At 64.9% G+C, this 114,361-nt stretch carries 112 protein-coding genes and 2 pseudogenes (2 of these 114 only partly in view); 66 read left to right on the forward strand and 48 right to left on the reverse strand.

Translation table 11 applies throughout. The features are described 5' to 3' along the window. From JOF57_RS04440 to JOF57_RS04480, 9 genes and pseudogenes are all read left to right on the forward strand, one after another. On the forward strand, nt 1–166 hold the 3' portion of the coding sequence (locus JOF57_RS04440; RefSeq protein WP_209914013.1) for a TetR/AcrR family transcriptional regulator. Its footprint begins 500 nt before the window's first position; the window shows 166 of its 666 coding nt (coding positions 501–666); the start codon falls outside the window, past its left edge; it ends in the stop codon at nt 164–166. Then, nucleotides 163–357 carry a ferredoxin gene (locus tag JOF57_RS04445; protein WP_209914016.1) on the forward strand — a complete coding sequence of 65 codons (195 nt, stop codon included), beginning with the start codon at nt 163–165 and terminating at the stop codon, nt 355–357. Before JOF57_RS04440 ends, JOF57_RS04445 begins: the two co-directional genes overlap by 4 nt. Nucleotide 358: 1 nt before the next feature. Further along, complete coding sequence (locus JOF57_RS04450; protein ID WP_209914019.1) at nt 359–1,588, forward strand: cytochrome P450; 1,230 nt, start codon at nt 359–361, stop codon at nt 1,586–1,588. Between the two features lie 27 nt (nt 1,589–1,615). Continuing rightward, the gene (locus JOF57_RS04455) at nt 1,616–2,785 is read left to right on the forward strand and encodes an amidohydrolase family protein (protein ID WP_209914022.1); all 1,170 of its coding nucleotides are present in this window, start codon (nt 1,616–1,618) and stop codon (nt 2,783–2,785) included. Further along, entirely contained in the window at nt 2,782–4,050 is a 1,269-nt protein-coding gene (locus JOF57_RS04460) for a M24 family metallopeptidase (RefSeq protein WP_209914024.1), read from the forward strand. Before JOF57_RS04455 ends, JOF57_RS04460 begins: the two co-directional genes overlap by 4 nt. Continuing rightward, nucleotides 4,040–5,173, forward strand: a complete 1,134-nt coding sequence (locus JOF57_RS04465) for a M24 family metallopeptidase (RefSeq protein ID WP_209914028.1) — start codon at nt 4,040–4,042, stop codon at nt 5,171–5,173. The genes JOF57_RS04460 and JOF57_RS04465 overlap by 11 nt, the downstream gene beginning before the upstream one ends. Further along, the gene (locus tag JOF57_RS04470; RefSeq protein ID WP_209914031.1) at nt 5,166–6,125 is read left to right on the forward strand and encodes an enoyl-CoA hydratase/isomerase family protein; all 960 of its coding nucleotides are present in this window, start codon (nt 5,166–5,168) and stop codon (nt 6,123–6,125) included. The genes JOF57_RS04465 and JOF57_RS04470 overlap by 8 nt, the downstream gene beginning before the upstream one ends. Nucleotides 6,126–6,129: 4 nt before the next feature. Next, on the forward strand, nt 6,130–8,556 hold the full coding sequence (locus JOF57_RS04475; RefSeq protein ID WP_209914034.1) for a CaiB/BaiF CoA transferase family protein: 2,427 nt from the start codon (nt 6,130–6,132) through the stop codon (nt 8,554–8,556). 2 nt (nt 8,557–8,558) lie between these two features. Continuing rightward, nucleotides 8,559–9,367: pseudogene (locus JOF57_RS04480) on the forward strand (SDR family NAD(P)-dependent oxidoreductase). On the opposite strand, the gene JOF57_RS04485 reads toward JOF57_RS04480, so the two are convergent. Beyond that, entirely contained in the window at nt 9,360–10,205 is an 846-nt protein-coding gene (locus JOF57_RS04485) for a mycofactocin-coupled SDR family oxidoreductase (RefSeq protein WP_209914036.1), read from the reverse strand. The pseudogene JOF57_RS04480 and the gene JOF57_RS04485 sit on opposite strands and share 8 nt — an antisense overlap. A 550-nt stretch (nt 10,206–10,755) precedes the next feature. Next, nucleotides 10,756–11,475: a TetR/AcrR family transcriptional regulator gene (locus tag JOF57_RS04490; RefSeq protein ID WP_209914039.1), complete on the reverse strand. Its 720-nt coding sequence runs from the start codon at nt 11,473–11,475 to the stop codon at nt 10,756–10,758. A 206-nt stretch (nt 11,476–11,681) separates the two neighbouring features. Between JOF57_RS04490 and JOF57_RS04495 the strand changes: the two genes are divergently transcribed. Further along, the gene (locus JOF57_RS04495) at nt 11,682–12,464 is read left to right on the forward strand and encodes an enoyl-CoA hydratase (RefSeq protein ID WP_163670349.1); all 783 of its coding nucleotides are present in this window, start codon (nt 11,682–11,684) and stop codon (nt 12,462–12,464) included. Between the two features lie 16 nt (nt 12,465–12,480). Further along, nucleotides 12,481–13,962 carry an adenylate/guanylate cyclase domain-containing protein gene (locus JOF57_RS04500; protein ID WP_209914042.1) on the forward strand — a complete coding sequence of 494 codons (1,482 nt, stop codon included), beginning with the start codon at nt 12,481–12,483 and terminating at the stop codon, nt 13,960–13,962. A 71-nt stretch (nt 13,963–14,033) separates the two neighbouring features. Here JOF57_RS04500 and JOF57_RS04505 read toward each other — a convergent pair whose 3' ends face one another. From JOF57_RS04505 to JOF57_RS04535, 7 genes are read right to left on the reverse strand one after another with little or no spacing between them, the layout of a single operon-like run. Continuing rightward, entirely contained in the window at nt 14,034–14,837 is an 804-nt protein-coding gene (locus JOF57_RS04505; protein ID WP_209915805.1) for an acyl-CoA dehydrogenase family protein, read from the reverse strand. A gap of 27 nt (nt 14,838–14,864) precedes the next feature. Then, a complete protein-coding gene (locus JOF57_RS04510) occupies nt 14,865–15,995 on the reverse strand; it encodes an acyl-CoA dehydrogenase family protein (RefSeq protein ID WP_209914044.1) in 1,131 nt (376 codons plus the stop codon). 13 nt (nt 15,996–16,008) lie between these two features. Then, a complete protein-coding gene (locus tag JOF57_RS04515; protein ID WP_209914047.1) occupies nt 16,009–16,455 on the reverse strand; it encodes a nuclear transport factor 2 family protein in 447 nt (148 codons plus the stop codon). After that, the gene (locus JOF57_RS04520) at nt 16,439–17,665 is read right to left on the reverse strand and encodes a metal-dependent hydrolase family protein (protein ID WP_209914052.1); all 1,227 of its coding nucleotides are present in this window, start codon (nt 17,663–17,665) and stop codon (nt 16,439–16,441) included. Before JOF57_RS04520 ends, JOF57_RS04515 begins: the two co-directional genes overlap by 17 nt. A gap of 3 nt (nt 17,666–17,668) precedes the next feature. After that, on the reverse strand, nt 17,669–18,013 hold the full coding sequence (locus JOF57_RS04525) for a hypothetical protein (protein WP_209914055.1): 345 nt from the start codon (nt 18,011–18,013) through the stop codon (nt 17,669–17,671). Further along, on the reverse strand, nt 18,006–19,322 hold the full coding sequence (locus tag JOF57_RS04530) for an aromatic ring-hydroxylating oxygenase subunit alpha (RefSeq protein ID WP_209914058.1): 1,317 nt from the start codon (nt 19,320–19,322) through the stop codon (nt 18,006–18,008). Before JOF57_RS04530 ends, JOF57_RS04525 begins: the two co-directional genes overlap by 8 nt. Nucleotides 19,323–19,344: 22 nt before the next feature. Continuing rightward, nucleotides 19,345–19,875 carry a carboxymuconolactone decarboxylase family protein gene (locus JOF57_RS04535; RefSeq protein ID WP_209914061.1) on the reverse strand — a complete coding sequence of 177 codons (531 nt, stop codon included), beginning with the start codon at nt 19,873–19,875 and terminating at the stop codon, nt 19,345–19,347. Between the two features lie 237 nt (nt 19,876–20,112). On the opposite strand from JOF57_RS04535, the gene JOF57_RS04540 reads away from it, so the two are divergent. The 8 genes from JOF57_RS04540 (at nt 20,113) to JOF57_RS04575 (ending at nt 28,324) form a co-directional block, all read left to right on the forward strand. Beyond that, nucleotides 20,113–21,408 carry an amidohydrolase family protein gene (locus JOF57_RS04540; RefSeq protein ID WP_209915806.1) on the forward strand — a complete coding sequence of 432 codons (1,296 nt, stop codon included), beginning with the start codon at nt 20,113–20,115 and terminating at the stop codon, nt 21,406–21,408. Nucleotides 21,409–21,460: 52 nt separating this feature from the next. Continuing rightward, nucleotides 21,461–22,639 (forward strand): acyl-CoA dehydrogenase family protein, encoded by a 1,179-nt coding sequence (locus JOF57_RS04545; RefSeq protein ID WP_209915809.1) that lies wholly within the window; start codon nt 21,461–21,463, stop codon nt 22,637–22,639. 17 nt (nt 22,640–22,656) lie between these two features. Continuing rightward, nucleotides 22,657–23,442, forward strand: a complete 786-nt coding sequence (locus tag JOF57_RS04550; protein ID WP_209914064.1) for an SDR family NAD(P)-dependent oxidoreductase — start codon at nt 22,657–22,659, stop codon at nt 23,440–23,442. A 4-nt stretch (nt 23,443–23,446) separates the two neighbouring features. Then, nucleotides 23,447–24,697: a CaiB/BaiF CoA transferase family protein gene (locus JOF57_RS04555; RefSeq protein ID WP_307869957.1), complete on the forward strand. Its 1,251-nt coding sequence runs from the start codon at nt 23,447–23,449 to the stop codon at nt 24,695–24,697. Between the two features lie 17 nt (nt 24,698–24,714). Continuing rightward, a complete protein-coding gene (locus JOF57_RS04560) occupies nt 24,715–25,872 on the forward strand; it encodes a thiolase family protein (protein WP_209914070.1) in 1,158 nt (385 codons plus the stop codon). 15 nt (nt 25,873–25,887) lie between these two features. Beyond that, a complete protein-coding gene (locus JOF57_RS04565; RefSeq protein ID WP_209914073.1) occupies nt 25,888–27,036 on the forward strand; it encodes an acyl-CoA dehydrogenase family protein in 1,149 nt (382 codons plus the stop codon). A gap of 134 nt (nt 27,037–27,170) precedes the next feature. Next, a complete protein-coding gene (locus tag JOF57_RS04570) occupies nt 27,171–27,806 on the forward strand; it encodes a TetR/AcrR family transcriptional regulator (protein WP_407666555.1) in 636 nt (211 codons plus the stop codon). A gap of 14 nt (nt 27,807–27,820) precedes the next feature. Beyond that, nucleotides 27,821–28,324 (forward strand): hypothetical protein, encoded by a 504-nt coding sequence (locus tag JOF57_RS04575; RefSeq protein WP_209914076.1) that lies wholly within the window; start codon nt 27,821–27,823, stop codon nt 28,322–28,324. Between the two features lie 179 nt (nt 28,325–28,503). Here the strand turns inward: JOF57_RS04575 and JOF57_RS04580 are convergent, their stop codons facing one another. After that, nucleotides 28,504–28,782, reverse strand: a complete 279-nt coding sequence (locus tag JOF57_RS04580) for a VOC family protein (protein ID WP_209914079.1) — start codon at nt 28,780–28,782, stop codon at nt 28,504–28,506. 16 nt (nt 28,783–28,798) lie between these two features. Then, the gene (locus JOF57_RS04585; RefSeq protein ID WP_209914081.1) at nt 28,799–29,980 is read right to left on the reverse strand and encodes a cytochrome P450; all 1,182 of its coding nucleotides are present in this window, start codon (nt 29,978–29,980) and stop codon (nt 28,799–28,801) included. A gap of 253 nt (nt 29,981–30,233) precedes the next feature. Here JOF57_RS04585 and JOF57_RS04590 point away from each other — a divergent pair, with 253 nt between their 5' ends. After that, nucleotides 30,234–31,160 (forward strand): SDR family NAD(P)-dependent oxidoreductase, encoded by a 927-nt coding sequence (locus JOF57_RS04590; protein WP_209914083.1) that lies wholly within the window; start codon nt 30,234–30,236, stop codon nt 31,158–31,160. Between the two features lie 31 nt (nt 31,161–31,191). Here the strand turns inward: JOF57_RS04590 and JOF57_RS04595 are convergent, their stop codons facing one another. Together JOF57_RS04595 and JOF57_RS04600 are read right to left on the reverse strand one after the other, a co-directional pair. Further along, nucleotides 31,192–31,836, reverse strand: a complete 645-nt coding sequence (locus JOF57_RS04595; protein WP_209914086.1) for a TetR/AcrR family transcriptional regulator — start codon at nt 31,834–31,836, stop codon at nt 31,192–31,194. 218 nt (nt 31,837–32,054) lie between these two features. Continuing rightward, a protein-coding gene (locus JOF57_RS04600) for an IS3 family transposase (protein WP_209914089.1) occupies nt 32,055–33,193 on the reverse strand; the annotation gives its coding sequence in 2 pieces (ribosomal slippage) (nt 32,055–32,923 and nt 32,923–33,193; 1,140 coding nt in all). Nucleotides 33,194–33,278: 85 nt separating this feature from the next. On the opposite strand from JOF57_RS04600, the gene JOF57_RS04605 reads away from it, so the two are divergent. The 9 genes from JOF57_RS04605 (at nt 33,279) to JOF57_RS04645 (ending at nt 42,673) form a co-directional block, all read left to right on the forward strand. Further along, nucleotides 33,279–34,697 (forward strand): amidohydrolase family protein, encoded by a 1,419-nt coding sequence (locus tag JOF57_RS04605; protein WP_209914092.1) that lies wholly within the window; start codon nt 33,279–33,281, stop codon nt 34,695–34,697. 63 nt (nt 34,698–34,760) lie between these two features. Continuing rightward, a complete protein-coding gene (locus JOF57_RS04610) occupies nt 34,761–35,615 on the forward strand; it encodes a phytanoyl-CoA dioxygenase family protein (protein ID WP_209914094.1) in 855 nt (284 codons plus the stop codon). 11 nt (nt 35,616–35,626) lie between these two features. After that, nucleotides 35,627–36,178: a VOC family protein gene (locus tag JOF57_RS04615; RefSeq protein ID WP_209914097.1), complete on the forward strand. Its 552-nt coding sequence runs from the start codon at nt 35,627–35,629 to the stop codon at nt 36,176–36,178. A 5-nt stretch (nt 36,179–36,183) separates the two neighbouring features. Continuing rightward, nucleotides 36,184–37,815, forward strand: a complete 1,632-nt coding sequence (locus JOF57_RS04620) for a class I adenylate-forming enzyme family protein (protein WP_209914099.1) — start codon at nt 36,184–36,186, stop codon at nt 37,813–37,815. Nucleotides 37,816–37,841: 26 nt separating this feature from the next. After that, nucleotides 37,842–38,831 carry an enoyl-CoA hydratase/isomerase family protein gene (locus JOF57_RS04625; RefSeq protein WP_209914102.1) on the forward strand — a complete coding sequence of 330 codons (990 nt, stop codon included), beginning with the start codon at nt 37,842–37,844 and terminating at the stop codon, nt 38,829–38,831. A gap of 11 nt (nt 38,832–38,842) precedes the next feature. Further along, nucleotides 38,843–40,162 (forward strand): amidohydrolase family protein, encoded by a 1,320-nt coding sequence (locus tag JOF57_RS04630; protein ID WP_209914105.1) that lies wholly within the window; start codon nt 38,843–38,845, stop codon nt 40,160–40,162. Nucleotides 40,163–40,194: 32 nt separating this feature from the next. Next, nucleotides 40,195–40,938: an SDR family oxidoreductase gene (locus JOF57_RS04635; protein WP_209914107.1), complete on the forward strand. Its 744-nt coding sequence runs from the start codon at nt 40,195–40,197 to the stop codon at nt 40,936–40,938. Between the two features lie 20 nt (nt 40,939–40,958). Then, nucleotides 40,959–42,167: a cytochrome P450 gene (locus tag JOF57_RS04640; protein WP_307869958.1), complete on the forward strand. Its 1,209-nt coding sequence runs from the start codon at nt 40,959–40,961 to the stop codon at nt 42,165–42,167. A 122-nt stretch (nt 42,168–42,289) separates the two neighbouring features. Next, nucleotides 42,290–42,673 carry a limonene-1,2-epoxide hydrolase family protein gene (locus JOF57_RS04645; protein WP_209914110.1) on the forward strand — a complete coding sequence of 128 codons (384 nt, stop codon included), beginning with the start codon at nt 42,290–42,292 and terminating at the stop codon, nt 42,671–42,673. Here the strand turns inward: JOF57_RS04645 and JOF57_RS04650 are convergent. From JOF57_RS04650 to JOF57_RS04680, 7 genes are read right to left on the reverse strand one after another with little or no spacing between them, the layout of a single operon-like run. Further along, a complete protein-coding gene (locus JOF57_RS04650) occupies nt 42,657–43,622 on the reverse strand; it encodes an NADPH:quinone oxidoreductase family protein (protein WP_209914113.1) in 966 nt (321 codons plus the stop codon). The genes JOF57_RS04645 and JOF57_RS04650 overlap by 17 nt on opposite strands. Next, nucleotides 43,619–44,608: a phosphotransferase family protein gene (locus JOF57_RS04655; protein ID WP_209914115.1), complete on the reverse strand. Its 990-nt coding sequence runs from the start codon at nt 44,606–44,608 to the stop codon at nt 43,619–43,621. The genes JOF57_RS04650 and JOF57_RS04655 overlap by 4 nt, the downstream gene beginning before the upstream one ends. A gap of 59 nt (nt 44,609–44,667) precedes the next feature. After that, nucleotides 44,668–45,981 (reverse strand): acyl-CoA dehydrogenase family protein, encoded by a 1,314-nt coding sequence (locus tag JOF57_RS04660; protein WP_209914118.1) that lies wholly within the window; start codon nt 45,979–45,981, stop codon nt 44,668–44,670. A 16-nt stretch (nt 45,982–45,997) separates the two neighbouring features. Continuing rightward, nucleotides 45,998–46,657, reverse strand: coding sequence for a TetR/AcrR family transcriptional regulator (locus JOF57_RS04665; RefSeq protein WP_209914120.1), 660 nt, complete (start codon nt 46,655–46,657; stop codon nt 45,998–46,000). A gap of 53 nt (nt 46,658–46,710) precedes the next feature. After that, nucleotides 46,711–48,447, reverse strand: coding sequence for an NAD-binding protein (locus tag JOF57_RS04670; RefSeq protein WP_209914122.1), 1,737 nt, complete (start codon nt 48,445–48,447; stop codon nt 46,711–46,713). 17 nt (nt 48,448–48,464) lie between these two features. Next, nucleotides 48,465–48,851, reverse strand: coding sequence for a DUF6394 family protein (locus JOF57_RS04675; RefSeq protein ID WP_209914125.1), 387 nt, complete (start codon nt 48,849–48,851; stop codon nt 48,465–48,467). Nucleotides 48,852–48,901: 50 nt separating this feature from the next. Further along, a complete protein-coding gene (locus JOF57_RS04680; protein WP_209914127.1) occupies nt 48,902–50,128 on the reverse strand; it encodes an IS110 family RNA-guided transposase in 1,227 nt (408 codons plus the stop codon). Nucleotides 50,129–50,528: 400 nt separating this feature from the next. On the opposite strand from JOF57_RS04680, the gene JOF57_RS04685 reads away from it, so the two are divergent. From JOF57_RS04685 to JOF57_RS04700, 4 genes are read left to right on the forward strand one after another with little or no spacing between them, the layout of a single operon-like run. Then, nucleotides 50,529–51,809, forward strand: a complete 1,281-nt coding sequence (locus tag JOF57_RS04685; RefSeq protein ID WP_209915814.1) for a cytochrome P450 — start codon at nt 50,529–50,531, stop codon at nt 51,807–51,809. Then, nucleotides 51,809–52,003, forward strand: a complete 195-nt coding sequence (locus tag JOF57_RS04690; protein WP_209914130.1) for a ferredoxin — start codon at nt 51,809–51,811, stop codon at nt 52,001–52,003. Before JOF57_RS04685 ends, JOF57_RS04690 begins: the two co-directional genes overlap by 1 nt. Before the next feature lie 15 nt (nt 52,004–52,018). Continuing rightward, entirely contained in the window at nt 52,019–52,321 is a 303-nt protein-coding gene (locus JOF57_RS04695; protein WP_209914132.1) for a DUF1330 domain-containing protein, read from the forward strand. A 4-nt stretch (nt 52,322–52,325) separates the two neighbouring features. Beyond that, on the forward strand, nt 52,326–53,243 hold the full coding sequence (locus JOF57_RS04700) for an LLM class F420-dependent oxidoreductase (protein ID WP_209914134.1): 918 nt from the start codon (nt 52,326–52,328) through the stop codon (nt 53,241–53,243). A 62-nt stretch (nt 53,244–53,305) separates the two neighbouring features. Here JOF57_RS04700 and JOF57_RS04705 read toward each other — a convergent pair whose 3' ends face one another. The 9 genes from JOF57_RS04705 to JOF57_RS04745 form a co-directional block, all read right to left on the reverse strand. Then, nucleotides 53,306–54,073 (reverse strand): alpha/beta fold hydrolase, encoded by a 768-nt coding sequence (locus JOF57_RS04705; RefSeq protein ID WP_209914137.1) that lies wholly within the window; start codon nt 54,071–54,073, stop codon nt 53,306–53,308. A gap of 2 nt (nt 54,074–54,075) precedes the next feature. After that, the gene (locus JOF57_RS04710; RefSeq protein ID WP_209914139.1) at nt 54,076–54,276 is read right to left on the reverse strand and encodes a ferredoxin; all 201 of its coding nucleotides are present in this window, start codon (nt 54,274–54,276) and stop codon (nt 54,076–54,078) included. Beyond that, entirely contained in the window at nt 54,276–55,478 is a 1,203-nt protein-coding gene (locus tag JOF57_RS04715) for a cytochrome P450 (RefSeq protein ID WP_209914141.1), read from the reverse strand. Before JOF57_RS04715 ends, JOF57_RS04710 begins: the two co-directional genes overlap by 1 nt. A gap of 149 nt (nt 55,479–55,627) precedes the next feature. Next, complete coding sequence (locus JOF57_RS04720) at nt 55,628–56,416, reverse strand: NAD(P)-dependent oxidoreductase (RefSeq protein ID WP_209914144.1); 789 nt, start codon at nt 56,414–56,416, stop codon at nt 55,628–55,630. Further along, the gene (locus JOF57_RS04725) at nt 56,416–57,246 is read right to left on the reverse strand and encodes an NAD(P)-dependent oxidoreductase (RefSeq protein WP_209914147.1); all 831 of its coding nucleotides are present in this window, start codon (nt 57,244–57,246) and stop codon (nt 56,416–56,418) included. The genes JOF57_RS04720 and JOF57_RS04725 overlap by 1 nt, the downstream gene beginning before the upstream one ends. Then, the gene (locus tag JOF57_RS04730) at nt 57,246–58,082 is read right to left on the reverse strand and encodes an alpha/beta fold hydrolase (RefSeq protein ID WP_209915816.1); all 837 of its coding nucleotides are present in this window, start codon (nt 58,080–58,082) and stop codon (nt 57,246–57,248) included. Before JOF57_RS04730 ends, JOF57_RS04725 begins: the two co-directional genes overlap by 1 nt. 48 nt (nt 58,083–58,130) lie before the next feature. Beyond that, the gene (locus tag JOF57_RS04735) at nt 58,131–59,789 is read right to left on the reverse strand and encodes a thiolase C-terminal domain-containing protein (RefSeq protein WP_209914150.1); all 1,659 of its coding nucleotides are present in this window, start codon (nt 59,787–59,789) and stop codon (nt 58,131–58,133) included. Between the two features lie 83 nt (nt 59,790–59,872). Beyond that, a complete protein-coding gene (locus tag JOF57_RS04740) occupies nt 59,873–60,094 on the reverse strand; it encodes a ferredoxin (RefSeq protein ID WP_209914153.1) in 222 nt (73 codons plus the stop codon). Further along, complete coding sequence (locus tag JOF57_RS04745; RefSeq protein WP_209914155.1) at nt 60,091–61,380, reverse strand: NADH-ubiquinone oxidoreductase-F iron-sulfur binding region domain-containing protein; 1,290 nt, start codon at nt 61,378–61,380, stop codon at nt 60,091–60,093. Before JOF57_RS04745 ends, JOF57_RS04740 begins: the two co-directional genes overlap by 4 nt. Nucleotides 61,381–61,413: 33 nt before the next feature. Here JOF57_RS04745 and JOF57_RS04750 point away from each other — a divergent pair, with 33 nt between their 5' ends. After that, the gene (locus JOF57_RS04750; protein ID WP_209914158.1) at nt 61,414–61,887 is read left to right on the forward strand and encodes a hypothetical protein; all 474 of its coding nucleotides are present in this window, start codon (nt 61,414–61,416) and stop codon (nt 61,885–61,887) included. A gap of 11 nt (nt 61,888–61,898) precedes the next feature. Here the strand turns inward: JOF57_RS04750 and JOF57_RS04755 are convergent, their stop codons facing one another. The 4 genes from JOF57_RS04755 to JOF57_RS04770 are packed head-to-tail and all read right to left on the reverse strand — an operon-like array spanning nt 61,899 to nt 65,512. After that, nucleotides 61,899–62,807 (reverse strand): alpha/beta fold hydrolase, encoded by a 909-nt coding sequence (locus JOF57_RS04755; protein WP_209915818.1) that lies wholly within the window; start codon nt 62,805–62,807, stop codon nt 61,899–61,901. A gap of 26 nt (nt 62,808–62,833) precedes the next feature. Beyond that, nucleotides 62,834–63,226, reverse strand: coding sequence for a Rieske (2Fe-2S) protein (locus JOF57_RS04760; RefSeq protein ID WP_209914160.1), 393 nt, complete (start codon nt 63,224–63,226; stop codon nt 62,834–62,836). Continuing rightward, entirely contained in the window at nt 63,226–64,368 is a 1,143-nt protein-coding gene (locus tag JOF57_RS04765; protein ID WP_209914163.1) for an amidohydrolase family protein, read from the reverse strand. Before JOF57_RS04765 ends, JOF57_RS04760 begins: the two co-directional genes overlap by 1 nt. Before the next feature lie 19 nt (nt 64,369–64,387). Further along, the gene (locus tag JOF57_RS04770) at nt 64,388–65,512 is read right to left on the reverse strand and encodes an amidohydrolase family protein (protein ID WP_209914165.1); all 1,125 of its coding nucleotides are present in this window, start codon (nt 65,510–65,512) and stop codon (nt 64,388–64,390) included. Between the two features lie 278 nt (nt 65,513–65,790). Here JOF57_RS04770 and JOF57_RS04775 point away from each other — a divergent pair, with 278 nt between their 5' ends. Continuing rightward, complete coding sequence (locus tag JOF57_RS04775) at nt 65,791–66,795, forward strand: acyl-CoA dehydrogenase family protein (RefSeq protein WP_209914168.1); 1,005 nt, start codon at nt 65,791–65,793, stop codon at nt 66,793–66,795. Next, nucleotides 66,796–67,983 carry an acyl-CoA dehydrogenase family protein gene (locus tag JOF57_RS04780; protein WP_209914171.1) on the forward strand — a complete coding sequence of 396 codons (1,188 nt, stop codon included), beginning with the start codon at nt 66,796–66,798 and terminating at the stop codon, nt 67,981–67,983. It begins immediately after the preceding gene. Nucleotides 67,984–68,029: 46 nt separating this feature from the next. On the opposite strand, the gene JOF57_RS04785 is transcribed toward JOF57_RS04780, so the two are convergent. Both JOF57_RS04785 and JOF57_RS04790 read right to left on the reverse strand, forming a co-directional pair. After that, nucleotides 68,030–69,349, reverse strand: a complete 1,320-nt coding sequence (locus JOF57_RS04785; protein ID WP_209914174.1) for a TetR/AcrR family transcriptional regulator — start codon at nt 69,347–69,349, stop codon at nt 68,030–68,032. A gap of 121 nt (nt 69,350–69,470) precedes the next feature. Then, nucleotides 69,471–70,198 (reverse strand): annotated as a pseudogene (locus JOF57_RS04790) (SDR family NAD(P)-dependent oxidoreductase). A gap of 203 nt (nt 70,199–70,401) precedes the next feature. Here JOF57_RS04790 and JOF57_RS04795 point away from each other — a divergent pair. The 12 genes from JOF57_RS04795 (at nt 70,402) to JOF57_RS04850 (ending at nt 83,351) form a co-directional block, all read left to right on the forward strand. After that, entirely contained in the window at nt 70,402–72,057 is a 1,656-nt protein-coding gene (locus JOF57_RS04795; RefSeq protein ID WP_209915820.1) for a nitric oxide reductase activation protein NorD, read from the forward strand. 141 nt (nt 72,058–72,198) lie between these two features. Next, a complete protein-coding gene (locus JOF57_RS04800) occupies nt 72,199–73,047 on the forward strand; it encodes a CbbQ/NirQ/NorQ/GpvN family protein (RefSeq protein ID WP_209914176.1) in 849 nt (282 codons plus the stop codon). A gap of 84 nt (nt 73,048–73,131) precedes the next feature. Further along, nucleotides 73,132–74,247 (forward strand): ABC transporter substrate-binding protein, encoded by a 1,116-nt coding sequence (locus JOF57_RS04805; RefSeq protein WP_209914178.1) that lies wholly within the window; start codon nt 73,132–73,134, stop codon nt 74,245–74,247. A 1-nt stretch (nt 74,248) separates the two neighbouring features. Continuing rightward, nucleotides 74,249–75,379: a spirocyclase AveC family protein gene (locus tag JOF57_RS04810; RefSeq protein ID WP_209914181.1), complete on the forward strand. Its 1,131-nt coding sequence runs from the start codon at nt 74,249–74,251 to the stop codon at nt 75,377–75,379. Further along, complete coding sequence (locus JOF57_RS04815; protein ID WP_209914184.1) at nt 75,372–76,262, forward strand: SDR family oxidoreductase; 891 nt, start codon at nt 75,372–75,374, stop codon at nt 76,260–76,262. Before JOF57_RS04810 ends, JOF57_RS04815 begins: the two co-directional genes overlap by 8 nt. Further along, on the forward strand, nt 76,255–77,733 hold the full coding sequence (locus JOF57_RS04820) for an aldehyde dehydrogenase family protein (protein WP_209914187.1): 1,479 nt from the start codon (nt 76,255–76,257) through the stop codon (nt 77,731–77,733). The genes JOF57_RS04815 and JOF57_RS04820 overlap by 8 nt, the downstream gene beginning before the upstream one ends. 25 nt (nt 77,734–77,758) lie before the next feature. Further along, nucleotides 77,759–78,979 carry a cytochrome P450 gene (locus tag JOF57_RS04825; protein WP_209914190.1) on the forward strand — a complete coding sequence of 407 codons (1,221 nt, stop codon included), beginning with the start codon at nt 77,759–77,761 and terminating at the stop codon, nt 78,977–78,979. Between the two features lies 1 nt (nt 78,980). Continuing rightward, nucleotides 78,981–80,249, forward strand: a complete 1,269-nt coding sequence (locus JOF57_RS04830) for a cytochrome P450 (protein ID WP_209914193.1) — start codon at nt 78,981–78,983, stop codon at nt 80,247–80,249. Between the two features lie 28 nt (nt 80,250–80,277). Beyond that, nucleotides 80,278–81,153, forward strand: coding sequence for a mycofactocin-coupled SDR family oxidoreductase (locus JOF57_RS04835; RefSeq protein WP_209914196.1), 876 nt, complete (start codon nt 80,278–80,280; stop codon nt 81,151–81,153). A gap of 32 nt (nt 81,154–81,185) precedes the next feature. Continuing rightward, nucleotides 81,186–81,323, forward strand: coding sequence for a hypothetical protein (locus JOF57_RS04840; protein ID WP_234938089.1), 138 nt, complete (start codon nt 81,186–81,188; stop codon nt 81,321–81,323). Then, on the forward strand, nt 81,320–82,102 hold the full coding sequence (locus JOF57_RS04845; RefSeq protein WP_209914201.1) for a spirocyclase AveC family protein: 783 nt from the start codon (nt 81,320–81,322) through the stop codon (nt 82,100–82,102). The genes JOF57_RS04840 and JOF57_RS04845 overlap by 4 nt, the downstream gene beginning before the upstream one ends. 52 nt (nt 82,103–82,154) lie before the next feature. Next, complete coding sequence (locus JOF57_RS04850; RefSeq protein ID WP_209914204.1) at nt 82,155–83,351, forward strand: cytochrome P450; 1,197 nt, start codon at nt 82,155–82,157, stop codon at nt 83,349–83,351. A 22-nt stretch (nt 83,352–83,373) separates the two neighbouring features. Here the strand turns inward: JOF57_RS04850 and JOF57_RS04855 are convergent, their stop codons facing one another. The 5 genes from JOF57_RS04855 to JOF57_RS04875 form a co-directional block, all read right to left on the reverse strand. After that, nucleotides 83,374–83,709 carry a hemophore-related protein gene (locus tag JOF57_RS04855; protein WP_209914208.1) on the reverse strand — a complete coding sequence of 112 codons (336 nt, stop codon included), beginning with the start codon at nt 83,707–83,709 and terminating at the stop codon, nt 83,374–83,376. Nucleotides 83,710–83,835: 126 nt separating this feature from the next. Next, a complete protein-coding gene (locus JOF57_RS04860; RefSeq protein ID WP_209914210.1) occupies nt 83,836–85,188 on the reverse strand; it encodes a cytochrome P450 in 1,353 nt (450 codons plus the stop codon). Nucleotides 85,189–85,262: 74 nt separating this feature from the next. Then, the gene (locus JOF57_RS04865) at nt 85,263–85,457 is read right to left on the reverse strand and encodes a ferredoxin (RefSeq protein ID WP_163669178.1); all 195 of its coding nucleotides are present in this window, start codon (nt 85,455–85,457) and stop codon (nt 85,263–85,265) included. Between the two features lie 34 nt (nt 85,458–85,491). Next, a complete protein-coding gene (locus JOF57_RS04870; protein WP_209914212.1) occupies nt 85,492–86,367 on the reverse strand; it encodes a mycofactocin-coupled SDR family oxidoreductase in 876 nt (291 codons plus the stop codon). A gap of 42 nt (nt 86,368–86,409) precedes the next feature. Continuing rightward, nucleotides 86,410–87,111, reverse strand: a complete 702-nt coding sequence (locus JOF57_RS04875; RefSeq protein WP_209914215.1) for an SDR family NAD(P)-dependent oxidoreductase — start codon at nt 87,109–87,111, stop codon at nt 86,410–86,412. Nucleotides 87,112–87,374: 263 nt separating this feature from the next. Between JOF57_RS04875 and JOF57_RS04880 the strand changes: the two genes are divergently transcribed. From JOF57_RS04880 to JOF57_RS04925, 10 genes are all read left to right on the forward strand, one after another. After that, the gene (locus JOF57_RS04880) at nt 87,375–88,853 is read left to right on the forward strand and encodes an aldehyde dehydrogenase family protein (protein WP_209914218.1); all 1,479 of its coding nucleotides are present in this window, start codon (nt 87,375–87,377) and stop codon (nt 88,851–88,853) included. After that, nucleotides 88,850–90,061, forward strand: coding sequence for a CaiB/BaiF CoA transferase family protein (locus JOF57_RS04885; protein WP_209914221.1), 1,212 nt, complete (start codon nt 88,850–88,852; stop codon nt 90,059–90,061). The genes JOF57_RS04880 and JOF57_RS04885 overlap by 4 nt, the downstream gene beginning before the upstream one ends. A 573-nt stretch (nt 90,062–90,634) precedes the next feature. Continuing rightward, complete coding sequence (locus JOF57_RS04890) at nt 90,635–91,429, forward strand: MlaE family ABC transporter permease (RefSeq protein WP_209914224.1); 795 nt, start codon at nt 90,635–90,637, stop codon at nt 91,427–91,429. Nucleotides 91,430–91,440: 11 nt separating this feature from the next. Next, nucleotides 91,441–92,298: an MlaE family ABC transporter permease gene (locus JOF57_RS04895; protein ID WP_209914226.1), complete on the forward strand. Its 858-nt coding sequence runs from the start codon at nt 91,441–91,443 to the stop codon at nt 92,296–92,298. 9 nt (nt 92,299–92,307) lie between these two features. Then, nucleotides 92,308–93,585, forward strand: coding sequence for an MCE family protein (locus JOF57_RS04900; RefSeq protein ID WP_209914229.1), 1,278 nt, complete (start codon nt 92,308–92,310; stop codon nt 93,583–93,585). Then, a complete protein-coding gene (locus tag JOF57_RS04905; protein WP_209914232.1) occupies nt 93,582–94,607 on the forward strand; it encodes an MCE family protein in 1,026 nt (341 codons plus the stop codon). The genes JOF57_RS04900 and JOF57_RS04905 overlap by 4 nt, the downstream gene beginning before the upstream one ends. Next, the gene (locus JOF57_RS04910) at nt 94,607–95,689 is read left to right on the forward strand and encodes an MCE family protein (RefSeq protein WP_209914235.1); all 1,083 of its coding nucleotides are present in this window, start codon (nt 94,607–94,609) and stop codon (nt 95,687–95,689) included. Before JOF57_RS04905 ends, JOF57_RS04910 begins: the two co-directional genes overlap by 1 nt. Further along, a complete protein-coding gene (locus JOF57_RS04915; protein ID WP_209914237.1) occupies nt 95,689–97,152 on the forward strand; it encodes an MCE family protein in 1,464 nt (487 codons plus the stop codon). The genes JOF57_RS04910 and JOF57_RS04915 overlap by 1 nt, the downstream gene beginning before the upstream one ends. Beyond that, nucleotides 97,149–98,522 (forward strand): MCE family protein, encoded by a 1,374-nt coding sequence (locus JOF57_RS04920; protein ID WP_209914240.1) that lies wholly within the window; start codon nt 97,149–97,151, stop codon nt 98,520–98,522. The genes JOF57_RS04915 and JOF57_RS04920 overlap by 4 nt, the downstream gene beginning before the upstream one ends. Next, nucleotides 98,522–100,261, forward strand: coding sequence for an MCE family protein (locus JOF57_RS04925; protein ID WP_209914243.1), 1,740 nt, complete (start codon nt 98,522–98,524; stop codon nt 100,259–100,261). Before JOF57_RS04920 ends, JOF57_RS04925 begins: the two co-directional genes overlap by 1 nt. 94 nt (nt 100,262–100,355) lie before the next feature. On the opposite strand, the gene JOF57_RS04930 is transcribed toward JOF57_RS04925, so the two are convergent. Continuing rightward, nucleotides 100,356–100,865 carry an Rv2253/PknI dimerization domain-containing protein gene (locus JOF57_RS04930; protein ID WP_209914246.1) on the reverse strand — a complete coding sequence of 170 codons (510 nt, stop codon included), beginning with the start codon at nt 100,863–100,865 and terminating at the stop codon, nt 100,356–100,358. Between the two features lie 215 nt (nt 100,866–101,080). Here JOF57_RS04930 and JOF57_RS04935 point away from each other — a divergent pair, with 215 nt between their 5' ends. Next, the gene (locus JOF57_RS04935) at nt 101,081–101,452 is read left to right on the forward strand and encodes a hypothetical protein (RefSeq protein ID WP_234937715.1); all 372 of its coding nucleotides are present in this window, start codon (nt 101,081–101,083) and stop codon (nt 101,450–101,452) included. 74 nt (nt 101,453–101,526) lie between these two features. Here the strand turns inward: JOF57_RS04935 and JOF57_RS04940 are convergent, their stop codons facing one another. From JOF57_RS04940 to JOF57_RS04950, 3 genes are all read right to left on the reverse strand, one after another. After that, nucleotides 101,527–101,973, reverse strand: a complete 447-nt coding sequence (locus tag JOF57_RS04940) for an Rv2576c family protein (RefSeq protein WP_234937716.1) — start codon at nt 101,971–101,973, stop codon at nt 101,527–101,529. Between the two features lie 3 nt (nt 101,974–101,976). After that, nucleotides 101,977–102,450 carry a hypothetical protein gene (locus JOF57_RS04945; RefSeq protein ID WP_209914249.1) on the reverse strand — a complete coding sequence of 158 codons (474 nt, stop codon included), beginning with the start codon at nt 102,448–102,450 and terminating at the stop codon, nt 101,977–101,979. A 174-nt stretch (nt 102,451–102,624) separates the two neighbouring features. Then, complete coding sequence (locus JOF57_RS04950) at nt 102,625–103,917, reverse strand: cytochrome P450 (RefSeq protein WP_209914252.1); 1,293 nt, start codon at nt 103,915–103,917, stop codon at nt 102,625–102,627. Between the two features lie 193 nt (nt 103,918–104,110). Here JOF57_RS04950 and JOF57_RS04955 point away from each other — a divergent pair, with 193 nt between their 5' ends. Beyond that, entirely contained in the window at nt 104,111–104,716 is a 606-nt protein-coding gene (locus tag JOF57_RS04955; RefSeq protein ID WP_209914255.1) for a TetR/AcrR family transcriptional regulator, read from the forward strand. A 79-nt stretch (nt 104,717–104,795) separates the two neighbouring features. On the opposite strand, the gene JOF57_RS04960 is transcribed toward JOF57_RS04955, so the two are convergent. Both JOF57_RS04960 and JOF57_RS04965 read right to left on the reverse strand, forming a co-directional pair. Beyond that, nucleotides 104,796–105,941 (reverse strand): thiolase family protein, encoded by a 1,146-nt coding sequence (locus JOF57_RS04960; RefSeq protein WP_209914258.1) that lies wholly within the window; start codon nt 105,939–105,941, stop codon nt 104,796–104,798. Nucleotides 105,942–105,953: 12 nt separating this feature from the next. Beyond that, nucleotides 105,954–106,385 (reverse strand): Zn-ribbon domain-containing OB-fold protein, encoded by a 432-nt coding sequence (locus tag JOF57_RS04965; RefSeq protein ID WP_407666533.1) that lies wholly within the window; start codon nt 106,383–106,385, stop codon nt 105,954–105,956. A gap of 100 nt (nt 106,386–106,485) precedes the next feature. Between JOF57_RS04965 and JOF57_RS04970 the strand changes: the two genes are divergently transcribed. Then, on the forward strand, nt 106,486–107,010 hold the full coding sequence (locus tag JOF57_RS04970; RefSeq protein WP_307869960.1) for a VOC family protein: 525 nt from the start codon (nt 106,486–106,488) through the stop codon (nt 107,008–107,010). 79 nt (nt 107,011–107,089) lie between these two features. Here the strand turns inward: JOF57_RS04970 and JOF57_RS04975 are convergent, their stop codons facing one another. Further along, nucleotides 107,090–107,806, reverse strand: coding sequence for an enoyl-CoA hydratase/isomerase family protein (locus JOF57_RS04975; protein ID WP_209914265.1), 717 nt, complete (start codon nt 107,804–107,806; stop codon nt 107,090–107,092). Nucleotides 107,807–107,864: 58 nt separating this feature from the next. Here JOF57_RS04975 and JOF57_RS04980 point away from each other — a divergent pair, with 58 nt between their 5' ends. From JOF57_RS04980 to JOF57_RS05000, 5 genes are all read left to right on the forward strand, one after another. Further along, nucleotides 107,865–109,436, forward strand: coding sequence for an AMP-binding protein (locus JOF57_RS04980; protein WP_209914268.1), 1,572 nt, complete (start codon nt 107,865–107,867; stop codon nt 109,434–109,436). Nucleotides 109,437–109,515: 79 nt separating this feature from the next. Beyond that, nucleotides 109,516–110,706 (forward strand): amidohydrolase family protein, encoded by a 1,191-nt coding sequence (locus JOF57_RS04985; protein ID WP_209914271.1) that lies wholly within the window; start codon nt 109,516–109,518, stop codon nt 110,704–110,706. Nucleotides 110,707–110,718: 12 nt separating this feature from the next. Then, nucleotides 110,719–112,227, forward strand: coding sequence for a FadD3 family acyl-CoA ligase (locus JOF57_RS04990; protein WP_209915828.1), 1,509 nt, complete (start codon nt 110,719–110,721; stop codon nt 112,225–112,227). Between the two features lie 139 nt (nt 112,228–112,366). Continuing rightward, nucleotides 112,367–113,230 (forward strand): Rv1363c family protein, encoded by an 864-nt coding sequence (locus tag JOF57_RS04995; protein WP_209914274.1) that lies wholly within the window; start codon nt 112,367–112,369, stop codon nt 113,228–113,230. Then, nucleotides 113,227–113,838, forward strand: a complete 612-nt coding sequence (locus JOF57_RS05000; RefSeq protein ID WP_307869961.1) for a twin-arginine translocation pathway signal — start codon at nt 113,227–113,229, stop codon at nt 113,836–113,838. Before JOF57_RS04995 ends, JOF57_RS05000 begins: the two co-directional genes overlap by 4 nt. A gap of 124 nt (nt 113,839–113,962) precedes the next feature. Here JOF57_RS05000 and JOF57_RS05005 read toward each other — a convergent pair whose 3' ends face one another. Continuing rightward, nucleotides 113,963–114,361 carry the 3' portion of an AfsR/SARP family transcriptional regulator gene (locus JOF57_RS05005; RefSeq protein ID WP_209914275.1) on the reverse strand. Its footprint extends 129 nt past the window's final position, so 399 of the gene's 528 nt are visible here — the last part of the coding sequence; its start codon lies beyond the right edge, outside the window — the gene reads right to left on this strand; it ends in the stop codon at nt 113,963–113,965.

Consider the following 114,361-nt stretch of genomic DNA (forward strand, 5'->3'; position numbering starts at 1 on the left):
CATGGCGCGCAACCTGTTGATGCACAGCTGCGCCGACCGTGAACGGGCGATGGCCGAAGGCGGCAAGGTGCCCCGGACATCCTGGCAGGGCGCAGCATCGGGACTGATCGACGCGATCGTCGGCCTGTGGCTGGCGCCGGTTACCCAGGAAAGCGACATCCTATGAAAGTCACTGTCGACCAGGACAAGTGCGTCTCGTCGGGGCAATGCGTGCTCAACGCCGGCGAGGTATTCGACCAGCGCGACGAAGACGGCGTCGTCATCCTGCTGGAACCCACCCCCGGACCGGACAACATCGACAATGCCCGCCGCGCTGCAGCGGCCTGCCCAGCCCTAGCCATCAACATCGAGGAATGACGTGTCTGAAACCCTTGCGGACTCCGTGACCACCACCGATATCCCCGACTACCCGATGGAACGGGACGTGCGGTGCCCGTTCGCGCCGCCGCCGCAGATGCTCGGAGGGGCAAAAGGTCTTTCCCGGGTGAAGATCTGGGATGGCAGCACACCGTGGCTGATCACCGGGCACGACGAGGCGCGCACTCTGTTCGCCGACGCACGGATCAGCGTCGACGACCGTAAGTCAGGCTTTCCGCACTGGAACGAGCACATGCTCTCCACCGTCGACAAGCGGCCGCGCTCGGTGTTCACTGCCGACGCCGAGGAGCACACCCGGTTCCGGCGCATGCTGTCCAAGCCCTTTACGTTCAAGCGTGTCGAGGGCCTGCGGCCGGCCATCCAGAAGGTCACCGACGAGTGCATCGACAAGATCCTGGCCGGACCGAAGCCGGCCGATATGGTCGCCGAACTCGCGTTGCCGGTACCCACCGTGGTGATCAGCGAAATGCTCGGCGTGCCTTACGAAGACCACGAGTTCTTCCAGGAGCACGCCAATGCCGGCCTGGCCCGCTACGCCGCCGCGGACGCCATGCAGATGGGCGCGATGAGCCTGCACCAGTATCTGATCGATCTGATCGAGAAGAAGCAGGCCGATCCCGCCGAGGACGCGGTGTCCGATCTGGCGGAGCGGGTGACGGCCGGCGAGATCAGCGTCAAGGAGGCTGCGCAGCTCGGTACCGGTCTGCTGATCGCCGGGCATGAGACGACGGCCAACGTGATCGGGATCGGCATCCTGGCGCTGCTGGAGAACCCGGAGCAAGCGGACTTCCTTCGCAACACCGATGATCCGAAGGTGATCGCCAATGCGTGCGAAGAGTTGATGCGCTATCTGTCGATCATCCAGAATGGCCAGCGCCGCATCGCCGTCGAGGACATCGAGATCAGCGGCGAGACAATCAAGGCCGGCGAAGGTGTGATCATCGATCTGGCTCCGGCCAACTGGGATGCCAAGGCCTACCCGGAGCCCGACAAATTGGACCTCGGCCGGGATGCCGGACAGCAGTTGGGCTTCGGCTACGGCCGCCACCAATGCGTCGGGCAGCAGCTGGCCCGCGCTGAACTGCAGATCGTGTTCCACACCCTGCTGCGTCGCATCCCGACGATGAAGCTGGCCATCCCGTTCGACGAGGTGCCGTTCAAACACGACCGCCTCGCCTACGGCGTCTACGAACTTCCCGTGACCTGGTAACCGACAGCCTTGATTGGAGTACCACAGATGACTGCTTCGACGACTCTCTATCCGCCGGAAGGCTTCGGTGCACCGAAGAATCGCCGCGGCCATGCGACGGAGGGTGGCCTCGCAGGTTTTCCGGCAGGCACCGTGATCTTCTCGGCCGACAACCACATTTCGGTGGCCGACGACATCTTCTACGACCGTTTCCCCGACGACCTCAAGGGCGCCGCGCCGCGCATCTGGTACGAGGACGGCGCCTACATGGTCGGCATGAAGGGCAAGGCCTGGACCGGAGGTGATTTCGGTCGCGTGCTCATGCAGTACGACGATCTCGCCGGTGCGGCCACGAACAACATTGCGGCCCGCATCCGCGAGCTCAAAGAGGATGGCATCGACAAGGAACTCGCCTTCCCCAACGCCGTGCTCGCACTGTTCCACTACCCCGACAAGGGGATCCGTGAGCGGGTGTTCCGCATCTACAACGAGGTGATGGCCGAACTCCAGGCGAACAGCAACGGCCACTTCTACGGTGTCGGGTTGATCAACTGGTGGGACCCCAAGGGCTGCCGTAGCACCCTCGAGCAGCTGAAGTCGCTGGGCCTCAAGACGTTCCTGCTCCCACTGAATCCGGGCAAGGACGACGAGGGCAACATCTACGACTACGGCAGCACCGAGATGGACGCGGTCTGGGACGAGATCGAGGCCGCCGGCCTACCGGTCAGCCACCACATCGGCGAGACGCCGCCCAAGACCCCGTGCCAGAACAACAGCGTCGTGGTCGGCATGATGGTCAACGTCGACTCGTTCCGCGAGCAGTTCGCCAAGTACGTCTTCTCCGGCATCCTCGATCGGCATCCGAGCCTCAAGATCGGCTGGTTCGAAGGCGGAATCGCCTGGGTTCCCACCGCATTGCAGGATGCCGAGCACATGTTGGCCTCGTACCGGCACATGTTCAACCATGAACTGCAGCACCCGGTCCGGCACTACTGGGACCAACACATGAGTGCGTCGTTCATGGTCGACCCACTGGGGTTGCGGTTGATCGACCAGATCGGTGTCGACAACGTGATGTGGTCGAGCGACTACCCACACAACGAATCCACCTTCGGCTATTCGGAGAAGTCGCTGGCCACAGTCGTCGAGGCGGTCGGCCCCGAGAACGCCGTCAAGATCGTGTCGACCAATATTCAGAAGTTCCTGGGGCTGCCATGACGAGTTCGACGCTCACCGGCGTCACTCAGATCGCCCGGTCCGGGTACACGCCGTTCGATATTCCCGACGAGCCTGACCTTGCCCGGATGCGTCGAGAGGTCGGGGTGCGTCTGCACGCTGCGATGGCCGACCAGGGTGTGGACGCGCTCGTGCTACTCGGCAATTCCAACGTCATGTACGCCACCGGCATCGCCTGGCCGCTGGCCGATGCGGGACTGTCGCACGTCGAGCGGCCGGTCGCGGTCGTGCTGGCCGACGACGAACACCCGCACCTGTTTCTGCCGTTCCGTGAGGGTGCGGCCATGGAGTCAGATCTGCCCGATGACCACCTGCATGGGCCGGTCTATCTCGAATTCGACGAGGGCGTAGCGGAGTTCGCGAAGATCCTGGCCAAGCTGGTGCCCGCAGGTGCAACGATCGCGACCGACGAGTTGAGCGGGGCGATGCGGCTGGCCGGCAGTGCCCTGTTCCCCAACGCACCGGTGGACGCTGCTGCGGTGATCGGTGCGGCGAAACTCGTCAAGACGATCGACCAGATCGCCTGCGTCCGACGGGCTTGTCAGATCACCGAACAGGCCATCGCCGAGATCCAGAAGTCCCTGGCCCCCGGGGTGCGGCAGATCGACCTTTCTGCCGAATTCGTGCGCCGCACTTTCGAACTCGGTGCCACGACCAACATGTTCGACTCGATCTGGCAGGTCATGCCCGCATCGAAGGCGGAGGGCGCCTGGACCACCACCGGCGATCTCGCACTGCCGCTGCTGACCACCGAGCGTGAATTGCAGCGCGGCGATGTGCTGTGGACCGACGTGTCCATCGCCTACCACGGCTACTGTTCCGATCACGGGCGTACCTGGATCGTCGGTCAGGACCCGACGGCGGCCCAACAGAAGCAATTCGACAAATGGAGTGGCGTCGTCGACGCAGTGCTCTCGGTGACCAAGGCCGGTGCCACGTGTGGTGACCTCGGCCGGGCGGCGACCGCGGCCGGCGGCGGTCAGAAGCCGTGGCTTCCGCACTTCTACCTGGGACACGGCATCGGCACCAGCGCAGCTGAAATGCCGATGATCGGCACGGATCTCGGCCAGGAGTGGGACGACAACTTCGTCTTTCCGGAAGGCATGCTGCTGGTGTTCGAGCCGGTGGTCTGGGAGGACGGCACCGGTGGCTATCGCGGCGAGGAGATCGTGGTGGTCACCGAGGGCGGATGGATGCCGCTGACCGCATATCCGTACGACCCCTATGAGGTGTCCCGTGGGAACTGAAATCGAGGCGGACGGCCGGGCGCTGCGCGTCAGCCGGCGGGAGCGGGCCATTGCACAGATGGAGGCCCATGACCTCGATGCGCTCGTACTCGGAAGGCAGGCCAATGTGCGGTACATCTCCGGCGCCCCACAGCTGTGGGTGGTGGGTACCAGGCCTTTCGGGCCGATCTGCACGTTCGTCCGCGCCACCGGTGAGATCCACCTGAACAGCACCTGGGACGAGGGCATCCCCGAAGAGATTCCGCGCGAGAATCTGTACGGCTTCGCGTGGAACCCGATGACTCTGGTTGGTGTACTGCAGAACATCAACGGATCCGATTCGGCGTGGCGCATCGGAACCGATGCTCTGACACCGACCTTCGCCAAGCTGCTGCCGATGGCCTTCCCGAACGCGGAGCTGGTCGACGGTGAGCTGGCGATGCGGGCTGCGCGTCGAGTCAAGACCCCCGAGGAGATCTCGGCACTGCGACGCGCGTTGGCGGTCGCCGAAGCTGCCCTGGCCAAGGGCGTCGCCGAGCTGGCTCCGGGAACCACGGAGAAGAACCTTGTCGGGGCGATATTGGAGGCCGAAGCCGCCGGGGGAGTGAGCACCCCGGCTACGCAGGACGCCGCCTGGGTCACCTCGAAGGACCATCCCTGGCGTCGTGCCGAAGGCGACGGCCGGGTGCGCGGAGGCGACCTGGTGGCCCTGTCGGCGGGTGTGCTCGCAGACGGCTATGTCGCGGAGGTCGCGCGCACCGTATGCGTGGGTGAACCGACCGATGCGGTCCGATCGCTGTACCGACGACGGGATGCCCTGTGGGACAGGCTGCTTGAAGCCTGCCGACCCGGTAATCCGACCAGTGCCTTGCTCGATGCGTACGACGAGGCCGGCGAACCGGTACCGGCGATGCCGGTGGCGCACGGGCTCGGGCTGGGATTCGACCCGCCCGTGGTCTCCCCGAGCCTGCGGGCGACCGCCGAGGCCGACATCCTGGAGGCAGGCATGGTCCTGGCCGTGACCGGCTACGTCTGGGAGCAGGGCGTCGGGGCGGTATTCACCCGCGATGCCGTCGTTGTCGGTACCGACGGTCCCGACGTGCTCACCCAATCCCGATCAGACAGTGAGGCGGCACATGCCTGAGCGTCCCACCCCGGAAGAAATCATTCTCTACGAGAAGGATCCCAAGACCAAGATCGCCACCATCACGTTCAACCGGCCGGAGTTCCTCAACGCTCCGACGTCGATGGCCCGGCTGCGCTACGCCGATGTGTTGCGTGCGGCCAACACCGACAACGACGTCAAGGTGGTGATCATCCGAGGTGTCGGGGACAACCTGGGCAGTGGGGCCGATCTGCCGGAGTTCATGGAGGGCAACGACAATCCGGCGGTGCGACTGGCGGAGTTGCGGCTGGAGGACGATGGTGTGGGGGAGGTGACCTACCCGCCGAAGGGTTCTTTCCGCAACGGAGCCACCATCAGCGCCTGGTATGCCAACTCCCAGGCCGGTAACCGTGCCCTGCAGGACTTCAAGAAGATCAGCATCGTCGAGGCCAAGGGTTACTGCTACGGCTGGCACTTCTATCAGTGCGCCGATGCGGATCTGGTGATCTCGTCTGACGACGCGCTGTTCGGGCATCCGTCGTTCCGGTATCACGGCTGGGGACCACGCATGTGGACATGGGTCCAGATGATGGGCCTGCGCAAGTTTCAGGAGATGGTCTTCACCGGTCGGCCGTTCACGGCAGCGGAGATGTACGACTGCAACTTCCTGAACAAGGTGGTGGCCCGAGACCAGTTGGAGGCCGAAGTGCAGAAGTATGCGCTGGCCTGCACCCGGAACCGGCCGGTGGACACCGTCTTTCAGCAGAAGATGTTCTTCGAGATCTTCAAACAACAACAGGGCGAGTACATGGGCAGCCTGCTGTCCGCGTTCTTCGAGTCGATGGGCAACGGGGTGGCCAACGACAGCGATGACGACCTGGACATGTTCGAGTCGATCGATTCCGGTCTGTCGGCCGCGGTCAATGACAACGACAGCAAGTTCCCCCCCGACTTCCGGTTGTCCAAGAAGAACCGGGCGAAACCCGAATAGGCGCATGAGCTCACCACTTGACGGGTACACCGTCGTCGACCTGTCGTACGGGATCGCCGGTGCGTACGCCACCAAGATTCTCGCCGACGGCGGCGCCGACGTGATCAAAGTCGAAGCCCCCGAAGGTGACCCATTACGCCGCTGGTCGGCATCGGGCGCACACATCGGCCAGGACCAGGATGGCGCGTTGTTCGCCTTCCTGGCGGGTGGGAAACGCAGCGTGGTCATTGACCATGAGGCTTCTGGTGACCGAGAGTTGCTGGACCGGTTGGTTGCAGCGGCCGACGCCGTCATCTGGTCTCCGGAATCGCCTGTCGCCCAGTCACTGGCCCCGGAGGACCTGTTCCGGCGGTACCCCCATCTGATCGTCACCACGATCACGCCGTTCGGGTTGGACGGGCCGTGGAGTGACCGGGCGGCCACCGAATTCACCCTGCAGGCTTGGTCTGGCGGGGCGATCGGCATCGGCCGGGGTGTGCAGGACCGGGCTCCGGTATCCATCGGCGGGCAGGTGGGCGAGTGGCTCGCCGGCGCCTACGCGGCGGCGATGACCCTGGCATTCCGGGAGCGTGCGCTGCGTGACGGCCACGGCGAACTGGTGGACCTGTCGGCGTTGGAGGCACAGATCCTGGGTCTGACCTACTACCCGGTCACCTACTTCGAGATGCTGGGCCACCCGTGGCGGAGCGAGCGCAGGCCCACCGTGCCCGGGGTGGCGCAGGCCGCCGACGGCTTGGTGGCTCTCGGATGTGGAACCGCCCAACAGTGGTGGGATCTGTGCGCGATGTCGGGCCATGACGAGTGGATCGACGAGAACTCCGAGCTCACCATCACCGAGCAGGCCAACCTGCACGCCGAGGACTTGTACCGTTGGCTGCGCGACCAGAACGTGGACGACGTCCGAGAACTCGCGTCGGCCTTCCGGATCCCGAATTCACCGGTCGGCAACGGTGAGAACATCACCGCCATGGACCATTTCGCGGAGCGGAAGGCATTCGTCCGCAACCCGGAGTACGGGTTCACTCAACCCGCCGCGCCCTACCGGTTATCCGGTGTGACGCTGCGGGAGGCGGCGCCCGCGCCCCGCCTCGGCGAGCACACCGAGCAGATCAGAGCAGCGGAGCTGACCCCGCGCCGCATCCTCACCGAAAGGTCCGGGACTGATCGGTTGCCGTTCAGTGGATTACGCGTGCTCGATATGACCACGTTTTGGGCCGGCCCCTCGTGCACCCATCCGCTCGGCATGCTCGGCGCCGAGGTGATCCACCTCGAATCGACCCCACGCCCGGACGGTACCCGGCTGATCGCCGGCATTCCGGCCACCGTGGAACAGTGGTGGGAGCGCTCACCGATCTTCAGCGCGCTCAACACCAACAAGAAGAGCCTGACACTGGATTTCCAGACCGAGCAGGGTCGAGATCTGTTGCGCCGGTTGATCGCCACCTGCGACGTGGTCGTGGAGAACTTCACCCCGAGGGTGATCGAACAGATCGGACTCGACTTCGATTCGCTGCGGGAGTTGCGCGAGGACATCATCATGGTGCGGATGCCCGGCTTCGGGCTCGACGGGCCGTGGCGGGAGAATCCGGCATTCGCGTACATCATCGAAGATGCCTCGGGGTTGAGTTGGCTCACCGGCTATCCGGATCGCACTCCGTTCGAGCCGTATTCGATCGGTGACCCCAATGCCGGGGTGCACGCGCTGTCGGGCCTGATGCTTGCGCTGGAGCACCGCCGCCGCACCGGGCAGGGGACTCTCGTCGAGGCTGCGATGGTCGACGCGGCGCTCAATGTTGCCGCCGAGCAGGTCATCGAGTACTCGGCGTATGGTGCGCTGCTGCAACGTGACGGCAACCGGGGTCCGGCCGCCGCGCCGCAGAACATCTACCAGTGCGCCGATATCGACGAGTTCGGCCGGGCAGACAGTTGGGTGGCGATCGCGGTCAGCACTGATGCTCAGTGGGCCGCGCTGCGGGCGGCGCTCGGGCAACCGGATTGGGCCATTGACCCGGAGTTGGATTCGGCCGCCGGGCGCCGCGCACACCACGATCTGATCGACGGGAAGCTGGCGGCCTGGTGTCTACCGCGAACAGGCGATGAAATCGTCGAAACCTTATGGCCTGCGGGCGTTCCGGTGGCCAAGGTGATGCAGCCGCACCGGCAGTTGGAGCTGCCACAGGTCCGGTTCCGGCGGTTCTTCGAGCACGTCGGGCACCCGGTGAACAACGCCGCCCCGCACAGCACGCTGCCGGTGTCACTGGCCAATGGGCCGCGCGCACTGCATCGGCGGGCCGCACCGCTGCTCGGCGAGCACAATCACGAACTACTGGCCGAGCTGGGGCTGTCCGACGAGGAGATCACCGCCCTGGCCGAGGACGGCGTGATCGGCACCGAACCCGGTGTCGGCGGACGTCGCAAGGCGGCCCGCTGACCATGGCTATCAATCCTTCTGACATTCTGCTCACCGGTCAGGTGGCCGTTGTCACCGGCGGCGGCAGCGGTATCGGTCGGGGTATCGCGGCCGGCCTGGCAGCGTTCGGGGCGTCGGTGGCGAGCCACGCGACGTAGAAATCTGTGTTGATGCCGCAGCGTCGCTCGGTGCGCTGGGGATCGTCACCGATGTGCGCGACGCCGAGCAGGTGGATGCCGCACTGGCGCAGACCGTCGCCGAGTTGGGGCCGGTGCGCATCCTGGTCAACAACGCCGGCGGTGTGTTCGCCTCGCCGCTGCTGGAGACGAGCGAGAACGGATGGGACGCGCTGTACCGGAGCAACCTGCGCCACGTTCTGTTGTGTACGCAGCGGGTGGCACGCCGGCTGGTGGCCGACGAATTGCCGGGCAGCATCATCAATCTCACCTCGATCGAGGGAGTGCGGGCGGCCCCCGGCTATGCCGCGTACGCGGCGGCGAAGGCCGGCGTCATCAATTACACCCAGACTGCATCGTTCGAGCTTGCGCCGCACAATATCCGGGTCAACGCGATCGCCCCCGACCTCACCCTCACCGAGGGGCTCATGGCTCTGTCCCCAGATGGGCCGCCGTCGGGTATCGCCGATGGCATCCCGCTGGGTCGAGCCGGGCATGTCGACGAAATTGCGGGGGCAGCAGTCTTTCTGGCGTCCAGTATGTCCGGCTATCTCACCGGACAGACGCTTCACGTCGACGGCGGCACCCGGGCTGCGGGTGGCTGGTATCGCCACCCGCAGACCGGTACTGCAACACTTGGACCGGGACCTACTTGAGGCAGCTTCCCGCGTCGACCGGCAGCGTCACACCGGTGATGTAGCGGGCCTCGTCAGACGCCAGGAACAGTACGGCGTTGCTGATGTCCACGGCCTCGACCCACGGGATGGGCAGGGTGTGGAACAGCTGGCAGATCGGCGCCATGTCGTCGGGACCCGGATTCTCCAGGTCGGGCCGGAACATCTTGAAGGTGCCGTCGTTGTGCAGCATCGGGGTCGCCACGTGTGTGGGATGCACGGTGTTGCAACGGATGTTGTGCTGGCCCAGTTCCACGGCGAAGCCGCGCATCAGGCCGACGACGCCGTGCTTGGCGGCGACGTAGTTGCCGCAATGTGGGTAGGCCTTGAGGCCGCCGACCGAGCTGGTCAGGATGATCGATCCACCGCGGCCACCCTCGATCAGGTGCGGCACACCGGCTTTGACCGACTTCCAGACGCCCGACAGGTTGATGTCGATCATCTCGTCCCAGTCCAGCTGGCTGGTCTCGTGCAGGACGTCGCCGCCGTTGCCGATACCGGCGTTGGCCACGATGACGTCGAGGCGACCGAGCTGCTCGACACCGCTGTCCACAGCCGCCTTGATCGCATCGGCGTCGCGGACGTCGACCTCAGCGGTCACAACGCGGCGGTTGAGTGCCTTGATGAGATTCGCGGTCTCGGCCAGGTCATCGGACGTCGAGGCCGGGATGGCGGTCTCCACGCCGGGCCGGATCGGTCCACAGATGTCGATCGCGATGATGTCGGCGCCCTCTTGCGCCAGCCGTACCGCGTGGCTACGTCCCTGGCCACGAGCCGCGCCGGTGACGAACGCGACCTTGCCTTCCATCCGTCCAGTCATTGATTACCCCAGTTCTGTTTCATGACGTGCTACATACTCGGTGAAAATCTGTGCAGCTGCTCAGCACTCTGTCACCGGGCGCCTATCGTGTCAACGACAGATACGTTTCAGGCTATTTGTGCTCTCGGTTTGGAAGAATTGAATTCTCAAGCGGCCATGTCGGCCCCGATCTGCGGAAGGTCCATGGTCGAGTGGGACGCCGGCCTCTGCGGTGCAGACGAAAGGCACCGCCGAGGCCGCCCGATTCGCGGTAGATCCCGGGGATACTGCCGGCGGCATACCGCGACGCGTTGACACGCAGGCAAGCGTCGGTGGCGGTGACGCCGGTGGGTCCAGGCCGCACAGTTCGCTGTCTTCGGTGCCGACCTTGTCGGCACCGAAGACATGAACAGCGGTCAGTTCCAGGTGCGGATGCTCGATGATCGAGCGCGATGCGTGGGTTCCGTTGGTGCCGGTCGCCCATTGCGCGACGCGGTGGCGGTCAGTCCGGAGATCGGGCACGCGCCTGAGGGTGAGGAAAGTTCTTTCGTTAGGAGAACGAAATTCTCAACTAGCTGGCGGCGAATCCGTTGGCCACAAAATCCCAGACCTCGTCGGCGCTGATCGGATGGATCGATGCGTCGTCGGCGCCGCCGCTGGACTGCGCGACGAACATCACGGTCTGCATGGTCATCGCCGCCATCCGCCGCGGGTTGATTCCCGAGCGCAGCTGGCCGGCCTCGGAGGCTTCCTCCATGAGCTCGGTGAGCAGGGCCAACAGCGGCGCGTGCGCGACCTTGACCTCAGACGGGTGCGAGACCAGCAAACGCGGTGCGAAGTCGGTGAACAGCGGGCGCTTGGCGGCGGGATCGGGCCGGGACGATTCGAAGAGCAGTTGAATTGCGATCTTCAGTCGCTCGATCGGTTCGCCCTGTGTCGAGGTGGCCGCCCGGATTTGGTCGGCCGAGCGGCTCAACGCGTCTTCGAACAGTGCGAGCAGGAGTTCGTGTTTACCGTCGAACTGCAGGTAGAAGCTGCGCAGCGACTGGCGGGAGCGGTCCACGACCTCTTGGACGGTGAAGTCGGTGCTGCCCTTTTCGATGATGATCGCCTGGGCCGCATCAAGGAACCGTTGCACCCGCTGGGCGGCACGCAACTTGGCCGTTTTGATCGACCGCTCGACAGCTCGTTGCTTCCACGCGGGTTCTTCGCCAGCGGTAGTCACTGGCGGCTCCGACGCTTGTCGAGTGGGGAGAACATGAACTGACTGTACCGGAGAACGCCTTGCCATTGTGGTGTCAGACCCCCTCGCGGCCAGTGTGTCGGAGATTGTAACTTTCGTACTGTGAGAATAGTATTCTCATTGCGGGAATTATAGAAGTCCTTTGAGAAGAAGGGTTTCGTACAAATATTTGGCGCCGCCGGGGCGCTGCTTGCCGGTCACCGGCGCGTCGCGGAGACGGCTGTCGTGTGGCAGCGGTGAGCAGAAGGAAACACGTGTATATCGACTACGACGTCGCCGATTCGATCGCCACCATCACGCTGAACCGGCCGGAAGCCGCCAACGCGCAGAATCCTGAACTACTCGACGAACTCGATGCCGCATGGACCAGGGCCGCCGACGACCGCGAGGTGAAGGTGATCGTGCTGCGCGCCAACGGCAAGCACTTCTCCGCGGGCCATGATCTACGGGGCGGTGGCCCGGTGCCCGACAAGATCACGCTCGAGTTTCTCATCGAGCATGAGTCGCGGCGCTACCTGGAGTACACGTTGCGCTGGCGCAATGTGCCCAAGCCGTCGATCGCAGCCGTGCAGGGACGCTGTATCTCCGGTGGTCTGCTGCTCTGCTGGCCGTGCGATCTGATCTTGGCGGCCGACGATGCGCTGTTCTCCGATCCGGTGGCCCTGATGGGCATCGGCGGGGTCGAGTACCACGGCCACACCTGGGAACTCGGTGCCCGCAAGGCCAAGGAGATCCTGTTCACCGGCCGGGCGTTGACCGCCGAGGAGGCCGAGCGCACCGGGATGGTCAACCGGGTGGTGCCGCGCGACGAACTCGACGCGCAGACTGCCGAGTTGGCTGCGCAGATCGCCCAGATGCCGGCGTTCGCTCTCCGCCAGGCCAAGCGGGCGGTAAATCAGACCCTCGACGTACAAGGGTTCTACGCGGCCATCCAATCGGTGTTCGATATCCACCAGACCGGGCACGGCAATGCCCTGAGCGTCAGCGGCTGGCCGGTGTTGATGGACATCGACGGAATGAAGCAGAACATCAAGTAGGCCTGGGGCTCTCGGAGTGGGGGCGATCCGGCTCAGCATCAGTTACGCGGCCCGACAGATCTACGCGCAGACCACCGCGGCGGCCGCGGTGACCTTCGTGGTGCTGGCGCTGAGCCGCAATACCGTCGGCGATGCGCGCCAGCTGCTCACCCAGGCGAATCTCGTTGCGCTGATCGCGCTGATGGTCGCGGCCGCGATTGTCGACACCGTCGTCGGTTGGGTCAACGTCCATCCGACGTTCAAATGGTTCGCCGCGGGGGAGAGTCCGACGCCGCAACAGCAGCGTGCTGCCGTGCGGATCGCACCACGGCAGACCATCATCCAGTTCACCACGTGGGCGGTGAGCGCGCTGGTGTACACGCTGCTGAACCTCGATGTGGGGGGAGGTGTCGCCTACATCATGGGTGGCGCGATCCTCTTCGGCGGCATCGCGGCCGCCTGCATGGGATTCCTGGTGACCCAACGGATGTTGCGGCCGATCGTCGCGGCATCGCTGACCGCCTCCTCGGCCACGATCGGCCGCATGCCCGGCGTGCTGGCCCGGCTCATCACGATCTGGACCCTGTTCAGCGGGCTGCCGATGTTGGGGATCGCCCTGATCGTGTTGGCCCGCTCCAACGGCTGGTTCGTGCAGAAGACGGCGCCGGTCGAGGCCGCGGTGCTGGTGGTGGCCGTCATCTCGCTGGTCTTCGGTCTGCGGTCCATGGTTCTCGTCGCCCGTTCGGTCTCCGATCCGATCGGCGAAGTCGTGCTGGCCATGAAAGCCGTCGAACGCGGCTGGTCCGGTGTGTCGGTCAAGGTATACGAGTCATCCGAGATCGGCCGACTGCAATACGGATTCAACCGGATGCTGGCCGGCCTGGCCGAGCGGAACCGGTTGCGCGACCTGTTCGGCCGGTACGTCGGAGTAGACGTGGCCCGCCATGCCTTGCAGCAGGGTGGCGCGGTCACCGGCGACGTCCGTGAGGCCGCCGTCCTCTACGTCGACCTGGTCGGTTCGACCGCGCTGGGGGCCTCGCGTCCACCGCAGGAAGTGGCGCAACTGCTCAACGGGTTCTTCAAGATCGTGGTGGAAACCGTCGAGCGTCATCAAGGGTTGATCAACAAGTTCCAGGGCGACGCCGTGTTGGCGGTGTTCGGTGCACCGTTGCAGTTGGACAACCCGGCCTCCTCGGCGCTGGCCACCGCGCGGGCGCTGGTGCCACGGTTGCACGAACTGCCGGATGTGGAATTCGGCGTGGGTATTTCATGCGGCTCGGTGTTCGCGGGCAACCTCGGTGCCGAGAATCGTTATGAATACACGGTGATCGGTGACGCCGTCAACGAAGCCGCGAGGTTGGCCGACCACGCCAAGGATCGCGAGTCGACGGTGCTGTGTTCGGGAAGCGCGCTGGCCCGTGCCGACGCCGATGAAGGTCAACGGTGGGTGGTACGTGGGTCGACGGTGCTGCGTGGCCGTTCGACGGCCACCGTATTCGCCGAACCTGCCACCCCCTAGCGCGAGCAGACACAAAACTGTCCCTTTTCGAGTGAAAAGGGACAGTTTTGTGTCTGCTCGGCAGGGAAACGCTACAGCTGGGCCAGCCGCGGCACGGTCCCGCGGGCGCGCAGCCCGGCACCGGCCTTGCGGGTGAGTTCCCGTGAGCTGCCCAGCAATCCGTCCAGCACCAGGACCCGCTTCACATGGTTGTGCAGCTCGTGCTCCTCGGTGAAGCCGATACCGCCGAGCACCTGCTGGCAGTGCTTGGCTGCGGTCAGCGCGGCCTTGCCCGCAGCGGCCTTGGCCAGCAGCGAGTTCAGGTCGACGTTGTCCGCGCCGGGCAGGCTCAGCGTCGCCTCGGCACCCTCGATGGCGACCAGGGTCTCGGCCAACTTGTGCCGCACTGCCTGGAAGGACGAGATCGGCTTGCCGAACTGCACGCGGTCCAGCGCGTGCCGGCGGGCCAGGGCGAGCATTGCCCGGGCCGAACCGACCAGCCACCAACCCAGCGCCCGGCGGGCCTCCGATACCCGGAGCAGTTGACCGTCGGGTACCTCCCGCAGGGGGAGCCCACCGAGGGTCGGATTGCCTTCGCCGCTCTCGCGTTCCCATACCACCCAGATGCCACCGGCATAGGGCATCGGCGGGGTGCCGCCGGGCAGGCCGCCGATGGTCTCGAGCAGGACATCGTTGAGAATCGAGGCGTGCGAACCGGTTTCGCCCAGCAGTCGGAACACCAGCGGCAGGGCGACGTCCGACATGTCGGACAGCATCTCGGCCCAGCCCAGTTCGGCCAGCGCGGCGTCGAGCTCGGCACCCGATGCCGACAGCATGGTCTTGCGGAGGGTGTCTTCGAGTAAGCCGAGTGACACCGAATCAGATGCGATATCCATGTCCGAATCCTTCGTGGAATCCACGCCTCACTCCTTCCCGAGGTCGAGCAGTCGGCGCGCGATGATGTTGCGCTGCACTTCGGCGGTGCCGCCATAGATCGTCGAGGCCCGCGAATACAGGTACTCGGTGCGCCATTCGGAGTCTTCGAGTTCGATGACGCCGGGGAGCAGGTTGCGCGCGGTGTCGTAGAGCAGCTGCTCGGCACTGGCCAGCAGCACCTTGTCGATCGAGGTGTCCGGCCCCAGCTTCTGGCCGTCAGCCAGCCGGTGCTGGGTGGCCGCCGACCGGCAGCGCAGCATGTGCAGGGCCAGGTAGACCTCGCCGAGGTCCGGATCCACCACTTGGCCTTGGCGTTTCACTGCTTCGACCAAAGCGTCGAACCGTGAGTACAGGTAGGCGATGCGCTGCCAGAAGCAGGTCGAACGCTCGTAGGGCAGCAGATCCATCGCCAGCTGCCAGCCGTCGCCCGGGTTTCCGAGCATCCGGCTCGCGTCGACCTCGACATTGTCGAAGTACACCTCGCAGAACTCGTCGACATCGTGCATGGTGTGCAACGGCCGCACCGTGATGCCGGGGGCGTCGGTGTCGACGAAGAATGCCGTGATGGCCTGGTGGTTGGGGGTGTCCGCATCGCCGGTGCGGGTCAGCAGGATGCAGCGGTGCGAGTACTGCGCGAAGCTGGTCCAGACCTTCTGACCATTGATGATGTAGCGGTGATCCTCCGTCGGATGCTGCACAGCGCGGGTGGTCAGCGAGGCCAGATCACTACCCGAGCCAGGTTCGGAGAACCCCTGGCACCACTGTTCTTCGCCCGACAGCAGTTTCGGCACCATCTCGGCGGCCAACTCCGGCGATGCGTAGTCGATCATCGTCGGTGCCAGCACCTCGAGCATCGAATACGGCCCGGGTTCGGCCAGCCTGCGACCCACCACCTCCTCGCCGACGATCGCGCGCAGCATCGCCGGTCCGCCCAGGCCACCGGCGTGCTCGGGCCAGCCGTAGCGGCTCCAGCCGCCGTCGTACAGCGCCTTCTGCACCCGGGCGAACTGCCGCATGTGGCCTTGCAGTGAATGATCGTCGGGCGGCGTCAGGTCATTCTCGGCGAGCCAATCCTGCAGCGCCGCGCGGAAGGTCGCGGTGTCGAACAGGTCGCTCATGCGGTTCCCTCGCTCATCCTGCTTCCGGCCTGCCGATCGCGTGCGGCCGGCCATGGTCGTGATCGCCGTTGCGCCGGATGAAGGTCATCGCACGCGTCTTCAGTCGCCAGCCCTCGGTGGTCCGCACATAGGTGTCGCGGTAGTAGCCGATGCGCATGTCGTGCTTGGAGTGCTCGATGAAGCACAGCGGCTGCGTGCCGGTTGCGTTATCCGCGCCCTCGACCAGGTCGATCAGGGCGGTGCCGGTCATGAACAGGCCCTTGGGCGCGGCGTCGACGAGCACCGGGAAGCGATTGAGCGTGTACGTCTCGCCGAATGCGCTGTAGGTGCCGTCCGGGGTGAAAACACTGACAAGACCGTCGATGTCGCCCTGGGTGATGGTCACCGCGTATTTGGCGAGCACCTGTTGGATCTCGATCAGATCCTCGGTCCGCGTGGGGGAATCAGTTGATGTGCTCATTGCGGAAGACCTTACCGCCTTTCATTACAAAATCCACATGTTGTGTAACGGTGATGTCTTCAAGTGGGTTGCCCGGCACCGCGATGATGTCGGCCAGTAGACCTTCGGCGAGCCGGCCCCGGTCGGTGACGTTGATCAATTCGGCGGCCACCACGGTCGCGGCGCGCAACACAGCGACCGGGGGCATACCCCACTCCACCAGGGTGACGAGCTCATCGGCGTTCTTGCCGTGGGGGATGGCGGGCGCATCGGTGCCGACCGCGATCTTCACCCCGGCCTCGTACGCCGCCTTGATCGAGGTCTCGGCCTTCGGGAACATTTCGGCAGCCTTGTCCTGCAACACCTGCGGTGCCTTCGACACGTCCATGGCCTGGGCCAGTCGGCGGGTGGTGACCAGGAACCGGTCGTTGTCGACCAGCATCTGGATCGCCTCGTCATCCATCAGGAAGCCGTGTTCGATGCAGTCGATACCGCAGGCCACGGCATGCTTGACGGCTTCGGCGCCGTGCGTGTGAGCAGCGACCCGCAGCCCACGGCGATGCGCCTCATCGACGATGGCCCGCAGCTCTTCGTCCGAATAGTGCTGTGCGCCAGCCTCTCCGGTGAGGGACATGACTCCGCCGGACACACACACCTTGATCAGCTGGGCGCCGTGCTTGATCTGGTAGCGCACCGCCTTGCGGATCTCATCGACCCCGTTGGCGATGCCCTCCTCGATCGTCAGCTCCAGCACGCCCGGCATGAATGCCGCGAACATCGTCGGATCCAGATGCCCGCCGGTGGGGGTGATCGCGTGGCCGGCCGGGACGATCCTCGGTCCATCGATCCAGCCTGCGTCGATTGCCTTGCCCAGGGCCACATCCAGCAGATAGCCACCGGTCTTGACGAACAACCCGAGGTTGCGCACCGTGGTGAACCCGGCACGCAGGGTGCGGCGGGCATTACCGACCGCACGCAGCACCCGGGTCGGGGGATCGTCCTGTACCTGAGACAGCCCCGGGTTCTCGCCCCGACCGCCCATCAGCAGGTTGACTTCCATATCCATCAGGCCGGGCAGCAGGATCGAGTCGCCGAGATCGATCACCTCGGCGTCATCCGGAATCGGGCCACCTATGCCGACAATCCGGTCGCCTTCGACACGGACAATGCCGGGACGAATGATCGTCCCGGCATCGACGTCGACAAGACCCGCAGCTTTGAGGGTCAACATGTCTCAGACCACCGGCTCCCGGGTGATCTCGACCCAGGCTGCACCGCTGTCCAGCACGCGCGGCTGCTTCCAGGCTTCCACCGGGAAGCTCACCATGACCACTGACTGCATCAGGTGCATCAGCCGTTTGGCGTCATCGGGCATGTCGTACAACGGGAATCGCGCATCGAGATACACCATGACCTCTTCGAGCCGGGCCAAGCCGACGTCGTAGAGGTCCTGCATCTCATCCATGGTCGACGCCAGGCGCTTGGCGTACCGCTCGGGCTCGGTGGCCAGGATCCAGTCGGAAAACCGTTCCAGGTCGGCGAACTCGGCAGGTAGCAGGGCTGCTTTCGTCTCAGACATGCGCGACACTCCCGTTGGTATTGGCGGCCTTCTCGGCCTGCTCCGCCTTGTAATTGTCCACGTACTTGTGCGCGGTGTGGTGCAGGTGACGCAGCAGGACTTCCTGATCGCACAGCGGGAACTCGGTGACCGCCCGAGTGCCGATCTGGGTCTGGGTGGCCTCCAGGGTGTTGGCATCCTGCAGCGCGTATTCCTTGAAGGTCACCGCGGCGAGTTCCTGGCTCAGGCGCTGGCGGGTGTTCTTCGGCGGGACGAAGTACAGGTTGGCCTCGAAGATGTGGCTGTCCACGCCCGTCGGCCAGTAGTTGTAGGTCAGGTACCAGCCCGGAACCCACAGCAGCAGAGTCCAGTTGGGGAAGAACTCGAAGCTGTCCTGGCCCCAGGTGGGCTGGCGGGCCGGATTGACCGCCGGCGGGAGCTCGTCGGGCAGGATGCCCTTGATGTCGGGGCGGTCCCACGGGCCGAACAGACCGCTGTGCAGGATGCGCTCGATCGGCTTGACCATGTTGAGGTCCTTGGGTGGGGACATTCCACCCCAGGACGAGATCATCGAGTGGTCGCCCTTGATGTCGTAGTGCAGCGCCTCGAACCCGACCTTGGCCAGCTTTTCGGCCTCCTCCTTGGTCGCCTGCTTCATGTGCAGGATCGGCGCGTGATAGAACTCGATGAACGCGTCGATGAACAGCTTCCAGTTCGCCTTGATCTCGGCCTTGTAGCTGTAGACCTCGGTCATTTCATGGAACGGGTAGCCCTCGAGACCCTTCCCGAAATCGCCCATCGACTCGACCAGCGGCTTGGCGTCGTCGTCGAAGTTGACGAAGATGAAGCCTTCCCAGACCTCGCAGCGGACCGGCTTGAGCGGGTAGTCGGCTTTGTCGACGTCGAAGAACTCCTGCTCCTGCTGGATGAAGGTCAGGTCACCGTTCTGGGCGTAGCGCCAGGCGTGGTACTTGCAGGTGAACTGGCGGCAGCTGCCCGAGACTTCCTCGCCCGGGTAGTCGTTCCACACCAGCTTGTTACCGCGGTGCCGACAGATGTTGTAGAAGGCGCGGACCACACCTTCCTTGTCCTTGTTGATGATGATCGAGGTACCGGTGCCTGCCGACGGCATCTCGCGGGTGAAGTAGCTACCGGCCTTGGGCAGCCGCTCGACCCGGCCGACATGCAGCCAGGTCTTGCGGAAGATGGCCTGCTGCTCCAGCTTCCAGTGCTCGGGATCGATCGAATCGGTGTAATCGACCGGGGCGGTGCCCAGTTCGGGCCAGTTCTCGGTCCAGCTGCCGGCAGCTGGCTTCGGGAAGTGCGCCATTGTCTACCTCTTTCTTCTCAGGTTAGTGGCCGGATTCCGGCGCGATTCCAAAGGTGTTGTAAGCCATGGCCATCAGGCCGTAGCCGCCGATTGTGAAAACCAGGTCCATGCGCTGGCGCTCGGAGAGGTGCTCGCTCAGGGCAGCCCACGTGCCGTCCGAGATCTCCGAGTCGCCGTCCAGCTCGTCGACGGCGTTGAGGACGAGTTGATCGAGATCGGTGGACGCGTCGCCGCTGGTGCTGCTGGCGATCCGCTCATCGGTGAGCCCCTCGGCCTTGCCGATGAAGGCGTGGTGGGTCCACTCGTACTCGCACTTGCGGCGGTGGGCGATCCGAAGAATGGCAAGCTCGCGCATCTGCGGGTCCAACGTGGAGCGGAACAGCAGGTGATTGCTGAACCGCAGGAAGGCCTTGGTCAGTGAAGGGTGGCGGGCCAGCGTCGACAACGCGGTGCCTGCTCCTTCGGGGTTCAGCCGCTCCTCGGGGAGCATGACCGAAAGCGCTTTTCGCACATCGTCGTCCCACTCCTCGGCGGGCAAGGGGGCCAAGCGCACGGGGCGGTTCTCCTCTCGATGACCCATCGGTGACTCTCGGTTGCGAGAATCAGGTTCTCATTTCCGGCTAACAGGTTTCCATCTTTTGCGCCGATGGTCAACAAGAACGCGCCAGATTGTGCCGCGACCTGGCTAAATCTCCTCGTCAGCGGCATCAGACATTGATTCTCGTCAGATGAGAAGCTAGTTTTCTCTCATAGAGAACCAATGTGACGGCCCATGGAACGGAGCGAGGCAGTGCACAAAGACGACATGATCTTGATCAGCGTCGATGACCACATCATCGAACCGCCGAACATGTTCAAGAACCATCTACCGGCCAAGTACCGGGATGAGGCGCCACGTCTGGTGCACAACCCCGACGGGTCCGACACGTGGCAGTTCCGCGACACCGTGATCCCGAATGTGGCGCTGAACGCGGTGGCGGGCCGGCCCAAGGAGGAGTACGGATTGGAGCCCCAGGGCCTCGATGAGATCCGCAAGGGCTGCTATGACCCCGATGAGCGGGTCAAGGACATGAATGCCGGTGGCGTGCTGGCCACCATGAACTTCCCGTCGTTCCCGGGTTTTGCCGCCCGACTGTTCGCCACCGAGGATGCCGAGTTCTCGTTGGCATTGGTGCAGGCCTACAACGACTGGCACATCGACGAGTGGTGCGGGTCCAACCCGGGCCGCTTCATCCCGATGGCCATCCCGGCGATCTGGGACCCGCAGTTGTGTGCCGACGAGGTCCGGCGGGTGTCGAAGAAGGGCGTGCACTCGCTGACCTTCACCGAGAACCCGTCGACGCTGGGCTACCCGTCCTTCCACGACCTGGAGTACTGGAAGCCGTTGTGGGATGCGCTGGTCGACACCGACACGGTGATGAACGTGCACATCGGGTCGTCGGGCAAGCTGGCGATCACCGCCCCGGATGCGCCGATGGACGTGTTGATCACGCTGCAGCCGATGAACATCGTGCAGGCCGCCGCGGATCTGTTGTGGTCGGCACCGATCAAGGCGTACCCCGATCTCAAGATCGCGCTGTCCGAAGGCGGCACCGGGTGGATTCCCTACTTCCTGGACCGGGTGGACCGCACCTATGAGATGCACTCGACGTGGACCAAGCAGGATTTCGGTGGGAAAAAGCCCTCGGAGGTGTTCCGCGAGCACTTCATGACGTGTTTCATCTCCGATCCGATCGGCGTGAAGAACCGTCACGAGATCGGGGTGGACAACATCTGCTGGGAGATGGACTACCCGCACAGCGATTCGATGTGGCCGGGGGCCCCCGAGGAGTTGAACGCGGTATTCGAGACCTACGAGGTACCCGACGACGAGATCAACAAGATCACGCACGAGAACGCCATGCGGCTGTACCACTTTGAACCGTTCGTCCACGTTCCCAAGGAGCAGGCGACGGTCGGTGCATTGCGAAAGGCTGCTGAAGGTCATGATGTCGCCATCCGCGCCCTGAGCACGAAAGAGAAGACCGGCGCGAGCTTCGCGGACTTCCAGGCCAACGCCAAAGTCGTTGCCGGCGCGCGAGACTGAACGTCAAGACGAACGGCTGAGAAAAATGGGAGAACACACAGTGTCGGGCGGTATGAACTTCGAGCTGACCGAGGACCAGCAGCTGATCCGCAAATCCGTTGCGGAGCTGGCGGGCAAGTTCGACGATCACTATTGGATGGCCAAGGACCAGGCCCACGAATTCCCGCAGGAGTTCTACGACGCCATCGCGGGCGGTGGCTGGCTCGGGATGACCATCCCCGAGGAGTACGGCGGCCATGGACTCGGCATCACCGAGGCCACCATCCTGGCCGAGGAGGTGGCCCGGTCCGGCGGAGCCATGAACGCCGCCAGTGCGATCCACATGTCGATCTTCGGCATGCAGCCCGTGGTCGTCTTCGGCTCCGAGGAGATGAAGAAAGAGACCCTCCCACGGATCGTCAACGGCGACCTGCACGTGTGCTTCGGCGTCACCGAACCCGGTGCGGGCCTGGATACCTCACGGATCACCACGTTCGCCAAGAAGGATGGCGACAGTTATGTGGTCAACGGCCGCAAGGTGTGGATCTCCAAAGCGCTTGAGTCCGAGAAGATCCTGCTGCTCACCCGCACCGAGTCCCGCGAGGACGTCCAGAAGCGGGGTGGGAAGCCGACCGACGGGCTATCGCTGTTCCTGACCGACCTCGATCGCGATCACGTCGAGATCCGGCCCATCAACAAGATGGGCCGCAACGCGGTGAGCTCCAACGAGTTGTTCATCGACGATCTGCGGGTGCCCGCCGAGCACCTGATCGGCGAGGAAGGCAAGGGGTTCAAGTACATCCTGCACGGGCTCAACCCGGAGCGGATGCTGATCGCCGCCGAGGCGCTCGGTATCGGCCGGGTCGCGCTGGACCGTGCGGTCAAGTACGCCAACGAGCGGGTCGTGTTCGACCGGCCGATCGGCATGAACCAGGGAATCCAGTTCCCGCTCGCCGATTCGCTGGCCCGCCTCGATGCCGCCGAGCTGATCCTGCGCAAGGCCACCTGGCTCTACGACAACGGCAAGCCCTGCGGGCGTGAGGCCAACATGGCCAAGTATTTGTGCGCCGACGCGGGATTCGGGGCCGCCGACCGCGCACTGCAGACCCACGGCGGGATGGGTTACTCCGAGGAATACAACATCTCCCGGTTCTTCCGGGAGTCCCGACTGATGAAGATCGCGCCGGTGAGCCAGGAGATGATCCTGAACTTCCTCGCCGCGAACGTTCTGGGCCTGCCCAAGAGCTACTGAGGAGATTTCGAAGTTCCATGAGGACCTATTTCGACCTGACCGGACGTTCGGCGTTGGTGACCGGGGCCGGTGCCGGGATCGGCGCCGCGGTGTCCGAGGCGCTGGCCGCTGCCGGTGCCTCGGTGCTCGTCACCGACATCAGTGGTGACGCGGCTGCCGCGGTCGCCGAGCGGATCAACGCTGCCGGAGGCGGCAAATCCAGCCCTGTGGCGGGTGGCAAGGCCGACAGCGCAGCGCTCGACGTCAGTGACCGCGACGCGGCAGTGGCCGCCGCCGCGCAGGCCGCCGCGCTCGGTGGGGGCAACGTGCACATCGTGGTCAACAACGCGGGCGTCACCGCGCCGGCGATGTTCCCCAAGCTGACCGACGAGACGTTCCGGGTCACCTTCGACATCCACGTGATGGGCACCTTCCACGTCACCCAGGCTGTGCTGCCGCACATGCCCACCGACGGCACCGGCCGTGTCATCAACGTCACCTCGTCCGCCGGGATCACCGGCACCTTGGGCCAGGTCAACTATTCGGCGGCCAAGGCCGGCCTGATCGGCATGACCAAATCGCTGGCGCGGGAGCTGGCGGCCAAGAACATCATGGTCAACGCCCTCGCACCGCTCGCCGCAACGCCGATGACGGAAACCATCCGCACCAACGAGAAGTTCGCGGCCAACATGATGAACCGCATCCCGCTCAAGCGGTGGGCCGAGGCCGACGAGGTCGCCGGTGCGTTCGTCTTCCTGGCCTCCGATGCCGCGTCGTACATCACCGGGCAGGTGCTGCCGGTCGATGGCGGCATGGTTATGTGACGTTGTGAGCGAGTTTACGAGCGAACCATCAAGCAGAGCGGCGGAATCCGCCCTGCCCCTGGCCGGTATCACCGTCGTCGCGATGGAGCAGGCGGTCTCGGCGCCGATGTGCACCCGGGTGCTCGCTGACTTCGGTGCCCGGGTGATCAAGATCGAGAACCCCAAGGGCGGCGACTTCGCCCGTGACTACGACGACGTCGTGCTCGGGCAGGCGGCCCATTTCGTGTGGGCCAACCGGGGTAAGGAATCGGTCACCCTCAATCTGAAATCGACTGAGGGCATGGCGGTGCTGCACCGGTTGCTCGACGGTGCCGACGCGTTCGTGTCCAACCTCGCTCCCGGCGCCACCGCGCGCCTGGGACTGGGGCCCGAGGATCTCAAGGTGCGTCATCCGCAGGTGATCCCGGTGGAGATCGACGGCTACGGCCCAGGCGGTCCGCTGTCGCACAAGCGCGCCTACGACCTGCTGGTGCAGGCCGAGTCCGGATCGTGCGCGTCGACCGGTTACGCCGGGATGCCGGCGAAACCCGGTGCGGCGGTTGCCGATATCACCACCGGGCTGTACTCGGCCCTGTCGATCATGGCGCTGCTGCTCGGCCGGGCCCGCAACGGTGACACCGGTGCCGCACCGGCCGTGGCGGTCAGCCTGTTCGACACCATGACCGACATCATGGGATACCAACTGGCCTACACCCAGCATTCCGGGATCGACCAGGTGCCGCTGGGGATGAGCTCGCCGGCGGTGGCGCCCTATGGGTCGTTCGACACCCGCGACGGGCAGACGGTGGTGTTGGGGACCACCAACGACCGGGAATGGCAGCGGTTGGCCCGCGAGATCATCGAGCGGCCCGATCTCGCCGACGACCCACGCTTCGCCACCAACTCAGACCGCTGTGCGCATCGGGACGAGCTGAACAAGGCCATCGGATCCTGGTGTGCCCAACACGATCTCGATAACATTCAACAGACCGCCGATGATGCCGGGATCGGTAATTCGCGGTATAACCTGCCGAGCGAAGTGATCACGCATCCGCACCTGAAAGCACGGGACCGGTGGCGTCAGGTGCCCACTCCCAACGGGGAGATTTCCGCGCTGTTGCCTCCGCCGGTGATCAGCGGCGTGGAGCTGGGGATGGGTGCGGTGCCGGGACTCGGCGAGCACACCGATGCCATCCTGAGAGGTATCGGCCTGAGTGCCGAGCAGATCGACGCCCTGCGCGAGCAGGGTGCCGTCGGCCCGGCCTACCAGTCATAGTTCTAGAGGAGAATCCCATGCGCGAAACTGTCATCGTCGAGGCCGTCCGGACCCCGGTCGGCAAGCGCAACGGCGGCCTGTCCGGGTTCCACGCCGCCGACCTGTCGGCACTGGTGCTCAATGCGCTGGTCGAACGGGCGGGCATCAGCCCCGACATCATCGACGACGTGATCTGGGGCTGCGTCTCGCAGGTCGGCGATCAGTCCAGCAACATCGGCCGTTACTCGGTGCTGGCCGCGGGCTGGCCCGAACACATCCCGGGCACCACGGTCAACCGGGCCTGCGGATCCAGCCAGCAGGCACTGGATTTCGCGGTCCAGGCCGTGATGTCGGGCCAGCAGGACGTCGTCGTCGCAGGCGGGGTCGAGGTGATGAGCAAGGTGCCGTTGGGAGCGGCCCGGGCCACCGGTCAGCCGTACGGACCGAAAGTATTTCAGCGGTACCAGGATTTTTCGTTCAATCAGGGCATCTCGGCCGAGATGATCTCGCAGAAGTGGGGTTTCAGCCGGACTCAGCTGGACGAATACTCCGTTGCCTCGCACGAGCGGGCCGCCGCGGCCCAGGACCGCGGTGCCTTCGAGAACCAGATGATCACCGTGTTTCCCGACCCGGCAGATCAGCTGGACCCGGTCGTCGCCGACGAAGGAGTGCGTCGGGGTACGACGGTGGAGAAGCTCGCCGGCCTCAAGCCTGCCTTCGCCGACGACGGTGTCATCCACGCCGGAAACTCCTCACAGATCTCCGACGGTGCCGCGGCCCTGCTGGTGATGACAGCCGAAGCTGCTGTGACGATGGGTCTTTCGCCGATCGCGCGGTACCGTGCGGGCGCGGTGACCGGAGCCGATCCGGTGCTGATGCTGACCGGACCCATCCCGGCCACCGAGAAGGTGCTGCACAAGGCCGGTGTGCGCCTTGACGAGGTCGGGGTGTTCGAGGTGAACGAGGCGTTCGCCCCGGTGCCACTGGCCTGGCTGGCCGAGACCGGCGCCGACGAGGCCAAGCTGAACCCGCTCGGCGGCGCCATCGCTTTGGGGCACCCGCTCGGAGCGTCGGGCGCGGTGCTGATGACTCGAATGATCAATCATATGCGCGACAACGGAATCCGTTACGGCTTGCAGACCATGTGTGAGGGTGGCGGTACCGCCAACGCCACGCTGGTCGAGCTCATCGACTGACATCAGGGAGAAGTAGTGCAACGCAATCTGTTCACCGAGGACCACGAGGCTTTCCGCGCGCTCGCCCGCGATTTCATCGAAAAGGAAGTCGTCCCCGCCTATCCCGAGTGGGAGAAGGGCGGGCGCATGCCTCGTGACGTCTTCAAGCAGTTGGGTGAACTCGGCATGCTCGGGATGGCGATCCCCGAGGAGTACGGCGGCGCCGGTATCGACGACTACCGCTACAACGTGGTGCTGCAGGAGGAGGCGGCCCGCGCGCTGGTGACGTTGTCGACGGTGCGGACCCAGCTCGAGGTGATCCTTCCGTATTTCCTGCACTACGCGAACGACGAGCAGCGGCAGCGTTGGTTCCCCGGGCTGGCCGCGGGCACCTTGCTGACCGCGGTCGCGATGACCGAGCCGGGGACCGGATCGGATCTGGCCGGCATGCGTACCAGCGCGGTCCGTGACGGCGACGAATACGTGCTCAACGGCGCCAAGACGTTCATCACCGGTGGCATCCAGGCCGATCTGGTGGTCGTGGTGGCGCGGACCTCCACCGACCCGGAAAACCGCCGCAAGGGGCTGACCCTGCTGGTCGTCGAGGACGGCATGGCGGGTTTCGAGCGGGGCCGTGAGCTGGAGAAGATGGGCTGCAAGGTGCAGGACACCGCGGAGCTGTCGTTCACCGATGTCCGGGTTCCGGTGGCCAACGTGCTGGGGGTCGAGGGGGAGGCGTTCAGCTATCTCGGCCACAACCTGGCCCAGGAGCGGCTCACCGTGGCGGTCGGTTCGGTGGCTCAGGCCCGCTCGGCGATCGCCGCGGCAATCTCCTATACGAAGGACCGGAAGGCGTTCGGCCAGCCGGTGGCTTCCTTCCAGAACACCAAGTTCGAGATGGCGGCGTGCTCGACCGAGGTCGAGGCGGCCCAGGCAATGCTCGACCGGGCGGTGGCCCTGCACGTCGACGGCGAGCTGTCCGGTGCCGATGCGGCCCGGGTGAAATTGTTCTGCACGGAGATGCAGGCCCGGGTGATCGATCGTTGCCTGCAGCTCTTCGGCGGGTACGGCTACATGATGGAGTACCCCATCGCCCGGCTCTACACGGATGCCCGGGTGGCCCGGATCTATGCCGGGACCAGCGAGGTCATGAAGGTGATCATCGCCAAGTCGCTGGGGCTCTGAACCGGCACTCCCGGCGGTTGTGACGGCCGCCGGGAACTTCTTTCACTGAGACGCTTGTCACAGCGGTCAAACCAACCTACTGTGTGTTCACTAGGTTGGTTCGACGAAGGAGTTCGGTGGCTTCAGTGGCAAGTGTGCAGGGGCAGTCTCAGGGCGCGAGGCCCTATGCGACGCTCCTGGCCAAAGGGGAAGACCGCAGGCAGCGGATACTTTCTGTGGCTGAGAGGCTGCTGGCCCGCAATGGGTGGCGTAATACGTCGCTGGCTCAGATCGCCAGGGAAGCCGGTGTCACGTCCGCCGGCCTACTCCACCATTTCGAGTCCAAGGAGCAACTGCTCAACGCGGTGCTCGATGCGCGCGACCTGGACGACGACACCCATGCGGACCGGTCCGGGAACCTCGCCGACGAGATCAGGCGGGTAGCCGAACGGTTCGTCCGGGCGCCGGAGATGGTCGGCACCTTCACTGTCCTGCTGGTGGAGAACATCCAGCCCGATGCCCCGCTGCACGATCGTTTGCTCAAACGGCAGCAGGCCGCGCGCGACATCGTCGCCGACATCATCACTCGCGGTCAGCTCAGCGGTCGCTACCGCACCGACATCGACGCGGCCACCAAGGCCGTGGAAATCCTGGCATTCATCAATGGAATGGAGACCTCATGGCTACTCGATCCCTCGCTCCCGTTGACGGACGTGTTCAAGAGCTACGCCGAAATGCTGGGACGGGAGATCGAGCAGCCGGGCGGCCGCAACGGGGCGGCCGACCAGTGAGATTGGAGGACGACATGCGGTATCGACTCGATGTGGTCGCGCCCTGCGTGGTTGACGCGGTCCGGTTCGCCGGTGGCTGGCTGGTCGACCGGGTGATGGCCGGTTGGGATGTCACGGTGCTGATCGGCGCCGACGAGGACGTCCGGCCACTGACGATCCTCGGAGTGGAGACGATCGCCCTGGAGTCCGTCCTCGAGTGCTGGGAGGACCGCCCGCACCCGCAGACCGTGGCAGTGGCCGCCGATCTGTTCAACACCGACGAGCGTGTGCGACGCGGTGTCTTGGGCGCGTTGGAGCAGGGACACACCGAGGTGACCCTGTGGGGCGACGCGTGTCCGGCGGACCTGAGCGTTGATCTGGTCCGCCACGAACTATCAGCTGCCGCACGCGCTTTCAAAGCGCAGGCGCTCGCAGCGGTCAACGATCCCGAAGCGCACGGGGTCGGACACACCGAGGCCTTCCGGTGCGGCACGATGATCAGCCGCTCGGTGCCTGCGGACCTGATTCCAGCGAGCTGATGCGCCAGGCTGCCGGACGCTATGCGTTCGGCAGCCACATGTCTGGTCCGAACACCCACTGCCCGGCGCGGCCGTGGCGACGTCGATGGGTGCGAGCATCGACCGCCTGACTATGACAACCTGCGACACACGTACGGCCAGTGAGACTGGCCGTACGCGCGTCTGTGTGCTGGCTCAGATCAGCCGACCGGCTTTGACTTTCGCTCGAACGCATCCCGATCGGCCTGGGGGCGTAGCGGATTCAGCGCACAAACCACGCAGAATTCCTTGCCGGCCGGATCGGCCATGATGACCCATTTGCCGGGATGGTCGACGAATGAATCGTCGACCATCGTCGCCCCCAGACCTTTGAGACGATCGACCTCGGCATCGAGATCGTCGGCCCAAAAGTTGGTCACCGCTTCCTGGGTGTCCGACGGAACGTCGATGATGAACGTGCTGAGGAGTGTGCGATGCATTCGATCCCTCCCAATATCAAGAAACGAAGGTGGGCATGGCGGCCCAGCCGCGCACCGCCGCGGTCTCTGACGGTTTCGCGCCTGCCCAGTCGACCTCCCATTGCGGGAAGCGCTTGAGGATCTCCTCCAGGGCGATGCGGCCCTCCAGTCGGGCCAGTGCATTGCCCATGCAGAAATGCGTACCCGCACCAAAGGTCATGTGCGCCTTCTGTTCCCGGTGGATGTCGAAGACGTCACCATTCGGTGCGAATCGGCGGTGGTCGCGGTTGGCCGCGCCCACGAGCATCAGCATCGCCGATCCCTCGGGTACGGTCTGGCCGTAGTACTCGACGTCGCGGGCGACATATCGGGCGATCTGCAGCGCCGGGGGCTCCCAGCGCAGGATCTCCTCGACGGCCTGGGGAATCAGCTCCGGGTTCTCGACCAGGTCACGGCGCTGATCCGGATACTCGGCCAGCGTCTTGCCGGCCCAGCCGATCAGCCGGGTGGTGGTCTCGGAGCCGGCGGTGGCGATGACCGTCAGGTACAACAGCAGTTCGTCGCGGCGCAGCGTGCGCATCGTGCCGGTCTCATCTTCGAACTCGGCGTTGAGCAGGTCGGTCATTATGTCGTCAGAGGGGTGCTCGGTGCGCCAGTCGATGAACTCGGCGAACACCTCACCGGTGGCCAGCCCGTCGACCGTTTGCCCTTGCAGGATCTCTTCGCCGTGGTCGGTGATCTGGCGTTGCCGGTCCTCGGGGATGCCCAGCAGCATGCCGATGACGCGCATCGGCATCTGTTCGCCGAGATCGTTGACGAAGTCGAACCGGTCCGTCCCGACCAGCGGATCCAGGCAACGTGCGGTGAACTCGCGGATCTGCGGCTCGAGGGCCAGCACTTTGCGTGGTGTGAACACCCGCGACAGCAGGTTGCGGTGGATGTTGTGGATCGGGGGATCCTCGAAAATCAGTGTGCCCGGCGGGATCTCCATGCCGGACTTGATGATCTCGAGCAGGGCTCCGCGCCCGGAGATAAACGTCTCGTGATCGATGACGCCTTTGTTGACGTCGTCGTAGCGGCTCAGCGCATAGAAATCGTGCTGCTCGTTGTAGTACAGCGGGGCCTCTTCCCTGATTCGGGCGAACACCGAGTAGGGATCCATGTTGAGCTCGACGCTGTACGGGTCGTAGTACAGATCGGCCGCGGCCGGCGCAGTCATGAGCGCTTCACCGTGACGTGTGTTTGCTGGCATTGATTTGATGTGGGCACGAGTGATCTCCTGAACGGATTGAAAGTGCTGAGCACCTGCCTAGCAGACTGGCGGCCGCTAGGTCAAGGATTCCGGCGGATTGAGGCGCAAATCCGTCTGGTGCACAACACATTCCACCGGACGTGGTCGCAACACTAGGGGTCTTCGGTCCCCGAGGGGGTATGGTCGCCAACCAATCCGGTGTACAGCGAAGGGAAAAGTCATGTCTGAGTTGCGTTTTGACGACCGCGTGGCGATCGTTACCGGCGCCGGTCGCGGCATCGGCCGTGGTCACGCCCTGTTGTTGGCGCAGAAAGGCGCGCGCGTCGTCGTCGCAGATTATGGTGTCGACCCCGACGGCTTGGGCACGTCATCGGTCCCGGCGGACGAAGTAGTGCAGGAGATCAGGGATCTCGGTGGCGAGGCTGTCGCGTGCTGTGCGTCGGTGGCCGACGAGCGGGAGGCCACCTCCATCATCGAGGCGGCGATCGACACCTTTGGCCGGCTGGACATCGTGGTGAACAACGCGGGTATCCACGACCCGGCAAACTTCGACGAGCTGTCGATCGATCAGTTCCGGGCCATGCTCGACGTGCACTTTTACGGCGCCCTCTACGTGATCAGGGCCGCCTGGCCACACTTCCGATCGGCCGGATACGGGCGGATCGTCAACACCGTCTCGGAGGCCATGCTCGGCGGTGTTCCCGGTCTGACCAGCTACGCATCGGCCAAGGGGGCCGTTTACGGGCTGACTCGCAACCTCGCCACTGAGGGCCTGGCCGACGGTATCCGAGTCAACGCTGTGGCGCCCCGCGCCTACACGCGGCTGTCCGTTGATCATTGCGACAACCTCTCGAACCTCTATGGACTGTCGCCAGAGAAGATCGAGCAGCTCAATGCCAGTATGCGGCCCGAATTGTGTGCCCCGGCGGTCGCTTATCTGGCGCATGAGGCATGCCGGCTCAACGGCGAGGTGCTCCAGGTCGGAATGGGCGGTGTCGCGCGCCTGGCCTTCGTCGCGGCAAAGGGTCTACGGCAGTCATCATTGACCGCGGAGAGCATTGCCGAAAACATCGGTACGGTTCTGGATGTCGATGGTGCCCAGGTCCCCTCGACAGAGGACATATTCAGCCGGCTGGGCCCAAAGTAGCTTCCGGCGACAGCGATTCGGCAAATCCTGGTTATGCCCCGGTCAGCCGTGGTCGATTGACGCTGAGCGACTGGGCGTGCTCGAGGATCCGCGCGCGAGCTCGCGGTTGGGCAACGGCGAGCAGACAGATGTCGAAGGCATGCAACGCGCCGGTGCGAAGTTGGGCGTCGTCGAGATCACCGGCAGTCCACCGACGCTGCAGGTGAAACAGCACCATCGCGGCATGTTCGGCCAGTAACGCCGGTTCGATATCGGCGCGCAGTACCCCCGCCTTGGTGGCGGCGCCGATCTCGGCGACGATCAGGTCCCACCCGGTCCAGCGGACATTCACCAGGTCAACCAGGCGATCGTCCATGACGACGGCACGCACAACAGCCTTGGGCACCTCGGCCACCGTCTTGTCGATCGAGACGGTGATCGCCTCCCAGATCCGTTCGATCGGATCGGTAGCGGTCAGGTGGCCGACTGCGACATCGATGGAGTCCAGCGAGCTTTGGACCAGCGCGGTGAGCAGGCCGTCCTTGTCGCCGAAGTGGTTGTAGAGCGTGCGGACACTGACCCCGGCCTCGCTGGCGAGGCGCCGCATGGAAAGTTGCTCCACGCCGTGAACCTCGATGAAGGCCCGCGCAGCGTCGAGGACATGTCGACTTGTGCGCTCCTGGACCCGCGATGCCATAAGTGAAAACCCTAGTCAATGCCACGGTGGCGCTGGTCTGGCCACTCTGTTTGCCACGATGGAGCAAAAGTACAACACCGTTGCAAAAAGTGGCCGATCGTGACTAACATCTCCCCAGCGAACCACCCGAAACGCGAGGCGCATCGCTTCGCGAAGGCCCACCCGCCTGCGTCAGGACCAAGGGGAAGATGAGGGGGACCCATTCGGTGGTCCAGTCGCTATGCGGCTTGGGGTTGGTGGGTCGTGGTCCACTGTAGGACGAACTCGGCTGGGGTGAGTCCGCGGTGGGCCGAATGCGGTCGGTTGGCGTTGTAGTCGATCCTCCAGTCTTCGATGATGACCCGGGCTTCGCGTAGGGAGTCGAAGCGCCAGGAGTTGAGCAGCTCGTCGCGCAGTCGACCGTTGAACGACTCGATCCAAGCGTTCTGCCAAGGCGATCCGGGATCGATGAACAGCGAGCCGGTGCCGTTGAACCGGCTCCAGTCGTTGACGGCGTGAGCGACGAACTCGGGCCCGTTGTCGAACCGCACGTAGGTCGGCGCCCCATGTATCAGGGCCAGGCGGTCGAGGACGTCCACGACGCCGTCAGCGTTGATGGAACGGTCGACCTCGATCGCCAGGGCCTCGCGGGTGAACTCGTCAATGATGTTGAGCATCTTCAATGTTCGGCCGTCGGCAGTAGTGTCGAACTGGAAGTCCATCGCCCAGATCACATTCGGCCGGATCGGGCACATCGCCCCGACCGCGGTCCCGATACCGGTCAGGCGTTTCTTCCTGCGCCGCTGAGGAACTCGTAGCCCCTCCTCACGCCACAGCCGCCGGACGCGCTTGTTGTTAACCTGCCAGCCCGCTTTTCGCGCTGCAATCGCCGCTCGTCGCCAGCCCCAGCGGGGCCGGTCGGTGGAGAATGTACGCAGCCAGGCCCGTAGCTCGGCCTCCTCGTCGGTGATCGGTGCTGGTTGCAGACGCATCGTGGACCGATGCAGGCCCACCACCGCACACGCCCGGCGCTCAGAGACCCCGAACCGCTGACGCAGCACCGCAACGGCACTGCGCTTGCGGTTCGGGGTCAGAAGTTTCCCGCCGAAATCTCCTTGAGCATGTCGATGTCGAGAGCCTGGTTGGCGACCAGCTTCTTGAGCCGAGCGTTCTCGGCCTCCAGCTCTTTGAGGCGTTTGGCATCGTTGGCCTTCATACCGCCGTACTGGGCAACCCAGCGATGCCACGTCGACTCAGTGACCTCCAGATGCCGGCACACCTCGGCCAGTTCCTGGCCGGTCCCGAGCAGCTTGTTGCCCTCGGCAAGCTTGCGGATGATCTGATCCGGCGTATGCCGCCGGCGCTTGTTCGATGCCATGTCGTCGTCGATTCTTCCTGCCCAAACACTTGGGCAACAGAGTCCCACAACGACTGGACCACTACGAAGGGCTCACCTCAAAGACATGCCGCAAGATCAGCCCGGTTCCGTCGGCAATGCCGGCGATGTCTCCGGTGCCCAGCGCTACGTCACGGTGTCGATCGACAGCCACGTCGGTCCGTCGGTCAAGGACCAGCTGCGCCCGTATTGCGATGCGAAGCACCTTGACGACTTCGACCGCTTCGTCACGGATATGGAAAGCCAGGGGCTGTTGTCGTGGCGGTCCTCGGAGGCCAAATCCGGTGGGAAACAAAGTTGGTCGCTGGGCAAGTCGCAAGCGGAACGAGGCAAAGTCCAAGCCGAAAAGCTTGGACAGGCCGAGGCGGAGAAGTTCGGGAAGCAGGCCGGGATCCGCAATGCCGACCAGGTCGGCGCCCGGTTCCTGCAACGCAGCTACGAACACAGCCTGGCCCCCGGGCTGCAGGACCACGACGCGCGGATCGCCGACATGGATGCGCAGGGCGTCGCCGCGGACGTGATCTTTCACGGCGGACTGAACGGGCAATCGATCCCGTTCTCGACTACCGGTCTGATCAGCTGGGGGGACACCGCATACGACTATCTCGAAAAGGTCGGGGTCCGCATCTACAACCGGTGGTTGGCGGACTTCGTCTCGCTGGCCCCGGAACGCCATGCCGGGATCGCACACATCCCGATCTCCGACTTGAGTGCCTGCGCCAAGGAAGTCGAGTGGGCGGCCGAGGCCGGCCTGAAAGGCATCAACCTGCCGGCGCCACGCGGGGACTTCCCAATGCTCAATGATCCCGCATGGGAACCCCTTTGGGCCGCCTGCAATGAGACCGGAATGTCGGTCAACACCCACGGCGGCGGCGGCGAGCACTACCCGTATGAGGGGCAGGGCGCGCAGATGATGTACATGATGGAGACGCCGTTCCGGACCCGGAGGGGCCTGTGGGTGATGATCTTCAGCGGCGTATTCGAGCGCTACCCGAATCTCAAGCTGGTGCTCACCGAGCAGTGGGTGGACTGGGCCCCGGCCGCGATGGCGGACATGGACGGGCTTTACCACGGTCCGACCGGCGCGGCGATCCGCGCGAAGCTGCCCAAGCCTCCGTCGGAGTACTTCCGCCGGAACTGTTACATCGGGGCGAGTTTCATGTCCAACGGCGAGGCCAAGCTGGCCGTCGAACATGACCTCGTCGACAATGTCATGTGGGGCGACGACTATCCGCATGCCGAGGGAACCTTCCCCGACACCCGCGAGGCGATGCGCTTCACCTTCTCCGACATCGATCCGTTGCACACGCGGCAGTTCCTGGGCAATACCGCCATCGACCTGTACGGCCTCGACCGCGACAAGTTGACGAGGATCGCCGATCGGATCGGCCCGACGGTCGACGAGATTTCTACGCCCTATTCGCTGCCCGAAGACGCCGTGGTGGGTCTCTACGCGTTCCGGACCGGGCCGGGCATCTTCGTCTGATCGACGCCGGTTGCAGTCCCAACGTCCCTAATTCCCTTGTCTACGAGGAGATTATTACCCACCATGGATGCCGTCACCGGTCTCAGATCACCGTGCCGCTTGGTCACCTCCGAGGAGGTCGAACACCTCCGCGAACACGGCTGGGTGCAGTTGAAGCGCTTCGTGGACCCCGACGTCCTGAGCAGCATGCTCGAGCTCGCCCGCACGAAGATGGGCGACGACGCGGACAGCAATCCGTTGAAGGCGGGCATGGCCGCCGCCACCGACGGTGAGGCCAAGGGGGCGCTGGCGTACTTCAACGCCGAGCGCAGCGGTGGTCTGGCCAGCCCGGTGTTGCGGCCCTTGATCGACGAGATCGGCAAGAGCGCGACGAAGCTGTTGAATCGCCGCGCCAACGACGGTTCACCCGTCGGTGCCAGGTACTACAACGACTTCTTCGTGCCGAAATTGCCGTCCACCAAGTCATCCCGACACGGAGGCAACGGTGCCACCGCGTTCCACCAGGACTACATCACCTTCGCGGTCGACCGGACCGGGGGCATGACCTTCTGGATTCCGTTGGAGCCCTACGGGCCCGAGGCCGGGACCATGTCGTTCGTCAACGGGTCACACCGCCTCGGGGTACTCGGTGACTACACCACCTATGGCGGCGGCGACGCACTAGGGGCCTTTCCAGAACTGCGCGAACTGGAGATGAGCGAACAGGTGACCTACGAGCTGGGCGACATCACTGTGCACACCCACCTCACGGTCCACGGTGCCGGTGCGAACATGATGGACCGTCCCCGGTGGGGTTACCTGCTGGTCGTCCAGCCCGAAGATGTTTGCTGGAACGGATCTCCGTGCCCGAATTTCGACCACGCGGATATGGCGCCATGGGCGGCGCTGAACGACGAGCGCTTCCCGCTGATCGGCTGAAGGGCACCCCAATGACGACGCCGCCGACGACGCCGACCGTTCCGCTTTTTCCCAACAGAAACTTCATGCAGGTGTGCTGGGTGGTGTCCGATCTTCGGGTCGCCATCGAATCCTGGTCCCGCAGTACGGGAGTGGGGCCGTTCTTCTGGTTCGATGGCGTGGACTGCGTTGATGGGCGCCACCGTGGCCGACCCGCCCAGTTTCCGGCGGTCACGGCCGCGATCGCCTACGCCGGGGACCTGCAGATCGAGCTGGTCAGCCAGGACAACGACCAGCCGGGGGTGTTCCGCGACGTTTTCGGGAAGGGACAGTCGGGACTGCACCACATGGCGTTGATCTGTACCGACTACGAGTCCGAGCGCGACGCCTACATTGACGGGGGAGCGGAACTGGCGTTCGAGGGGCGGATCGGCAACAGCCGCACCTGCTGGGTCGACACCACACCCACACTCGGCTTCATGGTCGAGCTGCTTGAGCCGAGCCCGGTGCGGGAGAAGGGGTTCGCAGCGATGCGGGCTGCCGCGCAATCGTGGGACGGCGCCGATCCCATCGCCAGATTCTGACGCTGATGGACGACACGGGCGACACGGCGCCGCCTTCCACATTCCCCCGGCTGTTCGCCGAGGTCGTCGCCGACCGCGCCGACCACGATGCGCTCATCTTCGCCGGGGAAACGCTCACCTACCGGCAGCTGGATCAGCGGACGGGCCGAATGGCGCGAGCGCTCTTGGCGATCGGGGCCGGAAAAGGCACCCGGATCGCGATCCTGGCCCCCGACAGCGCCCTGTTTCTCACCACGTTCTACGCGGCACTGCGCATCGGTGCACTCGTCACCCCGGTCAGCACGCTGACCACCCCCAGCGAACTCGCCCACATAGCCCGTACCAGTGACGCCCAGATTCTGATCGGGGCGCGTGGGTTCCTGACCCGCGACTTCGGCCAGAACCTCGAAGCGGCCCTGCCGGGTCTGAATGGCTGCACGGCAGAGGCACTTCGCCTTCCCACGGCACCGTATCTACGCTCGGTGTGGCTCGACGACGTCGCGGGACTGCCCTGGGCGCGGTCAGTCGAGGACCTACAGACGCGGGCCGACACCCCCGACGCCCCGGATGCCGCGCTGCTTGCCGCGGTGGAAGCCGAGGTCGCCCCTGGCGACGATGCCTTCGTTGTGTACACCTCGGGTAGCACGGCCGCACCGAAGGCGGTGGTGCACGGCCAGTGGTCGGTCGCCCGTCAGCCTCGGGTCCTGGCCGCCTACTTCGACGTGCAAACCAGTGACCGCACCCTGTCGCTGTTGCCGGCCTTCTGGATGGGCGGCATCTCGGCGGCCCTGCAGGTGCTCAGCACCGGAAGCACTTTGGTGTATTCCACCAGTCCGGACATCGAGGTTGTGCTCGACATCATCGAACGCCACAACGTCACCAACGTCGTCATCTGGCACATGCTGGCGAAGCTCCGGGCGGCGGCAACGCTGCGCGGTGTCGACCTCGACGCCATCAAGGTCACCACCGGGGCGACCCGTGACGCGGATGGCCAACCCATCCCGAGGCACCTGCAGACCCGGATGCTCGGGATGTCGGAGAGCTTCGCGCCGCACAGCGCAGAATCGGTGACCACCCGGCTGCCCGAGTCGAAGTCCGGCGCCGCCGGCCGTGCCGTGAACGGAATCGAGCGTCGGGTGGTCGATCCGCAGACCGGTGTCGAGGTGCCTGCCGGCGCGGTCGGTGAGTTGCACCTGCGAGGGGGTGCGCTGATGACTGGCTTCTACAAGGTGCCCCGGGAGTCGGTCTTCACCCCCGACGGCTTCTTTCCGACCAACGACCTGGTCCGGATCGACGCCGACGGCTACGCATTCTTCGTCGGCCGTACCAGCGACATGATCAAGACCAACTCGGCCAACGTGTCTCGTCTTGAGGTCGAGGCTGCCCTGAACGCACTACCCGGGGTGGAGCTGGCGGTGGTCGCCGGACTACCGGACCCAGAACTCGGCGAACTCGTCGCCGCCGCAGTCGTTCCGGTGGCGGGTAGCCATCCGAACGAGGCGGATCTACGGACTGCCCTGCGCGAAACCCTGTCCAGCTTCAAGGTTCCGCGTCGCATCGTATTCATCACCCACGACGACATACCCAGGACACCGACCGGGAAGGTGCGGCTCTTCGAGCTGACCGAATTGGTGACGGCGCACCTGGCGACGTGTTGACGAGAACGGACAAGGAGACGCAGCAGATGACAGAGCAGGCACAGCGCAGTGCAGAGCCCGGGGACAGGCCTTCGGCGGAAGAGATCGTGCTGTACGAGAAGGACCCCAAGACCAAGATCGCCACGATCACCCTCGATCGCGCCGACGATCTCAATGCGATGACCATCGACGCCCAGCACCGATACGCCGATCTGGTCCACTACGCCGGCATCGACGATGACGTAAAGGTTCTGGTGATCCGGGCCAACGGACCCAACTTGGGCAGCGGTGCCGACCTGAGCGAGCTGATGGACACCATGGCCGGTCGCGGTGAGGGCAGCATGAACCACGCTGTTCGGGTTCCCGATGATGTGGACGTGACCTACCCGCCGGTGGGAACCTACCGCCGTCGTGCGTCGACCGTGCAGTACTACACCGATCCGGCCGCCGGAATGCGCAGCCTGCAGGACTTCAAGAAGATCAGCATCCTGGAGGTGCGTGGCTACTGCTACGGCTGGCATTTCTATCAAGCTGCCGACGCCGACATCGTGATCTCCGCTGAAGACGCTCTTTTCGGCCACGCGGCCTGGCGATATGCGGGATTCGCTGCACGGCAATGGCAGTGGTGCAACACGATGGGCGCGCGCAAGTTCATGGAGATGGTGTTCACCGGCCGGCCGTTCACCGCCAACGAGATGTACAACTGCAACTTCATCAACGCCGTGGTGCCGTTCGATGAGCTCGAGGCGATGACCGAGAAGTACGCGCTGGCCTGTTCGCGTACCCGGCCCACCGACACCGTCTTCGCCCAGAAGACGTTCTTCGAGATCTATAAACAGCATCAGGGTGAATACATGGGCAGTATCGTCTCGGGCCTTCTCGAATCGACCCTCGATCAGTTGCGGCCTGATCCCGACGCGCGCGGTATGGAACTGGACGAGGGCACGCTGGGCAACCTGACCGCCACCGTCAGGGACAACGATGGGCAGTTCCCCCCGGACTGGCGGCTGAGCCGGCGGGGCCGAGCCGCGCACTAGGAGAGCCAAATATGTTGGTAATCAACAATGCCCAGGTCTTCGATGGTCGCAGGCTGCTTCCCGGCAGGCATGATGTCACGCTGGACGGGAACACGATCACCGTGATCGACGACGCATCCGCGGTGGCTTCAGTAGCTTCAGGGGCGAGGGCGGTCGAGGTCGTCGACGCCGCAGGCATGACGTTGATGCCTGGTCTGATCAGCAGTCATCTGCACTCGGACTTCTACAAGTTCAACATCGCCGACAGTGACCGACTCGGCAAGGAACGGCCACCCGGGGTTCTGATGGCGATCGGCGTACGTACCTGTCGGGTGCTGCTGGAGAGTGGGTTCACCGGGTTCTCCGGCGCATCGTGTTCGAACGATATCGACGCGCAACTCAAGATGGCCATCGACGAGGGCATCATCCCGGGGCCACGGATTCGGGCCTGCGGACACCACATCGGTACCACCGGCGACATGAACAACGGCGGCCGGTGGTGGAAGGCATATCAGACGCCGGGAACCGACGTGTGTGCCGACGGTCCAGATGCCCTGCGCACGTTGGTCCGTCAGGAGATCAACCACGGTGCCGAGACCATCAAGATCTTCGCCAGCGCCGGACATGGCCAGCCGAACCGAACGGTACGCAACATGTCCCGTTCGGAGATCTCCTCGATCATCAGCACTGCACATGAGCGAGGGGCCAAAGTCCGGGCCCACGTGGCCGACAAGGCGATGATCATGGAGTGCCTCGAGCTCGGTCTCGATGTCGTCGACCACGGCGATGAGGTCGACGACGAGGTCATTGCCGCGATGGTCGAGACCGGGGCCTTCTGGGTGCCGAGCCTGATTTTCCTGCGGAGTGTGCTTGAGCTCGGGTACGGCGAGAGTATGGGTGTGCGGCGGGAGCAGTACGACCACGTCCGCGCCATGCTTCCGGCAGCGCAGGCCGCCGGGGTCCGGATTCTGATCGGCGACGATTACAGCGGCGTATTTCGTGATCTGTTGGACGACGATCCGCTGGACCATCAGGTCGGCAACTATGGCCGAGAATTCGCCTATTACAGCCAGATTGATGGTCTCGCACCCGAAGATGTACTGAGCTGGGGAACGCTCAATGCCGGTCAGCTGCTTGTTGACCCACCCGCGCGGGTCGGACTGATCGAACCCGGCGCCCTGGCGGATCTCATCATCGTCGACGGCAACCCCGTGGACGATCCCTCATTGCTTGCCCGTCCCAACGAGTCGCTGCGCGCCGTCATCCGGGACGGAGTGCTGGTGATCGACCGCCTGGGTGACAGCGCAGCCGATCCTCCGGGTGCGGAGCTCGACAGTCTGCTGGCCCGGTAGTTCGCACCCAGATTCGAGGAGCAGTGCCTACAGTGCAAGATCAGAAGGTTGTTTTCATCACCGGTGCGGGTTCGGGCATCGGACGCTCCGCAGCCGAGGCATTCGCCCGCCGTGGCTACGCGGTAGCGCTCGCCGATGTCGACGAGGAGGCCGGAGCCAAGGTCGAAGCGGAGCTGAGTCATTGGGGTGCTTGTACGTTCGTGCCGTGTGACGTGACCGACGATGGGAGCGTCGCGGACGCGGTGGGCCGTACGGTCGCGCTGTACGGTCGCCTCGACGCGGCATTCAACTCGGCCGGCGTCGACGGCGAGCACGGCAAACTGACGGCCGAGGGCTCGATGGCGAACTGGAACCGGGTGATCGCCGTCGACCTCACCGGTACCTGGTCGTGCATGCGACATCAGATCCCCCCGATCATCGAGGCGGGCGGCGGAGCGATCGTCAACTGCGCGTCGGTAGCAGGGTTGCGGGCCGCACCCACCGTGTCGGCCTATACCGCCGCCAAGCACGGTGTGGTCGGGTTGACCAGGGTGGCTGCGCGGGAGTACGCGAGTCAGGGTCTGCGGATCAACGCGATCTGTCCCGGCACCGTCGACACCCCGATGTTCCGCGAGTCGATGTCGCCCGCAGTGATCGAGAACCTGCTCAACGCAGCACCTATCGGCCGTCTCGCCGAGGCCAGCGAGATCGCCGATATCGCACTGTGGTTGTGCGATGACGCTCCCGCCTATCTGACCGGCCAGGCCATCGCGGTGGATGGGGGTATGGGAGCGTGACCGGTGTAGAAGGGATTCAGGTGTCCACACAACAGGTAGTGCCCTCCGACGACGTGTATTACGACCCATACGACCTCGACATCAACCGCGACCCGTATCCGACCTTTCGCCGGCTTCGGGATGAGGCGCCGCTGTACTACAACGAGCGGCATGACTTCTATGCGGTGAGCCGCCACGAAGACGTAGCGAAAGGGCTGTCGGACCGCAACACGTTCAAGTCGAGCCGCGGCAACATCCTCGAACTGATCAAGTCGGGCATCGAGATGCCGCCAGGGCTGGTCATTTACGAGGATGCGCCCACCCACACAATCCACCGCAAGCTGGTGTCGAAGATGTTCACGCCGAAGACGGTGGCGTCGCTGGAGCCGAAGATTCGGGCGTTCTCGGCGGCCTGTCTGGACCCGCTGGTGGGCACTGACCGGTTCGACCTCATCGCCGAATTCGCTGCTCAGATGCCGATGCGGGTCATCGGCATGCTGCTCGGTATCCCCGAGGAGGATCAAGAGCAGATTCGCGACCGCAGCGATGCGAACCTGCGGGTGGCCCCCGGCAAGGCGATGAAGTTCAAGCAGGACACCCTGGTTCGGGGCGGGGTGTTCGCCGACTACCTCGACTGGCGGGTGGACAACCCGTCCGACGACATCATGAGCGAGCTGCTGCACCTTGAGTTCGAGGACGAGACCGGCACCCAGCGGCGATTGACCCGCGATGAAATCCTGGCCTACGTCCAGGTCGTCGCCGGCGCGGGTAATGAAACCACCACGCGGCTGATCGGCTGGACGGCCAAGGTGCTGGCCGAATACCCCGATCAGCGTCGCGAACTCGTCGAGGACCGTTCGTTGATCCCGAATGCCGTCGAGGAGATCCTGCGTTTTGAGACACCTGCTCCGCATATCGGCCGATTCGTCGCGCTGGACACGGAGTTTCACGGTCAGGCTGTTCCAGCCGGCAGCGCGATTCTGTTCGTGGCGGGCGCCGCCAATCGCGACGACCGGGTCTACGCAGACCCCGACCGCTTCGACATCCACCGCAAGGTCGCTTCGCCGCTCACCTTCGGGATGGGCGCGCATTTCTGCCTCGGCGCGGCACTGACCCGACTCGAAGGGCGTATCGCGCTCGAGGAGATGCTGACCCGCTTCCCGGAATGGGACGTCGACCTCGCGGCCGCAAATCTATCTCCCACATCCACCGTCAGGGGCTGGGAGCAGCTACCGCTACTCATTTCATGAACGAATCCATCAGTGGCGGTCGGTGATTGCGGTACACCGACGGCTAGGCAAGAAATTCGACCGACATTACGATCACTGGAGTAAATGTAAATATGTTGTCACAACGGGCCGACGGGAAAATGATGACCGCTGAGGAAATCGTGCGTGCCGAGATCGCTGCGTGGGGTCGCAACGACGTCGACGAGGTGATGAGCCACTTCGCCGAAGACGCCACCTTCGACATCGGGCCGGACTGGCCGAAGCTCTCCGGGCACGAGGCGATCCGCGAGATGATGAAGGTGTTCTTCGCCGGCGGGAACTGTGTCGACCTCAAAGTCCTGTACCTGGCCGTCGACGGTGATGTGGTGCTGATGGAGCGTACCGATTACTGGATCGTGGACGGTAAGCAGATGAGCTGGCCGGTGATGGGCGCTTACGAGGTGAAGAACGGGAAGATCACGGCCTGGCGGGAGTACTTCTACCCACCGAAAGATCTTGGGGTGGACGGTGCTAGCGCACCTGAATGACCACTTTTCCCACCGCTTTCCCGGAGGCGACTTCGCGTAGCGCACCGGTGGTCTCCTCCAGCGGATAGACCGCGCCGATGTGCGGCTTCACCTTTCCGGTGGCCAATAGCTCTCCCAGTTCGGCCTCGTTGCGGGTGAACTCGTCCGGGGCGATGTCCTGGAATTGAAAGCCCAGCACCTGAATCCCTTTGACTAGCACCAGGTTCAGCGGGATACGGGGGATGACGCCCGAGGCGTAGCCGATCGTCACGAACCGGCCGCCGCGGCGCAGCGTCCGCAACGCGGGCTCCGACAGGTCCCCGCCGACCGGATCGAGGACCGCATGGGCGCCGTCGGGCAGCGCCTCCCGTATGGCTGCACGCAGGTCGCCCCGAGTGTGGTTGATCAGCGAAGCCGGACCGTATTGTGCTGCGGTGGCCAGCTTTTCATCAGAGGAGGCCACCGCGGTCACGCGGGCGCCCAGCATCGTCGCGAGCTGGACCGCTGCCAAACCGACACCGCCGCCGGCGCCGAGCACGATCACGTCGTCGCCGGGTTCGACCCGTAACACCGAGCGCAGCGTGTGATACGCGGTGCGGTGCGCGACTCCGAACGCTGCCGCGACGCGTTCGTCCACCCCGTCGGGTATCCGAGCCAGCCCGGCGGGAGGAACGCATACCTGTTCGGCGAACGCACCGAACAATCCGGTGCCGGTCACCCGGTCGCCCACGGTGAAACCATCAGTGTCACTGGCGACTTCGGTCACCACCCCGGCGAACTCGCTGCCGGGGATGAACGGCACCGGCACCGTGATCTGGTACTGGCCGGCGACGAGCAGCAGGTCGGGAAAGTTGACCGCGGCGGCACCGACTTGAACTCGAACCTGGCCGGAAGCGAGCGGGGGAGCGGGGAGTTCCTCGATGCGGACCACCTCAGGTGGGCCGTATTCGGGGCAGACGGCAGCCTTCACCGGTAATCGGTGGATTCGGCGAGGTCAGCGGCAGACTGCATCAGTTCGGTGACCACCGGACCGAACGCCAGCAACTTCTCGTCGTCGCCGGCCCGCTGAAAGCCCTGCTCCAGCACGATCGCCAGCTTCCACTTGGCGAGCACCAGGTAGTAGTCGAGGTCGTCGACCTGACGTCCGGACACCTTGGCGTAGTGGGCTACGACGTCGTCACGCGAGGGCATTCCGCGCATGTCGACGTAGCCCATTTCGGACGGCTCCGGGTTATCGGGATCGGAAGGCCATGACTGCACCATCCAGGCCAGGTCCAGCTTCGGGTCGCCGACCGTACCCATCTCCCAGTCCACGATCGCGGCCATCGTGGCCGGGGCGCCGTGTTGGTACATCACATTGGCGAACTGGTAGTCCCCGTGCATCAGGCCGGGAATGAAATCGAGTGGCTTGTGGGCCCGCAGCCAGTCCGTGGCCACCTCAAGCCCGGGCAACTCACGGTTCCTGATCCGTTCGAGGAACCCGATCCAGCGAGAGACCTGGCGTTCGTGGAAGCCATCGGGCCGACCGAGATCACCCAGCCCTTTGTCCTGCCAGTCGACCTTGGACAGCAGCGCGATACCCTCTGCCAGTTGATAACTCAAACCTGGACGGCTGCTCATATCGGTGTTGAACGGCTCCGGCCAGCGGCCGTGGGTGTCCATCGGGGACCAACCGTCGACGAATCCCATCAGATAGAACGGCCGGCCGAGCACCTGCGAATCGGCGCACACCCCGACCGCGGCGGTGTGCGGGACATCCGTGCCGTCGAGCGCCTCGATGATCCGCCATTCCCGCAGGATGCCCTTGTCCCGGTCCGGTGGAGCGCCCGCCGGCGGCATCCGCAGAACACAGGAATGCTCGCCACGGCGGATCTGGTAGATGACGTTCTGGGTTCCGCCGGACAGGAAGCGGGCCTCCAACGGCTCGCCCTTGCCCGCCAGCCCGGCGTCGTCCATCCAATCGGCAAGGCGAGCAGTATCGAGGCCCCGCACAAGAGGAGCAGAATCAGATTGCGTCACAGGTTGCCTACTGTGTTTTCGATGTCGGACTCCAGGAACTCGGCGAACTTCGCCTTCGCGGCTTCCCGTTTGCGGGGGATCCACTCGCTGGGCCAGGTGTCGGTGGTCGGCTGGTAGTTGCGCAACACCTGCCGGGCCACCGTGGTCTTGTGCACTTCGGTCGGGCCGTCGGCCAGGCCCATCACCGCGGCACCGGTGACCATGCCGAGGAAGGGCATCTCGTTGGTGACGCCGAGCGCGCCGTGGATCTGCATTGCGCGCCAGGCGATGTCGTGCAGCACGGTGGGCATCGCGACCTTGACCGCGGCGATGTCCTTGCGGACCAACTTGTAGTCGTTGTATTTGTCGATCTCCCACGCGGTGTAGAGCACCATCAACCGGAACTGCAGCAACTGGGCATAGGAGTCGGCGATGTACCCCTGGACGAACTGCTTGTCCGACAGACGGCTGCCCTGGGTCTCCCGGCTCAGCGCGCGTTCGCACATCATGTCCAGCGCCTTCTGAGCCAGGCCGATCGTGCGCATCGCGTGGTGGATCCGGCCGCCACCCAACCGGGTTTGCGCGATCACGAAGGCCTGTCCCTCGCCGCCCAGGAGGGCTTCGGCGGGGACCCGGACGTTGTCGTAGTGGATCAACGCATGGCTGCCCTCGTTGTCCGGTTCGCCGTACAGTCCGACGTTGCGGACGATCTTGACGCCGGGGGTGTCGGTGGGCACCAGGAACATCGACATGCCCTGGTAGGCGCTGACCTCAGGATTGGTGACCACCATGACGATCAGAAACGACGCCGTTGCGGCGTTGGAGGAGAAGAACTTCCAGCCACTAATCACCCAGTCGTCCCCGTCGCGTACCGCGCTGGTGGTGAACAGGGTCGGGTCCGCACCGGCATGCGGTTCGGTCATCGAATAGCAGGAGAACAGCTCACCCTCGAGCAGTGGATGCAGGTACTGCTTCTTCTGCTCCTCGGTGCCGTAATGCGCGATGATCTCGGCATTTCCGGTGTCGGGCGCCTGACAGCCGAACACGATCGGGGCCCACTGCGAGCGGCCCAGGATCTCGTTGAGCAGCGCCAGCTTGAGCTGCCCGTATCCCTGCCCGCCCAGTTCGGGGCCCAGATGGGTGGCCCACAAACCCTTTTCGCGCACCTGTGCCTTGAGCGGGTTGATCGCCTCGCGGCGCTTACCCTCCAGTTGGGTGAATTGCAGGTGCGGCCAGGCCAGATCGAGTGGCTCGACCTGTTCGGTCACGAATTCGTCGGCCCAGTCCAGTAATTCCTGGTACTGCGGATCGGTCTCGAAATCCCACGCCATCGGGGGTCCTCCGAATCTATTTGTCGGTAGTGGTGTTGAAGCCGGTGATCATCGCGCCGATATCGCGTGCGACGAGCTCGGTGAACGAGCGGTCGCCGAAACTCCCGCCGGCCCAGTGCCGGACGCCCTCGCTGACCAGGATCTGGGCCAACCGGGACAGGTGGGTCACATCGACGTGTTTGCCGAGCTTGCCGTCTGCCTGGGCTCGGGTGAACAATTCGCCGAACATGTCGGCGTCCTGCGTGTCCGGGTCGACGTCGCCGGCCAGGATGCGGTGTTCGTGCCGGTACCCCTCCAGGATCGTCTCGACGATCAGATCGGGGGGATTGCGTGCCATCGACCGTTCCAGGCTGCGCAGTGCTTCGGTAACGACAGCCATCATGTCGTAATCACCGGCCAGCAACGATTTCACCCGCTTTTGCGCCAGTCGGGTGGAGGTCAGGCCCACCTCGAACAGCACGTCCTCTTTGGCGGGGAAATAGAAATAGAACAACGCCCGGGACACCCCGGCGGCGCGGCAGATATCGGCGACGGTGGTCTTCGCATAGCCGTTCGTGCGCCAGAGCGCCATCGCGGCCTGGACCAGATCGCGTTTGGTCCTGGTGGACCTTGCGCGTTGGTAGGAGGCGCGACGCTGACCACCGTCAGTCTTCGATTCCGCTGCCACCTTGGCCATTTTCGAACTTTAACAGGAGAATTGACGGTTGCAAATAGTTGACGGCTGTATAACTATCGCCGTCGTGGTGGCCGTCGTTCCGTCAGCACCCGCCATACCCAGGTGGACGGCAGCACCTGCCCGGTGGTGACGTAGGTGATGGTGGCCGTGTGGAACAACGCGTCGGACAGGTCGGACAGCCCGTCGGACTTTCCGGCGAGCAGCAGCTGGTCGCCGACCTGCAGCGTGACGTCGTCGTCGGGGGTCAGGATCAATTCCTCGCCGCGCACCAGCAGCAGGGCCATCACCTGCAAGGTCTCGGAACGATCGTCGGGGTGTCGCAGCAGATCGCCCAGGGCCAGCTCATGGCCGCTGAGCCAGCGCACGACGGCAGGTGCTTCTCGTTCGGTCAGGGTGATGGCTTCGCGCTCGGGAACCGCGGGTCCACACCGTTGCAGCAGGCGGTCCCGAGTCCGTTCGGCCCATGCGTCGTCCTGTTGCACGGCTTCCTCGATGAACCGCCAGAAGCTCGGATGGACCAACCGGGCCAGCGTCTCCCGTGCCACCAGGTCGGTGGGTACGAAGACCGAGTCCACGTCCAGCGCCGCGAGCAGTGCTCGGTGCATGCAGTCCTGCTGGCGTACCGAGACGAATGCGCCGGGGTTGGACAGTCGGGCATGCTCGGCCATCGCGATGTTCGTCATGTCATTGTCGGTGCCGGCCACGAAACCGACCACGCCGTCAAGGTCCAGCGGGTTGTCGGTGGGCGGGATCTGGTCGACGGTCAGCCCGGAGTCGCGTAGGTCCGCCGTCACCTGCTCGGCGAACTCACCGTGCCCGCACACCACCCAGCGGCCCCGGGTCAACCCGACGCGTAGGTCCGGAAGTTGATTTTCGTCGTTGTCCATCAGCCAGATCATCAGCTGGTAGGTGATCGGCTGATGCAGCATCAGCGCCAGATAGCCGCCGTAGCGGTCGTCCGGATTGATCACTGCGGCCGGACCGAAGTCTTCCATCCGATGCTGTACCGCTCGATCATGGCAGCGAGCGATCACGGTGACATCGGGGCGCAACAACGAGACCGCCATGACGGCAGCAAGATTCGAGTCATCGTCGTCGGTGAGTGCCAACACGCCCTGACAGGTGGGGCGGTCGAGTCCGGCCAGGCCCAGGACCGCCGGGTTGTGGCAGTCACCGACTACGGCGGGAATGTCGGAGTGCGTCGCATCGACGACGACCGAATCCACCCGCCGCTGCTGCTTGTCGATCACCACGAAGCGGCGGCGCCAGTCATCGAGTTCCAGCCCCACCTCCCGCCCGGTCTGGCCGTAGCCGCAGATCAGCAGGAACGGTTCCCGGAGACGGCGGACCTGGCGCCGAAATCGCTGGGCGCGTAGGGCGTCTTTGAACGCACTGTCGTTCACCGCGGAGAGCAGGGCGCCGATCGCGTACGCCCAGGCGATCACCAGGGTGAAGATGGACAGGGTCAGCCACATTCGCTGCGGATAGGAAAATGGGTAGGGAACTTCGCTGTAGCCGACCGTGGTCAGGGTTATCGCCATTTGGTAGAACGAGTCGAACAGCGTGAGGTGGCGAGTATGTCCGTCGGCATCGACGCTCGGCATCAGCATCAAGCCCGCGACGTTGATGCTGAAGGTCACGATCACGAAGATGAACGGGGCCCGCATCCGGCGCAGCACCACGAACATCGCGTCGGTGGTTTCACCGCCGGTGGGCACCTGTGTCGGCTTACGCGCCCGCGGTGGGATCTTCCGCAGTCGGAAGTTGAGCAGGTCGATCGGCTTGGGCATGTGTTAGTCCACGGGGCTCAACGACGCCGATAGGTGACGGTTTCCACCACCAGCAGGATCACCGCCACCAGGTTGGCCAACAAAGCCCCGCCGGACAGCGACACCATGCTCGCGGTGTGAGAGGCGTCGAGACCGCCGGGGGATACCTGGGTGGCCCACACCCAGACCGCGACAGCGGCGATCAGTTGCAGCACCGCGACCAGGCTGGTGGCCAGGTGAATTGCGCCGATCTGGGTCCGGTCGCCGAGCTTCAGAGCGGTCGCGATCAGGTTGACGATCACGGCCGCGAACAGCTCGTACACGTTGTGCACGAGCGGATCGGAGATGTCGCCGACGAAAAACCCGAAGTTCAAGGTGGCCGCCAACACCACGAAGAAGCCGAACACCACTTTCTCGAGGTTCACCCTGCGTAACGCTAGACGTTGCGGACTAGACATCCCAGGGCCGTAGGTCGTCAAGCTGCTTGGGTGTCGGTGGTGGTGTGGCGGTGCGCCCAGGCCTGGTGTTCGTTGTAGATGGTGTGGTGGCGTAGGCAACCGTGCAGGATGCCGACGAGGCGGTTGCCCAGGGCGCGGAGCGCTTGATGGTGTGAATCCCCGTTGGTGCGGTGCTGGTCGTAGAAGGCGCGGGCGCCGGGACTGTTGGTCAGTGCGCAGAATGCCCATTGGTCGATCGCGTCGTAGAGGCGGCGGTTGCGGACGTGGCGGGCCAGCACGGCGCGTTTCTTGCCCGACGCGATCGTCAATGGTGAGGTTCCGGCGTAGTTCTTGCGACGCTTGGCGGTGGTGTAGCGGTTCGGGTCGTCCCCGAACTCACCGAGCACCCGGGCGCCGAGGATGACACCGAGTCCTGGCAGGGAGAGGTAGATGTCGGCGTCCGGGTGTGCTTCAAAATGTGTCGCCAACTCGGTCTCGAGGTCGGCAATCTGGTGGTTGAGCTCGGCGATGATCCCGACCGCGGCGCGAGTGGTGGCCCCGAATGCGGCGGTGACCGCGGCCGGCGCGGCGAGCTGCTCGGTGCGCAACGCCGCCTGAATCTCCAACGCTCTGGAATCGAGGTTGCGTTGTCGCCCAGCGGCTTTGAGTGCCGATCGGATCTTGGCCAGGCTCAGACGCCCGGCGGCGGCGGGGGTGGGGGCGCGGCCCAGGATGGCTAGGGCGTCGCGGTCGGCCAGAGATTCGAAAGCCTCCAACGCGGCGGGGTAGTACTCCCGCAACGCACTGCGCAGCGCATTGGTGTTGCGGTTGCGGCTCCAGATCAGGTTCTGATGCGCCCGCGCCAAGACCTTGATCGCCTCCACCTCGGCGCTGTCCCCGGCGATCGGGCGATGGTTGCGCCGGTCGGTGCGCACCAGATCAGCCAACAGCTTGGCGTCTCCAGCGTCGGACTTGGCTCCCGACACCTGGTGGCGGTCGCGGTAGCGGGCCACCGCGAGCGGGTTGACCGCGTACACCTGATAGCCGGCCCCCGACAGCGCCTCGACCCACAGACCACGGTCGGTTTCGATGCCGATCACCACCTGATCTGGGTCCTCGGCGTGGGCGGCCACCAGCTCATGGAACCCGCGGATACCGGCCAGGCCCTCCGGTAGCCGGCGCGCTGCCAGCTTGGCCCCCTCGGCGTCCATCAGATGCACGTCGTGATGGTCCTCGGCCCAGTCGTCCCCAACGAAGATCGTCATCTCGCCTCCCTGCTCGGGGTCAGTGAAACCTGCTCGAGCCGAAGGGCACCCGGCGGCAACCTAATGGATCAGTGCTCGGTGGCACGACACCCCATCAGCGCTATAGATGACCTCACCAACCGGCCGGGGCACGATCTAGTCCTAGAAGTCGAACACACTCCAGGTCAAGCCAGTGCTCACCGGCCAGCGGCTCGATGATCAGCGTCCCGCTCCAGAAGCAAGATCCCCGTCAAGGACACGCTGATCGGTTCCCATTAGGTGAGGGAGTGAGAATCCTATTCTTTCTGCTTATCGCTGATAGGTGGGGGTCCGACGTTGACGCACACCCGGTGCTGTGGAAACCTACTATCCATTGGTGAGAGTCACATTCTCATACGTGTGGCAGGAACGGGAGCAGCAGATGGCGATCGACCCAACCGGTATCGATTTTTTCCGCGATGAACGATTGGTCGACGACCCGTACCCGTTCTTCGAGGCGTTGCGGGACAAGTGCCCCGTCACCCGTGAAGACCAGTACAACGTCACCATGGTGACGGGCTGGGACGAAGCGGTGCAGGTCTACAACGACGAGGAGACCTTCTCGTCGTGCCTCTCGGTCACCGGACCGTTCCCGGGCTTCCCGGTCCCGCTGGAGGGGCGCAGCGCCGAAGAGGTCACCGCGCTCATCGACAAGCACCGCAACGAACTGCCGTTCAGCGATCAGCTGCCCACGCTGGATCCGCCCACCCACACCGATCATCGCTCGTTGTTGATGCGGCTGATCACGCCCAAGCGCCTCAAGGAGAACGAGGACGCCATGTGGCAGTTGGCCGATGACGTGCTCGACGACTACCTGGGCTCGGGTGGGGGCGAGTTCATCAAGGGTTTCGCCGGCCCGTTCACCCTGCTGGTGATCGCCGATCTGCTCGGCATTCCCGACGAGGACCGCGAAGGTTTCGTCAACGGCATCAAGCAACATTCCGGCGGTGGCATCGGCAGCACCAGCAAGGAATCGCTGTCACACAGCCCGCTGGAGTTCCTCTACGGCCAGTTCTCCGACTACGTTTCGGATCGCCGGGCCAATCCACGTGGCGACGTCCTCACCGGCTTGGCCGAGGCCACCTTCCCGGACGGCAGCATCCCCGACGTCGGTGATGTCGCGCGGGTGGCGACCAACGTCTTTTCGGCCGGCCAGGAGACCACGGTCCGACTGCTCAGCACCGCCCTGAAAGTCCTTGGCGAGCAACCGGAGATCCAGCAGCGGCTCCGCGCCGACCGCAGCCTGATCCCGAACTTCATCGAGGAGGCGCTGCGGATCGAAAGCCCGGTCAAGGGTGACTTCCGGCTGTCGCGCTGCCCGGTGACCATCGGCGAGACCGAGTTGAGTGCGGGTACCACCTTGATGGTGCTCAACGGTGCGGCCAACCGCGATCCCCGGCGCTTCGAGGATCCCGACACGTTCGACCTGGCCCGCAAGAACGCCCGCCAGCACCTGGCTTTCGGCCGCGGCATCCACAGCTGCCCCGGCGCCCCGTTGGCGCGGGCCGAAACCCGGGTCGGTATCGAGCGGTTACTCGACCGGACCACCGACATTCGCATCTCCGAGGCCAAGCATGGCTCGGACGGCAACCGGCGCTACAACTACATCCCGACCTTCATCCTGCGCGGGCTGACCGAACTGCATCTGGAGTTCGACAGCTGATGCGCGTGCGGGTTGATGAAGACCGTTGCGCGGGCCACGGCATGTGCCTGACCCTGTGCCCCGAGGTCTTCGAGATGTCGGACGATGGTTGGGCGGTCGCCGATCCAGAAGAGGTTCCGGCCGCCTTCGAAGATGCGGCACGTGAAGCGATACAGAACTGCCCGGAACGGGCGATCAGCGAAATCAACGAGTGACGAAGGGGTTTGGATATGGCCGCTGGAACTTCTAAGGGATACGTGATCATCACCGAGGACATCAAGGACCCGGCCGGGATGGGCGAGTACGCCAAGCTGGCGTCGAAGGCGATGGGCGGCGCGACCGTCGTGGCCGTGGATCAGAAGCCCGAGGTGATCGAGGGAGCCTGGCACGGCACACAAACCGTGGTGCTGGAGTTCGAATCCGTAGACGCCGCTCGTGAGTGGTACTACTCCGATGCCTACCAGGCGGCCGCCAAGGTGCGCCAGGGTGCCGCCGAGTGCAACGGCGTCATCCTTTCCGGCTTCCCCGCCTGATCCCATGCGCTTCAGCATCACTCACCCGATGCACAGCCATCCGTACCACCCGGATCTGGTGAGTGGCAGCGGGGTTGCCGCGGTAGCGGCTGCGGCGGAGGCGGCGGGGTTCGACGGCTTCGGGTTCACCGACCATCCCGCTCCGTCGCAGCGCTGGCTGGACGCCGGTGGTCACGACGCGGTCGACCCGTTCGTGGCGATGACCTTCGCCGCGGCACACACCACCACGCTGCGACTGGTGCCCAACATCGTGGTGCTGCCATACCGCAACCCCTTCGTGGTGGCCAAATCCGGCGCCACTCTGGACCTGCTGTCCGGTGGCCGGTTCACACTGGCCGTCGGGGTGGGTTACCTCAAGCGCGAATTCGCCGCACTCGGGGTTTCCTACGACGACCGTGCTGCACTGTTCGACGAGGCACTTGAGGTGATCCGGGGCATCTGGACCACCGACGATTTCACGTTTGAAGGCAAGAACTTCAGCGCCCGCGGTATCACCGCGCACCCCCGACCGGTGGCGGGTCCGCATCCGCCAATCTGGATCGGTGGCAACACCTCAGCGGCGCGGGCCCGGGTGGCCAAACACGGCGACGGGTGGTGCCCGTTCGCCGCACCGCCGGGCCTGGCCAAGACCGCGGGCACCGCAGCGATGGACTCACTCGACGCGTTGGCCGCCGGCATCGAGGATCTGCGGGCCCGGTTGGCCGCTGCTGGTCGCGATCCCGACGGAATCGACATCGTGTTCAACAACTTTGAGGGTGGCAACCCCGGCGCCGACGACTTCAATGCCGACGCCTACCTGGCCGGCGTGGACAAGCTCGCCGCGCTGGGGGTCACCTGGCTGCACGTGACCCTGCCCGGCGACAGTTTGGCCCATGCGCTGGAGGCGACCGAGAGCTTCGGTAAGACAGTAATTTCGCGTTGACTCTGCGGTGAGGGCGCAAAAGTACGAGTAGGCAGCGCCGTGGCCGCAGAGTCGATGGGGAATCAGGCCGGCGTCACGGCGGCTATCGGCGTGGTCGTCGTGGCGTGCACCAGCAGTTCGGCCAGCTCGCGGGGGCAGCTCAGGAACGGCGAGTGCGACGCGTCGATGGTCAGTTGCTCGACACCGAGACGTTGCGTCACGGTGTCGGCCAGCCACTGCGGCATCGAGCGGTCCTGCAGGCAGCGGATGAAGCTGCGGGGCAGATCGGCCGCCCAGAACTGCGGCACCGACACCGGCGTGACGGTGGTGTCGCCGAACCGCTCCGGGCCCAGGCGATCGAAAGCCCAACGGGCCGTTGCCTCGTCGCAATCGTGGTAGAAGTAGCGCCACGCACCGTCGAAGTCGGCGAAGTGCATTGCGCCCTCCGCGTCGAAATGCAGGTAGCCCAGCATCTCGCCGACATCTCCGTCGAATTCGCCGCCCAACTCATCTTCGGCCGTACGCATGGCCATCGCCTCGGGATAGGTCCGGCCCTCCCTGGGTAGTGCGGCCGCCAGATACACGATGTGGCCCACCAGCTCTGGGGCGGCATCGGCAGCAAGGGTGGCGTCGAACCCGCCGCCGGAATGTCCCACCAGCACATCCCCGGGTTGCATGACCTCGAGGATCGCGGCGCGGCGGTTGGCCAGGGTTGATTCCTCGGCTGCCCGAGCGCCGTGCCCGGGCAGGTCCACCGCGACACCGCCGTGACCGAGGTTCTGCAACTCGGCGATGGTGCGGTCCCAGCACCAGGCCGCGTGAAATCCGCCGTGTACGAAGACGAACCGCACGCCTACTCGTCCTTGATCGAGATGGCCTGCCGGGGGCACTGCCGCACTGCTTCGCGGACCAGCGCCTCGTTTTCCGGCGTGACATCTTCCTGCAGGATGTGGAGGTAGTCCTGATCGTCGAGGTCGAACACCTCGGGGATGATCCCCATGCAGACTGCGTTGCTCTCGCAGATCTCGAAGTCGACGTGAACTTTCTTGGTCATCACCTCAGCACCCGCACCGGCACGTTGGAGTAGCCGGCCACATTCTGCATCTGAACACGTTGCAGCTGGTCCCATTTCACCTCGTAGCGCGGCATGTAATCGAGCAGCTTCTCCAGGGCGATCACGCTTTCCATCCGGGCCAACGCCGCCCCCAGACAGCTGTGGATGCCGTAACCCAGCCCGAGGTTCTGCGCCTCGGTGCGGTCGCGGTCGATATCGAAGGTATCGGCGTCGGTGAACGCATCGGGGTCGCGGTTGGCCGCGGCACTGATCAGGAAGACCGCCTTGCCCGCCGGAATGGTGCCGCTGGGCACGTGGGCGTCCTTGAGGGTGTAGCGGACGTTGTACTGCACCGGGCCCTCGTAGCGCAGCAGTTCCTCGACCGCGGCCGGCACCTTGTCGCGGTCGTCGAGCAGCTTCTGCCACTGCTCAGGGTTGCGCGCGAACAGCACCATCGCGGTGCCGACGAGTTTGGTGACGGTCTCGGCACCGGCCCCGCCGAGCAGGGTGGCGAAGCCGGTGATCTCGATATCGTCGAGGCGACGCATCTGGCCGTCCTCGCCGGGGATCTCCGCGGCGATCAGTCGGCTGATCATGTCGTCCTGCGGGTCTTCCCGGCGCTTCTGCACCAGCCCGTAGTAGTAGATGCCGGTGTCGATGTTGGCCTGCATTCCGGCTTCGGAGTAACCGATCTGCCCGGGTTCACGCGACAGGCTGATATCGATCCAGTGCCGCACCTGCTGGCGGTAATCCGGGTCCACACCTGCCATCCGGGTGATTACCTCGACCGGGAACGGGCCCGAGAAATCCTGGACGACATCGAACTCGTCGGAGTCGATCAATCCCAGGTGATGGTCGATCTGCTCGACGATGGTGTCGCGCTGCGACTGGATCATGCGCGGCGTGAACGCCTTGTTGAGCAGACTGCGCATGTGGCGGTGATCGGGCGGATCCATGAAGATGATCGACTTCTGCGGCGGCTCGGCGCTCTGCACCATGGCCAGATCGCAGCCACGCGACGAGGAGAACGCCTCATGATCCTTCAACGCCGCCGACACGTCCTCATGCCGGGTCAGGGCATAGAAGTCAGAGTCTTCGTTGTAGTAGAGCGGCGCGTCCTGGCGCATGCGCCGGTACATGTCGAACGGGTTGTTGAAGAACTCCTCGGAGAACGGATCGAAAATCACCTGGGCCTTGGTCATTGGCTGGCTCCTCCTTCGCGGCGGGCTGGGCCGGAAGTGTTGTGACACGTTACGGGAAACTGTTGAACTGTAACGCTAACAGTAATCCGTTTGAGAGTGTTTGAAAAGGATGAAATGCCATGCTGATCAGGACGTGGCCCTGCGTCAGATCACGTGACTGCGGCGTCGATCAGGCCCTCGAGTCGGCCCAAGTTGCTGTCCAGTTCAGAAGCGGTGGTGCGGACCACGGCCACGTCCTTGCCGATGAATTCGCCGACCCGGGCGATGAACGCGTCCGCCGAGCCGGTGGCAGCGATGGCGCCGAGCGCTCGGCTGGCCCCACTGCCGTGAGTCAGCGCGGTCAGCAGTGTCGCCTCGTCGATACCCAGTCGATCGCCGAGCTTTACGCCCTCGGCCACCGCGCCGATCTGTGCGGCGAACAATGCGTTGTTCACCAGCTTCACCCGCTGCCCGGCTCCGACCGGACCGACGTGCAGCACCGGATCGGCATAGGACTTCAAGACTGCGCGGGCGCGGGCCACCGCGGACTCAGCACCCCCGGCGAACACCGTGATGGATCCGGCCGCGATATCGTGCGGTCCGCCGCTGACCGGGGCATCGATGACCGCGATGCCGCGAGCGGCCCCACGCTCGGCGAGAGCCTCGACGGTGCGGGGGCTGCCGGTGGTGTGCAGCACCAGCACCGCACCTTCCGGCATCTCGTCGATCAGGTCCGGGCAGAGGTCCCGGACCTGCTCATCGGTGAACACGCAGACGATCGCCACCTCGGCATCGCTGACGGCCTCGCGCGGCGAGGCCACTGGCTCCGCGCCGAGTTCGGCCACCGCGGCCCGCTTTTCGTCATCTCGGCCCAGGGCTCGCACCTGGTGTCCGGCGTCGGCCAGGCGGCGCACCATCGGCGCGCCCATCCGTCCGGCACCGATGAAACCGACGCGCATCAGCGGGGATGGTTCATGATGGCCAGGGCATTGTCGGCGGCTTGGAAAACGGTACGGTACACGGCACCTTCTGGTACTGAGGCCTCGTCGGCCAGGCTGGCGGCATGCCTGCAGTCCTTCTGCAGCAGCGCGCCGGCGATCGGCGCCAGGTTGTCCAGCGTCCCGCCGAACATCGCGATGCTGTTGAGTGCCTTGCTGGTGGCCGAACCGCGCGAGATCACCTCGCACAATGCCTGGCGCGGAACACCCAGCGCCTCGCCGAGTTCCAGTGCACTCATGGCCGCACCCAGGTTGGCGCTGAACAGCAGGTTGTTCAGGATCTTGGCAACCTGGCCGGCGCCGACGCCACCCAGGTGCACGATCGGGTCGGCGTAGGTGGCGAACACCGGACGCACCCGCTCGACGACCTCCTCGTCGCCGCCCACCATCACCAACAGGGTCCCGGCCGAGGCGGCCGGCTCGCCACCGCTCACCGGGGCATCGATAACTGAAATTCCCTGGGCAGCAGCCCTTTCTGCGATCTCGCGACAGGTGTCGGGGTGCACCGTCGAGTGGATGGCGACGACGCCTCCCGGGGCCAGTCCGGCGAGCACACCGGTCTCACCGTCGAGCACCTGGCGGACGTCGTCGTCACCGACCACGCACAGGCAGACCAGGTCGCTGGCGGCAGCCAGTTCGGCGGGGGAGCCTGCGGTCTTGGCGCCGGTGTCGGCGAACGGTTCCAGGGAGGTCGGGCGTCGTGCCCACAGGATCGTCTCGAAGCCGCCTTCGGCGATCCGCCGGGCCATCGGCGCCCCCTGGCTGCCCAGCCCGATAAATCCGACTCGCATCAACCTGCCTCCACTTCCATGTCACTGCGGGCGCGATCCGCCACGCACTCATCGGCAAATGACAACACCTTGCGGTGATAGGTCTCAGCGGTAAGTCCCACGCTGAGGTTGTGACCGCTGTCGGGGAGTTCGCCGGTCTGCACCCGCGGCGAGACGGTGAACATCGCACCGATTGCGGCCAGCGACTCGGGATCGGATTCCCAGACGTTCTCGTACTGGCCGGCCAGGAACTGCACCGGAACCGTCGTCTGTCCGGCCAGCGTCGGAAACTCGTGCCGCGCCCAGGTTCTGATGACGTCACCCTCGTAGGCGGTGCCGCCCGCGGACAGCCCGGCGCCGATCACGTCCGACGGATACAGCCGGGCCGGTTCCCACAGCAGCTCGCGTAGGCCGCGCGGCCGTTGCTGCGGTGAGGCGTCTTTGAGCAGTTCCTGTGCGGCCGGGTGATACCGGCGGCCGGTCCCGGCCAACGAGACTCCGAGGACCTCTGGCCGCTGCACGGCCAGGTGCATGGCCAGCTCGCAGCCCATCGAATGGCCCAGGACGAACAGGTCGGCCGCACCGGCGATGCGCTGAATCACCCCTGACACCAACGCGACTCGCTGATCGGCCCGTGCCATGGCATCAGGGTAGGCAGCGGAAGCGCCGTAGCCGGGGCGGTCCAGTGCAATCACGGTGTACCCGTGGTCGACTGCGCTGCGCAGCAACGACAGCTCGGGGTGGCCGGGGCAGTCGAAGTAGGCCGATGTGGTGGCCCCGCCGTGCAGCGCGACGATGACGGCGCGCGGGTCGGGCGACTCGGCGACCAGGGCCGACATCGGGACACCGTCGACCATCACCACCCTGGGATGCGGATCGGCCTTGTTCGCCGTCGATGTCACGGCCTAGTCGTCCCTGCGCATCAGCAGGACACCACTGGGGGTCAGGCCACCGCTGCTGGCCACCGCGACACGGGCGTTCGCGACCTGGCGCTCACCGGCCTCACCGCGCAGCTGGGTGACGGCCTCGTGGATCAGACCCATTCCGTGGGTGCGCCCGTGGGAGAGCTGGCCGCCGTGGGTGTTGAGCGGGATGATGCCGTCGCGGGAGATGTTGTGGCCGCCATCGAGGAAGTCCTTGGATTCTCCGATGCCGCAGAAGCCGAGCCCCTCCAGCCAGGACAGACAGTTGAAGCTGAACCCGTCGTACAGCTCGGCGACGTCGACATCGCCGGGACGCAACGAGGTTCGCGACCACATGTGCGCGCTCTGGCCCAGGACCTGTGGTTCGTGGGTGAGGGTGGTCTGGTCCCAGTCGAGCCGTTCGACGATCTGAGTACCGACCGCCTCGAACAGGATCGGCGGCTTGGGCAGATCGCGTGCGGCGTCCACAGCGGAGACGATGACGGCCACCGCCCCGTCGCACGGCACGTCGCAGTCGTAGAGGCCGAACGGTGTGGTGATCATGCGGGCCGACAGGTAGTCGTCCATGGTCATCGGATCGCGGTAGATGGCCGTCGGGTTCAGTGCGGCGTTGGCACGCTGGTTGAGCGCGATCCAGCCGAGCGTTTCCCGTGTGGTGCCGTATCGGTCGAAGTGGCGACCGGCGTTCTGCGCCAACGTGTGCGCGGCCGAGGTGGACCCGAACGGGTATTGCCAGCTGTCGCTGCGGCCACCCATCGGAGGGGACATCTTGCCCTCCTTGACCAGCTGGCCGAACGTCGCCTCCCACAGCGTGCGGAAGCACAACACGTGGCGCGCCATACCGGTGGCCACGGCCATCATGGCCGCGATGACCGATCCGCCCGGACCGAAGGTGTCCATGCCGCCATTGATCCAGGTCGGACGGAGCCCGAGGGCGCCCTCCAGTGCGGTCACGCCGCCTTCCCCCATGCCGGCGATGGCCAGACCCGGGTAGGTGGACAGGCCGTCGATATCGTCGAACGTCAAACCGGCATCGGCGACGGCTTTTTCGGCGGCGTCGATGGTCAGTGCCAGCGGCGGCACCATCTGTCGACGACCGATCTTGGACATCCCGATCCCGGTGATGGCCGAATGGTCCTCGAATTTCTTCTTGGTCAGCATCGGTCGGACGTACTTGGCGACATCCTGGGGCGCCACGGGTTCGGCGACCATCGGAGGGGCCGGCGTGGAGTCAGCCGCCCGCTTGAACACCGGCAGCCAGACGTCTTCGATGTGCTGGAAGTCGACCTCCACGGGCATGCCCAGTTTGAGGTCGTCGAAATCGCAGTCGACGATGTTGGTCGTCAACCGGACCCGCGGATCCTCGGCGATGGCCACCTCCGCCACCACATAGGGCGGCGGCAGGTCGGGGAAGCCGAACCGGTGGTTGATCGTGAACCCGGCCAGCGATGCGCGCCCCGACACATCGCGCACACCCATGTTGTGGCTGCGGCAGTAGCGGCAGATCGGCTGCGGCGGATGGATGAGGGCGCTGCAGTCCTGGCACTCCTGGATTCGCAGCACGCCGTCGGCGCCCGCGGTCCAGAAGTACTCGTTGAGCGTGGTAACCGTGGGGAGCGGACGCCCCGGTATCTGTGACAACTCGACTCCGGTGGTAAGCGGGTTATTCCATGTGGAGAATCACGTTACCAGTTTCCGGGATAGGTGATCCAGGACTCTGGGGGTCAGCCTGCCGCGCGTTCGGCCCGCGTCTCCTTCAACTCGATGATCGCGTGCACCGGGCAGTCCAGCAGCGCACGCCGGACAGCGTCCTCGTCGGCCTCGGGGATGTCGCCGTCACCCTGAAGCGAGGCGTACCCCCAGTCGTCCAGCGGGAAGTACTCCGGCGCGTGTTTGGCGCACAACCCGAAGCCATCACACAACGTGCGATCAAGCTTGACCTTCATACCGAGACCACCGCCTCCAGAGACTCCACTTCGTACGGCCGCGCGGCGGTGAATGCACCGGAACGGCAGGCCTGACAGCCCTTTTCGAGGTGACGATGAACCTGATCGGGGAACTGGGCCAGCAGGCTGGCCGCCACATTGGCTGCGCCGTCGAGCGTCGCGCAGGCACCGCGGCCGCGTAGCACCACCGACCACCGGGTGAGCCGGTCGAGATCCTCCTGGGTGGCCACGCCGTCACGCAGGCCGGTGGCCACCGCCGCCATCGCGGCCGTCCCGTTGAAGCACGACCCACATTGGCCGGCGTTCTCGCGGTCGAAGTAGGCCAGCACCGACGCGGCGACCGCCACCGGGCAGTCATCGGTGAGGATGCCGATCGCGCCGCAACCCAGCCCGCTGCCGAGTCCTCGTACGGACTCGTGATCCAGCGTGGCGCCGACGATGTCGTGGTTGACCAGCCCGGCGAAGTACCCGCCCATCAGCGCCCCGCGAACGCGGTCGGCGGACACCCCGTGCAGCGTCAGGAGATCGGCGAACGCGATGCCGTGCGGAAGCTCGTACAGCGCCGGGGCGCGTCCGGCTCCGGTGATCGTGGCCAGGAAGGTGCCGGGGGAGGCCTCGGTGCCCAGTTGCCGGAACGTCTGCGCGCCGTGTTGGTGGAGGTAGGCCAGGTGCGCCAGCGTCTCGACATTGCTGATCAGTGTCGGCCTGCCGGCCACCCCTTCCTCGAACGGGCGCGGTGGCTTGTCGGTGGGTTTGGCTGGGCCGCCGTTGACGACGTGCACGGCCGCGGTCTCTTCGCCGGCGACGTAACCCGGAGCGACGGTGAGTAATTCGACTGCCACCCGGTCCAGGTCGCCGGGGAGTTCGTCGAGCGCGCGAGCCACACTCGCGGCGGCCGTCGAATCCGACACGTACACCACGGCGCGGTCCGCGCCGACGATCCCGGAGGCCAGTCGCAGGCCGTCGAGTACCGCGTGTGGACGGTTGCGCAGCAACCAGCGGTCCTTGATCGAGGCCGGCTCGCCTTCTTCGCCGTTGGCGATCACCACGGTGCCCGAGGCGCCCCGCCCGTTGTCGCGCACCGCGCGCAGTTTCACCGCCAGCGGGAAGGCCGCGCCGCCCCGCCCGAGCAGTCCGCTGGCCTGGACCTCGGAAAGCAGATACTCCGAATCGGCAAGTGCGCCATAGCCCCCGGCCTGCTGATACTCAGCCAGGCTCTCCGGTCCGTCGCGGAGGAGGCGCGGGGTGATTCCCGGCCATACCGCGACTGTGAGTTCGGCCGTCATGGTCACTTCCCGTCCCCGGCTAGGCTTACCGGCATGAGAACTGCGGTGGTGCGCGTCGGAGTCGACCCGGCTGGTGAGCTCGGTGCGGAGCAGCTATCCGACGGCATGGCAACGCTCCGTGAGTTGCTGGGTGAACGTGGCGCCGAGGTGTTGGACAATCAGCTCGCCGAACTGCCCGCGCACCGCCGCGAGGTCGAGGTGCTGATCGCCGGCGACAACGCACCAGAGCTGCAGGCCATCGCGATCGAACTGTGCGCCAAGGCGTTTGGCACCACCCCCGCGGCGGGGGTGGTCACCTTCGTCAGCCGCGGCACCGATGAGGACGTTCGCGGTGTGCTGGCCGGGTTCGGCCTGTCCGGCGACATCAGCCGATCCGTCGACGTCGAAGGTTGGGACATTGTGACGGTGACCCTGGACAAGGCCGATCTGACCCGCATCCCGGAAAGCCGCATCCACACCGCCCTGGAGGCTTCGCTGAACTGCGAGGTACAGATCCGGGCGGTTTGAGCCCGTCGTGCTCACGCCGACCTCAGGAAGTCGATGATCGCCGGGGCGGCCTGGACCCAGGTGTCGAACAGGCAGAACGTCTTTCCGCCGCTCTGTGCGAACCTCTCGCCGGCGCGTTCCCAGGCATCCTCGGGCCAGGGCGGATCGATCAGCTTGGAACCCTTGATCAGACAACTCACTTCAAGCGAGGTGCGCTTGGGGTGATCCCAGTCGTTCTCGCCACCACGGATGATCAGGGTGGGAACGGTGATGTTGTCGAACATCTCGTCGGGCACGCCGGGGATGGTCTGGCCGGGTTTCGACACGAACGCGTTGAGCCACCGCAGCATGACTTTGAGGAACTCGTCGGTATCGAGGTCGAGCAGGCGCTGCCGGTTCGCCGGGTTCTCCGCGATCCGTTCGCGCCATTCGGACACGCTGAGCAACCCCTCGACGCCGAGTCCGCGTACCGCCAGGATGCTTGGCGTGACGTAGTGGCCGCCGAGCACGAAAGACCCGTACACGCCTCCGACGATGTTCCACACCACCAGCTTTCGCACGATCTCGGGATAGAGCATGGTGGTCAGCATCGAGTCCCGGGCGCCGCCGGAGCCGCCGAGGATGAAGCACGGTCCGATCTCGAGGGCGGTGATCAGTTTGTAGAGCGTCTCGGCTCGCATGTGCGACTCGCTCTGACCGTAGAACTGCACATCGGAGCGACCGCAGTTGGGCCGGTCCCACAGCAGCACCCGGTAGCCGCCCTCGACCAGTGCTTCGGCCAATGGTCGTAGCCCTGGAATGTCCTTACTGAACCGGCCACCGGGGGTAAGGGCGATGAAATCGCCTTTATCGCCGAGGAGTTCGTAGACGACGTTGCCGCCGTTGATCTCGATGATCTTCTCGCCCGGCTTGAGTTCTGGGGCGCCCAAGACAACCGTCATGGCCGATGATTCGCTCGCAAGCTCGCTCATGCCATCACCAACACATCTTCTCCAACCACACGGACCGGGTAGGTACGGATACTCCATTCCGGCTTCACCGCGGTGGTGCCGGTCGCCAGCTCGAAACCCCATTGGTGCCAAGGGCAGTAGATGAACTCTTTGTCACGCACCATCACCGCGTCGCCCGGCACTTTCTCGTCGACCACCGTGCGGCCCCGGGCCCGGCCCGAGCACAGCGGACCGCCCTCGTGCGGGCAGTAGTTGGCGATGGCGTAAAAGGTGCCGTTGACGTTGTACACGCCGACGCCGTGACGGCCGATCGGTACGAGTTTGTGTGTGCCGGGCGGGATTTCATCGACATTGGCGACGACATGCTCGCGTCCCTGCGCGAGTCGGGGGCGCTTCTCGGGCTCGCTCATCAGAACACCCGGGCCTGTCCCTCGAGTGCCGGAACGGTCTCGGGGAGCTTGTAGGTCTGGATGCCGTTGCGGAACATGATTGCCTCACGCGCGTGCTCGGGCAGGTGTTTGACCAGCCAGCGCGGGTCGTCGAAGGTCCAGTGCGGATAGTCGCTGGAATACAGCAGGATCTTGTCGCACTCCATCCACTCGAAGGCCCGAGACAGTTCGGTCTTGTCCTCGGGATAGTCCAGCGGCTGGGTGGTGAACTTGATGTGGTCCTTGACGTACTCACTCGGCTTGCGCTTGATGTCCATCCAGCTCTTGCGCTTCTCGTAGATGGCGTCCATCCGCCACATCAGCGGCAGGATCCAGGTGAAAGCATGTTCGACGAACACGATGCGCAGCGTCGGGAACCGGTCGAATACCCCGTCGAAGATCAGGCTCATCACCTGGTTGGCCGCCAGCAACGAGTAGCTGACCATGAAGTCGTGGTTGTAGCTGGGCAGCCCGACCGGGGGAGTGGGCAGCGTCTCGTACTCGCCACGGGACAGGTGGCAGCTCACCGTGATGTCATGCTTGGTCGCCGCGGCCCAGATCGGATCGTACTTGGGGTCACCCCATGACGGCCGAGGCTCGGCCTTCATCAGAACCTGTGCCATGTAAGGGTGTTCGGCCCACTGCTCGATTTCGGCGACCGCGGTCTGCGGCTCTTCGATGGCTACACAGATGGATCCCCGCCACCGTTCATGCCAGTTGTTGTGATTGTCCAACCAGTTGTCTGCCAGCCAATGGTTGACCGCGGTGCAGTAGGCGGCAGTGGCTTCGCCGAGGCGGCTCTCGGTGTGGGTCGGTTCCAGGATGGCGATATCGGAGCCGGCCTCCATGACGAGCTGACGCAGTGCCATGTCGGGGTCGCTGCAGGCGAATTCGCCATCCGGCGGGAACGCGTCCACGCGCATGGCGTAGGCATGTGCGTAATCCGGTGCGTCGTAGTAGATCTGCTCGCCGACCTTGTGGCTCAGAAAGTACTTGCTGCGCCACGGTTCAGGGATGTACTCGATCAGTTCGCCGCGCCGCGGCATGGGGTGGACGTCGGAGTCGACGCACCGAACCGCGATCCGCTCGGCCGCAGGCACCCGTGGGTTGGTCGTGATGGTCATGACGGTCTCCCTCCGATACCTACTGTGCCGCAACCGCGGACGATGGGACCAGACCTGCGAGATCCTGCTCCAGCCCGTAAAGCCCTGCGGCATTGCGCCACAACAGTTTGTCCCGCTGTTCGGTGCTGAACGCGCTGGGGACCTCCGGCTCGTTCAGCTGCCAATGCGGGTAGCTGGAGCCGAACATCACCATGTCCTCCTTGCCGGTGAAGCCGAACCATTCGCCGGCGAACTCGGTGTCTCCGGGCCCGTCGAGCGCACCTTGGACGAAGTACACGTGACCGGGCAGATAGTCGCTGGGCATCTTGGGCGCCCACGGCGTCTGCTCCAGGTGTGGGCGGCCGAAGCAATCCATCCGCCACATGAACGGCGTCAACATGTCCGCGGCACCGTCGCCCCAGACGAACTTCAGTGTCGGTGTCCGTTCGAAGACGCCCTCGGCGATCATGTTCATCAGGTGATAGATGTAGTTGAGCGCCATGAAGCCCAGGTATTGCTCATAGGTCCGGGTCTTGCCCGACGGGGTAGGCGCGAACTGGATGCCTGCCCCGCCCTCGATGTGCACGGCCACCGGCAGCCCCGCTTCCGCGGCGGCGTCCCACAGCGGCCAGAACTGCGGCTTGCCGTACAGCTCGCGTGACTGCATCGGGATGCCGATCTGCACCACGCGCGGATGGTCCTTGTACTTGTCGATCTCACGCAGGGCGCCGACGATATCGTCCGGGTTGACCCGGATGGTGCCGCGGAACCGCTCGCCGTATTCGGCGTGTTCGAGCCAGCGAGTCACCATCATGGCGTTGTGCGCGGCGGCCAGTGCCGTGCCGAGGTGACGGTCGGGCATGATGCCGCGGGTCATGGGATGCAGGATCGCGATGTCGACGCCGCGGTCGGTGAACAGGTGCTGGGCGGCGATGTCGGGATCGGAGCCGGGGTACTGACGGTCCGGTCCCTTGGTGTCCCTGGCATATTCGCCGCCTGGCGCGCCGTACCAGTTCATCTCGTAGTCGGGGAAGCCGCGGCTGGCGAACGGTTCCTTCAGGAAGTTCTGCCGCAGGTCCTTGTTCGATCCGAAGAAGACGTGCACGCTCGCGTCAATCACGGGCGTTCCCGCACTGCCGGGTTGCGCGGGGTCATTGATGGCCAAGACTGTCCTCCGATGTCCGTCCGGAAACGAGCTGTGCATACGCGGATGGCGGCGTGCCTGTTACGCCGGACCTTACAGCCAGTCTAGATCCATATTCTTCTATGGCAAGAACATAATTCTCGGAACGTCTCGGCTCTTTGTCGCAGGTAAGCGCCGGTGCTGGTCACCCGCACAGCGCGCTACTTTGGAGAACCGGTACTTGCTAGGGGAGAAGGTCCCATCATAGAAAGAGAATGCTATTCTCCTCTCGGACGCGACAGTGCAGCAGGAGGCGGCGGGTGCTACTCGAATTCGATGCCGATCAACGGCTATGGCAGGAAACCGTGCGCGATGCGGTGACCAAGCAGTGCCCGGCGACCTTGGTCCGTGAGGTGGCCGAGCAGGGTGTCGATCCGGCACCGCTGTGGCAGAGCTACATCGACCAGGGCTGGACCGAACTCACCGACTCCGAGAACGCCGTGGAGCTGGCGATCGTGCTCGAGGAACTCGGCCGCGCCACCGACCTGACGCCCTACCTTGCGACCATGACGCAATACGCACCGCTGGCGGGGGACCGCTTCGATGCGGGCACCGCCGGCGCCGCGGCGTACAGCGGCGTGACGGCGAACCGGGATGCCACCGGCTGGGTGCTGTCCGGCACCGCCCGTCACGTGCTGGACGGCGATCGGGCACAGAACCTCGCGGTGGTGACCGACGGCGGAGTGTTCCTGGTCGACGCGGCCAACGCAGCCGTCGTTCGCAGTTCGATCTTCGACCCGGTGCTGCACGTGGCCGAGGTGTCCTTCGACAACGTGCACGTCGACGACACCGCCCGAGTCCACGTCGATACCGAGAAGGCCTATCACCTGGCGGTGACCGGCATGGCCGTCACGATGGTCGGTGCCTGTCAGCGAGTCCTGGATCTGGCCCTCGAACACGTCAAGCAGCGTCAGCAGTTCGGTGTGGCGATCGGGTCGTTCCAGGCTGTGCAGCACAAGGCCGTCGACATGCACGTCGCGATCGAACGAGCCCGTGCGCTGGCGTATTTCGCCGCGTTGACCATCGCTGCCGATGACCCGCGCCGGCGGCTGGCGTCGGCCATGGCCAAGGCTGCCGCCGGGGAGTGCCAGGCGGTGGTCTTCCGACACGGCCTGCAGCTGTTCGGGGCCATGGGCTTCACCTGGGAGAACGACGTGCAGTTCGCGCTCAAGCGAGCCAAGGCAGGCGAGCTGCTGCTGGGCGGTGCCGCCGAGCATCGCGCGTTGATCGCCGCCGAGTACCGCACGACCTACAGGGGACTGTAAATGCAGCTGACATTCGATACCGACGTCGAGAAGTTCCGCGCCGAGTTCTCCGCATTCCTCGATGCCAACCTGCCGTCGGAAGCCCAGACGCTGGAGCGGCCCCGCTCGGTGTCACACATGCCACAGTGGGCCCGCGACTGGCAGCGGCTGCTCTTCGACAACGGATGGTTGCTGCCCGCACAACCACCGGAGTTCGGTGGGCGCAACGCCACCGTGGTGCAGACCTTCGTCCACCTCGATGAGCTGTGCCGACGCCGGATCTACCACAGCTTCAACCCGCAGGGCGTCAACATCATTGCGGCATCACTGCTTTCGTTCGGTACCGACGAGCAGAAGCAGCGTTGGGCCGTGCCCGTGCTGCGCGGTGAGAAGACCGCGTCGCTGGGTATGAGTGAGCCGAGTGCCGGTTCGGATCTCGCGTCGCTACGTACTCGTGCAGTCCGCGCCACCGACTCGGACGGCGACCATTTCGTCGTCAACGGCCAGAAGGTGTGGACCTCGGGCGCCCATGACGCCGATTGGCTGCTGACCTTCGTGCGCACCGACCCGGATGCGCCGAAGCACAAGGGCATCAGCGTGCTGATCATCCCGACCGACACCCCCGGTGTGGTGTGCCGGCCGTTCGCCGACATGACCGGCGAGGAGAACCTCGACTTCAACGAGGTCTTCTTCACCGATGCCCGGGTGCCTGCCGAGAACCTGGTCGGCCCGCTCAACGGCGGGTGGGGAGTGGCCAACGGATCGCTGGGGCACGAGCGCACCATGATGTGGCTCGGCTTCGCCGACCGAATCGACAACATGCTGGCCGATTTCCATCCGCGCACCGAGTTTGAGCGCGACCAATATGCCACCACGGTCATGGATTACCAGGCGCTGCGGGCAATGGGATCGGCGGCACTGGCCAAGGCCTCGCGCGGTGAGATGGACACCGCCTCGGTGTCGGTGCTCAAACTGTTCGGGTCCGAAGCCGAACGCAGCGCGTTCGAGAACGCGCTGACCGCTGCCGGTCCGGACGGATTGATCCACCCGGCCACGTCGGGCCCGTACGAGCACATGAACCTCGACCACTACTTCTCCAGCTGGTTCGAGCGCTACGCCCGCAGCTTCGGTGGCACCATCGCCGGCGGAACCTCGGAGATCCAGCGCAACATCATCGCCACCCAGGTGTTGGGGTTGCCCCGCCGCTGACCGTCGTTGGGTGACTGCCCCTCCGCGAGCAGAGGGGTGACCGCAGTTAGCGCGCGATCACACCGCGCAGGCTGGTGTCGCGGACGTGGATCTGCGATGCGCGGGTGCCCAGCTCCCGCAGGATGTTCTCCGGGATCCACCCGACGCCGATCACCGACCGGGCCAGGATCTCGTTCGAGGGGCTGTCGATGCTGATCTCGCCGGCCTTGATCGCCTCGGCCAGAAGCGATTTCACCTGCTTGACCCGTTTGGTGAACAGCCAGCCCGGATTCGGGGTGTCCGGCGGTGACTGACGCATCCAGGCGAGCTGGATCCGAAACTCATCGCCGAACTGGTCCAGTGCATTCGTGTGGATCCAGCTCAGCCCGTCGAGCTTCTCGATCGTCGTGCCCTCGGCGCGGAGGACCTCCGTCCAGCCCACGGCGATCTTCTCGCCGAAGGACTGCATGATCGCCGCCAGCAGCTCGTCCTTGGATCCGATGAGCCGGTACACGGTGCCGGTGCCCATGCCCGCCGCCGAGGCGATATCTCGCACGGTCGTGCTCTCGTAGCCGCGCCGGCCGAACTCTGCCCGCGCCACCGCCCGGATGTGGGTGGTCTTGTCGTCGGCTTCGGATCTGGCTTCCTCGATCCAGCTCTGCACCACCGCATCGGCCGCCAGGAACGCCGCGGATCGATCGAGTTCGGCATCGGTGGGCTGTCCGGTGGACAGCCCCTCCAGCAGAATCCGGCACAGCAGAGTGGCAACTTTCTCCGGTGCGGCGTTGTGCCGCATGACATCGAGGCCCACCTGCAGCATGGACTGGCAGATCCGGTCCGCCAGCACGGCCAGATCGATGTCGGAACGCAGGTAGCCGCTCCACCGGGCGGCCCGCAGCGTCTGCTGCATGGCTTCCAACGTGGCTGTGGGACGACGCTGGGCCAGTGCGATGAGGTCGGGGTTGGAACTCGGGCTCTCGTAGAACGACATCTGGAGCGCCGCCCGATGAGCCACGGCGCATCGGGCGATATCCGAACCGAGCTGGGCGATCCGGTCGAACGGTGCGGCCGGGTCGGAGTCGTCGAGGCGGCTCTGCGCGCGTTCGGCGATGCTGTCGAGATCGTCGTGATACCGCTCGAGCAGCTCGACCAGGATCGCTTCTTTGGACTCGAAATGGTGGTACAGGCTGCCGGGCAGGATGCCCGCCGCGTCGGCGATCTCCTGCAGTGAGGTGCGCAGTCCCGATGTGGCGATCAATGTTGCAGCAGTCTGGAGGATTTCGGTCCGGCGGGTGCCATCCTCAGCGCCGCTGCCGGCATCAGTTGCGCGGCCTGGGGTGCGCTTGAGCGTCTTGCGCTCCCCAGGCGTTACCTGGGTACGACCCACAGCGGCTCCACGATGATTGCCGGCTCCCGTCATGCGTTTCAGGTGGTCAGACCCAATGTTTGGTTAGAGGTTACCAGAACGGCACCGGCCGGCCGGGAGCGAGCGGGGCCGAACGCACTGGTCACGCGGTGACACCCAACCGTTCGGTGACCTCGAAAACCTCGTCGTAGATTGCGCCCGGAATCGTGAACGGCTCTGTCGCTGTGACTTCCGATAGGTGGGCGGCGATGTCGTCGGCTGTCGGGTCATCGTCCGTGGGCGTCATCCAGCCCTTACCCAGACCGACGAACACGCGGGCGAACCGGCCGGCACAGGCCGAGAAATTCTGGTGGCTCAACTCACAGTCCCGGCTCGCCAGGTACACGACGAGCGGGGCGACCAGTTCCGGCCGGATCGCCTTGAAGAAGCCATTGTCTTCAAGGACTTTGGGATCGGCGAGGGTTTCGGTGCCGGCTGGGCCAGATAGAAGCCGCCGTCGAGGTGCACGCTCAGCATGCGCCGCCAGTCCTCGGCGGACAGTTCGTCGAACGGGATGCTGTTGAAGATGCCTGCGTTGCTGATCACCGCGTCGAGTCGGCCGAACCGGTCGACGGCCGTGCGGACGATCGCCTCGCCGCCTTCGGGGTTGTCGACCGAGTCGTAGGACGCCACCGCGGTGCCACCGGCCGCCGTGATCTCGGCGACGACCTGATCGGCGACCGTGACGTCTGCGCCCCGGCCGGCCATGGAACCACCGAGATCGTTGACGACGACGGCAGCACCCCGTCGGGCCAACTCGAGTGCGTACCGGCGACCGAGGCCGCGGCCCGCGCCGGTCACCACAGCGACCTGATAGGTGAAGTCAATCAATGTGCAGCCCTTACCCTTTGGTGTCATACCGGGTCTGCGAACCGGAGGTCGCCAAACCGTGTCGGTCGACCTTGTCCATTGACTCCGGTCGGGCCGAACTCTACGGTGGAACAGATATTTGGTCAACATTCGGTGCGGAAGCGCGGAGGTGTCAGGTGCCCGGTGACGGTGGCGTAAGCGGTAACCGGTACCCCGGATTGGGCATGCTGGCGTCTGCGCTGGCAGCTCGCCCGGTCGCAGTCGCCGCGGCCGATTCCGGCGCACCGACGTGGACCGATGGCGAGACCGTGTTCGTCGATCCCGCGGCGTCCACGCGTGCGCAGCTGGAATCGGTGGCCGTCCAGGCGTCGATGATCGCGGCGGGCAGCCTGGGCCCGGATGTGGTCGGCGCCCTGGTTCGGCACCGGCGGCTGGCCAGGCGCTACCTGGCCGTGGAAGGACACCGGGCGTTGTTGGCCAACGCCGGACTGTTGCCAAACATGCTGGGCGCTTTGGCAGATCGAAGTATCGGTGAGCTCAGTGCTTCGGCCGCCGCGTCGTTGGCGCTCGCGCGGGGAACCGATGCGCTGCCCGACCCGCCGGCGGGCTTCGGTGCGATCCGGGCCAGAAAAGTGCTGGCCCGATGTGCGGCGGCGACAAGGCAGGCCGATCAGGAGTCGCCAGGACACGTGCCGCGGCGGCAGGGCCGTCAGGAGCTGGAAGAACTCGACGAGGACGACCCGGACAACTGGGACGACTCCGATGACCCCGACCTGATCTCCAGCCCGGTTGGCGGCGGCGGAGCCATCGGCAAGTGGCTGAAGAAGCTGTTGTCCTCGGCGCGCAAGACCGGCGGGAACGGTAGTGGCCCTCCCGGGGCGGACTCGCCGACGCATCAGACCAACTCGACCAGGCGTGGCCTGCATGCGGTGTCCTCGCTGGCCTCGACGGGCGCGGAGGAGATCGTCGATATCAAGACCGAGGGCGTGAAGTACCCGGAATGGAACGCCGAGCGCAAAACCTACCGGCTCGACTGGTGCACCGTGCGCGAGTCCGATCCAGAGATCAAGGCGCACGCCACCCAGCAGATCGAGGACGCGATCAGTGTGCGACGGCCCCTGGCCCGCCTCGGCATGGGCCTGCATCGGCGTCATCGCCAACCTCAGGGCGATGACATCGACATCGATGCCGCTCTGGAAGCGCGTGTCGAGGTACGGGCCGGATCGGTTCCCGATGAGGCTGTCTACATCGACAATCTGCGGCGCCGGCGGGATCTGTCGGTGTTGTTGCTGCTGGACGTCTCGGGTTCGGCTGCTGAGCCGGGTACGGCAGGCCGCACGGTGCACCAGCAGCAGCGCACGGCGGTGGCTCATCTGATGGTGGCGCTCAACGATCTGGGTGATCGGGTGTCGCTGTACGCCTACTACTCCCAGGGGCGTTCGGCGGTGACCATGGTTCCGGTGAAGCGGTTCGACGATCACCTCGACGCGCAGGTGATCCGAAGACTGAACAGCCTTGAACCCGGTGCCTATTCGCGGTTGGGGGCAGCCATTCGCCACGGTTCGACAGTTCTCGAGAAGCGCGGCGGCACCTCACGGCGCCTGCTGGTGGTGCTGTCCGATGGTTTGGCGTACGACCACGGCTACGAGCGGGCGTACGGGGCCGCCGACGCCAGACGTGCCCTCACCGAGGCGCGGCGCCGGGGTGTCGGCTGCGTGTGCCTGACCATCGGCGCCAGTACCGATGTGGAGTCGTTGCGGCGGGTATTCGGTAGCGCTGCGCACGCGACCATTTCCAGCCCTGACCAGTTGGCGGGTGTCGTCGGGCCCATGTTCCGCTCGGCGATTCGCTCCGGTGAGGTTCGCCGTCGGGTGTCGTGAAATGGGATATCAAGGGGCGGAATGATATTGGCGGAAGCGAACTCGGGGTGGCGCGCAGTGGCCGACCATTGAAACAAACATCTGTTCCGGTTACGCTGCCATTGGTGCCGCAGCGTGGCGGACGCAACGAAAGGTGTGTTGATGGCCAACGAGCCGGGGCTCGCTCACCAGAACGGAACCAGTTCGCAGGCACTGAGCGAGCGTCCCTACTACACGCCGGTCGGCGACGAGGAGGCCGTGTTCAAGGCTGCCTACCGCCAGGGCCTTTCGCTGGTGCTGAAGGGGCCGACCGGTTGCGGCAAGACGCGCTTCGTCGAGGCGATGGCGTATGACCTCGAGCGGCCGCTGATCACCGTCGCCTGTCACGACGACCTCACCACCGCCGATCTCGTCGGTCGGTATCTGCTCCGTGGCGACGAGACGGTCTGGGTGGACGGTCCGCTGACCCGCGCCGTGCGGGAGGGCGCGATCTGTTACCTCGACGAGGTGGTCGAAGCCCGTCAGGACACCACCGTGGTGTTACATCCCCTCGCCGACCACCGGCGTCAGTTGCCGATCGAGCGGCTCGGCGTCACGCTCGACGCGGCGCCGGGATTCGGTCTGGTGATGTCCTACAACCCGGGCTACCAAAGCGTTCTCAAAGATCTCAAGGACTCGACGCGCCAGCGGATGGTGGCCATCGAGTTCGGCTTTCCGGATCCTGATGTCGAACAGGGCATCGTCGTCCACGAGGCCGGCGTAGATCGCGCCACTGCAGTCGAGCTGGTGCGGTTCGGGCAGGCTATCCGGCGTTTGGAGACCGGGGGACTACGCGAAGTCGCGTCGACTCGGGTGCTGATCGCGGCGGGCCGTCTCATCTCCGAGGGGCTGCCCGTTTCCGTGGCGGCCCGCGTCGCGATTGCGGGCCCGTTGACCGACGACGTCGCGGTGAGCCTTGCCCTGCGCGAGTTGATCGACGTCTATCTGGGCGGAACCGCGTCCGGCCATTGACGCTGTGCCCGGCCCTTATTAGGGTCAGAACAAATATTAGGTTTACTCCGGCGTCCCGCGATGAACGCCCAGTACGGAGGTCAGATGTCGTACGAGAGCACCGCCGAGCCCATCAAGATCGGCTACCTGATGGACTTCACTTTGCCGCCGGGGTTCCCGGAAGAACTGAAGGCCTCGTTCACCCGGACCTTTGACCTGGTGTTCGAAGAAGCCGTTGCGCAGGGGTTGATGGATCGGCCCGTGAAGATGATCTACCGCGAGGTGGAGGGGTTGCCGAAGGGGTCGGTCAAGGCGGTCATCGATGCCTACGGTGAGCTCGTCGACGAGGGTTGCCTGGTGGTGTTCGGACCGAACATCACCGACAACTGCGTGCCGCTCCGGGAAGCGATCGAGGACCGCTTCAAGGTGCCGGCGATCAGCGTGACGGGAACCGACGATTGGCTCGGTGAGTGGACGTTCGCCTTCCCCCAGGGATCGATGACCGACGAACCCATCTTCCTTGCGGATCTGATCGCGAAACGGGGCCTGACCGAGATCGGTGTACTCGTCGAGCAAAGTCTCATCGGGGACAGCTATCTGAAGAATCTACGAACTGCCTGTGCCCGCAAGAGGATTCGGATCGTCGCCGAGGCAGTGATTGCGCAGACCGCGCAGGACATCAACGCTGCGGTGAGCGCACTGCACGAGGCAAAGGCCGAGGCGATCGTGCACCTGGGTTTCGGATTCGGCATCGTCTTCGTCAATCCGGCGCTCGAGGCCGTCAACTGGGATCCACCGCGCTTCACCACCACCGCCTTCCAGAACGCGTGGGTCAACCCGATCATGTGGAACGCCTTTCTGGGCTGGATCGGGGTCGATCAATACGACGAGGGCAACCCCGTCGGGCAGGCGTGGCTGGACCGATATGCCGAGCGTTACGACGGCAGTCGCCCCGAGTACTGCGTCTCGGTCGTCAACCACGATGTCGCCGCCACCCTGGTGCGGGCCTTCACCGATGCGCACCCCCTGAGCCCGCGCGGCGTCAAGGAGGCACTTGAGCGGGTGAAGATGCTCCCCGCAGCCTCCGGTGCACCCGGAACCCGGGTGTCCCTGGGGAAGTGGACGCGGCGCGCATGGATGGGATCGGGCTACCTGGTGGCCCGGACGCTCGATGAGGACGGCATCAATTCGCACCTGGTCGACCGGTTCGGGGAGGAATGACGTGACAACGAAAGAATCGTTACCGCCCGAGACGAAGGCCGACCGTCCTGCGCGCAAGAGGGCGAACTGGGGCCGGTGGATTGCGTTGTTCGGATGGCTGGGCTTCTGGGGGATGTTCCTCTCCGTGGCGCGGACGGACGTCCACCCGCGCGTGGCCAACCCGAACATCGAAGGGCGTCCGCGTCCGGTTGAGTTTCTGACGGCATTTGATCACTGGCAGGTCATCCCGCAGGTCGGCGCCCTGTTCATGGTTGTGGTGCTGACGATCGTGTTTATCCGTGCCTGGCGGCGCAATCCCGGCAGCCCGGTGCTCTTGATGGTGTTGGTCACGACAGTGATCGTGTGGCAGGACCCGATCATGAATTGGGCGCCCTACGCGGTGTACAACCCGGCGTTGGTGCACTGGCCGGAGAACTGGCCGCTGATCATGATGTCGCCGACGGTCGAACCGTTCATCGTGTTCGGGTACGTGACGTTCTACTTCGGCCCCTACTTCCCGGCCATCTGGCTTCTGCGCAAGTGGCAGGCCAAACGCGGTCCGGAAGCGTTCGTCAGCAGGCATCCACTGATCAGCCTGGGCGGCTTGGTGTTGGTGATCGGCTTCATCTTCGACGCCTTCCTCGAGGTCAGCTTGGTGCGGACCGGTCTGTACATCTACTCCCAGGCAATCCCGTTCGGCACATTGTTTCCCGGCAGCACCTTCCAATTCCCGTTGATCTGGGAGTCGCTGGCGGTGACCTTCGTGATGATTCCGGCGGCGATCCTGGTCTACCGCGACGACACGGGCAAAGCGGTGGCGGAGAAGCTCGCCGCGAAGGCCAGGCTGTTCCCGAAAAAGCCGGTGCTCGGCACGTTCCTGGTGATGTTCGCGATCGTCAACGTTGCGTACTTCGCCTACGGAAGCTGGTTTTGGGCCATCAAGGCCAGCGGGCTGGCCACCTCAGTCGCCTGCCCGTGGCCGTATCCAGAGGCGAAGATCTACGACCCGCAGGGGTATTACCGGGCGAACGGAGCCGAGGGGCCGTACTCGGTGGGCAAATGGTCCACCTGGCAGCAGGGGCCGTCCCGCAACCCTGATGTCGAGTTGGGTTCGAAGAGCGATCGGTGCGCACCGGAGAACCAGAATGGCTGAGCCCCGAACGGTGGTCGTCACCGGGGCATCCCGCGGGCTCGGCTTCGCCTCGACCGCACGCCTTTATCGCGAGGGGTGGCGCGTGGTCGCGGCGATGCGCACCCCGGACCGTGGAATGGCGCTGCTGCGCGAGGCGACCGGAGCCGGTCAAGACGACGACAGGCTGATCGGGATCCAGCTCGACCTCACCGACGGGGCCTCGATCACCGCGGCCGCCAAGGCGATCGAGGAGACCGTCGGTGCACCGTATGCCTTGGTGCACAATGCCGGCATCTCAGCGGCAGGAATGGTCGAGGAGGCGTCGTCCGATCTCTGGGAACGCATGTTCGCGACGAATGTCTTCGGTCCGGTGGCGCTCACCAAGGCGCTGTTGCCAGCCATGCGCGCGGCCGGTCGTGGCCGCATCGTCCTCATCTCGAGTGCGGCGGGTGTACGCGGAATGCCGGCGACCGCACCGTATTCGGCAGTCAAGGGTGCACTGGAACGGTGGGGCGAAGCGATGGCGGGGGAGATTGCGCCATTCGGCATCGGCGTCACCATTCTGGTCACCGGCACATACGACACCGAAATCATCACCGACGCGGGGACGACAGACGACCGGGACATGGACGGCCCCTACGCCCCCCATCACCGCACAATGGACAAACGGGGCCGGGCCATGATGAAGCGTGCCGCGCGCTCGCCCGAGGAGTTCGCCGTCGGTCTGGCGAAGGCGCTCAACAGCTCGAAGCCCTTCGTCAAGACCTCTGTCGGGCCTGATGCCCGAATGTTGTTGCTCGCCAACCGAATGCTTCCGGCTGCGGCCCTGCATCAGATGACCCGTCTGATGATGGGAATCCCGCGGTTCGGGGCGCTCCGAAGAGAAGGCGCAGACCATGGCTGACTTCGAGTCCAGGATGCTGATCGACGGCAAGCTCGTCGACGGCGGGGCCGGCACGTTCACCAATATCAACCCGGCGAACGAAGCGGTTCTCGGTGAGGTCTCGGATGCCTCGAAGGCCGATATGAACCGGGCCATCGATGCCGCTCGACGGTCATTTGACGAGACAGATTGGTCGACCGACCACCAGCTCCGCAAGCGTTGCCTGGAACAACTGCACGAGGCCATCGAAGGCGAGTTGGAGGAGTTGCGTGAGGAACTCATCGCCGAGGTCGGTGCACCGCGTGCGGTGACGCACGGCCCCCAACTCGATGCACCGCTCGCCGACGGGCTCAAATACCCGGCCCGGCTCATCGAAGAATTCCCCTGGGAGACAGATCTCGGCGACACCGTCGTATCCGTCACCGGGGTGAACACCACGCGCAAGGTGTGGCATGAGCCGGTCGGCGTGGTCGGTGCGATCACGCCGTGGAACTTTCCGTTCGAGGTCACCATCAACAAGCTGGGACAGGCATTGGCGACTGGCAACACGGTCGTACTGAAGCCGGCGCCGGACACCCCGTTCAATGCCACGCGCCTGGGCCGGCTCATCGCCGAGAACACCGACATCCCCGCAGGTGTGGTGAACGTGGTGACCGCATCGGATCATCTTGTCGGCGAGGAACTCACGCTGTCCCGCAAGGTCGACATGATCTCGTTCACCGGCTCCACGACCGTGGGTAAGCGGATTATGGAAAAGGGTGCCGCGACGATGAAGCGGTTGTTCCTCGAACTCGGTGGCAAGTCGGCGACGATCGTGCTGGAGGACTTGGATGACGCAGCGTTCAACTCGGCATGTTTAATCGGCATCGGCCCGCTGATGCACGCCGGGCAGGGCTGCGCCACACCCACCCGGATGCTGCTGCCGCGATCCCGCTATGACGAAGGCGTCACGATCCTCAAGGCCATCTACGAGAACATCGGCGCCGGTGACCCGCAGGACCCGGGCACCCTCTGTGGTCCGGTCATCTCGGCCAAGCAGCAGTCCCGCATTCTCGGCTACATCAGGAAAGGCGTCGACGAGGGCGCCACGATGCTCGTCGGCAGCATGGAGGCCCCCACGCAGTTCGACAAGGGATTCTGGGTCAACCCAACCCTTTTCATCGATGTGGACAACTCGATGACCATTGCGCAGGAGGAGATCTTCGGTCCTGTCCTCGTGGTCATCCCCTACGAGGACGAAGAGGACGCGATCCGGATCGCCAACGACAGCGCCTACGGACTCGCCGGCAATGTCATGTCGGGTTCGCTGGAACGTTCGCTCGCCGTGGCGCGTCGGCTTCGCGCCGGGTTCATCGGGCTCAACGGCACCGCGGGTTACGGCGCAGATACACCGTTCGGCGGCTACAAGGACAGCGGTGTCGGGCGTCAGAACGGCCTCGCGGGATTCGGCCAGTACACCGAGATCAAGTCTGTCGCTTACCCAGCCCTCTAGCGACAACAGTCTTAAGGAGGAAGCTTTGCCCCAGTTATTTGAAGACCTGGAGGATTTCGGATCCTTCGACGATGCCGTGTCCGGTGACGTCCGGGACCCCTACCCGGAGCTCGCCAGGCTTCGGCGTGAGGAACCGATCCAGCGGATCGACGTGTCTGCGATGCCAGGGGAGGAGGGCAAGCCCGTCTTCATCGTGTATCGCTACGAGGACGCGCAACAGATGTTGCGAGACAATCTGACCTTCTCGTCGTCCGGGGTCATCGCAGCGTTCGGTCCGGTGCTCGGTGAGCGGGTCATGCTGGGCATGGACGAACCGGTGCACGGCCGCCTGCGTTCGTTGGTGTCGAAGGCATTTTCGCAAAAAGCTTTGATGCGTTGGCAAGACGAACTGGTGGGTCGCGTCGGCAAGGAGCTCATCGACAAGTTCGCATCCGACGGCAAGGCCGACCTGGTCAAGCAATTCACCTTCGACTATCCGAGCCGGATCATCGCAGGCTTGCTCGGATTGCCCGAAGAGGATTATCCGCAGTTCCAGCGGTGGTCCATCTCACTGCTGAGTTGGATCATGAACCCGGAGCGCGGGTTGGCGGCATCGGCTGCGCTCTGCGAGTACTTCGCGCCGATCCTGCAGGCCCGCCGCGTCGAGCCGAAGGAAGACATGATCAGCCTCCTCGCCGAGGCCGAGATCGACGGAGAGAAGCTGACCGACGAGGAGATCTTCTCGTTCCTGCGGCTGCTGTTGCCGGCCGGCGTGGAGACCACGTACCGGTCATTGGGGAACCTGCTGTTCGCGTTGCTCACGGACACAACGCAACTGGAAGCCATCCGGGCCGACCGGTCGCTGCTGCCACAGGCCATCGAGGAAGCGGTGCGCTGGAACCCGCCGCTGCTGACCATCACCCGCACTGCCACCTGCGATACCCAACTCGCGGGTGTCCCGATCCCCGAGGGATCGTCGGTCATGCCGATGCTCGGTTCGGCGAACCGGCAGGAGGACCGGTGGGAGAACCCGGACGAGTTCGACATCTTCCGTACGCCCAAGGGGAACCTCGGGTGGGGTTACGGGGTACACGTATGCCTGGGCATGCACCTGGCGCGGCTCGAAATGCGCACCGCCGTCAACCTTCTGCTGGACCGGTTACCCAACCTGCGGACGGACCCGGACGGCGACGATCCGCACATTCGTGGCCAGATATTCCGTTCGCCGACCTCCGTGCCGGTCCTGTTCGACGCGTCAGGAGCCTGAGATGACCGATTTCGAGGCGGTGGACTTCTTCACCGACGAGTCCCTGGTGCCCGACCCCTATCCATATTTTGATCACCTGCGGTCCAAATGCCCGGTGACCCAGGCGACGCCGTTCAACGTCCTGACCGTCACCGGTTACGACGAGGCGCTGGCCGTGTACAAGGATCCGGCGTTCTCGTCGTGCGTGTCGGTGGCCGGCCCGTTCTCCGGACTGCCGTTCGGGCCGGGGGACAGTGACGACGTCACCGAGCTGATCGAGGAGCACCGGCTCGCGGTCCCGATGAGCGAACACATCACCTCGCAGGATCCCCCGCTGCATACGCGCACCCGCGGCCTGATGAACAAGCTGATCACCCCCAAGCGCCTCAAAGAAAACGAAGACTTCATGTGGCGGCTGGCCGACCTGCAGCTCGACACGTTCATCGACAAGGGCGGCTGCGAATTTCTCGCCGACTACGCGAAGCCGTTCTCCCTGCTGGTCATTGCCGATCTGCTGGGTGTCCCCGCCGAAGATCACGAGGAGTTCAAGGCGGTGTTCGCCCTGGAGACCGTCGGTGAGCTCGGCAAGGAGGCGCCGACCACGCACAACCCGCTGCAGTGGCTCAACGACAAGTTCTACGCCTATATCGAGGATCGCAGGCGCGCGCCACGTGACGATGTGCTGACCGGGCTGGCGCTGGCCAAGTACGAGGACGGTTCGACACCCGAGATCGACGATGTGATGAACCTGTCCACCTTCCTGTTTGCCGCAGGCACCGAGACCACGACAAAACTTGTGAGCTCGGCCGTCCGCTTCATCGGGGACAACCCCGGATTCGAGAAGCTGCTGCGCGAGGACCGCAGCAAGATACCGGCCTTCCTCGAGGAGACCCTGCGGTTGGAAAGCCCGGTCAAATCACACTTCCGGATGGCCGGCAAGACGACCCGCATCGGTGATGTCGAGGTACCGGCCGGAACGACCGTCATGGTACTTCCGGGCGCGTGCAACCGTGATGAGCGGAAGTTCGCTGACCCCAACATATTTCAGACTGACCGAGCCAACGTGCGGGAGCAGATCGCCTTCATCCGCGGTGTCCACTCCTGCCCAGGTGCCCCACTGGCCAGAGCCGAGGGCCGCATCTCGCTCAATCGGATCTTGGACCGGATGTCCGACATCACGATTTCCACCGAGCACCACGGCCCGGCCGACAACCGCAACTACGCCTACGAACCCACGTTCATCATGCGCGGGCTCAGCACTCTCCACATCACCTTCACACCCCTCGACTGACACTGCGAGCAGAGAAAAGGAGCACCCAATGGCCGGAAAGCTCGATGGCAAGGTCGCCTTCATCACCGGAGCCGCGCGAGGCCAGGGCCGCGCGCATGCGGTGGCGATGGCCAAGGAGGGCGCCGACATCATCGCGGTCGACATCTGCCGTGACATCCCCTCCAACCCCTACCCGTTGGCCACCCCCGAAGACCTGGCCGAGACCGAGCGCAAGATCAAAGAACTCGGGCGGCGCGTCGTGGCGCGGGTCGCCGATGTCCGCGAGCGGCACGAGTTGCGTGACGCAGTCGAAGCCGGGATCGCCGACCTCGGAAAGATCGACATCGTCGTGGCCAATGCGGGCATCCTGCCGATGGCGATGGGCAATCCCGATCCGATGGGCTTTGTCGACGCCTCCGATGTCGACCTGCTCGGTGTGATGAACACCGTCGCGGTAGCGATCCCACACCTGCCCGACGGCGCATCGATCATCGTCACCGGGTCCACCGCGGGCATGATCCGTGGCACCACCACCAGTCCCGACATGGGGCCGGGTGGCGCCGGGTACGGCTGGAGCAAGCGCATCGTGATGGAGTACGTCGACGAAATGTGTCTTCACCTGGCGCCGAGGATGATCCGGGTCAACGCCATCCACCCGACCAACTGCAACACCCACCTGCTGCAGAACGAGGGCATGTACGGGGTGTTCCGCCCCGATCTCAAGGCCGCGGGCAAGACCGCCACCCGCGAAGACGCCGAACCGCTGTTCAACCTGTTCCAGGCCATGCCGATTCCGTACATCGAACCGGAGGACATGGCCAATCTCGGGGTATTCCTGGCCGGCGAGGAAAGCCGCTACATCACCGGACAGCACATCCGCGTCGACGCCGGTTCACTGCTCAAATGGCCCAACGGACCGCAATAGACCCTGAAACGTCGTATCCCGAGGAGGTGGCAGTGGGCGCAATCATCATGTTGGGCACCCTGTTTGGCCTGATTGTCCTGATCGTCGGCCTGGTGCTGCATTTCGATCCGGAGGCGCGTCGCACACCGCCCGGGCCGCAGCCCGGATCGGGGCCGGAGGTGGGCCGGTGAGCGTGCAGTTCCTGATCAACGCCGGAGTGGCATTCGCCTACATCAGCGGCCTGGGGTTTCTGGCCGTCGGCGTCTACCTGAGCGTGCGCCGCGGGCGGCTGCACCCCTTGCTGCTGTTGTGCATCTCGGCGCTCTCGTTCTCCTGGATCGAGGCCCCGTACGACTGGGCGGTGTATGCGCAGTTCCCGCCGGAACTCCCGCGGATGCCTTCCTGGTGGCCGCTCAACATGACCTGGGGCGGTGGGTTGCCCTCGGCGGTTCCGGTCGGCTACATGGGGTATTTCGTCCTGCCGGCGATCATCGGTGCGGCACTGGGCCGTTGGGCATGCCGGAAGTGGAACTGGCGTCGACCACAGACCCTCCTCGGGGTGGGCTTCGCCGTGGGGTTCCTGTGGGCGTTGTTCTTCAACGCGATCATCGGTGCGCGGCTCGGCCTGTTCTACTACGGCTATGTGATCGAGGGCCTGGGGCTGTGGGAAGGGACCAAACACCAGTATCCGATCTACGACGCCATCGCGATGGGCCTGCAGATGATGGTGTTCACCTATCTGTTGGGGCGCACTGATTCCGAGGGCCGCAACGTGATCGAGATATGGGCCGACAAGATCTCGACGACCCGGCTGCAGTCGGGTGTGCTGTCGGTGTTCGCCGTGATCGTGGTCGGACACGTGGTCTACGCCTCGGTTTTCGCGCCGCACCTGGTCACCAAGCTCGGCGGGTGGGTGACCGCGGGGCCCACCGAGCAGTACTACCCCGGGGTGCCGAATCAGCCCAGGTAACACCCTGTAGTGAATCGCCACGCACACAGCATGATTGGAAGGCAGGACCAGGGTGACGGTCGACCCGGCGGTGGAGTTGTATTACGACCCCTTCGATTTCACGATTGATGACGATCCGTATCCGATCTGGCGACGCATGCGTCGAGAAGCTCCGCTGTACTACAACGACAGGTACAACTTCTACGCGCTGAGCCGCTACGACGACGTGGTCAAGGCCCTGCCCGATTGGGAGACGTACCGGTCGGGTCGGGGCACGACCGCGGACATCCTGTTCAGCGGTATCGAGGTGCCGCCGGGCATCCTGCTGTTCGAGGACCCACCGCTGCATGACCTGCACCGGCGTCTGCTGTCGCGCGTCTTCACGCCCCGGCGCATGCTGGCCGTCGAAGGTCTGGTGCGTGGATTCTGTTCTCGCGCACTGGATCCACTGATGAACAGCGACGGGTTCGATTTCGTCGCCGATCTTGGCGCGTTCATGCCGATGCGAACCATCGGGTACTTGCTCGGGATTCCCGAGGAGGGGCAGGAGAAGATCCGTGACCGCACCGACAGGAACATCTCGGTCGGGAATGAGGCCGGGGACGTCAGTGCCACGGTTTTCGCCGAGTCTCTCGCAGAGTTCGCCGAGTACATCGAGTGGCGGGCAAGTCATCCTTCCGATGACTTGATGACCGAACTGCTCAACGCAGAGGTGGAGGAGCCGGACGGTTCGCGGCGCCACCTGGACCGCACCGAAGTTCTCGCCTACACGGCCATGATCGCCGGCGCGGGCGGAGAAACCACGGCCCGGCTCATCGGTTTCATGGGGCAGTTGCTCGGTGAGCACCCCGACCAACGCCGTGAACTCGCCGCCGATCCGTCGTTGATCCCCTCGGCAGTGGAGGAGACACTGCGCTTCGAACCGCCGTCACCCGTGCAGGCGCGTTACGTGGCGCGCGATGTCGAACTGTACGGGCAGACCGTGGCCGAGGGGTCCTACCTGCTGCTGCTCAACGGCTCGGCCAACCGGGACGACACCCGGTACACCGATCCGGACCGCTATGACATCCACCGCAAGGACAGCCATCTCAGCTTCGGTCAGGGCCTGCATTTCTGTCTCGGCTCGGCGTTGGCGCGGCTTGAGGCGCGGGTGGCCTTCGAAGAGGTCTTGAAGCGGTGGACCGACTGGGAGGTCGATCACGAACACACGACCATGGCCCACACCTCAAGCGTGCGTGGTTGGGCGCGGATGCCGGTCAAGACCCGCTGACCCGGCATCCGCAGGTGAGCAATCAGTAGTTGTTGCAGCTGCTCGCGATCGAGTTGATCGGCCCGAAGTACTGCGCGGCCGCCGGGCTGCCCTGCAGCTGGACCACCGTCTGCTGGCGCTGGGCAGGCCCCGAGGCCAGGAAGTTCCGCAGTGCACCTTGCGCGAACGGGGAAGCGTTGAACTGCTGGGCCAAGTCGGGACGCTGCGCATTGAGCGCCGCCATCACCTGCTCGTAGCTACATGTCGTGTTGACCACGCCGCTGAAATCGGGTTGGGCGGATGCCACCCCCGTCACCAGCGGAACGGACAGAGCCAGCCCGCCGAGCGTGGCCGCGATGTACTTGAAAGACTTGATCACCTGCTGGAACCCCCATGTTGTCGCCCAAGATGACGACGCCTTGTACGTGTGCCGGACCCGACCTCGTTCGAGGTTAACAGGCGGCAGACGTACAAGGCGTCCTCGCAAAACCGGTACCGGTCCACATCAGTCGATGATGGCGATGTCCTTGCGCTCGGTGATCGGCCGGGCCAGCTCCTGCTCATTGCAGATGCGCTGCAGCTTCTCCAGGGTCTCATCCAGGCCGGGGCCCAGCTTCTTGCCCGGGGTGAAGCGCGCCGGCAGATTTCGCATGCCCTGAATGACGCCGATGGTGTCGTAGTGCACGGTGCCCTCGGGATCGCACACGTAGTCCGGCATCCGATCCAGCACCGCGGTGAGCATCGACTTGAATACCGTGCGGGCCACATTCGAACCCACGCAGCGATGTACGCCGATGCCGAAGCTGAAGTGCCGGTTGCCCTTTCGCTCCATGACGAGGTCGTTGGGCTGGTCGAACACCGACGGGTCGCGGTTGGCCATCGCCCAGGACAGCCACAAACGCTCGTACTGCTTGAACTCCTGACCTTCGACCTCGACGTCCTCGGAGAACGTCCGGCCGTCACCGGGCGCCGGGGTGAAGAAGCGCAGGAACTCCTCGGTGGCCGGGTCGAGGAGTGTTGCGCGCTCATCGCTCAGCCGGGTGCGCTCGCCGGGGTGCTGCCCGAGCCAGTCCAAGGCGTGGGCGGTGAGCGCGGTGGTGGTGTCGAATCCGCCGCCGATGACCAGGCCCAGGTTGCCCAGGATCTCCATGTCCGGTGCCGGTTCACCGTTGATGCGCAACTGCACCATCGCGTTGACCAGACCGGGCCGCGGATTCTCCCGGATCTCCATCATGTTGTTGATGATGTCGATGCCCATTTCGCGGTGCTGGGCGTTGATCTTCTCGCGATCAGGGGAGTGCTCGGGGGTGTAGACCGAGGCGTGGGTGGGCTCGCTGTAGACATTCCACTTGTTGAGCTCAATGCCCATCATGGCGAGGGTGAACACCGCGGGCACCACATTGGCCAGATGCTCGACGAAGTCGATCTCGCCGGACTCGATGTGCTCATCGAGTGCGGCGCGGGTGATCTCGTCCACGAACGGCACCCACCGCTTGATCGCGGCCGGCGACAGGTACGGGTTCAGTGCGCCGCGGTAGGCACTGTGCTCGGGTTCGTCCATCTCCAGGATGCCGCCGCGCACCACCGTCGCACGGCTGGCCTTGGGGATGGTGATGCCCTGGTAGGGAGTCTCCCCACTGATGTCGTGATGGTTCGAGACGACGGGGCAGCGGGCCAACTCGAAGACGTGCTTGCTGTCGGCGGCCACCCAGTGCCCGTTGTAGGTGTCGGTCCACGCCATCGGGCAGCCGGACTGCATCTCCTCGGTGATCTTCTCGAACTGCAACCGATATTCCGGCGTGTGCCGGTCGAAGTGGTAGTTGTTCTTCTTACGGTCGTCGTCGGTCGTGACATCCACAGTGCTTGACTCTCTTCGCGCAAGCGGCTCATCGATACTCACGGCGTTGTCTCCCTTTGGTATTCGGGTCGGCGTCAATCTTCGATGACGATGGCTTGCTCGGGGCAGGAGTGCGCGGCCTCGCGGACCGCGTCCTCCTGATCCGCTGGTACCACCTCGGAAACCGGCGACGAGTGACCGTCGACGTCGTCGAGGACGAACGAGTCGGGCGCGATCATCGCACACAGGGTGTGGCCCTGGCAGCGACTGGCATCGACCGAAACCTTCACTACGCCAACTCCTTTCGAATCAATGGGTGCGGCATTACACGTGGTAGTCGTACCACTTGAGATAACCGCCGGCGTCGACGCGCAGCTGCATGCCGGTGACGTAGCGGGACTCTTCCGAGGCCAGCCACAGCACCGCGTTGCTGATGTCCTCGGGTTCGATGAAGTTGACCTTCATGGCCTGCTGCACACCGAACACCGGCTCGGCATCGGCACGGGTGGGGTTCTCCAGATCCGGCCGGAACGAGCGGTACATCGGCTCGCTCTGCAGCATGTTGGTGTTGCAGTTGGTCGGGTGGATCACGTTGGCCCGGATGCCGCGCACCGCCAGTTCGGTGGCCAGCGCGTGGACGTATTCGGAGATCAGGCGCTTGGAGATCATGTAGCCCATGCCGCCCGGATCGGCGCCCGGGTTGGGCTTGTTGTGGGCGTCCATCAGGGCCGCGGCCGATGCGGTGGCGATGATGGACGCGCCCTCCTTGAGGTGCGGCAGCGCGACCTGGATGGCGTTGATGGTGCCCACGAAGTTGGTGTTGATGCCGTCGGTCCAGGCCTGCATCGCGGGCTCGCCCTTCATCGCGGCGACGCCGGCCTGCGCCACGACGATGTCGACCTTGCCGAATTCCGCAAGTCCCGCGTCCAGCGCGGCACGCAGCTCGGCTTCGATGCGGACGTCGGCCTGGGCGGTGACGATGCGCCGTCCGGTCTTCTCGACGTAATTCTTGGTCTCTTCGAGGTCTTCCGCCGTGGCCATCGCATAGCCGACAGTGTCGTAGTTCTTACAGATGTCGACCGCGATGATGTCGGCGCCCTCTTCGGCCAGCCGAATCGCGTGGCTGCGGCCCTGACCGCGGGCCGCGCCGGTGATGAATGCGACTTTCCCGGCAACCCTGCCCTCTACGCTGTTTCCCACAATTGTCCTTTCGCTTCAATGTTTTTCGGGTGATCCTGCGCGTTAGGTGTTACGGCCGCCGTTGACCCCGAGGATCTGGCCGGTGATGTAGCCCGCCTCCTCGGAGGCGAAGAAGGCGCAGGCGGCGGCGATGTCCTCGGGCTTGCCCATCCGGCGAACCGGCGTCTGCGCGATCTGCTTGTCGGTGTCGCCGAGGAGTCCCTTGCCTTCGGCCTTGCGAAGCATGGGGGTGTCGATGAAGCCCGGCGGTACCGCGTTGACCGTGATGCCGTTGGGTCCGAGTTCCAGTGCCAGGCTCTTGGTCAAACCGTTCACCGCGGATTTCGCCGCGACATAGGGCGACATGAAGGGCTGGCCCGAATGAGTGCTCGACGACGAGATGTTGACGATCCGGCCCCAGCCGGCTTCGAGCATGTCGGGCAATACCGCCTGTACGCAATGGAACACGCCGTTGAGATTGACATCGATGATCTGCTGCCACTTCTCGAACGACACATCGCTGAACCGCTTGAAGCAGTCCAGGCCGGCCGCGTTGACCAGCACCGAGATCGGGCCGAGTTGGGCGCGAACCGCATTGACCGCGGAGTCGACCGCGGCCCGATCGGTCACATCGGCGACATGGGCGAACTCATCATCCGAGGGCTGCAGGTCGAGTGTCGCGACATTGAGGCCGTCGGCGCGCAACCGGGTGGCGATGGCCGCCCCGATACCCGAACCTCCTCCGGTGACAACGGCATTTTTCACGACAGTCCTCCGGTCGCCGGACGACGCCGGACTTTCTCAAGGGTCAAGAATCATCCTTCCGATTATGAGAACCGTACTCTCGGACGGGTGTGCACCGCAAGATCTGAGCGTAACCTGCGTGCCGCCCGCGCCACTGGTCGATCTGCAGCGAATAGGGCATGACTAGCTGATCTAGCTTTCACTTGAGTTCTCATCGAGCGAATGTATGATTCGCCGGTGATGAGAATGCAGTTTCCATCACAGTAGTGAATCGCCTGAGGAGGATGATGCAGCAGGAAGCGCCGACCATCGCGGCAGAACAGCGGGCTGACCGGAAGTTGTTGATCGGCGGAGAGCTGCGCGAGACGCCGCGGACGTTTCCTTCCGTCAACCCCGCTACCGGTGAGGTGTTCGGCTATGCGCCGGACGCGACGGTCGCCGATGCCCAGGCTGCGGTCGCCGCGGCCAGGCGGGCGTTCGACGACACCGACTGGTCCACGAACACGGAATTGCGGATCCATTGTCTGGAGCAGCTGCACCAGGCATTGATCGAGCATCGCGACGAACTGGCCGCACTGACCACCACCGAGGTCGGGGCCACCGCTGCGCTGTGCGCCGGTGCGCAGCTGGACGGGCCGATCGACATCGTCCGGTACTACGCCGAGCTGCTCAAGACCCACCCGCTGACCGAGGACCTCGGAAACATCGAGAGCCGTGGCATGCAGCATCACCGGTGGGTGGAGAAGGAAGCCGGCGGCGTGGTGGCCGCGATCATCGCCTACAACTATCCCAACCAGTTGGCACTGGCCAAGCTGGCGCCGGCCCTGGCCGCCGGCTGCACCGTGGTGCTCAAGGGCGCACCGGACACTCCGCTGATCACGCTCGCCCTCGGTGAGCTGATCGCCAACCACACGGACATCCCCGCCGGCGTCGTCAACGTCCTGTCGGGCGCGGATCCCGAGGTGGGCGCGGTACTCACCACCAGCCCCGACGTCGACATGGTCACCTTCACCGGTTCCACGCCCACCGGCCGGCGCATCATGGCCGCGGCCAGTGAGACCTTGAAGAAGGTGTTCCTGGAACTGGGTGGCAAGTCCGCCGCGATCGTCCTCGACGACGCCGACTTCAACACTGCCGCGGTGTTCTCGGCCTTCAGCATGGTCACCCACGCCGGTCAGGGCTGCGCGCTGACCTCGCGACTGCTGGTCCCGGCCAAGCACAAGGACGAGATCGTCGAGCTGATCAAGACGAACTTCAGTCACGTGCGCTTCGGCGACCCGACCGATCCCAAGACCTACATGGGTCCGCTGATCAGTGAGAAGCAGCGCGACAAGGTGGACGGCATGGTGAAGCGCGCGGTCGAGGCCGGCGCCACGCTGGTCACCGGCGGCGAGAAGGTCGACCCCGGCTACTTCTACAGCCCGACGCTGCTGGCGGATGTAGACCCGGACAGCGAGATCGCCCAGGAAGAGGTCTTCGGGCCGGTGCTGGCCGTGATCGCCTACGAGGACGACGACGACGCGGTCCGCATCGCCAACAACTCGATCTACGGACTGTCCGGTGCGGTGTTCGGCAGCGAGGACCGCGCCCTGGCCGTGGCCCGGCGGATCCGCACCGGAACGTTCTCGATCAACGGCGGCAACTACTTCAGTCCCGACAGCCCGTTCGGCGGATACAAGCAGTCCGGTATCGGCCGCGAGATGGGCACTGCCGGACTCGAGGAGTTCATGGAAGCCAAGACGTTTGCGCGGGTGCTGTCATGACCGGCGGTCCGTTGCAAGGAATCCGCGTCCTCGAGGTCGCGATGTACGGCTTCGTCCCGTCGGCCGGTGCGGTGCTGGGGGAGTGGGGTGCCGACGTCATCAAGGTCGAGCACGCCGTGACCGGCGACCCGCAGCGTGGTCTGCGTCAGACCGGTCCGCTGCGTGTCGAGGGTGATCCGAACCCGAACATCGAACACGCCAACCGCGGCAAGCGCAGTATCGGGCTGGACATGTCGGTGCCGGAAGGCAGAGAGATCCTGCTGGAGCTGGCGAAGAAGGCCGATGTCTTCCTCACCAGCTTCCTGCCCGGACACCGACAGAAGTTCGGCATCGACATCGACGACATCCGTGCGGTGAACCCGAACATCATCTACGCCCGGGGCAGCGCGCTGGGGCCCCGCGGCGAGGAGTCGGTCAAGGGCGGTTACGACATGACCGCCTTCTGGTGCCGCGCCGGCACCGCCGCGACGATCACGCCGGCCGGGATGGACGGCATGATCGCCCCGCCCGGGCCGGCCTACGGGGACACCATCTCGGGGACCAACCTGGCCGGCGGCATCGCCGCGGCACTGTTCAAGCGGGAGCGCACCGGCGAGCCGTCGGTGGTCGACGTATCTCTCCTGGGCAGCGGCCTGTGGTCGATGGGCCACACCGTGGCGTTGACCCAGCACCTGAACCAGGTGATGGTGACACCGCCGCCTGGTGTGCACGGATCGCCGATCAACCCGCTCGTCGGGTTGTACGCGACCGCCGACGACCGCTACATCTCGTTCGTGATGATGCAGCCGACGAAGTTCTGGGCCGACGTCTGCCGGCACATGGACCTGGAGAGCCACATCGACGATCCGAGGTTCGCCACGGCCGAATCCTTCGCGGAGAACACGCCCGACGCGGTCGAGATCCTCACCGAGGCGATGAAGAAACGAACTTTGCCAGAGTGGAGCGAGCGATTCGCCACACTGGCCGGTCCATGGGCCCCGGTGCAGGACACCCTCCAGGCGGGACAGGACGCCCAGATCCGGGCCAACGAGTACCTGGTGCAGGCCGGCGAGCTCGAGTTGGTGGCCAACCCAGTGCAATTCGACGTCACGGCGCCGAGTACCGGGCCGGCGCCTGGCTTCGCCGAACAAACCGACGACATCCTGGGTGAACTCGGTCTGGACTGGGATCGCATCATCGAACTCAAGACCGTCGGCGCGGTCACGTAGGCCGCCCGCATCATGCCCTTCATCGCACCCGACGGAGCCCGGCTGTCGTGGGCCGCTGCCACTGCAGCCCACGACACGAACGGCCATGCGGTGCACCCGTTCGTCGAGGACCGGCCCAAATATCAACTACCCGAGCAAGTTCTGCGTTATTTGCCTCCGCGACAGATACCGAGTCGGATAGCATCAGGCGCGCGAGGGGCGGTCGCGAGGACAAGTCTGTCCAGCTTCGACGGTGAGTCCGGTGGAGCGCAGAAGATCAGCGAGAAACAGGAGGTGCGTGAGATGCCCGAACGCACCTTTACCTCGCCGGCCGTTGTCGAGCTGCCTGGCACGGGTGCCGCAATGCACGCGAAAGTTAGCGGGGCTCAGTTGAATTCGGTCGAGAGTCGAATCGACAGGTGCCCAACCGGCCGGTTGGCACGTGCAGAGTCCGGGGTTGCGGCATGACCCCGGTGGGCCGGCAGGCCGGACCACATGCAGTAGACCTGTTCGAGCACCGGCGCGGTGAAGCACTTAACATCGGCGCACCGACTGCGGTGTCGGCAGCCACTTTCCTGGAAGGACCACTGGCCAATGGCGGATAAGTGGACGACCGGCATATCGCTACGGGGCCTGTCCGGCCCCATGCAGGCCGTCGGGGCGCTGTTCTCGATGGCGTTGGATGCAGTGCGGTTCGTGTTCGTGCGGCCGTTTCAGTGGCGCGAGTTCCTCGAACAGTGCTGGTTCGTGGCGCGGGTGTCGATGGCGCCGACGCTGTTGGTGGCGATCCCGTTCACCGTGCTGGTGAGCTTCACCCTCAACATCCTCCTTCGCGAGTTGGGCGCGGCCGACCTGTCCGGCGCGGGCGCTGCCTTCGGCGCGGTGACTCAGCTCGGTCCGATGGTCACGGTGCTGATCGTGGCCGGCGCCGGGGCGACGGCGATGTGCGCGGATCTGGGATCCCGCACGATCCGCGAGGAGATCGACGCCATGGAGGTGCTGGGCATCAATCCGATCCAGCGTCTGGTCACCCCCAGAATGCTCGCGTCAGGGCTGGTCGCCTTATTGCTCAACAGCCTGGTTGTGATCATCGGCATCCTGGGTGGCTACGTGTTCTCGGTGTTCATCCAAGATGTGAACCCGGGTGCGTTCGCGGCGGGTATCACGCTGTTGACCGGTGTGCCGGAGGTGATCATCTCGTGCGTCAAGGCCGCGCTGTTCGGTTTCATCGCCGGACTGGTCGCCTGCTACCGCGGATTGACGATCAGCGGCGGTGGCGCCAAGGCGGTGGGTAACGCTGTGAACGAGACAGTCGTGTACGCCTTCATGGCGTTGTTCGTCATCAACGTGGTCGTCACGGCCATCGGCATCCGAATGACGTCGGGATAGGTAGCGAACATATGGGAACCATGACCATCCTGCGGTCGACCTATCCACGGGTGACCAGGCAGTTCAACAAGCCGGTGTCGACGTTGAGCCGGGTCGGCGATCACACGCTGTTCTATCTCAAGGCGCTGGCAGGCACTCCGCACGCGGCCATGCACTACCGCAAGGAACTGATCCGGCTGATCGCCGAGATCTCGATGGGCGCAGGCACATTGGCCATGATCGGCGGCACCGTCGTGATCGTGGGCTTCCTGACGCTGGCCACCGGCGGTGTGCTGGCCATCCAGGGTTATTCCTCGCTCGGCAACATCGGCATCGAGGCGCTGACCGGATTCCTGGCCGCTTTCATCAACGTCCGGATCGCCGCGCCCGTGGTGGCGGGTATCGGCCTGGCCGCCACTTTCGGCGCCGGCGTCACCGCCCAGCTCGGGGCCATGCGGATCAACGAGGAAATCGACGCGCTGGAAGCCATGGCGATCCGGCCGGTCGAATACCTGGTGTCCACCCGCATCGTGGCCGGGATGATCGCCATCACCCCGCTCTACGCGATCGCAGTGATCCTGTCGTTCCTGGCCTCCCAGTTCACCACCGTGGTGCTGCTCGGGCAGTCGGGCGGCCTGTACGACCACTACTTCACGACGTTCCTCAATCCGATCGACCTGCTGTGGTCGTTCCTGCAGGCCGTCTTGATGGCCATCACCATCCTGCTGATCCACACCTACTTCGGCTATTTCGCCTCCGGCGGACCATCCGGGGTCGGGGTGGCAGTCGGCAACGCTGTACGTACGTCGCTCATCGTCGTGGTCTCGGTGACCCTGTTGGTGTCACTATCCGTCTACGGCTCCAACGGCAACTTCAACCTGTCGGGTTAGGGAGAAGACTTGACGCAGAATATTGGACCGGGTCCAGCCCACCGGTCCGAAACGACAAGTACCGCAGCGCCGGTGGCAGCACGCCCCGGCCGCAGCTTCGGTGCGCGCAGCTCGGCGCGGCCACTGGCCGGCCTGGCGACCGTGGTCGCGATAGGCCTGATCTTCGGCTTGGCCGTCGCATTGTTCCGCGGCAGCTTCACCAAGACCGAGCCGGTCACGCTGATCTCGGACCGTGCGGGCCTGGTGATGAACCCGGACGCCAAGGTCAAGATGCGTGGCGTGCAGGTCGGCACCGTCAGCTCGATCGAGCACCGCGCCGACGGCAAGGCCGTGCTGCACCTGGCGATGAACCCCGCACAGCTGCACCTGATCCCCGGCAACGTTCAGGCCGACATCGCCTCGACCACAGTGTTCGGCGCCAAGTACGTCCAGCTCGTCGCGCCGGACAACCCGTCGTCTGACAAGCTCCGCCCGGGCCAGACCCTGCAGGGTGATCACGTCACGGTCGAGATGAACACGGTCTTCCAGCAATTGACCAATGTCCTGAACAAGGTCGACCCGGTAAAGCTGAACGAGACCCTCGGCGCGCTGTCGTCCGCCTTCTCCGGGCGCGGCGAGGCGATGGGGCAGTCCCTGTCCGACTTCGAGGCCGTGTTGGAGAAACTCGAGCCCAGCCTGCCCAATCTGACCGGCGATATCGAAGCCATGGCCGCGGTGTCGAAGGCCTATGGTGACGCGGCACCTGATCTGCTCAAGACGTTCGACAACACCACCCGCCTCAGCGACAGCATTGTCGACGAGCAGCAGAACCTCGACACGTTCCTGATCAGCTCGATCGGCCTGGCCGACGCCGGTAACGAGGTCATCGGCGGCAACCGTGAGGCACTGAGCAAAACGCTGAACGTGTTGGTACCCACCACCGATCTACTCAACGAGTACGCGCCCGGAATCGAATGCGGCCTCAAGGGCATGAATTACATGGCCCACACGCCGCCGCAGCCGGAACCCGGTGTCGTGGTCAACGTGGCATTCACGCTGGGCATCGAGCGCTACCGTTACCCGCAGAACCTGCCGAAGGTGGCAGCCAAGGGCGGTCCGCACTGCATGGGCCTGCCGTACATCGGATTCGGCAACAAGGCCAAGTACCTCGTCACGGATACCAACGCCAACCCGTGGAAGTACGGAAACCAGGGCATCCTGTTGAACTCCGATGGCCTGAAGCAGACGCTGTTCGGCCCGCTGGACGGCCCGCCGCGTAACACCATGCAGATCGGACAACCGGGATGACCCGCGGCAGAAGCACATTCATCAAGTTCGCGTCCTTCGCGGTCGTGATGTCCGTCCTCACGGCCTTCCTGTTCATGACGTTCTCGGAGTACCGCGGCGGTTCCTACTCGGGCTACTCGGCGGTCTTCGGTGATGCTTCACGGCTGGAGGCCGGCGACTCGGTTCGGGTTGCCGGGGTCCGGGTCGGCACGGTGAAAGATGTTTCGCTGCAACCGGACAAGTCGGTTCGGGTCGACTTCGACACCGACCGCAATGTCGCGTTGACCACCAGCACCAACGTCGCGGTTCGGTACCTGAACCTGGTCGGGGACCGCTACCTGGAACTGATCGACAGCCCCGGATCGACGAAACTGCTGCCTGCCGGATCGCAGATCCCCAAGGACCGCACCGCCAGTGCACTCGACCTCGATCTGTTGCTCGGTGGACTGCGCCCGGTGATCCAGGGTCTCAACCCCCAGGACGTCAACGCGTTGACGTCCTCGCTGATTCAGATCTTCCAAGGACAGGGCGAGACCCTGGATTCGCTGCTGAGCAAGACCTCGTCGTTCTCGAATACGTTGGCCAACAACGACCAGGTGATCCAGCAGTTGATCGACAACCTGAATTCGGTGGTCGGAACCCTGGCCAAGGACGGTAAGAAGTTCGACGGAACCGTCGACCGGCTCGAGCAGTTGATCAGCGGCCTGTCGCAGGATCGTGACCCGCTGGGCACGGCGGTGACCCAACTCGACAACGGAACCGCTTCGCTCGCAAGTCTGCTCACCGAGGCGCGTCCACCGCTCAAGGGCACGGTCGATCAGATGAATCGGCTGGCTCCGTTGCTCGATGACCACCAGATCGTCCTGGACCGGGGCCTGCAGAAGGCTCCCGACAACTTCCGCAAACTGGCTCGGCTCGGTTCCTACGGCAGCTGGATCATGTACTACATCTGCGGACTTGCTATCCGTGTCACCGATCTGCAGGGGCGCACTGCGCACTTCCCGATGATCAAACAAGAAGGCGGGAGGTGCGCGGAGCCCTGATGCTTAAGTACCGTGAATCAAATCTGATCAAGGCGGGTTTCATCGGCGTCGTGCTGATGATGCTCATCATCGCCGTCGGGCTACAGCCCGAGCGGCTGCAACAATGGGCATCCTCGGTGCGTCACCAGGCCCTGTTCAGCGAGGCCGGCGGAATCACCGTCGGCAATGACGTCACGCTGTCGGGGATCAAGATCGGTGCGGTCACCGACGTGTCGTTGGAGAACGGTGACGCGTTGATCACCTTCACCACGGAGGGCAAGTACCCACTGGGGTCGCTGACCACCGCGCACATCCGCACCGGTTCACTGTTGGGTGAGCGGGTGCTGACGTTGGAGTCAGACGGCAGTGGTTCACTACGCACCACCGACGTGATCCCGACCTCGCGCACGTCGTCGCCGTACTCGCTGACCGACGCGGTCAGCGACTTGACGACGAACTCGGCAGGCACCGATACGGCGTCGCTGAACCAGTCCCTGGACACGCTTTCGGCGACCATCGACCAGGTCGCGCCCAAGCTGGGACCGACATTCGACGGTCTGAGCCGGCTGTCGAAATCGATCAACGGCCGCAACGAAAGTCTGGCCAGCCTGCTGAAGAGCGCCAGCGACGTGACGGTGGTGCTGTCTCAGCGCAGCGATCAGCTGAACACGTTGATCCTCAACGCCAATGATCTGCTCGGTGTGCTCAATGACCGGCGCCAGGCCATCGTCGATCTGCTCGCGAACACCGCGGCTGTCTCGCAGCAACTCAGTGGGCTCGTCGCCGACAACGAGGCGCAACTGGCGCCGACGCTCAAGCGGCTCAACTCGGTGACCGCGATGCTGGAACGCAACCGCGACAACATCAGCAAGGCGTTGCCGAACTTGAACAAGTTCCAGTTGTCCCAGGCTGAGACATTGGCGAACGGGGCGTACTACAACGCCTACGTTCCCAACCTGCAGCCGGCTCAGCTGCTGCAGCCGTTCTTCGACTACGCGTTCGGGTTCCGGCGCGGGACGAATGCCGGTCAGCCGGCCGACAATGCCGGCCCGCGTGCCGAATTGCCCTTGCCCTACAACGGAATTCCCGGAGGTTCACGCTGATGAACCGCAGTCGTCTCGGTAAGTGGCTTGCGGTGGCGTTGGTGGCGCTGCTGGTGGTCGGCGCGGCCGTGCTGTTGCGTCAGACCTTCTTCGGCCAGAAGACCATCTCGGCACTGTTCACTTCGGCCACCGGTGTGTACCCGGGTGACGATGTCCGGGTCTCCGGCGTCAAGGTCGGGACGATCGAGTCGATCAAGCCGGAGGGCACGCAGACCCGGGTGACCCTCAAGGTCGACCATGACGTGCCGATCCCCGCGGATGCCAAAGCGGTGATCGTGGCGCAGAACCTGGTCGCCGCACGCTATGTGCAGCTCGCGCCCGCGTACCGGTCGAGTGGCCCCACGCTGGCCGACGACGCGGTGATCGCCCTGGACCACACCGCCGTTCCGGTCGAGTGGGATCAGGTCAAGGAACAGCTGATGCGGCTGTCCACCGACCTCGGACCGCAGAGTGGCGTCGACGGGACGTCGGTGTCGCGGTTTATCAACAGCACGGCCGACGCGATGGCCGGCAACGGTGACAAACTGCGCCAGACCATTTCGCAGTTGTCCGGCGTGGCCCGGGTCCTGGCCGAGGGCAGCGGCAACATCGTCGACATCATCAAGAACCTGCAGGCCTTCATGACCGCGTTGCGAGACAGCAACCAACAGGTGGTGCAGTTCCAGAACCGGTTGGCCACGCTGACCAGCGTGGTCGACGGCGGCCGGTCCGACCTCGACGCGGCGCTGACGAACTTGTCGGTGGCGGTTGTCGAGGTACAGCGGTTCGTTGCGGGTAGTCGGGATCAGACCTCTGAGCAGGTGCAGCGGCTGGCGAATGTCACCCAGATCCTGGTCGACAACAAGATGCACATCGAGCAACTGCTTCACGTCGCACCCAACGCGTTCATGAACGGTTACAACATCTACAACCCGGACTCCGGCAGCGCCGTCGGCCAGTTCGTGATGAACAACTTCTCCAACCCGGTCGAGTTCATCTGCGGCGCCATCGGTGCCGTCGAGAACACCACCGCACCGGAGACGGCGAAACTCTGCTCGCAGTATCTCGGGCCGGCGTTGCGGCTGCTCAACTTCAACTACCTACCGTTCCCGATCGACCCCTACCTGATGCCATCGGCCAGTCCTGAGCAGATCGTGTACTCCGAGCCGAGTCTGATGCCCGGCGGCACTGGTGGGTCGCCGACTCCTCCCGAGAGTCCGCCGGCGATCTCGGCCTACAACCCTGGTCCCGAGCCGCCTCCGCCGTTCACCGGCCGGGAGCCCGGGGTGCCGCCGCCAGGGGCCCAGCAGCTGCTGCCGGGTGGAGAGTTCTACCCGCCCAACATGCCGAACACGGTGTCGGACATGCTCAATCCGACTGGTGGGCAACCGGGACCGCCGCCTGGACCCGCACCCGGTCCACTGGCCGCCGAAGCCCCGGCGGCACCAGCACCCGCACCAGCAGAAGGGACGCCACCAGCATGATCAGGGGAAAGCCGGTACGACTGGCGATCGCCGTCGGATCCTGCGTTGCGCTGACCACCAGCGGGTGCGCCTTCCAGGGCGTCAACTCGCTGCCCCTGCCCGGGGCGGTGGGCCGGGGTGCGGACTCCAGCGTCTACCACGTCGAGATCGCGAATGTGGCGACGCTGGAACCGAATTCACCGGTGATGATGAACGACGTCGTTGTCGGCAGTGTGCGCAGCCTGTCGGTGAAGGACTGGCACGCCGACGTCGAGTTCTCGGTGAAGCCGGGTATCGTGGTGCCGGCCAACGTGGTGGCCAGCATCGGGCAGACCAGCCTTCTGGGCTCGATGCATCTGGCGATCAACCCGCCGGCTGGCCAGGCTCCGGACGGGAAACTCGCGCCGGGAGCGACGATTGCGCTGAACAACTCGTCGACATATCCGACGACGGAGCAGACGTTGTCCTCGCTGGCCGCCGTGGTGAACGGCGGCGGTCTGGGGCAAATGGGTGATGTCATCCACAACTTCAGTGCCGCGATCAATGGTCGGGAAACTGATTTCCGTGACCTGCTCACCCGGCTGGACACGTTCGTGGGCGCTCTGGATGCGCAGCGCGACAACATCGTTGCCTCCATCGAGGGCCTGAACCACCTGGCCTCGACCTTCGCCGGACAACGCGATGTCATCACCCGTGCGCTGGAGAAGATTCCGCCGGCACTCGACGTGTTGATCAAGGAGCGGCCGAGATTCACCACCGCGCTGCAGAAGCTGGGTACCTTCAGTGCCACCGCCAACCAGTTCGTCAACGAGTCGCAGGCCGATCTGGTCAGGAATCTGAAGAACCTGGAGCCGGCGTTGAAGGCCTTGGCGAATGTCGGGCCGGACTTGGCTTCGGTACTCGAATACGCGCCGCATTTCCCGTTCACCCAGAGCTTCATGGATCGGGTGATCCGCGGCGATTACTACAACCTGTTCGCTTACTTCGACATGACTGTCCCGCATCTCAAGCGCAGCCTGATGATGGGAACCCGTTGGGAGCAGGGAGACGCGCAAAACGTTCCGGTGCCTGGGGATCCGAGCTATCTGAACTACACCTACGACCCGCTCAAGACCGGTGTCGCCCCGCCGCCGCCGGATGCGTTTCCGGAGGCGCCGGACGCGCCGCCCCCGCCGGACCTCCCGGCGCCGACCTATTCCGGCCCGGTGCTCCCGGTGGTGCCACCGGCACCGATGACCATGCCTGGTGGCATGCCGCAGCCGGTGGCCCCGTCCGGCGGGTCGACATCGGTGTTCGCGGGACCCTATGCGCAGCAAGGCGGTTCGGCTCCCGCTGAACAGCCGGCGCCACCGACACCACCTACTCCATCGACAACAGAAGGTGGTGGGTAATGCTCACCCGCTTTATCCGGATTCAGCTGATTCTGTTCACCGTCGCCTCGGTCGTCGGTGTGGCGGTGATGTTGTTCGCCTATATGCAGCTGCCGACACTGCTCGGCATCGGTCGTATCACCGTGAAGATGGAACTGCCGGCGACCGGAGGCCTGTACCAGTTCGGCAATGTCACCTATCGCGGGTCCCAGATCGGCAAGGTCACTTCGGTGGAGCTGACCGAGAAGGGCGCCGAGGCGACGCTGTCCCTGGATCGCTCCCCGAAGGTGCCCGCCGACCTGGCGGCTGAGGTCCGGAGCATGTCGGCGGTAGGTGAGCAGTACGTCGAGTTGTTACCGCACACCAACTCTGGTCCCTACCTGGAAAACGGTTCCGTGATCGCAATGTCGGACACCAAGATCCCGCAGCAGGTCGGTCCGATGCTGGATCAGCTCAGCGCGCTGATGGACACCATCCCGAAGGACAAGCTCAGCCAGCTGCTGGACGAGTCCTACAATGCCTTCAACGGCACCGGCTACGACTTCGGTTCGCTGCTGGACTCGGCATCGACGATTACCAGGGACTCCAACGCCGTGTCCGATCAGACGCGGGCGTTGATCGATGACTCGAAGCCCTTCCTCGATGCACAGGCCCAGACCACCGATTCGATCCGAACCTGGGCGGCGAGCCTGGCCGGTATTACCGGGCAGGTCGCCGACAACGATCCCGAGGTGCGATCGCTGCTGCGTAACGGCCCGGGCTTCGCCCAGGAGACCACCAAGCTGCTCGAGCAGATCAAGCCGACCCTGCCGATCCTGCTGGCGAATCTGACCACATTCGGCCAGATCGCCGTCACCTACAACCCGTCGATCGAGCAACTGCTGGTGTTGCTGCCGCCGTACGTCGCTCAGCTGCAGACCTACGCGCACACCAATAACACGAGCGGTCTGCCGATGGCCGACTTCTCGCTGGGCCTGGGTGATCCGCCGACCTGCACAGTGGGATTCCTGCCGCCGTCGGCCTGGCGCTCCCCGGCAGACACCACCGTGATCGACACCCCGGACGACATCTACTGCAAGTTGCCGCAGGATTCGCCGATCGGGGTGCGCGGTGCGCGCAATTACCCGTGTATGGAACATCCGGGTAAGCGGGCTCCCACGGTCGAATTGTGCAACGACCCCAAGGGGTTCCAGCCGATCGCGCAGCGTCAGCATGCACTCGGCCCGTACCCACTCGACCCCAGCCTGATCGCCCAGGGCGTGCCCCCGGACACCCGGGTCCTGCCGGACGAGAAGATCTTCGGGCCGCTCGGTGGAACGCCGCTGCCGCCGGGGGCGACGGCTCCGCCGCCGGGTGCAGCGCCCGAACCGCAGCCGGCGCCGAACTTCGCCGGCACGGGTCCAGGCTCGCTGCTGCCGGGACAGCCGATGTACCTGGAGCCGCCGGTGCCCGGCGTGCCGCCCCCACCTCCAGGTGATCCCAATGCTGTGCCCGTGCCCGATGCGGATCAACCGCAGGCAACCGAGCTTCCGGCCGTCCCACATGGGCAGGGGGTGTTCCCGGATGCGCCTGAGTTTCCCCTGCCCGCACAGCCCGGCGTGGCGCCGAGCGCGTTCAACGGCGGCGGCCATGGGCCGTCGGTGGCGATCGCCAAGTACAACCCGCGCACCGGGGAGTACATGGGCAGCGACGGCAATCTCTACAAGCAGACGGATCTGGTGTCCACACCCAAGTCGTGGCAGGACCTGATGCCGACGTAGCGGATCGTGCGAAAAGAACTGGCCCCGGGCAATAGCCCGGGGCCAGTTCTTTTGTCTGTCTTCAGCTTTGGTGCTGGCGTGATGCTGTCAGCTGCTAAGCGGGCCTCATGTAGAACGGCATCCGCACGGCGGGCCACTGATTACGCCCACACGAACCGCTGGGGCCCTTGGTCACGTCCTCGCCGGCGTATTCGGTCGAGGCAGGGTCTACGTGCCCGTCGAAGCCCACCGGGTAGAACTTGTATACCTGCATGCCCTCGATGGGCGTGCCATCGGCGCAGAAGCGCCAGTTGGGTACGACCCGCTTGATGTACCAGAGGCCGTTGGTCGTGTAGACCGGTGCGGTCCAACCTGCGTCGCTGGTCACCGTGCCGCTGCATTCGGTGGGCGAGATGCACTGGGTCGAGATGGTCCAGTTGCTGCGGGTCGACGGTTGCTTCTCGTAGCGTTCGTTGATCTTGGCCCATTCGCCGTTGGACGACGTGGCGAAGGTGCCGTTGATGCCCCACTGCTCGGCGGCGCCGGCAGGGGCGGCACCGCTCAGGCCGATCAACGCCGCGGCGGCGACACTCACCGCACCGGCACCCACCCGGGATGCTGACATGAATGCTCCTTCTGGCCCACATGAGGTATTGGTAGCCTTGTTCTCAGTTTCGGAGAATATCACTATCAACGTGTGGTCCACGACGGATTCGACCAGGCCAACCCGTCAGGGGATCGGCCTGGCGAGAACTGCGGCGGCTCAATCGTAGTAATATTCTCCAAAACTGAGAGTTTGATTTCCAGCTATGCGAAAGTAACAACGTGCGTGTGACGGTGATGGCGACCGCTTCAATGATTGTCGCCGGGATGCTGGGTGCTCCGCAGGCGAATGCGGGTCCGCAGACATGTAATGACGCGTTTTGCACGCCGGGCATCAACCCGAATGCGGTGCTCGGCGCGCCGTGCGACAACACCTCCTACTACGTGTTCGGGGTGGACGCGCGCAACGGGTGGGGCCGGTTGGTGTTCTGCGGCTCGCCGCGGCGCTATGAGCCGCGGTGGTTCCGGTCCCCGCCGATGGTGGGGATCCGGGACGAGAACAGCCTGTGCATCAACGAACAGAACTCGGTGGCCCAGGCCCCGGACGGGCTGTTCCTGAGCTGCGTGCCGATGAACGGTGAGACGCGCTGGCTTCGTGGCGATGCCTGAGCCCGACGCTTGAGAAATGCCTGGGGGCGACGCGATTAGCGTCGCCCCCAGGCATTTTGGTTGTGAGCTGCGGCCTACCAGTTCCGGATCGAGCACAGCGCGCCCTTGGGGCCGCTGTTGGTCTTGACGACGACGCCGTCGACGGCCAATGTGCAGTTGAACCTGGGCGTCGGAAGATTGGGTGACTCACCGCTCTGCACCAGGACCATGGCCCACAGATCAGGATTGGCGAGCATCGCGTCGAGCACCCACGGCTTGTCCGGCGCGATGTCCACGTCGGCCCTCGGGCTGAACTCGTACGGATTGTGGCTGTAATCCGAGAACATCGCGGGCTCGCTGTCCCGGTAGTAGATGTGGGCCCAGTACGGAGCATCAGCGGTCACCGTGTACTGCACGTGGTGCAGCGGCGGGCCGGGCGGCGCCGGATCGTCGGCGAATGCCGGTGCGGCGGTGGCGATTGCACCGGCGGCCAGCGTGGCCGCCGTCGCCATGGTCAGGGGTCGGCTCATCCAGTCGCGCATCGATCACATCCTCGTCAGGGTGAACGGGTAGGTGAAGGAACCGCCGGGGGCGCCGTCGCAACCGACATCGAACGAGGACACCATTTCGCCCGCGAGTGTGTTGGCATCCCACGAGTACACGTCGTGGGTCGGAATCGTGGGCCCGTAGTAGATGTCCCCGCACCGCAGGCCGTAGAACTCATCGATCGTCAAGGTGTATCGACCGTCGATCAGTCTCGCGTCGGCACGGTTGGGGACCGCCTTGGCGACCGGCTGCGGGATGGTCATGACGGTGATGCAGTCCTTCACCCAGGTGTCGGTCCCGGGTTCGTGGCAGGGCGTGATCGCCGACCAGATCCAGGTATGGAAATCGCGGCGATCCGGCATGTTGAGGTTGTAGTTGCCGAAATACATCGCAGATGACGGTGGTGCCAAGGCGATTGCTGTCCCCAACCCCAGCGCGGCGCTCATCGCCACGCGGATCAAGCTGGACTTCACAGGCACACCTCCACGGATCGGGCACTGGTCGGCTGACTATAGAACGAGATCAGGCTTCACCGTGCCGAAACCGGAATCTCGTCCTCGTCAGCGAGATTGTGATTCTCGCTTTTGGAGAATAACAAACACGTCGGAGGACGAGATCCGCGGAATCTTGCGACGATCAGCGGCAGGTCAGCGCACCGGCGTGAACGTGATGTTCAGGTCGGTGAGGCCGCGCAGGATGAACGTCGGCTCGTAGGTGTACCGGCGATCGTCGGCGGGGCCGTGGAACTCCTCGTCGATGGCGATATCGGCCATCCGGTCCAGGATCCGCTCCAACGACACCCGGCCCTCGACGCGGGCCAACGGGCCGCCCGGGCAGCTGTGCACGCCGCGGCCGAACGCGATGTGCTCGCGCACGTTCTTGCGATCCAGGCTGAAGGTGTGCGGGTCCTCGAAGCGCACCGGATCGCGGTTCACCGCACCCGGGCACACCATGAGCGTGGTCCCCGCCGGCACATCGATGTCGCCGAGCTTCGTGTCCTTCTTGGCCAGCCGGAACTGGCTCTTGACCGGGGCGTCCATCCGCAGGGCTTCCTCGACGAAGGTAGGGATGCGGCTGCGGTCGTCGCGCAGGGCCTGCTGGATGTCCGGGCGGTCGCCGAGCACCCGCAGCGAGGCCGAGAGCAGCTTGGTGGTGGTCTCCTGCCCGGCGGCGAACAGGAAGGTCGCGGACCGCACCACCTCGATGATGGGCGGTACCGAACCGTCCGGGTAGTTCGCCGTCGCGAGTGCGGTCAGCACGTCGTCGCGCGGTTCTTTGCGACGGTCTTCGAGGTAGCGGCTGAACTTCTCGTCGAGCCATTCCAACGGGTTGCTGGAAACCAGGTCGCCGTCCAGCGAGCCGACCTGGGCCCCGGGCCGGGGCGCGCCCAGCACCGTGCGGAACTCCTCGTGGTCTTCTTCCGGCACGCCGAGCATGTCCGCGATCACCAGGAGGGAGAAGGGCTTCGCGTAGGCGCTGAGGAACTCGCACTTGCCGTCGGCGATGAAATCGTCGAGACACTGGTCGGCCAGCCGCCACATGAAGTCCTCGTTCTCCTTCAACCGGCGCGGGGTGAGCAGCCGGTTGAGCAGGGAACGGGCGTCGGTGTGCTCGGGCGGGTCCATGGTGACCATGTGCTCGAACATCGGCATCTGGGAGCGGTGCGCGGCAATCTGCTCGGTGATGTCCGAACCCTCGGGGGTGAACGGCAGCGGCGGGAACGGGCCGGCCACCGCGATGCACGAGGAGAACAGCTCGGTGTCCTTGAGGACCGTGGTGGCCTCCTCGAACCCGGTGATCGCCATGACGCCGTAGTTCGGTTCCTTCACCACCGGACACTTGCTGCGCAGGTGGTCGAAGTAGGGGTGTGGGTCGGGAACCAGTGATGGGTCGGTGAAGTAGTCGACGGTGTCGTAGTCGGTCGTGTTGGAATCGCTCATGGTGTGCGCTGCCTCCCGAAATCGATATGCGCTGCGGTAGTTTCGCGGCGGGCCGTACCGCGCGAAGATTTTTCGAAATTGCTGAGCACCTGCTTAGCATGGCGCTTGAGTCGTGGTCAAGGTCACGCGGCAGGGCGAAAGTTACGATCGCCGAGACGCTGTCGTCGGGGACAGGGCGTAAGGAGGATGGTCTATGGCATCGGCGCGAAGGATCGGGGCGCCAGACGCGAAGAACCGGGTCGTGCTGCTCGACGCTGCCGAGGCACTGATGATCGGGGAAGGGTATGTCGCGGTCACGTCCCGGCGGGTGGCCGAGCAGGCCGGACTCAAACCCCAGTTGGTGCACTATTACTTCCGCACCATGGACGACCTGTTTCTGGCGGTGTTCGTCCGGCGTGCCGAGGAGGGATTGGCCGTTCAGGCCGAGGTGCTGAAGTCTCCGCAGCCGTTGTGGGCCTTGTGGCGGCTGGGCATCGATCCGAGCGCGACCCGGCTGACGATGGAGATCATGGGCCTGGCCAACCACCGACCGGCGCTGCGGGCTGAGATCGGCCGCTACGCCGAGATGTTTCGCACCGCCGAGACCGAGGCGATCACGGCCGCCCTCCACCGCTACGGCGTCGACGCGTCCGAGGTGCCGCCGGTCGTGTGGACCTTCATCGCGGCCAGCGTCTCGCGGGTGATGGTCATGGAGCAGGCCCTCGGAATGACGGCGGGTCACGCCGAGGTGCTGCAGTTCTGTGAGGACTGGCTGCGACGCCTGGAAGGTGAACCGCAGCCACTCGAATTGCCGGCCTGACTTCCCCCTGCCGAGAAGACGCGGAAGTACCCCAAAACTGGTATTTCGGGGTACTTCCATGTCTTCTCGCGCAGGGAAACTAGAGCGACAGGATGGTGGCCGAGGCCGTTCCCGGCGCCCCGTAGACCTGGGCCAGACCGACCCGCGGGTTACCTGGCACCTGACGCTCGCCGGCCTCGCCGCGCAACTGGCGTACGAGCTCGTGCATCTGGCGCAGGCCCGACGCGCCGATCGGCTCGCCGTTGGCGATCAGGCCGCCGTCGGTGTTGACCGGCATCGTGCCGTTGATCTCCGTCGCGCCTTCGAGCAGCAGCTTCTCCTGGTCGCCGTCGGCGCACAGCCCGGTTTCGGCCATGTGGATCACCTCGGCGCCGGCGTCGGTGTCCTGCAGCTGGGCGATGTCGACGTCTTCCGGGCCGATGCCTGCTGCTTCGTACGCGGCCTTGGCCGCGTACACCGTGGGCGACGGATCCTCGTCCAACGGCGCCGAGGTGCCGTGCACCTCGTAGGCGCCGTAGGTGCGCGTGCGGATCTCACTGGCCCGCACGTACACCGGCTTGTCGGTGTACTTGTGCGCGATATCGGCACGGCACATGATCACTGCCGCGGCACCCTCGTCGGGAGCGCAGAACATGTACTGCCGCAGCGGGTAATTCAGCACCGGCGAGGCCATGATCTCTTCGACCGAGATCTCCTTGCGCCGGAACGCATTCGGGTTCAGCTCACCATTGCGGAAGTTCTTGTTGGCCACCCGCGCCAGCGTCTCCTCGGAGATGTTGTGCTTGTGGATGTAGTGGTTGGCCTTCATGCCGAAGAACTGCGTGGTGACGAACTGACCGTTCTCGGCATACCACTGCGGCAGTGCGAGTTTGGCCGGGTCGTCGGTGAAGGCACCGCGGGGGTGCTTGTCCAGGCCGATCGCGATGCCGATGTCGTACTTGCCCAACCGGATGGTGTCGGCAGTCTGCTGAATGGCGCTGGCCGCGGTGGCACACGCGTTGAACACGTTGGTGAACGTGATCCCGGTCAGCCCGACCAGGCGGGTGACCGCATCCGGATTGGACACCTCATAGCTGCCGCCGAACCCGAACTGGATGTCCTTCCACTCCAGGCCCGCATCTTCGAGCGCGAATTGGATTGCCTCGGCACCCATCTGCATCGCGGTCTTGTCGAAGCGGCCGAACGGGTGCAGGCCGACGCCGATGATGGCTACATCATTGGTCATATTCTTGCCTCTCTACACCGGCTGGAAGGCGAAGGTGACAATTTCGTTGCCCTCTTCGTCGGTGGTGAACGGGATCATGGTGAGTTCGACGTCCATGCCGAATTGCAGTTTGGCGGGGTCATTTTCGGTGAGGCGGCCTTCGACGCGCAGGACGGGTCCGGTGTCGTCGGCCAGTTCGACCAGGGCGACGCCGAAGGGGACGAAGGCTTTTCCGGTGGGTCCCTTGTAGGGGGCGCCGGGTGGGAAGCCCTGGGTGGTCCAGGCGATGACGGTGCCGCGCCGGGGCAGATTCACCTGTTCGGTGTTGCCACTGCTGCACCGCGGGCAGCGGGCCTGGGCGGGGAAGGTGGTGGCCGAGCAGTCGGTGCAGCGGCTGCCGATCAGCTGGGGTTCGGCATCGGGCCACGTCGAGATCTCGGGCGCCAGAGCAATCTGTGTTGACACGTCGCTGACGATAACCGGAAATGTGATTCTCGTCTAGTGAGAACCGCCTCTCGCTAGGCTCTCGTGGGCAGTTCAAACGGGATGAATGGAGGGAGACGGCGTGAGCAATGTTCTACCGGGGAAGGTGCGCCAGATCGGGTACGTGGTCACCGACCTGGACGACACGATCGCGAGCTGGTTGACGATGGGTGTCGGCCCGTGGTTCGTGATCCGCAACCTCCCCCAGCGGGTGACCTACCGGGGTGCGCCCTGCGAGGTGAAACTGTCCCTCGCGCTAGCCAACAGCGGTGACCTGCAGATCGAGTTGATTCAACAACTCGATGACACCCCCAGTGTCTTCACCGAGTTTCTCGGCGGTTCCGGCACCGGCGGATTTCACCAACTCGCCTATTGGGCAGACGATTTCGATTCCGCGATGGCCAACCTCGCCGAGACCGGCTGGCCACTGGTGTGGTCGGGCGGGGAAGGGGAGGGCGTGCGCTTCGCCTACTTCGAACCGCCGACCGGGGCCGCGATCATCGAGATCATGGAGCTGACCGAGTCCTCGGCCGGCATGGCCGCGTATGTGCGCGCGCAGGCCGCCGACTGGGATGGCAGTGATCCGGTCCGGGAGTTGGGTGGCTGACATCGGCTGAGTGGCCACTTCTGACACGGGTTTTCGCGAGGACTGTGTGACAGGTGGCCACTCGCTACCCCAGAGGGGCCTACTTGTTTTTGTTCATCACCTTGTCCGCGGCGGCCCAGTGCTCGTCGGAGCACCAGAGCCGGGCGAATGCCGAAACGGCCTCGGTGGTGGGCACCCCGTTGATCACCCGCTTGACCTCACCGGCCTGGCGGCTGGCAAGCAACTGTGCCGTCGACCGCCAGGTCTCGGCGAACTCGGCGCGGGGGACCACCTGATCGATCAGACCGACCTGCTCGGCCTCGCGCGCACCAAGGATGCGGCCGGTTCCGGCCAGCAGAAGCGCGCGGCTGCGGCCGACCAGGGTGGCGAGCCGCTCGGCTCCGCCCCAGGCCGGCATGATCGCCAGCGCCACCTGGTTGAAGCCGATCCGGATGTCATCGGCGGCGATTCGGATGTCCGCTGCCACCGCGACCTCGGCCCCGCCACCGAGGGCGTGTCCGTTGAGCGCGGCGATGACCGGTCCGTCGAAGCCCGCGACGCGGTCGCAGATCGTGCGCATCCGCCAGGCCATCTCGGAAGCCTCGAGTTCGGTGCGCAGCGCCGCCAACTCCTTGAGGTCGCCTCCTGAGACGAACGCCCGGTCGCCGCCACCGGTGATCACCAGGGCGGACGCCCCCGCAGCGCCATCCAGCGCCTTGTTCAGTGCATCCATGGTGTCCAGCGAGATGGCGTTGCGTGCCTGTGGGCGGTCGATCGTGATGATCGCCAGTGCGCCGTCGATTTCGAGGTCGACCATCAAACGTTCTCCAGTTCCGGGATTGGCATTCTCGTCTGATGAGAATAACATCACCGTTGTGCGCGACATCCCCGTTGAGCTGACCAAACGGTACGTCGAAGAAGGCTGGTGGCGGCCCGAAACCCTGGGCCAGATGCTGGCCGACGGTCTGGCCGCCAGTCCCGAGGCCGGGTTCTACGTGCACTCCGCCACCCGCCCGTACCAAGGCACCTTCGGCGAGGTCGAGCACGCCGCCCGGCGCCTGGCCGCGGGACTTCGAGAGCGTGGAGTCGGGCCCGGTGACGTCGTGGCGATGCAGCTACCCAACTGGATGGAGGCCGCGGTCGCGTTCTGGGCCTCGGCGTTCCTCGGCGCGGTGACCGTGCCGATCGTGCACTTCTACGGACGCAAGGAACTCGGCCACATCATGGCCACGGCCAAGCCGAAGGTGTTCATCACCACCGAGCAGTTCGGCCGGATGAAGTTCGAGCCGGATCTGTGCGCAGATGTCCCGATCGTGGGCTTGGTCGACGAGCGCTCGCGCGAGGAGTGTGACGGGGGTCAAGCTTCATTCGCCCGTCTCCTTGCCGACGAGCCGATGAGCGGAACCCTGACCGCGGATCCGGCTGCGCCGGCGCTGATCGCCTTCACCTCCGGAACCACCCGCGACCCCAAAGGGGTCGTCCACAGTCATCAGACGCTGGGCTTCGAAACCCGCCAGTTGCTGGAGAACTACCCGCCGGACCGGGGCCGTCAGCTCACCGCCACGCCCGTCGGGCATTTCATCGGCATGCTCGGTGCGTTTCTGATCCCGGTGTTGGAGGGTGCCCCGATCGATCTGTGCGACGTCTGGGACCCGGGCAAGGTTCTGGACTTGATCGAGCGTGACGAATTGTCGATCGGCGGTGGACCGCCGTACTTCGTGACCAGCCTGATGGACCATCCGCAGTTCAGCGAACGCCATCTGGCCCGGTTCACCACTGTCGGTCTGGGCGGCTCGACGGTGCCTGCGGCCGTCACCCGGCGCTTGGCTGATCTGGGGCTCTTCGTATTCCGCTCGTACGGCAGTACCGAGCATCCGTCGATCACGGGGTCGGGAGCGGGGGCGCCGGAGGACAAGCGGTTGTACACCGACGGCAACGCGCGTCCCGGTGTGGAGATCCGACTCGGGCCAGATGGCGAGATCTTCAGCCGTGGACCCGACCTGTGCCTGGGTTATACCGACGATGCCCTGACCGCAAAGCATTTCGACTCCGACGGCTGGTATCGCACCGGGGACATCGGCGTACTGGACGACGACGGCTACCTGACGATCACCGATCGCACCACCGATCTCATCATCCGCGGCGGGGAGAACATCAGCGCGCTCGAGGTCGAAGAGGTGCTGCTGGGCCTGCCGGCCGTGATCGAAGCGATCGTGGTGGCCGCTCCGGACGCACGGTTGGGCGAGCGGGTCGCCGCGGTCCTCCGGGTGCGTGACGGCGGAACGATGCCGACCCTCGACGAGGTCCGGTCGCATTTCGACTCCGGTGGCGTCGCCCGGCAGAAGTGGCCGGAAGAGCTATATCAGGCCGAGGATTTTCCCCGCACGGCCAGCGGCAAGGTCCAGAAGTTCGTCATCCGGCAGGAGATTGCTGAAATCAGCCGATGAGCAGCCTCAGGGGCGAGTTCGGCATTGCGGCAGCCGAAAAGTGAGAATATGATTCTCGTGAATTGCAAAGGAGTTTTTCATGGGGCAACTGTCACATAGGGTCGACATTCCGTTTCCGCTGTTCGATGCGGACAACCACCTGTACGAACCTCCGGAGGCGCTGACCACGTACCTCCCCAAGGAGTACAAGGACATAATTCAGTACGTCGAGATCAACGGGCGTACAAAGATCGCCATCCGAGGTCAGATCAGCAACTACATCCCGAACCCCACCTTCTCGGTGGTCGCCAAGCCTGGCGCCTGGGAGGAGTACTTCAAGTTCGGCAACCCCGACGGCAAGAGCAAGCGCGAGCTGTTCGGTGAGCCGATGAAGTCGATCCCCGCCTTCTTCGAGCCCGCGCCGCGCCTGGAGCTGATGGACGAGCTCGGCCTGGATCGCACCCTGATGTTCCCCACGCTGGCCAGCCTGATCGAGGAGCGGCTGCGCGACGATCCGGTCGCGATCCACGTCATCGTCCACTCGCTCAACGAGTGGTTGCACGAGGTCTGGGGCTTCAACTACAAGAACCGGATCTTCACCACCCCGGTGATCACCCTGCCGATGGTCGACAAGGCGATCGAAGAGCTGGACTGGGCGGTCAAGCGCGGCGCCCGTGCCATCCTGGTCCGCCCGGCGCCGGTGCCCGGATTCCGCGGCCCGCGTTCGTTCGCGCTGCCGGAGTTCGATCCGTTCTGGCAGAAGTGCGTCGAGTACGACGTGTTCGTCGGCATGCACTCGTCCGACAGTGGCTACTCGCGCTACACCTCGGAATGGGATGGCTCCGTGCAGGAGATGCTGCCCTTCCAGACCAACGCGATGAACATCCTCAACGAGTGGCGCCCGATCCAGGATGCGGTGGCCTCGTGGGTGATTCACGGCGCGCTGTTCCGGCACCCGAAGCTCAAGGTCGGCGTCGTCGAGGCCGGGTCGAAGTGGATGTTCCCGCTGCTCGACTCGATGGCCGAGGTGTACAAGAAGGCACCCGAGGCCTTCCTGGGCAACCCGATCGAAGAGATCAAGAACCGCATCTACGTCAGCCCGTTCTACGAAGAGGGCATCGACGATCTGATCAACCTGATCGGAGTCGACCAGGTGCTGTACGGCTCCGACTGGCCGCACCCGGAGGGCTTGGCCGAGCCGACCCACTACGTGACCGCGCTTGAGCACCTCACCGTTGAGGATCAGGCCAAGATCATGGGTGGAAACCTCGGTCGCCTCGTCACAACCTAAGGGGCCGGACACATCGAAGCGCAGCAGACCATCCCCGCGATGGTCCTGAGTGCAGCGGACCGATTCGGCGATGCCGAGGCTGTCGTCGACTATGGCGACAATCAGATCGGGGCCGACGGTCCGCTGCGTCTGTCCTTCACCGAAGTCGTCGAGCGCATCCGGAAGGCATCGGGTGCGTTCGTCGAGTTCGGCATCGAGAAGGGGGACCGGGTCGCGGTCTGGGCCCCCAATTCTGCCGAGTGGATCATCGCCGCGTTCGGGATCATGGCTGCCGGCGGCGTCCTGGTTCCGGTCAACACCCGGTTCAAGGCCGACGAGGCCGCCGATGTGGTGGCCCGCAGCGGCGCCAAGGCGGTAATGGTCGAAAATGGTTTTCTCGGACAGGATTTCACCTTGTCCGGGACCGATCTCGATGTCCCCGCCATCGACCTGAAGTCGGACTTCTTGAGCAGTGGGTCGCCGTTCGTCCGTGACGTGAAGCCCACCGACGTCTCCGACGTCATCTTCACCTCGGGCACCACCGGCAGACCCAAGGGCGCGATGATGAACCATCGCCAGACGCTGCGGGCCTACGAGGAGTGGGCCACGCTCGCCGATCTGCGCGAGGGTGACCGCTATCTGATGATCAACCCGTACTTCCATACGTTCGGGTTGAAGGCCGGCTTGGTGGCGTCCTTCCTGCGCGGTGCGACGATGCTGCCGGTCGCGGTGTTCGACGCCGACAGTGTCGTGGAACTGATTGAGCGCGAACGCATCACGATGTTGCCGGGACCGCCCACGCTGTATCACTCGCTATTGGCGGTCGCCGACCGTGACCGCCTGGCGACACTGCGCGCCGGGGTGACCGGTGCTGCCGACATCCCGGTGGAGCTGGTTCGACGCATCCGCGACGAGTTGCCGTTTCAGACATTGATGACCGGGTACGGCCTCACCGAGGCGGGCAACGTCACGCTGTCACGACCCGGCGACTCGGCCGAGGACGTGGCGACAACCGCGGGCCTGCCGTGCGAAAACGTCGAGGTGCGCATCGCCGACGATGCCGAAGTGCTGGTGCGCGGGTACAACGTGATGCAGGGCTATCTGGACGATCCGGCGGCCACCGCCGAGGCGATCGACCCCGAGGGCTGGCTGCACACCGGCGATCTCGGCGAGTTCACCGAATCCGGCCGGTTGCGGATCGTCGGACGCAAGAAGGACATGTTCATCGTCGGCGGCTTCAACGCCTACCCGGCCGAGATCGAGGGATTCCTGCTGGAGCATCCGGCGGTAGCGCAGGTGGCTGTCGTCGGCGTCGCCGACGAGCGGATGGGCCAGGTCGGCAAGGCGTTCGTGGTGCTGCGGGACGAGCCCGGGGTCTCGGCTGTCGTTGCCGAGGATCTCATTGCCTGGAGCCGCGAGCGTATGGCTGGCTACAAGGTGCCCCGTTTTGTGACATTTCTCGACGAACTGCCGCTCAACGCCACCGGCAAGGTGATGAAGAACCAGCTTGAAGCGCGGGAAATGCCAGCCAACGCCAAGTAACTGCACAGCCTGAAAACATCATTACCGCAGGTAGATGGCCATGTATGCGCCTGCTTTGGATGATGTACTCTCGGGTCACTACCTCAAACTGATAACGTAATTCTCGTTAAGCAGGCTGCTGAACGGACAGGAGGTCGGCATGCCGTCCCGCAAGCCTTCGTCGCCGGTACTCGATACTAGCGAAGATGACGCGTCGCCAGGCGGCGCACTGGAAATGGCCGAGCAGGCCGAAGCCGAGGCCGCAGAGGCCGAGGCCGTAGCGACCGCCGCCCGCGCCAGGGCACGCGCCATTCGGCTACGTAACCAGGCCGCCGCAGAACAGGCGGCCGCAGACGGGGATGCGGACGCGGACCCGACCGTGGCCGAAGATGCCGCCGTCGACGCCACTGATGCCGACGATCCCGAGATCACCGACACCACCGGCGTCGAGGCCGAGCCGCTCGATGGGGCCGAGCCGGGGGCCGGGGGAGAAGTCGACGGCACGTCGTCCCGGCGCCTGCCGCGGGTGCGGGTATCGCGCCTGTTCTGGAAGGTGCTGGCGAGCTGTCTGACGCTGATCGTCATCGTGGGCCTGCTGGTCGCCAGCGGCTTGATGATCTGGCAGCACCGCCAAGCCGAGCATCGTCAGCAACTCGCAGCCGAATACACCGCCGCGGCCCGCCAGACCGTCGTGACGCTCATGTCGTTGGATTTCAACCATGCTCAGGACGCCGTCAAGAACATCCTGGACAACTCGACGGGTGAGTTCCGGGACGATTTCGAAGCGCAGGCGAAAGACTTCGTCAAGCTGGCCCAGGACGCGAAGGTAGTGACCGAGGCGAATGTGACCGCCGCCGCGGTGGACACCATGAGCGACAACAACGCTGTCGTTCTGGTCGCGGTCAACACCCACGTCACCAACACCACCGGTGCCAACAAGCAAGCCCGGCCGTGGCGGGTGGCCGTTGACCTGGTCCGCGAAGGTGACCAGATCAAGCTGACGAAAGTCGAGTTCGTGCCGTGACCGTGGATCTGAAGAAGACTGAGATCGAAGACACCGAGGCGGCCGTCGAGACCGAGGCCGAGGTGGCCGAGGACGTCACCGACACCGTGGTTGACGAGCCCACGTCAGGGTGGCGCCGGAACCTGACGAACCTGTGGTTCCCGCTGGCACTGGTCGTGGCGTTGATCGCGTCGGCTGCTCTGGCCGGATGGCTGTACTTCGCGGAGTACCGCGTCGACCAGCAGACCGGGCCGTCGGCGTCAGAGACGGTACTCAAAGCCGCGAGCGATGGCACCGTGGCCCTGCTGAGCTACGCGCCGGACAGCCTCGACCGGGACTTCTCGGCCGCCAAGTCGCACCTGACCGGGGATTTCCTGTCGTACTACACCCAGTTCACCCAGGAAATCGTCGCCCCTGCCGCCAAGCAGAAGGCGGTCAAGACCAACGCAGCAGTCGTGCGCTCGGCGGTCTCGGAGATCAAGCCCGATTCAGCGGTGGTGTTGGTGTTCGTCAACCAGGCCACGACCAGCGCCGAGAATCCCAACGGCAGCTTCACCGCGAGCGCGGTCAAAGTGGGGATGAGCAAGATCGACGGCAACTGGTTGATCTCGTCGTTCGACCCGGTGTAGCCCGCGCGTAGTCAGTCCTGAGCGTGCCGCTCGTACTCCCACCGCTCCAGCCACGTCTGCAGCTCGTGTACCGCAAACGCGGTTGCCACCGTGCTGACCACGACGAGGCCAAGCAGTAACGCGCTCATGGCAGGCACCCCGCGTAGTGCGTTGCCTGCCTCGGCGCGACGGTGTCGGGTGCGTCCAGCACAGATTGCTGGATGGCGCGGTAGCGGTCGCGCTCGGCGATGCACCAGGAATCGGTCCAGCCTTCGAGCAGGTCACCGGTGTGTATCAGCCGGCGCAGGGTCGGCTGAGTGCCCGTAGGCGCCGGTCGTCCTTCGATCAGGGTCATCGCCTCGTGCAAGGCGACCGCCTCGTGCCAGTCCACGGTCACTTCGGGCGCCAGGCTGACGTATTGGTGTCGCACCACGAGCAACGCGTCGGCGCCCATCGGTCGCAATCGCCACAGCGCCGAACGCAGCGAGGACACCGCCTTGTGCGGGGGGCTGCCCGGCCACAGCAAGTCGCAGACCCAGCTGCG

The organism is Mycolicibacterium lutetiense (assembly GCF_017876775.1).
In the GTDB taxonomy this organism is placed as follows: domain Bacteria; phylum Actinomycetota; class Actinomycetes; order Mycobacteriales; family Mycobacteriaceae; genus Mycobacterium; species Mycobacterium lutetiense.

Coding starts and splice junctions, on each gene's coding strand:
- JOF57_RS04445 (WP_209914016.1), top strand. CDS start 163: ATGAAAGTCACTGTCGACCAGGACAAGTGCGTCTCGTCGGGGCAATGC.
- JOF57_RS04455 (WP_209914022.1), top strand. CDS start 1,616: ATGACTGCTTCGACGACTCTCTATCCGCCGGAAGGCTTCGGTGCACCG.
- JOF57_RS04460 (WP_209914024.1), top strand. CDS start 2,782: ATGACGAGTTCGACGCTCACCGGCGTCACTCAGATCGCCCGGTCCGGG.
- JOF57_RS04470 (WP_209914031.1), top strand. CDS start 5,166: ATGCCTGAGCGTCCCACCCCGGAAGAAATCATTCTCTACGAGAAGGAT.
- JOF57_RS04475 (WP_209914034.1), top strand. CDS start 6,130: ATGAGCTCACCACTTGACGGGTACACCGTCGTCGACCTGTCGTACGGG.
- JOF57_RS04485 (WP_209914036.1), bottom strand. CDS start 10,205: ATGACTGGACGGATGGAAGGCAAGGTCGCGTTCGTCACCGGCGCGGCT.
- JOF57_RS04490 (WP_209914039.1), bottom strand. CDS start 11,475: ATGGCAAGGCGTTCTCCGGTACAGTCAGTTCATGTTCTCCCCACTCGA.
- JOF57_RS04505 (WP_209915805.1), bottom strand. CDS start 14,837: ATGGATATCGCATCTGATTCGGTGTCACTCGGCTTACTCGAAGACACC.
- JOF57_RS04510 (WP_209914044.1), bottom strand. CDS start 15,995: ATGAGCGACCTGTTCGACACCGCGACCTTCCGCGCGGCGCTGCAGGAT.
- JOF57_RS04515 (WP_209914047.1), bottom strand. CDS start 16,455: ATGAGCACATCAACTGATTCCCCCACGCGGACCGAGGATCTGATCGAG.
- JOF57_RS04520 (WP_209914052.1), bottom strand. CDS start 17,665: ATGTTGACCCTCAAAGCTGCGGGTCTTGTCGACGTCGATGCCGGGACG.
- JOF57_RS04525 (WP_209914055.1), bottom strand. CDS start 18,013: ATGTCTGAGACGAAAGCAGCCCTGCTACCTGCCGAGTTCGCCGACCTG.
- JOF57_RS04530 (WP_209914058.1), bottom strand. CDS start 19,322: ATGGCGCACTTCCCGAAGCCAGCTGCCGGCAGCTGGACCGAGAACTGG.
- JOF57_RS04545 (WP_209915809.1), top strand. CDS start 21,461: ATGAACTTCGAGCTGACCGAGGACCAGCAGCTGATCCGCAAATCCGTT.
- JOF57_RS04550 (WP_209914064.1), top strand. CDS start 22,657: ATGAGGACCTATTTCGACCTGACCGGACGTTCGGCGTTGGTGACCGGG.
- JOF57_RS04560 (WP_209914070.1), top strand. CDS start 24,715: ATGCGCGAAACTGTCATCGTCGAGGCCGTCCGGACCCCGGTCGGCAAG.
- JOF57_RS04575 (WP_209914076.1), top strand. CDS start 27,821: ATGCGGTATCGACTCGATGTGGTCGCGCCCTGCGTGGTTGACGCGGTC.
- JOF57_RS04580 (WP_209914079.1), bottom strand. CDS start 28,782: ATGCATCGCACACTCCTCAGCACGTTCATCATCGACGTTCCGTCGGAC.
- JOF57_RS04585 (WP_209914081.1), bottom strand. CDS start 29,980: ATGACTGCGCCGGCCGCGGCCGATCTGTACTACGACCCGTACAGCGTC.
- JOF57_RS04590 (WP_209914083.1), top strand. CDS start 30,234: ATGTCTGAGTTGCGTTTTGACGACCGCGTGGCGATCGTTACCGGCGCC.
- JOF57_RS04595 (WP_209914086.1), bottom strand. CDS start 31,836: ATGGCATCGCGGGTCCAGGAGCGCACAAGTCGACATGTCCTCGACGCT.
- JOF57_RS04605 (WP_209914092.1), top strand. CDS start 33,279: ATGCCGCAAGATCAGCCCGGTTCCGTCGGCAATGCCGGCGATGTCTCC.
- JOF57_RS04610 (WP_209914094.1), top strand. CDS start 34,761: ATGGATGCCGTCACCGGTCTCAGATCACCGTGCCGCTTGGTCACCTCC.
- JOF57_RS04615 (WP_209914097.1), top strand. CDS start 35,627: ATGACGACGCCGCCGACGACGCCGACCGTTCCGCTTTTTCCCAACAGA.
- JOF57_RS04620 (WP_209914099.1), top strand. CDS start 36,184: ATGGACGACACGGGCGACACGGCGCCGCCTTCCACATTCCCCCGGCTG.
- JOF57_RS04625 (WP_209914102.1), top strand. CDS start 37,842: ATGACAGAGCAGGCACAGCGCAGTGCAGAGCCCGGGGACAGGCCTTCG.
- JOF57_RS04630 (WP_209914105.1), top strand. CDS start 38,843: ATGTTGGTAATCAACAATGCCCAGGTCTTCGATGGTCGCAGGCTGCTT.
- JOF57_RS04645 (WP_209914110.1), top strand. CDS start 42,290: ATGACCGCTGAGGAAATCGTGCGTGCCGAGATCGCTGCGTGGGGTCGC.
- JOF57_RS04655 (WP_209914115.1), bottom strand. CDS start 44,608: ATGGACGACGCCGGGCTGGCGGGCAAGGGCGAGCCGTTGGAGGCCCGC.
- JOF57_RS04660 (WP_209914118.1), bottom strand. CDS start 45,981: ATGGCGTGGGATTTCGAGACCGATCCGCAGTACCAGGAATTACTGGAC.
- JOF57_RS04665 (WP_209914120.1), bottom strand. CDS start 46,657: ATGGCCAAGGTGGCAGCGGAATCGAAGACTGACGGTGGTCAGCGTCGC.
- JOF57_RS04670 (WP_209914122.1), bottom strand. CDS start 48,447: ATGCCCAAGCCGATCGACCTGCTCAACTTCCGACTGCGGAAGATCCCA.
- JOF57_RS04680 (WP_209914127.1), bottom strand. CDS start 50,128: ATGACGATCTTCGTTGGGGACGACTGGGCCGAGGACCATCACGACGTG.
- JOF57_RS04685 (WP_209915814.1), top strand. CDS start 50,529: ATGGCGATCGACCCAACCGGTATCGATTTTTTCCGCGATGAACGATTG.
- JOF57_RS04690 (WP_209914130.1), top strand. CDS start 51,809: ATGCGCGTGCGGGTTGATGAAGACCGTTGCGCGGGCCACGGCATGTGC.
- JOF57_RS04695 (WP_209914132.1), top strand. CDS start 52,019: ATGGCCGCTGGAACTTCTAAGGGATACGTGATCATCACCGAGGACATC.
- JOF57_RS04700 (WP_209914134.1), top strand. CDS start 52,326: ATGCGCTTCAGCATCACTCACCCGATGCACAGCCATCCGTACCACCCG.
- JOF57_RS04710 (WP_209914139.1), bottom strand. CDS start 54,276: ATGACCAAGAAAGTTCACGTCGACTTCGAGATCTGCGAGAGCAACGCA.
- JOF57_RS04715 (WP_209914141.1), bottom strand. CDS start 55,478: ATGACCAAGGCCCAGGTGATTTTCGATCCGTTCTCCGAGGAGTTCTTC.
- JOF57_RS04720 (WP_209914144.1), bottom strand. CDS start 56,416: ATGCGCGTCGGTTTCATCGGTGCCGGACGGATGGGCGCGCCGATGGTG.
- JOF57_RS04725 (WP_209914147.1), bottom strand. CDS start 57,246: ATGCGAGTCGGATTTATCGGGCTGGGCAGCCAGGGGGCGCCGATGGCC.
- JOF57_RS04730 (WP_209915816.1), bottom strand. CDS start 58,082: ATGGTCGACGGTGTCCCGATGTCGGCCCTGGTCGCCGAGTCGCCCGAC.
- JOF57_RS04740 (WP_209914153.1), bottom strand. CDS start 60,094: ATGAAGGTCAAGCTTGATCGCACGTTGTGTGATGGCTTCGGGTTGTGC.
- JOF57_RS04745 (WP_209914155.1), bottom strand. CDS start 61,380: ATGACGGCCGAACTCACAGTCGCGGTATGGCCGGGAATCACCCCGCGC.
- JOF57_RS04750 (WP_209914158.1), top strand. CDS start 61,414: ATGAGAACTGCGGTGGTGCGCGTCGGAGTCGACCCGGCTGGTGAGCTC.
- JOF57_RS04755 (WP_209915818.1), bottom strand. CDS start 62,807: ATGACGGTTGTCTTGGGCGCCCCAGAACTCAAGCCGGGCGAGAAGATC.
- JOF57_RS04760 (WP_209914160.1), bottom strand. CDS start 63,226: ATGAGCGAGCCCGAGAAGCGCCCCCGACTCGCGCAGGGACGCGAGCAT.
- JOF57_RS04765 (WP_209914163.1), bottom strand. CDS start 64,368: ATGACCATCACGACCAACCCACGGGTGCCTGCGGCCGAGCGGATCGCG.
- JOF57_RS04780 (WP_209914171.1), top strand. CDS start 66,796: ATGCAGCTGACATTCGATACCGACGTCGAGAAGTTCCGCGCCGAGTTC.
- JOF57_RS04795 (WP_209915820.1), top strand. CDS start 70,402: ATGCTGGCGTCTGCGCTGGCAGCTCGCCCGGTCGCAGTCGCCGCGGCC.
- JOF57_RS04800 (WP_209914176.1), top strand. CDS start 72,199: ATGGCCAACGAGCCGGGGCTCGCTCACCAGAACGGAACCAGTTCGCAG.
- JOF57_RS04805 (WP_209914178.1), top strand. CDS start 73,132: ATGTCGTACGAGAGCACCGCCGAGCCCATCAAGATCGGCTACCTGATG.
- JOF57_RS04815 (WP_209914184.1), top strand. CDS start 75,372: ATGGCTGAGCCCCGAACGGTGGTCGTCACCGGGGCATCCCGCGGGCTC.
- JOF57_RS04820 (WP_209914187.1), top strand. CDS start 76,255: ATGGCTGACTTCGAGTCCAGGATGCTGATCGACGGCAAGCTCGTCGAC.
- JOF57_RS04830 (WP_209914193.1), top strand. CDS start 78,981: ATGACCGATTTCGAGGCGGTGGACTTCTTCACCGACGAGTCCCTGGTG.
- JOF57_RS04835 (WP_209914196.1), top strand. CDS start 80,278: ATGGCCGGAAAGCTCGATGGCAAGGTCGCCTTCATCACCGGAGCCGCG.
- JOF57_RS04880 (WP_209914218.1), top strand. CDS start 87,375: ATGATGCAGCAGGAAGCGCCGACCATCGCGGCAGAACAGCGGGCTGAC.
- JOF57_RS04885 (WP_209914221.1), top strand. CDS start 88,850: ATGACCGGCGGTCCGTTGCAAGGAATCCGCGTCCTCGAGGTCGCGATG.
- JOF57_RS04890 (WP_209914224.1), top strand. CDS start 90,635: ATGGCGGATAAGTGGACGACCGGCATATCGCTACGGGGCCTGTCCGGC.
- JOF57_RS04895 (WP_209914226.1), top strand. CDS start 91,441: ATGGGAACCATGACCATCCTGCGGTCGACCTATCCACGGGTGACCAGG.
- JOF57_RS04905 (WP_209914232.1), top strand. CDS start 93,582: ATGACCCGCGGCAGAAGCACATTCATCAAGTTCGCGTCCTTCGCGGTC.
- JOF57_RS04910 (WP_209914235.1), top strand. CDS start 94,607: ATGCTTAAGTACCGTGAATCAAATCTGATCAAGGCGGGTTTCATCGGC.
- JOF57_RS04915 (WP_209914237.1), top strand. CDS start 95,689: ATGAACCGCAGTCGTCTCGGTAAGTGGCTTGCGGTGGCGTTGGTGGCG.
- JOF57_RS04920 (WP_209914240.1), top strand. CDS start 97,149: ATGATCAGGGGAAAGCCGGTACGACTGGCGATCGCCGTCGGATCCTGC.
- JOF57_RS04925 (WP_209914243.1), top strand. CDS start 98,522: ATGCTCACCCGCTTTATCCGGATTCAGCTGATTCTGTTCACCGTCGCC.
- JOF57_RS04930 (WP_209914246.1), bottom strand. CDS start 100,865: ATGTCAGCATCCCGGGTGGGTGCCGGTGCGGTGAGTGTCGCCGCCGCG.
- JOF57_RS04935 (WP_234937715.1), top strand. CDS start 101,081: ATGGCGACCGCTTCAATGATTGTCGCCGGGATGCTGGGTGCTCCGCAG.
- JOF57_RS04940 (WP_234937716.1), bottom strand. CDS start 101,973: ATGCGCGACTGGATGAGCCGACCCCTGACCATGGCGACGGCGGCCACG.
- JOF57_RS04950 (WP_209914252.1), bottom strand. CDS start 103,917: ATGAGCGATTCCAACACGACCGACTACGACACCGTCGACTACTTCACC.
- JOF57_RS04955 (WP_209914255.1), top strand. CDS start 104,111: ATGGCATCGGCGCGAAGGATCGGGGCGCCAGACGCGAAGAACCGGGTC.
- JOF57_RS04960 (WP_209914258.1), bottom strand. CDS start 105,941: ATGACCAATGATGTAGCCATCATCGGCGTCGGCCTGCACCCGTTCGGC.
- JOF57_RS04975 (WP_209914265.1), bottom strand. CDS start 107,806: ATGGTCGACCTCGAAATCGACGGCGCACTGGCGATCATCACGATCGAC.
- JOF57_RS04985 (WP_209914271.1), top strand. CDS start 109,516: ATGGGGCAACTGTCACATAGGGTCGACATTCCGTTTCCGCTGTTCGAT.
- JOF57_RS04995 (WP_209914274.1), top strand. CDS start 112,367: ATGCCGTCCCGCAAGCCTTCGTCGCCGGTACTCGATACTAGCGAAGAT.